Source organism: Pedobacter sp. NJ-S-72, assembly GCF_053890575.1.
Genome location: NZ_CM132681.1, coordinates 3,707,300 through 3,822,642 on the forward strand (window position 1 = coordinate 3,707,300; position 115,343 = coordinate 3,822,642).

The following is a 115,343-nucleotide window of genomic DNA, read 5'->3' on the forward strand; positions in this document are numbered from 1 at the left end:
CAATAAACTATACCAGAGTAAAGTCGTCACTCAATCTGAATATGAAAAATATAAATTTGAAAAAGAACAGGCAGCCTCAGCCTATCTGATGGTGAGTACCAAATATAAATCAAAATGGCAAACCGAAGCAAGTCAGTTCAGAAATGAATTGCGTCAGCTTTCAAGCCAGCAGGTAGACTTAAACGAACAGAAAAAACAATATACTTTAAGGGCGCCGATCAGTGGTTCTGTCCAGAATCTTTCAGGTATCCAAAAAGGAGCCTACGTATTTGCCAATCAGAAAATTGGCGAAATCTCCCCGGATACAAATATTACTGCATTTTGCTATGTCAAACCAGCAGATATCGGACTCATCAGAAAAGGTCAGGAAGTCCGTTTCCAGGTAGATGCTTTTAATTACAACCAATGGGGGCTGGCAACGGGTAAAGTACTCGATATATCAGATGATATTATCATTATAAACAACAATCAACCTGTATTTAAAGTTAGGTGTACCTGACCAAAAACTACTTAATGTTGAAAAACGGCTATAAAGGATTTTTGAAAAAAGGAATGAATTTCACCGCGCGTTTCACGGTAACCGAACGCAGTTTGTACCAATTACTGTATGATAAAGTGGATGACTGGGTAAATCCTAATGTAAGCGACAAAGTATGAGCACCAAAGTAAAACAAAGAGATATTACGGATTGTGGTGCAGCCTGTTTAGCGTCAATTGCATCTCATTATAAACTGGATCTGTCCGTTGCACGTATCAGACAGATGGCTGGCACTGATAAAAAGGGGACTACCGTTTTAGGAATGGTGGAGGCTGGCAGGAAATTAGGCTTCGAAGCTGCTGGTGTAAAAGGCCCATTTGATAGTTTATTCAAAATACCAAAACCTGCTGTTGCGCATCTGATCGTTGACAACATTCTACAGCATTATGTGGTTATTTATAAAGTAACTGCTAAGTTCATTGAGGTGATGGATCCTGCTGACGGGCAAATGCACCGGAAGACCCATGATGAATTAAAAAAAAAAGAATGGACAGGTGCATTGGTATTGTTGTTACCAGCAGAAGAATTTCAAACGGGAAATGAAAAAATATCGGTACAGACTCGTTTCTGGAACCTGATCAGACCACATAAAAGTATTTTAATTCAGGCCTTGTTAGGTGCAATCGTATATACGGTATTAGGCCTTTCCACCTCCGTTTTTGTACAGAAACTGGTTGATTTTGTACTGGTTGATGGTAACCGTAACCTGCTCAACCTGATGAGTATGGCCATGGTAATCATTCTGATTGTTCAGCTATTCATTGGAACTGCCAAGACCATATTTACACTAAAAACCGGTCAAATGATCGACAGTCAGCTGATTTTAGGTTATTACAAACATTTATTAAAATTACCGCAGCAATTTTTCGACACCATGCGTGTCGGTGAAATCATCTCCAGAATCAATGACGCGGTAAAAATCAGGGCATTTTTAAACGACGTCAGCATCAACTTTCTGGTCAACGTCTTCTTCATTGTGTTCTTCTCGTTTATCATGATGTTTACTTATTACTGGAAGCTTGCCCTGATCATGCTCACAGTTATTCCGCTATACTTACTCATCTATTTTATCACTAATAAACTCAATAAGAAAGTACAAAGGAAATTAATGGAGGACTCTGCTGAATTAGAATCTCAATTGGTAGAAAGTCTGAATTCAGTGGGTACAATCAAGCGTTTTGGTTTGGAAGCTCATGCCAACGAAAAAAAAAACAGAAATCCGCTTTATAAATCTTTTACAGACTGGTTTTAAGTCTAATATTAATTCTGTTTTTTCTGGTACATCATCAGAATTAATATCAAGGTTACTGACCATTATTCTGCTTTGGGTAGGCGCAGGCTATGTTTTAGATGGTAATATTACTCCTGGCGAACTCTTATCATTTTATACCCTGATTGGTTATTTCACAGGCCCTGTCACTTCTCTTATTGGTATGAATAAAACTGTGCAGGATGCTGTTATTGCAGCAGACAGACTTTTTTTGAAATTATGGATTTAGAACGTGAAAATGATGAAAACCAGATTGACCTTACTCCCGATAAGATAGGAGATATACATTTTGAGAAGGTCTCTTTCCGCTACGGAACAAGACTTAATGTCTTTGAAAATTTAAACCTGACTATTCCTAAAGGCAAGTTTACTGCTATTGTTGGCGAAAGTGGTTCAGGAAAATCAACCTTAATGTCAATTCTGCAAAACATCTACCCCATACAGGAGGGAAATGTACGCATAGGAAGTTATGATTTAAAATATATCCGGAACTCTTCATTGCGGCAAGCAGTAGCGGTAGTACCTCAGAAGATTGATTTATTCGCAGGAAATGTTATTGATAATATTGCAGTAGGTGATTATGAACCTGATATGCAAAAGATCATTGAAATCTCCACTCAGCTTGGAATCATTGATTTTATAGAAACCCTGCCCAGGGGTTTTCAAACTTATCTGGGTGAGAACGGGACTGCGTTATCCGGTGGACAAAGACAGCGCATTGCAATTGCAAGGGCATTGTATCGTAATCCAGAGATCCTTATTTTGGATGAGGCCACTTCCTCACTCGATTCGGCTTCAGAACAGTATGTCCAGAAAATGATTGATCTCTTAAAAGCTAGTCAGAAAACAGTGATTGTTATTGCGCATAGATTAAGTACACTGAATAATGCAGATAAGATCATTGTACTGGACAAGGGAGTAGTGGTTGAACAGGGTACACATCATGAACTGATCTATAGTCCTGATTCTGCTTATGCTAATTTATGGAAACTTCAATTACCGCAAATGTAATCCGATTTTCAATTTAGCATTTCTCTGCTCCGGATAGAGATAATCTAACCTTGTTAAAAAGAAAAATAATCCCTTAAATCAAGCCTCAAATAAACGCAATTACATCAAAAATGATAATTTTCTATTCATTCAGTCCACTGTTCACTGGCACAACCGGGAAATGCATTAAATGAACGAATTGAATAAAACCCAAACGACTCCAATCCCGGAGTAAAAAAGCCTGTTTTTCAGTATAAAAACCAAGTATTCAGACAAATACAAAACAAAAACACAAAAACTCATCCTTTTGCTATTTCTACGTTTTAGCGAAATATCATTACTTTCGTTATAGTGTTTGGCCAACCTAGGCGTACCCTGAAAAGCCTTTAACGAGTAAGGAATTTATTTTATAATAATCCCCCATTATGAAAAATTTAGAATTAAAAAACCTTGGAGTGCAAGAATTGAATGCAACTGAAATGTCTACAATTGAAGGCGGAGGTTTAATAGAAAACATTTCCGGCGTAATAGGCGCTGTTGCTGCCACCGTAGGTGGAGTTGTTAATACTGTAGGCACAGTTGTGGGTAACACAATTAACTTTGGTCTTACTCAATTATTCACAATTCTAAGGTCACTTTAGTATTAGAAATAAATTATTGTCTGTTATTCTACGCTCAGGATAACAGCTTTTCTATCTATTTAAACCATCCTAATCTAATAAACCTATTATGAAAAATCTGGAATTAAAAAATCTTGGTGTTCAGGAACTGAACAAAGCAGAAATGTCTACAATTGAAGGAGGAGGTGTCATTGGTGATTTATTTAAAGAACTCACCGGTATAGCAACTAATCTTGTGAAAAATACACTTTCATTCATTGGAACTCAATTAGGCATTATTTTTGGCTCTCTATAAAAACCAATAATAAATTAACGCTGCCGTTATGCTGAAATTCAGCATAACGGTCTTTTAAAAGATTTCCTGAACTGCCCCGGGCTAAGTCCCTTTTGCTTTTTGAAAAACTTATTCAGATGACTTTCATCTGTAAAGCCTAGTTCATCAGCAATCTCATTGATGCGCATATCACTATGCTGCAATCTGTTCACAATGAATTTAGTCCTGTAATTGATCGTGTACTGCTGCATAGTTTCATTCATATGCTTCTTGAAATAACGTCCCAGGTAAGTTTCTGAGATCCCAAAATGCTTACTTACTATTTCCGTTCTGATCTTTTCAGGATGATAGATATTATTTTGAATATACTCCAGAATCCCCATTGCTTTGTCTTCTGTACATTCATTCACTTGTTCAGGAAGATACTTTGCAATGTTACGTGCCACTACTACAATTAGTGTATTCACTAGCTGCTGCACCAATTCTTTATTGTACAAATCCCTGTTTACATATTCACGAATAACAGCTTCGACCATAGGGCGAACCAGACTTTTATCCGATTGATTTTTCAGGATGCAGCCAGGTTGATGATTTGCATTCTGCAAAATAAACTCTAACCGTTGCAAATCAGCACTACTAATGCCTTTTGACCGGATATAAATATCATTGAAACGAAGAAAGAAAAATTCCGAAGTGGTTTTGATATCGAAAGAATGGCAGTCATCAGGTGTAATCAAAAACATATGATCCGGATGATAATCAAATTTATGATGGTTAATACATTGCTGCCCGGTACCGGACAATACATAGATTAACTCAAAAAAAAACTATTTTTATGTGCGAGTAGCGAGCCTTCTGCTAAAGTTTCAAAATTAACTGAAAAGGGCTCATAAAGATTTTCTTTCCTCATGCAGTAAATATACCGAAATAAGGAAAACATATACCGTAAAATCATCAATAAATAAGTACAATTTTGCGTTACAAATTTAAATAGAGAAAAATGAAAGCAATAATTCTAACTGAGGCTGGCGATATAGAAAAACTGGTACTCACCACTTTACCTGTTCCTGTGATCACAGAAGATGAAGTTTTAGTACAAGTGAAAGCAATCAGCATTAATCCTGTAGACGCAAAGGTAAGAAGCGGAAAAGGATTATACGGTAAACTCAAAGAACACCCACCGATTATCCTGGGATGGGATATTTCTGGTATTGTTACTGAATCTAATTCCCCGTTATTTAAAACTGGTGATGAAGTTTTTGGAATGGTTAATTTCCCTGGTCATGGAAAAGCTTATGCAGAATATGTCGCTGCTCCTGCTGCCCCACCTTGCTTTAAAACCAGCAAACATATCACATGAAGAAGCTGCCGCAGCTACACTTGCCGCACTTACGGCCTGGCAAGCTTTAGTTAGCCACGCAAAAATCAAAGCAGCAGATAAAGTACTGATCCATGCGGCAGCTGGTGGTGTAGGTCATTATGCGGTACAAATAGCTAAACATATCGGAGCGCATGTAGTTGGAACGTCATCTGCAAAAAATAAAGATTTTGTAATGAGTCTTGGTGCTGATGAACATATTGACTATACCAGTCAACGTATAGAAGAAGCTACCAGTGCTATTGATTTTACACTGGACACCATTGGAGGTGATAATATTGATCGTTCACTGGAAGTCATTAAAACAGACGGGACGATCATCAGTATTCCATCAGGTCTAAGTGATGAAGTGACCGCCAAAGCAGCAGCTAAAGGGATCAATGGTTATTTTATCCTTGTAGAGTCTAATGGAGAAGATATGAAACAAATAGCCGGTTTACTGGAAAAAGGTATAATCAAATCGCATGTAGCTAAGATCTATCCATTTGAACAGCTTCCTGAGGCGCATTCAGCAATAGAATCCGGAAGAACTGTTGGAAAGATAGTAATCAATGTCTAAGTTAATGTAGAGATCTGTCAACCATGTATTAGGTATCTGTGTTGGGAAGGGGTTGGTAAGGCCAATGGCCTTACCAACCCCTTCCCAACACAGATACCTAATAGAAACTTAACCCGTTTCCAATCTTATCCGCTCTTTTTCAGGGAGCAGCTGCTTTTTTTTAAAATCCCTTGTAAGGTTTCCTCTCTATGACCGACAAAGGGGTTATGAAAACAACTCAATCAGGATACGTAACAGGCGTAATTGCCACCGTCATTGTACTATTATGGATAGGCATATTAAAGTTTACTCCTTCAGAAGCAAAGGCTATTCAACCTTTAGTTGAGAACAGCTGGTTAATGAGCTGGCTATACAAAATTGTGTCTGTTCAAACGGCATCCATAATTATAGGGATCTTTGAAATCATTACCGCCCTGTTTCTGATCGCTTCTTTCTGGAATGCAAAAGCTGGAAAAATTGCCGGTTTACTAACTATCGTAATCTTTGCTTCTACGCTGAGTTTCTTAATCAGTACCCCTGGTATCTGGAAACAATTAGATGGTGTACCGGTTACAGATTTTTTTTTCGTCTTAAAGGATCTGGCATTTCTGGCCATAGGTTTACAGATAATCGGGCATTCTCAGACTAAAAACAACACATAATAAGCAATTAATCAATTAGATATAGCTAAATCATTTTATTATCTACAAAGCGGAAAGACTGTTTTTTTTTTTTCTATTATTTATCTCTCTATATTCGTCAAACCAGATATTAAAATATGAGAAGAACATTAGTCTTTTTACTGCTATTTCAAGCCAGTCACCTCTTGGCACAAAATAAAATCTCTACACTGCCAATCTGGAAAAAAGCAGAAGAATCAGTTAAAAAACAAGACTGGCTGATTAACAGTTCCGGCAAAAATGCAAGGATATATCGCAGCACAGATAGTAAAGATATTATTTTCTCTAATGGCCTGGTAAAAAGATCTTTCCGTTTACAGCCAAATCTGGCCTGTACGGATTTCAGTAACCTAAGCAATAATCAGCAATTAATAAGAGCCGTTAGCCCGGAAGCAAAATTAACAATTGATGGTAAAACCTATAATGTAGGCGGGCTGCATGGTCAAAAAAACAAAAAGCTTATCTTTTATATAGCTGGCTTGACGGACTGACTGCTAATAGTTCGGATTTTATATATAAATCGTATAACATAACCCCGATTGTACCTCATGTTAACTGGAAACCGGCAGCAAACGAGTGGGCGGCCAATACAAAACAACCCACAGGAAAAATGCTGACGTTCTCTTTCGAATCCAGCTTACCAGCCTTAAAAGGAGTCATAATTCATATAAATTATGAATTATATGATGGTGCCCCTCTTATCTGCAAATGGCTGAGCATTGAAAATAAGGCAAAAAGAGACTATCAAACTAAACAAAGTTATCAATGAGGTTATAGCTGCACATGAGGAGGAATCTACAGTAGATGGAAATCCAATGGAGATGAAAAGGCCACATGGAATTTACATAGAGAGTAATTATGCTTTTAACAATTCTATGAACGCCCGATTGTCTGATCAAACCACACACTGGAATACAGATTCAACTTATACTTCTCAGGTCAATTACAGTTATAAAACACCCTGCCTGCTGGAAGTTTATCCTCCAGTTGGCCCGGGCGTTGAGCTCACTCCTGGAAATACTTTTAAATCAATAAGAACAAACGAACTATTACTTGATAGTTATGACAGAGACAGGAATGGATTAGCTCAGCGAATGATGTATCGTAAGATCGCACCATGGTCAACAGAAAATCCAATCTTCATGCACCTGATATCTATTGATCCAAAGGTTGTAAAAAAAGCCGTTGATCAATGCGCCGAAACTGGTTATGAGGCCATTATTTTATTTTAAGCTTTGCCAGTGGTCTGGAGATGGAAGACCTCTCTGCAGATAACATTTCCAAAATTAAAGGCCTGGTTGATTATGCACATAGCAAAGATATACTGATGGGTGGGTATTCTTTATTTTCCAGCAGACGCATTAATGATGAGGAAGATGTGATCGACCCTAAAACCGGAAAAGCAGATGTGCATGCCCAGTTTCTTCATGCACCTTGTTTAGGTTCAAACTGGGGTTTAGCCTATTTGGGTAAAATTAAAGCTTTTATAAAAAAAACAGGATTGGATATCTTTGAGAATGACGGGCCATATCCTGGCGATGTCTGTGCATCCACAAAACATCCGGGACATAAAGGATTAGACGACTCTCAATGGGCACAAATGGAACTTCAAAAAGGGTTATATCGCTGGTGTAATGAGAATGGAGTTTATGTCAATGCACCCGACTGGTATTTTTTGGATGGAACCAATAAAATAGCATTAGGGTATAGAGAAGTAAATTTCAGTCTGCCCCGCAACAGCAGGTTATCTTAAACCGTCAGAATATTTATGATGGAACGTGGGAAAAAACTCCTTCCATGAGCTGGGGCTTTGTTCCCTTAACACAGTATCAGGGAGGAGGTGCGGCAGCAACTTTAGAACCACTTTCAGAACACCTCGATTCATATGAACAGTTAATGATGCAATATTATGGAGCCGGGATACAAGCCTGTTACCGCGGGCCGAGATTATACGATACCGAAGAAACAAAAAAACTTGTGATCGGCGTAGTCAGCTGGTACAAGAAATACCGTACTATTCTGAATTCGGACATTGTACATTTGCGCAGAGCTGACGGAAGGGATTGGGATGGGATTTTACATGTTAATCCAGCTGGTAAAGAAAAAGGATTAACCATGTTGTATAATCCATCTGCTGAGAAAATTACACAGAAAATCGTGTTACCTCTATATTATACAGGTCTTACAGGCAAAGCAAACATCAGAGAAAAAGAAGGAAAAAGTACATCATCTTATAACATAGATAAAAACAATAATGTGACCTATGAGGTAACAATACCGGCAAATAGCTACACCTGGCTGGTTATTGAATAACAGGAATTTACCTTTCTAAAATTACAGTGGCACCCATGCCGCCCGCCGCGCATACAGAAAGGAATCCTTTACCACTGCCCTTTTCATATAACAACTTGGCCAATGTGGCCAAAACGCGTCCTCCGGTAGCAGCAAATGGATGCCCTGTGGCAATGCTGCTTCCATTCACATTTAATTTACGTTCATCGATTTTACCAAAAGCCTCACTAAACCCAAATTCTTTAACTAACTCAGGGCTCTCCCATATTTTAAGAATAGCCAGTACCTGAGCAGCAAAAGCTTCGTGAATTTCATAAAAATCAAAGTCCTGCAAACTTAATTCTGCTTTTTTAAGCATATCTGCCGCTGCATAAACCGGTGCTAACAATAGGTTTTGTTTATCTTTCAAGTACTCAATTCCTGTTACTTCGGCAAAAAAGTATATAGGCCAGAACGGGTAATCCATGTGCAACAGCCCACTCCTCACTAGCTAATAAAATACAGGATGCCCCATCGGTTAATGGAGAAGAATTTCCTGCTGTTAGTGAACCGTTCTGTTTATCAAAAGCTGGCTTTAATCTGGAGAGTTTATCCAAACTAGTATCCCTGCGCATATTGTTATCTTTATCCAGTCCCTGATAAGGACTTAACATATCATTAAAGAAACCACGATCATAAGCCGCAGCCAATTTCTGATGACTTTTCAAAGAAAACAGATCCTGTTCTTCTCTGGAAATCTGATAGTATTTAGCCGTGATCTCGGTATGTTCACCCATTGACAACCCCGTGCCAGGTTCCATATTCATTGGTGCGACAGGGGTCAGGTCTTTAATTCTGATTTTAGAGAACTCCGAAATTTTTTGGCCAAATGTTTTTGCCCTGCGCGCAGCCAAAAGAATTTTACGCAGTTTTTCGCCCAATACCAATGGTGCATCACTGGCCGAATCAACACCCCTGCTATATACCAGCATCGATCTGGCCTAATGCAATTTTGTTTGCTATATAGATCGCAGTTTCAATACCAGTATTACAAGCCTGCTGAAGATCACAGGCAGGAGTTTTCTGATCCAGAGAAGAAGCCATGACGCATTCTCTTGTTAAATTCAATTGTGTACTGTGTTTAATTACCGCTCCGCCAGCCACCTCTCCAATCAATTGGCCTTGTAAATTATACCGGTCTATTAATCCATTCAAAGCAGCCGTGAACATGTCTTTGTTACTTGCCTGAACATAAAAAGTATTTTGACGTGCAAAAGGAATGCGATTGTATCCTACGATCGCCACTCTCCTTGATTTAGTATTACCCAGCATAATCAGCCTATTTATTAATGAAGACTAAATTTACTAATTATCATTTTGCAAATACCGTTTAAATATTTCCAAATAACGCCTTCAGCTTTCATTAACTGAAAGAACAAAACACACTAATTTCATATATAAACACATGACCGTTAGATACATTAGCCGATTAAAACCCTCTGAAACAGTCAACAAAAAATGAACTTATATTATCTTTTAGAAACAATAATTACCAACAAAATAATATCAGGTAATTTATAGAGAAATTATTACAATTAAAGTTGCGAATGTTATTTTCAATACTATTTTTGATGTTAACTTAAAAACCTAATCCTATGAAACAACATTTATCAGTTGGTGACAAAATCTTGTCACCTAAAAAGAAATTATGCAATTTTTTCAAAAACAGCACCGCAGCAGGTCTATTATTGCTGACTGTTTTTTCTTCCTGTAAGAAATCAGAAGTCGAAAACCAGCAACCAGACCATCAATCATTAAGTAATTCGAAAACACAGGTCAACTTTGAACGCAATGCCAATCCTAGTTTGAGTAAGCCAATTACCATAGGCTACTATCCGAGCTGGACTGAGGGATGGCTTAATGAAGACGGTAAAAGTGCTTTCACGACCTTACCAACCGCTGTAACCCATGTATTCTTTGCATTTGCATTTGCAAAACCCAATTTAAAATACGTAAAAGGTTCTTATAACATTTCCACTGCAAATACAGGGCTGGAATGTTATCAGGCAACAGAAGGAGGACAGATGTTAAAGCGTGCTGTTGGAATCCTTAAACAACGTGGCATTACTGTAATTTTATCATTAGGCGGAGAAACCTATTGGAGAGCACAGGAAAATTTCAATGACATCAATTATCAGCAGATTAAAGATTTCGTAGATGATATCGGCTTTGGGGGAATTGACTGGGATTTCGAACCCAATGGTAGCTTTAGCGAATCAGGAAATGCAACCAATGTAGCTTACCTGACAAGATTCATTACCGAATCAAGAAAACTAATGCCAAAGTCAGCAGGATATATTATCGCTACAGCACCTGTAGGATCGGGAGCAATGGGCGGACTGAATAATGATGACACCTCTTCTCCATTTGCCTATAGTAAACGTAATACGATAACTGGTGAATCTGATAGTTACCTATACAGCGCAACTGACGGCACTAAAAGCATCAGTTTATTTGGCTTCAGCTCAACGGGTGCAATGATACCTGTAATCAAATCTGCCGGAGATAAACTAGATATCATTGCTTACCAGGCTTATAATATCGGAGCGGCACCTAACCGCAAACTAATGTATGATTCATATGCCTATTACGCTAACATTTATGGATTTCAGCTGGCACACGGTACACATGTACCCAATGAGCCCTGGGGACCATACTTTGAACACACACCTCAATTTGAGGCTGACTTAGCCAAATATATTCACGATGGCGGCTCACAAAACAGAGCAGGCAAAAATGATGGTATTATGATCTGGAATCTTGCTTTGTTATCTGCTAAAGGAACCAATTATACAGGCGTAACTTATCTGAATGTCGCTAAAAAAGTTTTAAACGGACAAACCACGGCAGCAGCGCTGGCAAATGCATTCGATTATAAAAACGAAGTACCAGTTATACCTATTGACCCCACCAATCCAACCAATCCTGGTGCAGGAGGTTGTGGGATAGCGGTATATAACGCAGCAAATGCTTACCCAACAACAGGTACAAAAGTCTATTACAACAGTAAAATATATAAAAATAAATGGTACGTAAACCCTAATGAATTACCAGAGGCCAGCCAATGGGGCCCATGGGAGTTTGTAGAAAACTGTGCTAAATAGTCATTTGAGCTTTTAACTTATCAGGATATTATTTCTATATCCTGATAAGTTTTAATTTACCGGCGATCACTTTGCAATTGCTTTTTTATTCCTGTTAAGATTTCAATATCCTTCTGTCTTATCTTTCCATCTCTGGCAGGCGGAGTATTTAGAATCAGGATATTATCCTGAGCGGTAGCCACCTTATAATCTTCAACAAGCTGAGCAATTGATTTGAATTTTGTATCCTTCGTATTATAGAACCACTTTTCACTGATACACACTGTGGATTCCCAGGGCATATAATATCGCTCCCCCTGATGGGTAAATATTTTAGGGATCAGGACTGGCCGGCAAATAAGGATCTCCTAACCTGAAATCACTTGGAAAATAACGTATAGGATAGCCCTCTTTCTGCTGAGCTGGCAAAACCACATGCTGATCAGGGTTTTGTGGAGCACCTATGGACCAGTTAATACCAATCTGACATTGCGGCTCTTTAACCTTAATAGTCTGATAGATTTCCTGAACCGGCCATCTGACATTTTCTTTTTCCCATCCGCCGTCAAACCAGAACTCAACAATCTTAGTCTTTTTTTTTGAGCAATAGCAATAAGCTCACTGAGCTGATCAAGCATATATATTTATTATACGCCCCATCTAATGAAGTATCTTTAGTATCTGGATTTTGATGCCTGTCCCATAACGAATAATAAATACCCAGACCATATATTATACTTATTGCATGCTTTTGCTACTGCTTCGATAACATTAGTCTTGTTTCCTGAGTTTGCAACATCATAATCCGTATACTGACTATCCCACAAACAAAAAACCATCGTGATGATGTTTGGCAACCAGTATCACATACTTCATTCCTGCATCTCTGGCAGTTTTGACCCACTGCTCAGCATCAATAGCTGTTGGTTTATAAGAAGATGGAGGCAAGGTTCCATCAGACCACTCTACATCATTAAATGTATTAATGCTAAAGTGAATGAACATACCATATTTACGTTTAATCTGTTCAAGCTGGTACTTACCAGGTGCTGAAGATGGAGTTGGCAAGGAAAGATGCTGCTGTGCAAATAAACTACCGGATAAAATACAAGCTAAGGAGATAAGGAATGTTTTTTTCATCAGAATATAATTGTTTTTATCGGTGATGAAGCTATCATGTGCTACCTGGTTCCGGTTGGCGTGCTGCTGCACATGATGGTTTCATTTAAATGTTTAAAGCAGGTGAACCAGACAGGAAGATGCTTTAAAAATTTTATAAAAACAAGATCAGTGATACGACACTTTGTGCGCCTCCCATAATGCCGGTACCTCCAGTTTATGAATTAATTTATTTATCTAATACCATATCGGGTACCTGCGCTTCCCTGCTTCTGTTTTGAAGATATAGCCGCTTGTAAGGGACTTCAAGATAAACAATATTCACCTCTGCCTTATAACTAACAAAAAGATCTGTTAACTGCACCCGCATTTGCTGAGTAATATTAGTTGCATTCCAGACAAAACTTTGTTTTTTACGTAAAAACACTCTTGCCCGTTCTTTTGCTTCCTGAATAACTTTGCCATTGCCACTTTTATCAGTGGGTTTAATCCCCCATTCATTCCTTATAGTATCTAAAGATACTACGGGTACATCTTTAAAGTTCTTTTTAATAAATGTATCCTTCCCCGCTCCGGGCAGGCCACTCATTAAAACAACCTCAAACGAAGGCAGATCAAACGGCACATAGTTAAGATATGATAAATCATTAGACATATAATATACTTTAGCCTCAGGACTACTAAAGTACCGCGGCGAATTCCAGCAATCATGTTCCCGGCAATAAGCTTCAAAACAGTCAATGCGGTACAACATTTCATCTTTATCGCCACAGATCCTGCCATGCATATCTGCCCTGGCTAAAAGTGCCAGCCATTGCATATTGACTTCCATACTTGCTTTAACCAGAGCCTTAAGCGGATCTGGCTTCTCAAAAATCCATATGGGCAGCCCATGATAACGTATAAGTCCAACTATCTGCTCCCTTATTTCAAACGGAGCAGGCGATTCATTTTGATATAATAACCTTCTTGCTGTGAGCGCACCTTTACGTGCGTGCCCCGGAGATGTCACCCGGCCGGCTTCCTCAATCATAGTCGTACTATATTTTTCTACATCATGGAGCAAAGCTGCAGCCCATAAAACCTCTTGCTCCTGAGCATCCAGATTTTTAAAAGCATCCTCATTACACAAAGCAGCCAATACCATTTGTGTATGTACAGCAACATTCCCTTCTGCATGATAAAAAGCATCTTGTGGTACTTCTTTCATTCTTTCCACCCAACCAAACTTACGTTTACGTTCAAGATGGGCCCATTCTTTATTTTCACTTATAGTCCACATGTGTACCTCCTTCATTTAACCTGGCGCGTTTCCAGTTACGGGTCCAGTGCTGATCAGTTTTAACATGACCTTTTCTTACATATTTAAATACATTCTGACTAAAATCATTACAATCATAGCCATCTGCATTGCGGGTTACAATACCTTCCATCGTTACCGGCAAACCGGTATAAGCATCAAAAGGGCTCAATGCACCCGCCCCTGATACAATTGATAAGATTTCATTTTCAAATACTAACGGCTTATCTGGTGTTTTAAAAACAGCTATTTCCGGAACCACTGGTAAGTCCAGAAGTCCAGCATAAAATCGGGTTTCTTCCCAGCTCAGCCATCTGCTGTGCTGACGAATTCCAAATACGTAAAAATGACTATCCAGATTCCTGTATTCTATGGAATGAATTGCATAAAGATTTTCCAGAAAAATCTCCAGCGACCCAAGATCACCTTTGATCAGTTCAGTTGCCAGAACCGCCTCAGACTTTCGGTCCAGGGGGATATTGCCTGCGCGACATGAGATCGGGCAAACACCCCATATTTTGACAAACAATTATTCTCACCATCCAGCTTTTCTGTATGTACAAGATGCGGTATTTTCTGAAGTTGTTCCCAATAGTCATGTGTTATCCTGTCATCACTGGTTGTACCAGGCGAAAACGGATAATGATAGGTACGTCCATATTTTTGAGAAATAGACATATTATTAAAATTAAATTAAAAGCAATAGTGTATTATTCCTCCCCGAAAGGAAGATCATTTGGCATTGATATGTATTTTGGGATTACATGGCTCAAAAGATATACTATTTTGATTATTTACGACAAAGCTACTAAAATCTGCTATAAACTAAAAAAAGGTCTTCCTATTTGAATAGAAAGACCTTTTAAGTAGCCCGTAGGGGAATCGAACCCCTATTTCCAGAATGAAAATCTGGCGTCCTAACCGGTAGACGAACGGGCCATTTCAAAGCGACCAGCCTTTGCAGGCTATGCTTCTCCAGGTAGCGGGGACCAGACTCGAACTGATGACCTTCGGGTTATGAGCCCGACGAGCTACCAACTGCTCCACCCCGCACTATATGCTTTATCAAACAAGCCTTAGAAGGCATTACCAGTGTTTTTTAAAGTGATGCAAACATAGGATTATTTTTTAAAAATCGCAAGTAATAGTAGCTATTACTTGCATTATTTTTAAAATAACACGCTATCTCTCTAGCTAACAGACACATTTAATCTTAATTTCTACAATAAAAACAGAAATCTTACAACTGTTAACGTAGAATTAACCTTAGATATCCATTTTCTACGTTCTTTTTCACCTTTTCTTCGCGGTCAAAAACGATAGTATTGAATTTTGCTTCCAGTAAATAGCTGCCATTTGTCAGTTTTACATAACGAATAATTTCAAATTTTGAATTCAGATGACTGGCCGGAGTTATCATAGTCGGGCTATCTATCCTACCAGCACTATAGGTATTATTTATTCAATAATAATTATTGAATAAATAATACCTATAGAATAAATTAAACCGTCTTAGTGATAATTTTTAATTCAAAATTCAGCCTGAGAAAATATAAGTGGAAACAAGAAGATAATTAAAGAATGTATTTTATCTTAAGAAACAGGATGAAAATCTAAGTAGCCCGTAGGGGAATCGAACCCCTGTTACCAGAATGAAAATCTGGCGTCCTCACCCCTAGACGAACGGGCCATAAAATAAGCGCTTAACTTATGAGGTTAAACGCTTTCCAGGTAGCGGGGACCAGACTCGAACTGATGACCTTCGGGTTATGAGCCCGACGAGCTACCAACTGCTCCACCCCGCACTATGTTAAATAAAAAACGCTAGTGTGCAACTAGCGTTTCTTTGTAGCCCGTAGGGGAATCGAACCCCTATTTCCAGAATGAAAATCTGGCGTCCTAACCGGTAGACGAACGGGCCATTTCAAAGCGCGACCCTTTGCAGGTTATGCTTCTCCAGGTAGCGGGGACCAGACTCGAACTGATGACCTTCGGGTTATGAGCCCGACGAGCTACCAACTGCTCCACCCCGCACTATTTATCAATTGTAAAACTATAAAAGATTTAATCTTCCTTTGTTTTTAAATTGGTCTGCAAAGATATATTTCGTTTCTTTGCAATGCAAATTTATTTAAAAAAAAAAAAAATTCAATGTCGCATAAAGCAGGTTTTGTAAGCATAATAGGAAAGCCAAATGTTGGTAAATCCACGTTAATGAATGCACTGGTGGGGGAGAAACTATCGATCATTACACCGAAAGCTCAAACTACTCGTCACCGTATTCTGGGAATTGTCAATGAAGAAGATTCACAAATTGTTTTTTCTGACACACCCGGCATCATAAAACCGCGTTACGGACTACAGGATTCAATGATGAATTTTGTCAAAGGCGCATTGAGTGATGCAGATTTAATTTTATTCGTTACGGACATCAATGGACATCAATGAACAGCATGATGAAAATGATGTACTGGAGAAAATAATCAACACGACTATTCCTATGATCGTACTGATCAATAAAATTGATGGTGCAACTCAGGAACAGGTAGAAGAGAAACAAGCTTACTGGCAGGAACTGTTAAAACCAAAACATATTTATGCAATATCTGCATTACATAAATATAATCTGGATGGGATAATGGAAAGAGTATTAGAATATCTGCCTGAACACCCACCCTACTACGATAAAGGTGACCTTACTGATAAGTCACAACGTTTCTTTGTTTCTGAAATCATCAGAGAGAAAATCTTTAACAATTACCAGAAAGAAATCCCTTATAGTACAGAAGTAGTTATTACTTCTTATAAAGAAGAAGAAAAAATCACCAGGATCAGTGCAGAGATTATTGTTGAACGTGATTCTCAGAAAAACATCCTGATTGGCAAAGGAGGATCAATGCTGAAAAAGGTTGGTACTGAAGCCCGTAAGGATATTGAGAAGTTTTTAGATCAGAAAGTCTTCCTTGAAACCTTCGTAAAGGTACTTCCGGACTGGCGTAGTAAAAAGAACTATTTAAAAAGTTTCGGGTACGAAAATTAAACCTACCTTTGCAACCCCTTAATAATTAATACAATTCACAAAACACATGAGTAACATTATCGCAATCGTCGGAAGACCAAACGTAGGCAAATCTACCCTTTTTAACCGCTTAACTGAAAGTCGTAAAGCAATTGTTGATGATTTCAGTGGTGTAACACGCGATCGTCATTATGGCGTTGCTGAATGGACACACAAACAATTTACTGTAATTGACACAGGAGGTTATGTAGCAAATTCTGAAGATCTATTTGAAGCGGCAATCCGTGAACAAGTAGTTATCGCGATCGAAGAAGCTTCCGTTATCCTGTTTATGGTTGACGTAATCACTGGAATTACAGATTTAGATGATGAAATAGCACAGCTATTACGCCGTAGTAAAAAACCGGTTTTCATTGTCGTAAATAAAGTAGTAGACAATACTTCATTAGAAAATGATGCAGCTGTATTCTACGGATTTGGACTTGGAGATATTTATTCGATCTCTTCAATGACAGGTTCAGGTACAGGTGATTTACTGGATGACGTGATCTCACACTTTGAAGATGACGTGGTCGAAGAAAATGCTTTACCAAAACTGACAATTGTCGGCAGACCAAATGTGGGTAAATCTTCCCTGATTAATGCCTTAATGGGCCAGGACAGAAATATTGTTACCCCAATTGCAGGTACAACACGTGACTCCATCCATATTCACTACAATCAGTTCGGACATGAATTTATGTTCATCGACACCGCAGGGCTTCGTAAAAAAACAAAAGTAAAAGAGAACATCGAGTTTTATTCTGTTATGCGTACCATTAAAGCCCTTGAAGAGGCTGACGTGGTATTATTAATGATAGACGCTGTTGATGGCCTTGAGTCTCAGGATGTGAATATTTTTCACTTAGCTGAAAAAAACAAAAAAGGTATCGTAAAATCCTGGTAAATAAATGGGATTTAGTGGAGAAAGATCATAAAACAATGAAAGCTTTCGAAGAACAGATCCGCACCAAATTACAGCCATTCACAGATATCCCGATCGTATTTACTTCGGTATTGAGTAAACAACGTATTTTCAAAGCAGTTGAAACAGCATTAGAAGTCTTCAAAAACAGAGGAAAGAAAATCCCTACTTCGAAATTGAATGATGTCATGCTGCCGATCATTGAGAAATATCCGCCACCAGCATTAAAAGGAAAATACATTAAAGTAAAATACGTGACGCAAATCAATGCAACATCACCAATGTTTGCTTTCTTCTGTAACTTGCCTCAGTACATCAAAGAACCGTATAAACGTTTCATTGAAAACAAATTACGTGAAAACTTCGACTTTAGCGGAGCACCAATTCAAATCTATTTCAGACAGAAATAGTTCTGATCTTTTAAGAATAAGTATTAAGCGGTATTAGAAATGATACCGCTTTTTTTATGTCAAACACCATAAATTAACTAATTTGACATATATTTGCTTATCATACATATTCGAATAACCTAATAAATAATGAAGAATAATATTTACAGCAGCATTTATTTTAAAATAGTCCTTTTTATAGTTGCATTGCTATATGCCATAAAATGTGGAAAGGGCGGACATGATTTTGAAGTATTTGTTTATGCTGGCGGTAAAATAATAAATGGTTTGAACATCTATAAACCACCATTTGTCCAGGACTTAAATTACTATTACAGTCCATTATTTGCACTCCTGTTAGCGCCTTTTTCAAGTTTACCTACCATAGTTCCCCAGTTAGTCTGGATCTTTTTCTCTTATTATCTTTTATACCGAATCTGGATACTGTGTGCTGACTATTTTGATGTTTCACAACTCACCGAAAAGCAAAAGCAGCTATGGATCACGATTACATTCATTTTGGCCCTGCGTTTTATACTCAAAGAGATCGCCTGTGTACAAGTGACAATCTTCTTACTGTGGGCTACTTTACAAAGTATTCAATTAATAAATCGTGGTAAAAACATTTCAGGCGCAGCTTTATTAGCATTTGCCATCAATATTAAATTACTTCCGATAGCATTTGTGTGTTACTTGCTTTACAGGAAAAAATTAAAGGCTGTCTCATTGATCTGCCTGTTTTATGTTATTTATTTATACCTGCCGGTTTTCTACTTAGGATGGGACAAAAATGCCAGCCTGCTGCATGAATGGTTCAGTGTTATTAATCCTGCCAATAAAGAATGGACAATTGAAGCCGAAGATGGCCCAAGCAGCCTTGTTGCCATGATTCCTGTTTATATCACAGATACAGTAGGTATTTTATCTTTCAAAAGGAATTTTGTAAATCTGAATTTTGAGCAGGTTTCATTAATCCTTAATATCGTACGTCTTGCATTTGTGGCACTTACCCTGGTATTTTTACGTACCCTGCCTTTTAAAAGTGTAAACAGCAAAATTCAGCAGTTCTGGGAAATGTCCTCCTGTTTATTGCTGTTCCGCTGATTTTTCCACACCAGCAAATATATGCATTCATGTACATCGCACCGGCCCTGATGTACCTGGCCTGGTATTTTGTTGTGAACTGGGATAACATCAAATTGAAAATGAATTTCTTTACCTGGGCAATCCTGATTATTATAGGGTTTAATTTCACCCCTCTTGTCGGACGTGATGTTATACCAAGCCACTTTTACCAGGTCATGCTTTATCTGAGAATATTACCAATGGCTGTGATTGCATTAATACCATTATTATGGATTTGCAGACCAAAAAAGGAAATAGAGCTTAACAGAATCGCAAATCAGGATCAGAAATCCTAAATTAAAAAGATAACAGATGGTTACTGCATGCTGGAGATAGCCTGCTTAACCATGCTGTCATTTAAATTCAAAGCCTTATAGTAACCAGCTTCTCCCAGATGATACTTACAAAGCAGCGCTTTTAAGTCACCATATATAACTGGTTTTGCTGCAGCCAGCTGCTTAGGGTCAATTGTAATATTTTTGGTTTGTATATACTTCACAAAATCTTTATAATCCGTATCACTAATACTAAAAGCAGCGAGATTCTGCTCCAGATAACTTGCACTATAGCGGTTAGCTAAAATATCGAATACGTAATCAAAAAGCACTTTTTTAGTTAAGAGTAAGCTATAAAACTTATTCATCCCGGTAGTATCCATTTTCACATAGATATCTGGTTCTATACCGCCTCCGGCAAAAACCTTTTTCCCGGAACCAGTTGTAAAAGCAAGATTTCTTCTTAAACTATCTTTTGAAGCAACAGGCTTATCCGTGAGTTCGCCATCGTTAAAACGATCATCTATCTCGTTCTGATAAGCTGTATATCCTTTTTTATAAGATTTCTGAATACTACGTCCCAATGGCGTATAGTATCTGGCTATCGTAAGATTTAGTGCAGAGCCATCCCCAAAAGGGAACTGTTCCTGTACCAGACCTTTTCCAAATGAACGACGTCATAATTACTCCCCTATCCAGATCCTGAACGGCACCTGCCAGTATTTCACTTGCAGAAGCAGTATTCTCATTAATCAGGACTGCCAGTTTACCATTTTCAAATTCACCACCACCTGTAGCGATATAATCAGTACGTGGTTCGTGTTTCCCCTCAGTATACACAATAAGTTTATTTTCCGGAAGAATCTGATTGGCCAAACCAGTGGCCGCGGTCAGATAACCTCCCCCATTGTCTCTCAGATCAAGCACGAGTTTTTTCATCCCCGCAGCTTTCAGCGTTTTTACTGACTCTATAAAATCTTTATCTGTATTTGCTCCAAATTCACTGATCCGGATATACCCTGCATCGGCGTTAATCATATAGGCAGCATCAATACTGCTCACACTAACGCGCCCACGTTTAATTGTTAATAAAACAGGATGTACAGAACCTGAATGCAGTACAACCAATTGTACAGGAGTTCCTTTTTTCCCTTTGATCTTCCCTATCATTTTATCTTTGGTGAGATGTTTACCACTCACAAAAAGACTATCAATTTTTAAAATCTTATCCCCTAGCTTTAATCCTGCCTGTGCAGCTGGTCCATCCTTGATCACATTTGTGACCAGCAAGGTATCTTTCAGTATATAATATTCTATTCCAATGCCTTCGAAGTTACCTTCCAGCAGATCAGATTGCGCATTTGCTTTAATTGGGGGAAGATAAACACTGTGCGGATCGAGCTGATGCAGCAAACTATCAATTTCAAGATGGCTTAACGTGTCGGCATTGATCTCGTCCACATAATTTCTATTGATCAGATTGATAATTTCGTCAACTTTATTCGAATTCTTATCAGCAAACTGCACATTGCGTTCGAATGTGAAACCCTGGTCTTTTAAAAACTTATAACCCAGAAACATACCACCTATTAATGTTACAGAATAAGTGATCGCGATAAGCAGGTTTTTACGGGTAGTTGGTTTCACTGAGATAGTTTTGCACAAAGCTATGAAATTACGCTGTCAATTAAGTAATTAACCCGTTAGAATTGTAATTGTTTCATATTTAATTTCAATCCCCAATTGTTTATAAATATTCAGCCATAAATCACCCCGAATTGTATTCATATTTCCCTGTTAAAAAGAAATTGACGATTTTTTTATCAAAAAACAAACAACTATGATACGCATCACTGAACAAGAATCAAAGTACCATAATATTGATCAGATGGAAGTGCTTGATATTCTGCAAAGTATAAACAACGAAGACAAAACAGTTCCTCTTGCAGTAGAAAAAGCTATTCCACAGATTGGAAAACTGGCCATTGCTGTAGCAGAGCGGATGAAAAACGGAGGAAGGTTATTTTATATTGGTGCAGGTACAAGTGGCCGGTTAGGTGTGGTTGACGCTTCTGAATGCCCGCCAACATTTGGTGTTCCTTTTGACCTGGTTGTTGGAATTATTGCTGGTGGAGATCAGGCGCTGAGAAGAGGGATTGAAAATGCGGAAGATGATGATGCACAAGCCTGGATAGATTTATTAAAATTCGAAATCAATACTAAAGACAGTCTGATTGGTCTTGCCGCGTCGGGAACAACTCCTTACGTAGTTGGAGGATTAAAAAAAGCAAGAGAAAACGGAGTACTGACAGGCTGCATCATCTGTAATGAAGGCGGCCCTGTAGTTGAAGTCAGTGATTTTCCCGTTGAAGTGGTTGTAGGGCCAGAATTTTTAACGGGGTCAACCCGGATGAAGTCTGGTACTGCTCAAAAACTGGTACTCAATATGCTGAGCACTACAGTAATGATCAGATTAGGGCGTGTCAAGGGCAATAGAATGGTGGATATGCAGCTAACTAATCATAAACTGGTTGACAGAGGAACACAAATGGTCATGAACGAACTTCATATCGATTACAAAAAAGCTGAGGACCTGCTTATTCGTTATGGAAGTGTAAGAAAGGCTGTTGAAGCCGGTACTAAATAAGAAAAAACTATGCACGAAATAGAACCTTTTTACCGCTGGCGTGACGACGACTATATAGCCGCGGAAGACCCCAGGTCACCATTTTACAATACAGAATACTCAGAGTTTTATTTCGATAAACAGTTATATAACTTTCTTATCCATCCGCAATGGGATGATTTTGGATCAAATACACTTTATATTAAAGTTTTATTTGTTGATTACGATCACAATTTCGCAATCATCGAGTTTATCGGCGAATGGAATGATGCGATAGGAAATGATATCATGCTTTTAAAACGCGAGATACTGGAGCTGATGATTGACGAAGGAATCAATAAGTTCATCCTGATCGGAGAAAACATCCTTAATTTTCATGCTTCAGAGGATAGCTATTATGAAGAATGGTTTCAGGATGTGGAAGATGGATGGATCACCGGTGTAAATTTCAACCCCCATGTAATTGAAGAATTCAGAAGCAGCAACATCGATTACTATATTAATTTCGGTGGCGAACTTGACGAATTGGCATGGAGAACAGCCAAACCTCTTCAAATTTCCATAAAGTTGAAGAAATTCTGACAAAAAGACTAGGGGCATAGCTTTTGCTGATACAAATAGATTCGTATATTTAATTAAATTTTAAAATAACATGGATAACAATAATAATAATTGGTCACAACAATCAGTTTTTGTGGAAAACCAATCAGGAACTATTGCAAAGAAATTCTTTGCTAATGTGTTTTTATGGATGTTCGTAGCACTGGGTATATCTACATTTGCAGCTGTGTACATGGCCAATACCCCTGAAATGCTTCAATACCTTCTTAACCCGGAAACAGGTAAAATGTCAATTATAGGTTATGCAGTAATGTTTGCACCACTGGGACTAGTTCTTTTAATGAGTGCAGGACTGAGTAAACTATCCTATGGTGCTTTAGTGGGCGTATTTATTCTATATTCACTATTGACTGGTGTTAGTTTGAGTTTTATCCTGCTGATTTATACTACAACTTCAGTAGTAGCTTGTTTTGCTGCTGCCGCAGGGATATTTTGGCTTAATTAATGGCTATCCTGGGTTATACCACAAACACAGATTTAAGCAAATTCGGATCAATCTTAATGATTGGTGTAGTTGGTTTGGTTATCGCAAGCGTAATTAATATGTTCCTGAAAAGTTCAGGTTTTGACTATATCATGAGTTTCTTCGGTGTAGCGATTTTCACTGCATTAACTGCTTATGATGTTCAGAAATTAAAACGTATCGGTGCTGGTATCGAAGAAAACGGCGGTACTATGGCTGTTGATGACACTAAAAAATTAGCAATCATGGGTGCTTTATCCCTATATCTTGACTTCCTGAACATTTTCATCTTCTTATTGAGAATCTTCGGAGGAAGAAAATAAGGAAGAATAAAACTTTATAAAAAAGCTGGCTGGACTAAAATCCTTCCAGCTTTTTTTTATGAATTTAATATCCATTTCCCTTTTAGCTTACATTCTCAAAACCACAGAACATTGTTCCGTACCCACTGTACATTTGCCTGATTTTTGCAATTTTATATGCTTTAAACTCTATTTTCTTGGAAATGATTTTTCTTTGTTGCATTTTTGTAGCCAGCTTATAAAGAAAGACGGAGGGATTAGACCCGACGAAGTCTTAGCAACCTGTGCTTACAAGGTGCTACATTCTACTCGAGCAGCTTCGGTTGTTCTTGAAAGATAAGTTAATTCGATCCGACACCGGATTTCTGATTAGGCCTGTTTATATAAAATTTTTCTGTGTTCGATTATTGCATTGCATTATAATTGCTTTAATACGGAAAAATGGCTATCCATCAATACAGATAATGAGCATAAGAGAAGAGCTTGCAAAACGAATACTAATCATCGATGGTGCTATGGGCACCATGATCCAGCGCTATATCCTGACTGAAGAAGATTTCAGAGGAGCGCGGTTCGCAGATCACCCATGCGATGTAAAAGGTAACAATGACCTGCTGAATATTACACGCCCCGATATTATTAAGGCCATACACACCGAATATCTCAAAGCAGGTACTGATATTATTGAAACCAACACTTTTAGTACGCAACGGATCTCCCTTGCGGATTATAAGATGGAGGAGCTCGATTATGAAATGAGCTTTGAAGGGGCTAAAATTGCTAAAGAAGCAGTAAATGAGTTCATGGCAGCCAATCCAGACCGGATCTGTTTTGTAGCCGGAGCCGTTGGGCCAACCAACCGTACCCTATCTATTTCACCAGACGTAAATGATCCGGGATACCGGGCTTTAACCTTTGATGAATTGGTTGATGCCTATTATGAACAAGTCAGAGGTCTGGTTGACGGCGGTTCTGATGTGCTGTTAATTGAGACTATTTTTGATACACTAAATGCTAAAGCAGCAATTTTTGCGATCAAAAGATATGAAGAAGTCATTGACCGAAAAATCGAAATTATGATTTCCGGAACAATTACAGACGCTTCAGGCAGAACCCTGTCCGGTCAGACTGTAGAAGCTTTCCTGAACTCAATTATTCATGCAAACCCTTTAAGCATTGGCTTTAAACTGTGCCCTTGGCGCAAAAGACATGAGACCCCATATTGAAGAACTGGCTGCAAAAGCACCATGTTATGTATCTGCTTATCCAAACGCGGGATTACCAAATGAATTTGGTGCTTACGATGAGATGCCAAGTGAAACAGCCTCGATGGTTGGAGATTTTATTCAGAACGGCTTCGTCAATATTGTGGGTGGTTGTTGTGGCACCACGCCAGAGCATATCGCTGCTATTGCCGCAAAAGCTAAAAACATTACTCCAAGACAAATACCAGAAATACCTCGTTACCTACGTTTAAGCGGATTAGAACCCGTAACCATTACGCCCGACAGCATGTTTGTCAACATTGGTGAAAGAACCAATATCACGGGCTCCCCAAAATTCTCTAAGTTAATTTTAAGTGGTGACTATGAAGCTGCCCTGACCGTTGCCAGACAACAGGTAGAAGGTGGTGCGCAGGTTATTGACGTCAACATGGATGAAGGGATGCTTGATTCGAAGCCGCAATGACTAAATTCCTTAATCTTATTGCTTCAGAACCGGATATTTCTAAACTGCCAATCATGGTCGATTCCTCTAAGTGGAGTGTGATTGAAAATGGCCTAAAATGTTTACAGGGAAAAGGCATCGTCAACTCTATTTCATTAAAAGAAGGAGAAGATAAATTCCGTGAAAGTGCCCGTAAGATTATGAATTACGGTGCCGCTATCGTTGTGATGGCTTTCGATGAAAATGGACAGGCCGACAACTTTGAACGCAGAAAAGAAATCTGTAAACGTTCCTATGATATATTAGTAGACGAAATAGGTTTTCCAGCAGAAGATATCATTTTTGACCCGAATATCTTAACTGTAGCTACAGGACTGGAAGAACATAATAATTATGCTGTCGATTTTATCAATGCAGCACGCTGGATCAAAGAAAACCTGCCTTATGCCAAAGTAAGCGGTGGTGTATCCAATATATCTTTCTCTTTCAGAGGAAATAATACAGTACGTGAGGCCATGCATTCTGCCTTTCTTTTCCATGCGATTAAAGCTGGTCTGGATATGGGGATTGTGAATGCCGGGATGCTTGAAGTATATGAAGCTATTCCTGCAGAACTGCTGGAACGTGTAGAAGATGTGTTATTAAACCGTCGCGATGATGCCACAGAACGTCTGGTAGACTTTGCAGAAACTGTAAAGTCTAAAGGAAAAGAGCTGGTTAAGGATGAAGAGTGGAGAAAAGCGCCAGTAGAATCCCGTCTCTCCCACTCTTTGGTGAAAGGAATTATTGAATACCTGGATGCCGACGTAGAAGAAGCAAGACAACAATATGACCGCCCTATTCACGTAATTGAAGGTCCTTTGATGGACGGAATGAATATAGTAGGTGATTTATTCGGAGCAGGAAAAATGTTCCTTCCCCAGGTTGTAAAATCTGCCAGGGTAATGAAAAAAGCGGTGGCTTATCTCCTTCCGTTTATCGAACAGGAAAAACTGGATAACCCCGATGGGTAACCAAAGTTCATCAGCCGGAAGGATATTACTGGCCACTGTAAAAGGTGACGTACATGATATTGGTAAAAACATTGTAGGAGTAGTTCTTGCCTGTAATAACTTTGAGATCGTTGATATGGGTGTGATGGTTCCCGCTCAGGAGATCATTAAAAAAGCAAAAGAGATCAATGCCGATATTATTGGATTAAGTGGATTAATCACCCCATCACTGGATGAGATGGTACATTTTGCCAAAGAAATGGAACGTGAAGGTTTTACTGTACCCCTGCTTATTGGTGGTGCAACCACTTCCAGAATTCACGCTGCTGTGAAAATAGCGCCTAATTATTCAGGGCCAGCTATCCATGTACTGGATGCTTCCAGAAGTGTAACCGTATGCAGTACACTGATGAACGAAGAAACGCGCGGTGGCTATATTGATAATATCAAACAGGAATATGATAAAGCCCGTGAAGCGCATTTAAATAAACGTAATGATAAACGTTTTAAGTCCATCGCGGAAGCAAGGACGGATAAATTTGCCATTGACCCTGCCCTTGTTGCTCCGGCACCTAAGTTTACAGGAACCAAAACGTTCGAGGATTATCCACTGGAAACCCTTGTCCCTTATATTGACTGGACTCCTTTTTTCCATACCTGGGAATTAAGAGGCAGTTACCCTAAAATATTCAATGATAAATCAGTCGGCGTAGAAGCAAAAAAACTATACGATGATGCACGTGTCTTATTGCAAAAGATTGTTGACGAGAAACTGTTAACTGCTAAAGCAGTTATCGGGTTCTGGCCTGCACATGCCAAAGGCGATGATATTATATTGGATGTAGACGATAAACCAGTAACGATCCATACGCTGCGTCAGCAAGCGGAGAAAGTTGCCGGAGAACCTTATTATGCTTTATCAGATTTTGTTGCGACCAAAGAAGATGGAGTTCAGGATTATTTTGGTGGTTTTGCAGTCACTACTGGTATTGGCTGTGATGAAATGGTTGCAGAGTTTGAAGCCAACTATGATGATTACAACAGTATCATGGCAAAAGCATTAGCTGACAGACTTGCCGAAGCATTTGCTGAACACTTACATGAGTTAGTTCGTAAAGATTACTGGGGTTATGCAGAAGATGAGCATCTGACCAATGAAGATCTGATTAAAGAAGAATACGCAGGTATTCGTCCGGCACCAGGTTATCCGGCATGTCCGGATCATACGGAAAAAGAAACGCTGTTTGACTTATTGGGAGCAGAACAAAAGATAGGCCTTCGCCTGACAGAAAGTTTTGCCATGTACCCTACCGCAGCTGTAAGCGGGTTCTATTTCTCACATCCTCAATCAAGATATTTCGGCCTGGGAAAAATAACCAAAGACCAGGTAGAAGAATACGCAGTCAGAAAAAACAGGTCTCTTGAAGATACAGAAAGATGGCTTAGTCCGAATTTAGCTTATTAACCTCACAACAAAACTTAAATGAAGATCACCGAACACATAACCAACGCCAAGGTAAAACCTTGTTCTCTTTTGAGCTGCTGCCGCCAGTTAAGGGAAAAAGCATCACCGATATCTATGATGCAATTGATCCTTTAATGGAATTTAATCCCCCTTTTATTGATGTGACCTACCATAGAGAAGATTATATCTATAAACAACATGATAACGGTTTACTGGAAAAAGTTTCTTACCGTAAACGCCCCGGAACAGTAGCGATCTGTGCTGCAATTATGAACAAATACAAAGTAGATGCGGTGCCGCATTTAATTTGTGGTGGTTTTACCAGAGAAGAGACCGAAAATGCATTGATTGACCTTCAGTTCTTAGGCATCGACAATGTCCTTGTTTTACGCGGAGATGCAAGACATGCAGACTCAACCTTTATACCTACACCAGGCGGACATGCTTATGCAACTGATTTATTAGGTCAGGTAAATGATATGAATAACGGGAAGTATTTGTTTGAAGATCATTCGGCCTTTCAAACTGATTTCTGTATTGGCGTAGCCGTTACCCCGGAAAAGCATTTTGAAGCACCAAACCTTAAAACAGATTTTAAATATCTGAAACAAAAAGTAGATATGGGTGCAGAGTTTATCGTTACACAAATGTTCTTCGATAATGCAAAATATTGTGATTTTGTTGCCCAATGCAGATCAAATGGGATAAATGTCCCCATTATTCCCGGTCTTAAACCCATCACTTCCTCTAAACAACTGATCAGTTTACCAAAAATATTTCATATCGACCTGCCCGAAGATCTGACAGAAGCGGTGCAGGAATGTAAAAATGAGAAGGATGTAAAAGAGGTAGGAATAGAATGGATGATACAGCAGTGCAAAGAGTTAATCAAAGTTGGTGCTCCGGTACTGCACTTTTATACCATGAGTAATCCCGAACCAACTAAAAGAATTGCCCGCGCAGTTTTCTAATTTATTGGTCAGATTACGCTCCTGAATAATATTTGGCAGATTCTTTGTATATTTCGTTCTCTACAAAGAACGATATGAGAAGGACGACATTGATAGTACTTACAGTTATTGGCACTTTAACTTCCTGTAATGCTTTAAAGAATACAGTAGAAGCGAGTTCAGATTTATCCAAACTTGGAGGGAGCTGGGAGCTGAATTATATTTCAGGTCCGAGGATAGCTTTTAATGGCCTGTACCCTGGTCAAAAACCAACATTAGTTTTTGACCTTGCTGATAAAAAAGTAAGTGGAAACAGCAGTTGTAATTCGTTCTCAGGAAAATTGAATGCAGATGACACCTCAATCAACTTCAATCAGCCAATGGCGGTCACAAAAATGGCCTGTCCTGGCGAAGGAGAGACGGTTTTCTTTGAAACACTAAAGAAAGTGAATAAATACTCCATTAAAGGAGATACTATTTTGAATTTCATGATGGGCGACATCGCCATTATGAGATTCAAAAAAATCAAATAAAAAAAGAGCCTGTATCATTAATCAAAAATGATACGGGCTTCTTTTTTTATTTGGATATACAGTGTGTCCGAAAAGAGTGGACCAACTAATTTTCAGCTCTGGTTTGCTGTTAATAAAAATGTCTTAAAAGCATTAAAATCGACTTTCATCGCTGTAGCTTTTTTTTTTCTTTCTTTTTCAGCTCATTAACCTGTTCAGGAATCCTGATCTGTGCGGCAAGCTCTGCAGGAAATATATCAGGAAACTTACAGGGATGTGCGGTGGATAAAAACACAAAAGTATCCTCGGCTGAGGGATGCTGTTTCTGATATTCCTGTACTGCCAACCATGCGATTGCGGTATGCGGACAAGCCACATAGTTATATTGCTGGTAAATAGCTGCAATTGCCTGAACAGTCTGATCATCAGAATAGCGGTAGCTTTTAACCATTTCCTTCACACTTTCACGCTGTTCGTTAAATAAGGCCATAATCCTTACCCAATTACTTGGTGCACCCACATCCATTGCATTCGCATAAGTCTGTACAGAGGGTCTTGTTTCATAAACACCTGTTTCCAAAAAGCGGGGAACAGTATCATTTGCATTCGTCGCAGCAATAAACTGCTTAACTGGCAATCCCATCTTATAAGCTAATAAACCTGCAGCAATATTACCAAAATTTCCACTTGGCACAGCAAACACAACTTCTCTTTTCCCTTCTCTGAATAATTGGGCAAGCGCATTAAAATAGTAGAAAGTTTGCGGGATCAAACGTGCAATATTAATTGAATTGGCCGAAGTAAGTCTCATTTTACTGTTCAGTTCATCATCAGCAAATGCCTGTTTCACCAGATGCTGACAATCATCAAAAGTACCGTCAATTTCTATAGCCCGGATATTCTGACCATTACTGCATAACTGCAATTCCTGAATTTCACTAACTTTTCCCTTAGGGTACAGGATGGTCACCCTGGTATTCGGTACACCCAAAAAACCAAGAGCTACAGCACCGCCAGTATCTCCCGAAGTTGCGACCAAAACATCAAGCAATTGCTCATTATCTTTTAGAAAATAAGCCATAACCCTGCTCATGAACCTGGCACCGAAATCTTTAAATGCTAATGAAGGCCCATGAAATAATTCCAGCACATAGGTCTGGTCATTTAAAGGATGCAGTGGCGCTTCAAAATTTATTGCATCATCAATAATTACCTTGAGATCACCTGCCGGGATATCGTCATTTAAAAGTATCGAAGCTACTTTATAAGCTATTTCAGGCAGGGTATACTGATCCAGATGCTGAATAAAATCCTGATCAAGTACAGGAATCTCTACAGGCATATATAAGCCCTTATCCAGTGGCATACTATTGAAAACAGCCGTTTGGAAATCTATTTTCAGGTCGTGGTTATTCGTACTGTATAATTTCATGTTTGCGTTTTTTAATCCAGTATAACCGGGCCTTTTTTATTAACCGGTGATACAAATGAAAGACTGTTAATCTGAATAGATTTCAATTGTTTTTGCAGTGCCTGAGTAATTAAATGAGCAGTATCCTGATCTTTAGTCAGTGCAAAAACAGAGGGCCCAACGAACCAGAAATACCGAAACTGATCGCACCCAATTCCATAGCGATACTTCTCATTTTATAAAAATCAGGGATAAGAATTGATCTTGTAGGCTCAACCAATACATCAACCATACTCCGGCCAATCAAATCATAATCATTTGTAAACAGCCCTGTTACCAGGCCAGCTACATTTCCCCACTGCTTTACTGCATCTTTCAATAAAACTTTAGAACGGATCATTTGCCTTGCATCTTTTGTAGGTACGTCCACTTCCGGATAAACAATAGCTGCACACATATCCTGCGGAAAAGGCAAACTGATCACATCAAGAGGTTCGTAACTTCTGATCAGCACAAAACCACCCATTAAAGCAGGTGCAACATTATCTGCATGACCATAACCACAGGCCAGCTCCTCTCCTTTCATTGCAAAAGGAACAAGCTCTTTATTACTTAGCTGGTTATCAAACAAAGTATTAATGGCAAATAAACCAGCCACGGTGCTTGCTGAACTTGAACCTACCACCACTTCCAATAGGCATTTTTTTATGCAGTTCAATATCAATTCCAATATCTGTACGGCCAATATGTTTCAGATAGTCCTGTACACTCGCACTTACTGTATTTTTAGCCGGATTAAGAGGCAATCTGCCATCATCACCCGTAATCTTAGAAATAACTACCCCCGGTTTATCCGTAACCCTCATGATTACTTCATCACCCGGAGCATTAACTGCAAAACCCAAAACGTCAAATCCACAAACGACATTCGCTACTGTTGCCGGGGCAAAAACTTTTACTGATTTTCTCATTTCTTACCCACATTTATAATATCTGCAAATACACCAGCAGCAGTTACTTCAGCACCAGCACCAGGCCCTTTGATTACTAAAGGGCGATCTTTATAACGGTCAGTAGTGAAGGAAATAATATTATCACTACCCGAAAGCATGTAGAAAGGATGAGAATCATCAACCATTTGAAGATTAATCGTCACCTTTCCTTCTTCCAGTTTCCCAATATACTCAATACCTTATTGTCCGCAGCAGCCCGGTTCTTTAAATCCTCAAAATAAGCCGCATTATTTTCAAGCTCCTTATAAAAATCAGCTACACTCGTAGCAGCCATACAGGCAGGCGGCAACATACTTTCCAATTCAACATCCGCCTCTTCCAATGGATAACCAGCATCTCTTGCCAGGATCAGCATTTTACGCATAAAATCCTTTCCATTTAAATCATCACGCGGATCAGGTTCTGTATAACCCTTATCCTGTGCTTCCTTTACGATTTCGTGGAAGAGTACATCATTTTTAAAATTATTAAATATAAAAGAGATCGTACCTGACAGGATCGCTTCGATACTAAATATGTTATCACCACTTAACATCAGATCTTTAAGTGTACGAATGATCGGGAGACCAGCGCCGACATTAGTCTCATAATGGAAATCTACTCCATATTTACGTGCTGCTGTTTTAAAAGCATCATATTGTGCATATTCAGCAGAATTTCCAATCTTATTACAAGTAACCAGTGAAATACTTGATTCCAGTATTTCCTGATAATAATTCACAGGATTACCGCTTGCAGTATTATCCACAAAGACACAATTAGGCAGGTTCATTGCTTTCATCTGCTTAACAAATAAAGTTAAATCTGCCTTTTCAGCATTATTACTTAGTTCATTTTCCCAATCAGCAAGGTTCAATGCAGTATTACTCACATACATCTGACGTGAATTACTGATCCCCATTACCTTTACTTCCAGGTCATTATTTTTAGCAAGCAGCGGACTTTGAACCAGCAACTGACGGAACAAAGTTTTACCGATATTTCCTGTACCCAGGCAAAATACATGCAATGTCTTTTTCAGATCTTCGAAAAAGGCATCATGCACTGCATTCACAGCTTTTGACAAGTCTGTTTTCGATAAAATAACTGATATATTATATTCTGAAGATCCCTGTGCAATGGCACGAACGTTAACCCCGTTTCTGCCCAGTGCATGAAATAGTTTACCAGGACATCCCTGGTGTATGTTTCATATTCTCTCCTACAATCGCCAGTACCGCTAATCCATTTTCAACCTCAGGATATTCCAGTTTCTTAGCTTGCAATTCCAGTTCAAATTCTTTACTGATAATCGCCAGTGCACTTAAAGCATCAGCAGGTTTAACAGCAAAAGTGATACTATGTTCAGAAGAAGACTGGGTAATCAGTACGACATTGATCTGCTCCCGAGATAAAAGAGAAAACAGCCTTCCACTAAAACCAGCCTTCCCAACCATTCCGCTTCCGGATAAGTTTAATATACTGATCTCATCGATTGACGAAATCCCTTTGATTGGTAAAGCCGAAGTATTTACTCCATGACGGATATAGGTACCTTTGAACTCTTTATTGAAAGTATTTTTGATCACAATAGGGATCTTCTTTAAAAAAGCCGGGGTCATTGTAGGCGGATAAATAACTTTCGCCCCAAAATAAGAGAGTTCCATGGCCTCAGTATAGCTCAGTTCAGGTAAAGAAAATGCCTTTTCTACCATCCTTGGATCAGCAGTCAGCATACCATCTACATCAGTCCAGATTTCAATCTCTTTTACATTCAGGGCAGAGCCCCAGATTGCAGCTGTAAAATCACTGCCACCGCGTCCCAAAGTTGTGGTTCTTCCTTCGGTATTGCTGGCTATAAATCCAGTTAAAAATAATAGTTTATCTCTATTTGCCTCATAAAAATCCTGAATCAGCAATTCTGTTAAAGGTGTATTTACTTTTGCCTGTCCAAAATTACTATCGGTTTTAATTAGTTCGGAACCATCTACGCAAAGCGCGTTCGGGAAATCCTGCTTTGCAATATGACTGATCATAAAGGCAGAACAACGCTCTCCAAAACTCAGGATCAGATCCCTGGTTTGAGGACTTAATTCCTTTAAATGATACACCGATTGCAAGATATCTTCCAGCTCATTGAAGTAAATTTTCAACTTCGTAAATACTGGATTTTGTGCAGATGCAGGAAGCATTTTTTAACCACTTCGAAGTTTTTTTTCTTCGATTTCTTTTAGCTCTGTGGCATACTCTTCTGCCACCTGTGCTTTTTCTGCCATTGCCTGCAGCAAGTTGGTTACCCCACTCATTGCTGAAAGTACAACTACCGGATAATCATCCTGTTCCCTTTCTTTGAGGATGCTGATCAGGGTTCGGATACCTGATGCCGATCCTACTGAAGTACCGCCGAATTTTAGAATATTCATAGTTTTGGATTAAAAAAAAAGCGCCTTCCAGTTTAGAGGAAGGCGCTTTTTTATGGTTTTTTTTTATTTTTCTTATTATACCAATATACACCTGCCTCCGGCTTTCCCGGTGGTGGTAATAATAATGGATGTAAGGGTTGAATTATTTATCATATGTCCATAGCAATATTGCTTCGTTATCGCTACGCCATAAAGTAAAGTTATATTTTTCTAATAAGCAAGGGAATAACGAAAAAAATTACAACGAAGGAGCAATCCAGAACAATACAGCTTAGCTTTTCTATACTAGAATACATGATTACTAACTAAGAGAGAAGAACTTACCCCCACAATTATGTTAAAAACCTGTTAAAACAGTTAAATAAAGTTAAATGAATATCAGCTTGTATTTAATTAAATATTAATAGACATACCTTGCAACAACAATTCAATGCACTATGGAAATAAAAAGAAACTCTTACTGCAAAACAGTTTTCATAATTCTGCTCAGTATTATATTACCCATAAGTCTATTCGCACAGCCAACGAGCCGTCAGCTCAGAAATATTGAAGCCTTTACCAGACTTTATGGTTATGTACAATATTTCCATCCCAGTGATGAAGCACCTAAAGACTGGGCAACAGTTGCAATTTATGGGAGTCAGAAAATGCTGACCATACAAGATGACACAGAATTAGTTAAGGAGTTAAAAAACATATTTCATCCCATCGCCCCCACCATTAAAATATACCCAAACAACAAACCAGAATATTTCTCTATCAGGGAAACTCCCCTGGAAATCCGGAATACTATCAAACCACCAACTGGCAGCATCTTGGATTTGAGCTCCCAATGTATAAGAATATATACAAGAGTATCCGGACAAACAGCAATACTGACAAGAATGGCCAGCCAGCACAGGAACTCTTTAAAAAACAGCCCTCAATTGGTGAATTTCTTCAAAAACAAATCACAGCAGGTATTTCCTGTATTGTACCTTATGTTTTATATGAGGATAAAGCAGGAACCTACCCTAAAACAGATACAAGCACAATCAAACGACTATTTGCAACTATAAATGCTGAACTGCCTAAAGATTCCGGTGGAAAGCTGAAAATCAGCGGAGATATCCTGGAAATCAGGCTCGCAAATATTATCATCACATGGAACATACTAAAACATTCTTATCCGTATTGGGATGATGTTTCAAAGCCAGCTCAGGATATTCTGACAGATGCTGTTAAAAAAGCTTTCCAGGATCAGACTGCCAATGATTTTCTAAACACGCTCATTAATGTGTGCCCCTTTAAACGATGGCCATATGTTTGTTGGGCTGGCTGATGGAAGCGATCAGTCAGATCATGCCTCTGCCCCCCCTTGCTGCTGACTAAAACCGAAGGTAAAATTATTGTGAAAGAAGTTTTGGACACTAGCCTGAATAAAATGATATCAGCAGGCGATATCATAGATTCCATTGATAACCAGCCTGCCCCTGAACACCTTATTATCAAAAGAAAAATACTTATCCGGATCAGTGCAATGGAAGCAATACAAAGGATTGGTAACCCTGTTAAACGGACCTGAAAAAACCATGACGGATTTAGTTATCAATAAAAATGGAATCAGAAAGCACTTAAGTATCATAAGGACTATCAAAGGTGTTGGTTATAGAAACGGTTCATTTAAAACAAAGCCAGTACCTATGGGCTGGATAAAACCTCATGTATTTTATGTCAATCTATCTACAGACTCAATCAGTGATATCCAATACAAAGTAGCACTGGCAAATGCAAATCAATTATATTCGACCTGAGAGGTTATCCTTTAGATGATCATGCCTTTAATCTAGTTCCTCACTTATTGACAAAACCAATTAGCCCAAATACCTTTTTTACACCAGAAATCATCTATCCTGATTTTGATCAGATCACCTATCAGTCTGATCCTGAAAAAAAATAATTCCGCTATTGCCTCATTTAACAGCTAAAGTTTACTTTCTTACTGATGCCAGCGCACAAAGTGCTTCAGAAACCCTTCTCGGCCAGATAAAAGATTTTAAACTCGCTACAATTATTGGTCAGCCAACCTCAGGAACAAATGGGAATATCAATATGATTTACCTGCCAGGACGCTACTCTATTGGCTATACAGGTCTTTTGACGAAAAATAATGATGGGAGTAAACATCACCTTGCAGGCATTATCCCTGATGTGATCATTAATCCTACTCTGAAAGGGATCAGTTCAGGAAAAGACGAAATATTAGAAGAGGCGATAAGAATCTGTTTATAATTTAGATGATAAACAGATTCTAAAAATGGCTAAATAAAACATTGACAGAAAGCACGCTCCTTTTTTTTTCCTTACCTTTGCTTTGTAAAATTATGCAAGGACTAGTAATAAAATCAACAGGGAGCTGGTATTTGGTTCATGGAGAAGATGACCGTGATTATCAATGCAGGATTAAAGGGAAGTTCCGGATCAAAGGGATTCAGACCACCAATCCTATTGCGGTTGGAGATCAGGTAGACTTCGAAATGGAGCCGAATTCTGAAAATGGAGTCATTTATAAACTTCATCCCCGAAAAAAAACTATATTATCAGAAAATCAATTAACTTATCCAAACAGGCTCAGATTATTGCAGCTAATATAGATGAGGCTTTTCTGGTGGTAACACTCGCTTCACCACGTACTTCACTAGGTTTTATAGATCGCTTTTTAGTAACTGCAGAAGCTTATAGTATCCCTTCAGTATTAATCTTCAACAAACTGGATTTATACAATGAAGACGGTCTTGAAGTATTAGCAGAGTATAAAAATATCTATGAAAGCCTGGGTTATCCATGTTATGAGGTTTCTGCTACCGAAGGTACAAATATGCCTCTGATAGAAAGCTTATTAAAAGATAAAACAACCCTTTTTTCAGGCCATTCGGGCGTAGGAAAATCCAGTCTGATTAACGTGTTGTTACCTGACAGAAATATTAAAACAGGCGAAATATCTGAATCCAGTGATAAGGGACAGCATACCACTACATTTGCCGAAATGCATACGCTTCCTTTTGGTGGTTACCTGATAGATAGCCCTGGAATCAGAGAGCTGGGTATTTATGATATTAAACCAGAAGAACTAAGTCACTATTTCAGGGAAATGCGTGATCTGATGCACAAATGTAAATTTCACAATTGCCGTCACATCAATGAACCTAGTTGTGCAGTTTTAGACGCTGTCAAAACCGGAGAAATAGAAGCCAGCCGTTACGAAAGTTATCTGAGTATGTATCACGGCAATGAAACCAGAGCTTAAGAACACCAGCGATGAGAGCAGTTATACAAAGAGTTACAGAAGCAAGCTGTAAAGTAGATCATGCAGTAACCGGCGCAATTGAAAATGGATTACTGGTTCTGCTGGGCATCGAAGATGCTGATGAACAGGACGATGTAGAATGGCTCGCAGCTAAAATATTCAATATCAGAATTTTCAGCGATGAGAACGGCTTAATGAACAAGTCTCTGGCAGATATAGACGGAAATATTTTACTGATCAGCCAGTTCACCCTATTTGCAGCGACTAAAAAAGGGAACAGACCGGGTTTTACCAGGGCAGCAAGGCCAGATAAAGCAATTCCGCTTTACGAAGCTATGATCAGACAACTCACCACAATGGTGAATAAACCCGTACAAACGGGCGTATTTGGTGCAGACATGAAGATCAGTCTGATCAATGATGGTCCCGTTACGATATTAATAGACACCAAAAACAAAGAATAAATGACCATACAAGAAGCACAGGACACTGTTGACCAATGGATCAATACAACCGGGGTCCGTTATTTCAACGAATTAACGAATACAGCCATTTTAATGGAAGAAGTAGGTGAAGTAGCCCGTATTATGTCACGCAAATACGGAGAACAATCTTTCAAAAAAAAGTGATGAAGCAGTAGACCTTGGTGATGAAATGGCTGATGTGCTGTTTGTACTGATCTGTCTGGCTAACCAAACAGGTATTAACCTGACTGAAGCGATGGAGAAAAACCTGGTTAAAAAAAGTATCAGAGATGCCGACAGGCATAAAAATAATGAAAAATTAAAATAGCACAGTTTTACAACTGTGCTTTAATTTTTAATGCTGCTTCCTGCAGTTCTTCCTGCGTAGGATTCAGCTTCGCTTTGCTAAAGTTCATATCCCCCACAGCATTCATAGGAATCAAATGGATATGTACATGAGGTACTTCCAGGCCAATCACGGCCATTCCTACTTTTACACATGGAAAAGCTTTCTTTAGTGCTACAGTACAATCTTAGCAAATAAGGTAAGGCCGAAATAACTCTCTTCGTCCATATCAAATATATAATCAATTTCCTTTTTAGGGATTACCAGTACATGGCCCATCGTTAAAGGACTGACATCTAAAAACGCCAGAAATTGTGTCGTTTCGGCAACTACATGTGCGGGAATTTCTCCTGCTACGATCTTGGAAAATATACTTGACATATAAAATGATTATCTGGTGATTTCTAATATTTCAAATTCAATCTTTCCTGCCGGAACCTCAATCTCAGTTTTATCACCTACCGATTTACCCAGTAAACCCTGAGCAATAGGAGATTTTACAGAAATTTTTCCGGTTTTAAGGTCAGCTTCAGTTTCAGCAACCAGCTGATAACTCATTGTTGCACCGTTTTTAAGATTCTTTATTTTAACGATCGATAATGCAAGTACCTTAGTCAGGTCTAATTTCGATTCATCAATTAATCTTGCAGATGCAAGTGTAGTTTTTAACTTAGATATTTTTGCATTCATGCAGACCTTGTGCTTCTTTAGCAGCATCGTACTCCGCATTTTCTGATAGATCGCCTTTATCTCTTGCTTCAGCTATAGCTTTGGAGATCAATTGTCTCCCTGTAGTAGTTAAGTAATGTACCTCTTCCTTTAGCTTATCTAATCCTTCCTGAGTGTAATATGTTACCTCTGTCATAGCTTAATTTATTATTTGTAAAACCTTTAAAATACAAACAAGACTATATTGGCAATAAGCCCACATAGTCTTGCTTCAATTAAAACGAAGATAACAGGCAATTCTTACAAAAGCAAATCTTTTGATTTGAATTGTTTGGAAAGACCTCAAAGCCCACTTAAAATTCGGCCAATAAACTTGTTTACAGGCTTAAAACAATTACTTTTGGGAGCCTGCCAGACAGGCAATGAATGAAATATAAAAAAGAATATGGAAAAACACATTTTCAAAATAGCTGCCTTATTTTTAATGGGAACCCTCACTGCACAGGCCCAGAGCTGTATATGCCAAGAAATATCAAAGCGGCATACGACAATGGGACACGCTCCCTGGATGGCAAACCCGGAAAAAGCTACTGGCAGAATAAGGGGAAATATGATATGACAATCACCGTCACCCCAAACGATAAACTGGTTAAAGGAACAGAAACGATAACCTATACTAACAATAGTCCTGACACCCTCAAAAAAGTTACGATGAGGTTTGTCAATAATGTACACAAGCCCGAATCACCAAGAGCAGGTTATGTGAATAAAGACTACCTAACCTCTGGCTTAGACATCAATTTGTTTACCGTAGATGGTCAGTCCTATAATGTAGATACTAAAGACTGGGGCACTACTGACGATATTAAACTGAACAACGCTATAGCTCCGGGCAAAACAGTGACATTTAAAATCAACTGGAGTTATCCCTTATCAAAATTAAGCGGCAGAGAAGGTCAGATCGACAACACCACCTTTTTTGTAGCTTATGCTTTTCCAAGAATTTCAGTTTATGATGATGATATAACGGATGGGATAAAATCCCGCACACAGACCGTACAGAATTCTATAATGATTTTAATGACTACCTGTTAACCGTTAAAGCTCCTAAAAACTACGTTGTATGGGCCACAGGCGATTTAAAAAATCCGGATGAGGTCTTACAACCAAAATTTGCCGAGAAGCTTAAAAAGTCTTATACAAGCGAAGAAGTTGTTTCTATTGCGAATGCACAGGAAATGGCAAACGGTGAAGTGACCAGACAGAACGAATGGAACTCATGGAAATTTTCCGCTGATCACATCACCGACATCACCTTTGCCATGAGTAATCATTATTTATGGGATGCAGGTAGTGTAGTTGTCGATCATAAAACTCAAAGAAGAACCAGCGTACAATCTGCTTACGATAGCAAAGCTGAAGATTTTTCACATGCAGCAGTATGGACTAAACAGGCTTTGGACTGGTTTTCAAATAACTGGCCGGGTGTTCCTTACCCATTCTCAAAAATGACGGCAGTACAAGGTTTTGCCGATATGGAATTCCCGATGATGGTCAATGATTCAAGTACTCCGGATATGGAATTCAGCCAGTTTGTTCTTAACCACGAAATAGCGCATACTTATTTCCCTTTTTACATGGGAACTAATGAAACACGTTATGCACACATGGACGAAGGCTGGGCAACTACCTTAGAATATCTGATTGGTCAGCACCAGCTTGGGAAAGACCGGGCAGATCAGAATTACAAGAAATTCAGAGTAGAAAGATGGATTAAAGATCCTTCTACCGAAGAAGATCAGCCTGTAATTACACTATCTACTCAGGTTTCCGGAGCTGGTTATGGCAATAACGCTTATGTCAAGCCTTCTCTTGCCTACCTTGCATTAAAGGATATGTTTGGAGATGAATTATTCAAGAAATACCTGCATGTCTATATGGATCGCTGGAACGGAAAGCACCCAATTCCATGGGATTTCTTTAATACGATCAATGATGCCTCTAAGCAAAACCTGAACTGGTTCTGGTTCTGGAACAATTGGTTTTTCAGCAATAATTATATTGATCTGGCAATGGATAAAGTAACGATCAAAGGACTAACTTATAGCGTTTCTATCAAAAACACAGGAGGTTTCGCTATTCCGTTTGATATTAAAGTAACCTATACTGATGGGACTACACAGGTGATCCATGAAACTCCACAAGTATGGAGATACAACCAGAAAGCGATTAATATTCAATTCACTGCAAAGAAGACTGTTTCTTCTCTTGTATTGGATGGAGGCATTTATATGGATGCTAAACCAACAGATAACAGCTGGAATAAATAAAGTAAATAAGCATACAAAAGGCCGCCCCGATTTTATTCAGGGCGGCCTTTTGTATGCTTATTTATTTAAGAATCAGAACAGGCCTGTTTGCATCCCTGGCTAACCCTTCTGTTATGCTTTTATGCGTTAAGTTATATAAGAAGCTGTGAACTCCTGGTAGAGCAATAATTAATTGCTGATTATGCTGATAGCAGCAAATGTAACTACCCCACGTAAAAAATATCGCTATCATCAGCATAAAACAATTCATACTCATAATCGCTTAATACTTCTTTGATAATCCCATTAATTTCAAGTGCCGGATGATCCGGATGCAAGTGCTTTTGCTGAGGATCAACATTCAGCAACGTAAGTTTAGGATGTGGCCAATCTTTGATCTTATGCAAGCGGTTCAAAAGGCCGGCATGATTAACTGTTCTGAAATCACAAGCTACCAGTACATTCTTAATCGGTTGATAAATTGTATCAGGAGGTACAATAAAAACCGGGATGGTACTGACTTTTGCAATTTCGACCATCAGACTGCCTACAAAACTGCTGTCTCCGCCTGACATACTGTTACTTCCCAGAAATAAAACATCGGGATTTTCTGTTTCGATCATTTTTAAGACTGCCCGCAATAAAGGCATTTCCAGAAGTACAACTTTAACAGTAGTGCCAGAGGTCAGTTTACTCAAAAGCTGTGTTTTCAGCTCTTGGAGCTGGAGTGTAAGCTTTTGTTTTAATTCCTGTATTTCTTGTTCACCAGTCTGTATAAAATCGGGTGTTGGATATAGTTGTTCAAAAAAAGAGACGTGAAATTGTGCAAAGAGAATGATCTGTTCAACATCACGGTTATTACTCAAATCGGCAGCATAATCAACAGCGTGATCAGCAGATAGTGAAAAATCAACTGGTATCAGAATTGTCTTCATAATCAATTATTTTATTTAATGTTCTTTGTCAGTTCCCGGATAAGTTGTGTTGCTGCAATGATACCTTCAGCTGTAAGCGTCTGGCTGGCTCCGGTATACATCTCAACTGCCCAGGGAAGCAACTCTTCCTGCAACCTTTTTCCTTCAGGGGTCAGATAAATCAGCTTATTTCTTCTGTCATTTACATCTTCCTGTCTTTGAACCAGTTCTCGTTTAGCAAGATTATCAATCAGGTAGGTCATACTGGCCTTTTCCTTAATAATTTTATCCGCGCTTTTTCCTGCTGGTTGATTCCATCTTTTTCCCAAAGACAGATCAAAATCTCTAGCATTTCGTAAGTGATGTTCAGCTTATTTTCTTTAATCCTGGACTGGATGAACTGACGCGAGCGACTTCTCATTTCAATGACCGCACGTCCAAGCTCAAGGGCCAGCAAGGCTTTACTTTTAGTTGTCATAACCTTTATTTAAGATGATGCAATAAAGTTAAGGAATAGATAGTATAGTTCTATACTATTAGTATCCAATTAAAAAGATGTGACACAAAATCATTAAAAGGTATTTAAAATCAATTATTTTTTTCTTCCTGTTCCCTGCGACCAACTTCCTGAGTCATTCTGAAAGTCAGAAAACCCAACAAAACAGCAACTATCGCAATAGCTGCCCAGATTAACCATCCCGGAATACCTTCCGCTTTTGCCACCTTATTTTTCACCTTTTCAGCCTGATATAAAGGATTTGGAGAAATCGCCTGATGGTCCAGCTGCTTAAGTTCCTGTTGCAAACTGTCACCAAAAAACTTAAGATCATAATCTGGTGCGGCGGCTTTTCCATCGCCAAATAAAAGCTGATACGCCTGTCCTTTTTCAAGATAGCTGATTAATGACTGGTTCAATTGATAGGCACTAATCCCTTTCAATACCAAAGGTGGATTATCACCATTCAGTATCTCCAGCTCTATACGCTTTGTTTTTACCGAAAAATATAGATATGGCATGGCCGAAGAACTAATTACTGTATCAACGACCAGCATTCTGTCTTTACCACCAATATCATAAACACGTATATTGCGCTTATAATATTTTTGTCCGGCAATATCCAGATGGAGTTTATTCAATTGATAATTATCATTAAACTGCACTTTAATATGACTTGTCCCGGCACTGTCCTTCTGCTTAATTACAGCAGCTGCAAGCTTCACATAAACCGGGGGAATAGTTTGCTGTCTGTAGATACCAGCCTGTAAAATTGCTACTGACCCTTTATTCTCATTATTGATCTGTATAAGATAACGATAACGATACGAACTGGAAGGGAAATTTCAGCTGTTGCTGATACGTTCCGTTATCCGCCTCACCAGAAACGGCCTCTTCTAATGAAATGTTCTCTTTTATTGCATACCATTTATTTAAATCGTCACTTCCTGATAAATTTACAGTTCGCTTAACAGAAGCATTACGCAGCTGCAGACTTAGTTGATTAATAGTCAGATGTTCCTTATTCTCTGCGATAAACGTAGTTATCGTATCCACCTCTGTCAGAGTTTTTAATTTTGGAAAAAAGCAATAAAACTCTTTTGATCTTTAAATACCAGCTGATTCCCAAAAATATAGGGAGAGAACTGTTTCTTTTGATTCAATATCCTGATGTCACCCAGATTAGCCTGACATTTCGCGATCAGTTCTGATTTTAAATCAATCCGGTAAAATCCATCAGTTTCCACTTTTGGCAATTCTGCCTGATACCTGAATGTCTGCTGTGCAAACAGACAAGACATATTCAATAACAGATTAATGTTAAAAAAACTTCTTTAGTCTTCTTTAATGGGTTCATCTGCTGCAATTATTTTTTTAACCTTTTGATACATAAACGAAATGATTAACAGCAATACGCCCAGGAAGAAAAAAGCTGCAATTTTACCTGCAGGCGGGATATTGCGGATATCAAATATAAACAGCTTTAATAATGTTACTGCAAACAGTGTCAGAGATATGATTCGCAGCGTCAGGAATTTATAACGCATCCCTAACCACATCATTGCAAAGGATAATAAGCCCCATAATACCGGAAGACCCGTTTTGATATAAATAGTCTCCACATAATCAACCGGACTCTTTGCTGAATAAAACAGTGCATTACTCACTAAGCTGATTTCAAGACTTAAGAAAAGCACAATAGAGCCTGCTATTATCCAGCTGGCTATTTTTATTAAACCTTCTGGCAATGATGTTCTTGCTATTTTAATTAACTGATAAAACAACAAACCAATAAATACAGCTCCAATCCAATGCGCCATAAAATGGAACGATGAAACTGCATGATCCACTAATATAGCTTCCTGTACATCGAAAAACTCTACCATTAAAAACAAGTAAACCGCAATACAGACAGAGATCAGACCTGCACCTACTATCCAGTTTAACCGGACTGCTTCAAATCTTTTTGAAAAGAAAAGATAAAGGTAAATGAACACGGATCCATATAATATCACATATAAACTGTTTAAAGAAGTAACCGGAAAACGGTTTGCAAACTGGTGATTAACTTCCAGCAGGCCACTCATAAAAAGCAGTACAATCGCGGTGTATTTAATAAACAGTGGATGGAGTATATCTCCCTTTTGAGCTTCCTGATCTAATTCTTTTTGGTTATAAAGAACATACAACAGATATGAACTTACAGCAGCAAATAATGTGGTAATAAACCCTTTGTTGATCAAAACATTAACCTGCAGGGTCGAATCGGTATAAATAGCCGACCAGTCCATAAACAAGCTGAATGAATAACATCGCCCCATATATTAACTGCGAAGCCAGCTGCATTAAATAAATACCGGATTTTTTATAAAGCCAGTAAAGCAATACAGTCTCTGCTGCCCAGAACAAAGTAATATAATGACCGTGTAGCTGAATAGGGCCTGCAACGGATATAAATGTAAGCGTAATCCCGATCAGCAGGTAAAGTACATTGGTATCTACCTTTTTATTTCTAAACAGTAAATAAGACAACAACAAATTAATCACCGCAAGACCAACTGTAAAAAGCCCCCGAAACTGTTCCTGATGCATAAGTGTAAGCAGGTAAAGACCAGCGCCAAAGTACAACGCCGTATTCGCAAGCAGTATCGTAAAGTCAGATCCGATAAACGTTTTATTCTCCCTGACATTATGAGCAACATTGATCCCAAAGAAAAGCAGGTACAAAATACTCGCATATAAAAATCCGACACCAGCACTGGCATCAGGCATTGAAAACAGACTTGCCGAGAACATTAAAACCGTTAATACAAATGTCGAAATGTTAAGTATACGCCATGATTTGCGATAAGCAATCACCAGCAAACCTGCGTTTAAAATAACCAGGTAAGCAAACAAACCATGATAATTAGCATGTCCTGTACTCACCATTAACGGACTGGTTAAACCGCCTATCAATGCGATTACTGCAACCTCCTGCCGGTCGTAGAGCAACGAAAGTGCAACCGCAAAACAGGTTATTCCGATCAGAATAAAAAAGGACGTAGTTTGATTAAACAGATGAAACTGATGAAACGCGAGGGTAACGGTAAAATATAAAACAGCTATTCCTCCCCCTACCAAGACAGAACTGAATGCTTTATAAGAGTTACGTAACCAATGTGCAATACCAATCAGGATTCCTCCACAAAGCACACCTATACCAACACGGCCTACCGGGCCAATCCAATTGCTGTCAATGGCAAATTTTACAAAGTAACCTATGGCCAGTACCAATATCGCAATACCAATTTTATTGATTAAATTCTCACCAATAAATTTCTCCTCCAGATCAGGATGTTTTTCAAAAAATGAAAGTTCGGGTTCAGCTGGCTCATGAAAAACTTGTTTCGGAGCATGCTCTTCAGCCAGATGGTCATAGATATTACCGGACGGAGTATAAATTGTTTCTGGATGTGACTCTTCAGGAACAGGAGTTTCAGCAGGCTCCTCTTTAACAGGGCCCGGAATAAAATCATGTAAAGGATCACGGTCAAGATCTTTTTTAGTTTTATAAGGCGGCGGCACAAATGAAACTGGTGGTGCCTGAAAGGGTGGCGGTGGCATGACTACAGGTGGCATCTCCGCCCCTGATGGGGTTTCCGAAGATTCCTGAGTTGAGGATTCTGGCGGAACATAACCAGCTCTGCTTTGCTTTAGGAGCTCTTGAAACTCGAAAATCCGGTATTCAAGCCTTCCAACTCTTTCGTTGATGCTGCTTTTGGTAGTCACAATCAAAACGATGATTACACCAAGTAATAAGATAAATAGGAACTCCATTGTTTACAGGTTTGTTTATAAAGATAATTTTATTTTCCAATCCTGCACAAAAAACCCGATCGGGGAAACGATCGGGTCTGTCTTCATTTGAATATGTTTAACGCTAAAGTTGTTCCAGTTTATCAGCAAGTACCTCCGAAATTTTTCGGTAAGAATCAAAAGTCCAGCCACCTACATGGGGCGTCAGGATCACTTTAGGCGATTCTTTCAATTCCTGATACCAGGGTTGCTCAGCAAGATTCGGAAACTTTTCCGCTTCCAGCACATCCAGTCCGGCACCCAGTATTTTACCTGATTTAATTGCGTCCAGTACAGCTTTAGTACTTACAATTTCACCTCTTGCAGTATTGATAAAGAAAATATTCTTTTTGAAATGGTATAGATATTCTTCATCCACCATTTGCCTGGTTTCAGTAGTCAGCGGAATATGTAAACTCAGTACATCACTATGTTTAACAATTTCTTCCATACTGCATTCCTGGGCGTAAGCATCAGAAAACCGTTTTTTATATTTATCATAAGCAATCACCTTCACGTCAAAACCCGAAAGTTTTTTAGCCATACTGCTGCCCATAAAACCATAACCAATAATTCCGACAGTTTTACCTTTCAGCTCCCATCCACGGTTTCCTTCACGATCCCAGATCCCATTTCTGATCTCAATATCGGCTTTGCGATGATTGTTAATTAATGAAAGAAGCATCCCCATAGCATGTTCTCCTACAGCATCCCTGTTACCTTCAGGCGCATTCAGCAACTGAATATGATGTTCTTTTGCATAAGCCTCATCGATATTATCCAGTCCTGCTCCTGCTCTGGCAACAAATTTAAGTCCCGGAGCAGCTTCCATCAGTTCTCTGTCTATCTTAAATTTTGTCCGCACTGCGATACCGTCGTATTTTGAAATCACAGCCAGCGTCTCTGCCCTGGTAATTTCAGGAAGATCATCAACTTCGTAACCTAATTGCTCTGCCCTGCTTTTAAATACAGGATGTAAATCTCAACAATTAAAATTTTACCGTTCATCTGCTTTATAATTATAACGCCAGCTTAGTTACCAGCTGTGTAAGGGTAATAAAATCTTCTACGCTTAATTGCTCTGCCCTTTTTTCAAAATAGATATTGTCATCCATTTTAACTTTAGGCAATACGCCTGATAAAGCATTTCTTAATGTTTTTCTACGCTGATTAAATCCGGCTTTGACCACAGTCCAGAACAATTTCTCGTCACAATCTAAAGTCACTCTTTCGTTTCTGCTCAGACGGATTACACCCGAGTTCACTTTAGGAGGTGGATTAAAAGTCCCTGGTTTTACAGAAAATAAATAATCAATATTATAATAGGCCTGGATCAGCACACTTAGAATCCCGTAATCTTTTGTTCCGCTTTTAGATGCACAGCGTTCTGCAACTTCTTTTTGAAACATACCTACCATCTCTACTACATTTTCTCTGTGTTCCAGTACCTTAAATAAGATCTGAGAAGAAATATTATAAGGAAATTACCTATGATAGCGTATTTCCCGGTAAATACTTTTTTCAGATCCATTTTCAAAAAGTCCCCGTTAATTAACCTTTCGCCCATTTGCGGATACTTATCATTTAAGAAATGATAGGATTCCACGTCGATATCGATCATAAAGGTTTCCAGGTCTTCTCTTGCCAGCAGAATATCCGAAAGGATTCCCATACCCGGTCCTACTTCAAGCACCTGACGGTATTGATCGGTATGGACAAGACCGTCTACAATTTTAGCCGCTATTTTTTTATCGGTCAAAAAATGTTGTCCTAAATGTTTTTTCGCCCTTACCAAACTCATATGATTGCTGTTATATTTTATTAATAGGAAGAAGCCTGAACTTCTAAAAGGTGCAAAATAACTAAAGTTTTACGAGTAAAGGTTAAATTTTAGAAATCAGACTACCATTTATGTATTGATAAAGTTGATTATCTTTAGGAGTATAAATCAATATCATGGGAAATATTTGTAAAATAGCAATGATGCTGATCTTACTTTCTTCTTGTAAATCCACGCAGAAGTTATTCGATAAAGGAGAATATAGCAAAGCCTATTATGCAGCAGTCAGCGATCTGAAAAAAGATCCTTCGAACTCTGTTGCACTAGGAATACTGCCTGTTTCTTACAGAGAGGCAACTTCAAAATACGAACAGGATATTATTGCTGCAAAAGCCAGTAAAGGCAAAAGAGGCGAAGTTCTTGATCAGGTATACAATAGCTATGAATCTTTGCAGAAAATGTATGATGCCGCTATAAACGCCAAAATTCAACCCGGCACTTTTAGTCTGAAAGATTACAGCACAGAATTAAATACAGCAGCAACAGATGCCGCTTCAGCAAGTTATAACAGGGGCATTGTGTTATTACAGCGTAATGATAAAGCCAGTGCAAGAAAAGCTTATGAAAGCTTTAAACAAGCCGATACTTATGTCCCCGGTTATCAAGATGTCATCGCTAAAAAGCAACAGGCTTACGATGCCGCAATAACCGTTGTCGCAGTCAACAGAATTGATCAGCGGTTTGGATACTACACGATCAACGGCAATTTTTTAGAGAGTGATATTATATGGAACCTCAATTCTATCGGAGACAGAAATTATTATAAATTCTATAGCCTGAGCTCCGGACAGCAAACTGATCTGAGAATCGATCAGTATATGGACATCAATATGTACGACATCTGGTTCAGTAACCTTTCTACGAATACCTATTCCTACAATGTATCAAAAAAAATCCCCATAAAAAGTGATAAAATGGCTGGCAGTCAAAGCAGTAAAACTATAAGTGCTACAGTATATGTGACCAGGCGCATTATTAATTCACGGGCAGTGATGGACTATCGGATTAAAGATGCCGCTTCACAAAAAATAATAGCTTCAGATCGTATTCCGGCACAGTATACCTGGGAAAGTCTCACCGGCAGGTATACTGGTGATCCGGCAGCATTAAGCGGAAGAGACCTCGCCATCATTAATGGTGCAGCTGGTAACAGACCGGGTTATGATGAGCTGTACAGGGAACTCACCCGTCAAATTATGACGCAGTTTAATTTCGCAATGAGAGACATATATCGTTAAATTCTGTATTTTGCGCAAATTTTCATTTGAACATGAGCAATAAAATCAAAATAGGTATCAGTATAGGTGATGTAAATGGCATTGGTTTAGAGGTTATTCTGAAAACCTTAGCCAACAACAGTATTCTTGATTACTGTACCCCTATCGTTTATGGACATACAAAAGTAGCTTCTTACCATAGAAAAGCATTAGGTCTGAGTGATTTCAGTTTTAACGTAATCAATGACGCCGAGGCTGCGAATCCTAAAAAAGCAAATATGATTAATTGCTGGGAAGAGGATGTAAAAATTGAATTGGGTGTAGCCAATGAGATCGGTGGAAAGTACGCCCTTTTATCATTAGAAAGAGCAACAGAAGACCTGATCAAAGGAAATATTGACGCTTTAGTCACTGCTCCAATCAATAAACATACCATACCATACAATCAGAGAATTTTAAATTCCCGGGACATACAGAATATTTGCAGGAACGCACCGGAAGTTCGGATGTGCTGATGTTTTTACTCAGTGAAGATGTTCGCGTAGGTGTGGTTACAGGCCACATTCCAGTATCGAAAGTTGCTGAAAGTATTACCAGAGAAAGCATTGTTAAGAAACTTTTACTGATCAATAAGAGCTTGAAAAGAGACTTCTGGATTGAGAAACCAAAAATCGCAGTACTAGGCTTAAACCCTCATGCCGGTGATAATGGCCTGTTAGGGCCTGAAGAACAGGATATTATTATGCCTGCCATTCAGGAAGCCTTTGATTCAGGAGTAATTTGTTTTGGCCCTTATCCGGCAGATGGATTTTTCGGTAAAGGTGCTTACAAACAATTCGACGCTGTATTAGCAATGTACCATGACCAGGGTTTAATTCCTTTCAAGACTATAGCTTTCGGAACTGGCGTAAACTTTACTGCCGGAATGAATATGTACGTACCTCACCCGATCACGGTACAGGGTTCGATATAGCAGGAAAAGACCTTGCAGACCCGTCTTCTTTTATAGAGGCAGTTTTTGCAGCTACACACATCGTAAAACACAGACGTGAGCAGGATGATCTGTTAAGCAACCAGTTAAGAAGCGGCGGAAAAATTATAGAAACTGCGGCAGATGTGAAGGACGATGCAAATTAACGACAATAATATTTCTAAAACATTTCAGAAATATCAAATTAATTCATACATTTGCGGGCTAAAATTTTGTTACAATTGAAACCTTTAAAACAATTTTCAATCCCGTTTACTGGCTTAAAAATTGGCAAGCATCAATTTGATTTTGAGATTGATAACAGCTTTTTTGATGCATTTGAGTACTCTTTAGTAAAAAAAAAAAGGAGACCTGAAGGTAACTGTAGAATTGGACAAACAGGAGACAATGCTGATTTTGAAAATTCGCATTGCCGGAACGATAAAACTTGATTGTGATAAATGTGTTTAGCCGAATTTGATGCCCCTCTGGATATTTCAGAAAGGCAGATTGTAAAATTCGCTGAAGATGAGCTGGAGAGTGATGATTTAGAAATCATCGTATTGAATAAAAAAGAAAGTAGTATCGATATTGCTGAGATTCTATATGAATTTATCACTGTATCGGTTCCCTATATAAAAATTTGTGAGCAGAACGGCAATGGTGCCAAATGCGACAAAGAGATGATTGAAAGACTTGAAAATCTGGCTAATCCTTCTCAACAAGAAGAAAATACAACAGGTGCAGACCCACGCTGGGAAGCATTAAAAAAATTAAAATAATAATTAAATAAAGCAGCAATGGCACATCCAAAACGTAAGATCTCTAAAAGTAGAAGAGATAAAAGAAGAACTCACTATAAAGCGGTAGCTCCTTCTTTATCTACTTGTCAAACTACTGGTGCAATCCACATTCCTCACCATGCATACAATGTTGACGGTAATTTGTACTACAACGGTAAACTGGTTATTGAAAATACCTCTATAGGTTAATTTTCCTGAGAAATTGTTTGTGTTTTCAGCCTCATTAAGTTTAACTTAGGCGCTTGAAAAAAAAGGCAATAATGCTTTACTCACAAACTGATTTTTTACTATGAAAATAGGTCTCGATATAATGGGCGGAGACTATGCTCCCAAAGCAAACGTTTTGGGAGCAATAGCTGCCCATGAATTATTAGCGCCAAATGAGCATTTAGTGCTAATCGGCGATACTCAGCAAATTAAGCCTTTGCTCGCTGAAAATGGGTTCAATCCCGATCACTTTGAATATGTTCATACCGAAGAGGTAATTGGTATGGGCGAACATCCCACAAGAGCAATTGCTCAAAAACCAAACTCAAGTATTTCTCTTGGTTTCTCTATGTTAAAAAAAGGAGAGATCGACGCATTTGTTGGCGCAGGTAATTCTGGTGCGATGATGGTTGGTGCTGTTTTTAGTGTAAAAACGGTTCCTGGTATTATCAGCCTTGTCTGTGTACAATTGTACCCAAACTTGATGGTGGTAGAGGTTTAATGCTTGATGTTGGCGCAAATGCCGATTGCAAGCCTGATACTTTACTCCAGTTCGGAGTTTTAGGTAGTTTATATGCTGAAAATGTCATGCAGATAAATAACCCTAAAGTCGGACTGATCAATATTGGCGAAGAAGATGAAAAAGGAAATATGCTAAGTCTGGCTACTTTTCCCTTGATGAAAGATTGTAATCTCTTTAACTTTATTGGAAATATTGAGGGACGTGATTTATTCAATGAGAAAGCCGATGTAATCGTATGTGACGGTTTTACCGGCAATATTATGCTTAAATTAGCTGAATCGTTTTACATAATGACCATTAAGAAAGGGCTTAAAGATGAGTTCTTCGACAGGTTTAATTATGAAAATTACGGTGGAAGTCCGGTTCTTGGAGTAAATGCGCCTGTGATCATAGGTCATGGAATCTCCTCGCCTACCGCTGTTAAGAATATGATCTTTCTTTCAGAGCGAGAGACATGATCAATACAGGTCTGGTTGGAAAAATACAAGATGCATTTAAATAAAATCTGACAACAAATGAGTAAAATTCACGCTGCAATTACTGCGGTTCAAGGTTATGTTCCTGATTATGTCCTTTCTAATAAAGAATTAGAAACGATAGTTGACACAACAGATGAATGGATCACCTCACGAACGGGTATTAAAGAGCGAAGAATATTAAAAGGTGAAGGATTAGGCACCTCTGATATGGCTGTTCATGCGGTTAATGGACTGTTGAAAAAAAGAGGTATTGAGCCAGAAGAGATCGATCTGATCATCTTCTGTACAACTACTCCTGACTTGCCTTTCCCGGCCACAGCAAACATTTTAGCCGATAAAATCGGTGCAAAAAATGCCTGGGGTTTTGATTTACAGGCTGCCTGCTCTGGATTTATCTATGGGATTTCTACCGCTTCGCAATTTATTGAATCTGGAAAACATCAAAAAGTACTGGTAGTTGGCGGCGACAAAATGTCGTCTATTATAGATTATACGGACAGAACAACCTGCATCATTTTTGGCGACGGATGTGGTGCTGTATTACTGGAGCCAAATGATGAAGGTAACGGAATCATTGATTCTGTACTGAAATCGGATGGTTCAGGAAGACAATTCCTGCATCAGAAGGCCGGTGGATCTGTAAAACCTGCTTCCCATGAAACGATTGACCAGAGAGAACATTTTGTTTACCAGGAAGGAAAAGCCGTTTTTAAATTTGCAGTCACTAATATGGCAGATGTAGCGGCCGAAATTATGGAACGGAATCAGCTTAGTGCTGAAGAAGTGACCTGGTTAGTTCCACATCAGGCAAATAAAAGAATTATTGATGCAACAGCGTCAAGGATGGGTATAGGATCTGAAAAAGTAATGATCAATATTGAGCGTTACGGTAACACAACCAACGGAACTATCCCTTTGTGTTTATGGGAATGGGAAGACAAACTTAAAAAAGGAGACAACATAATTCTTGCTGCTTTTGGAGGTGGATTTACCTGGGGCTCAGTATACATAAAGTGGGCATACTAATTTTATCAGAATAAAAATATTAACTTAGAGTCTTTAAAAGACCAATATCTTTTCAACAAAACACCAAAAAATGGATATCAAACAAATTCAGGAACTCATTAAATTTGTTTCTCGTTCGGGCGTCAATGAAGTTGCAATAGAACAAAAGGACTTCAAAATCACTATTAAAACGAATCAGACCCCAACAGTTATTACTACAACTGTTCCTGCTCAGAGCTTAGCACCTCAGGTGTTACCATCTGCTCCAGCGGTACAACCAGTAGCAGTAACGGCAAATAATGCTGCAGCAGAAGCTGATGACTCTAAATACATTACCATTAAATCTCCAATGATCGGAACTTTTTACCGTTCATCAAGCCCTGACAAGCCTTCGTTTGCGAATGTTGGTGACGAGATTACTACAGGTAAAGTAGTTATCTGTATTATTGAGGCAATGAAGTTATTCAACGAAATTGAAAGTGAAGTTTCTGGAAGAATCGTTAAAGTATTGGTTGATAATTCATCACCTGTAGAATACGACCAACCATTATTTTTAGTAGAACCTATGTAATATTTGCTTCTGGCAAATTATCATCTTATCAATTATATGTTTAAAAAAATACTAATTGCCAACAGGGGCGAAATTGCGTTGCGTATTATTCGTACCTGTAAGGAAATGGGCATTAAAACTGTTGCAGTTTATTCAACTGCTGACAGGGAAAGTCTCCATGTTCGTTTCGCGGATGAAGCTGTTTGTATAGGCCCGCCTCCGAGTAAAGATTCTTATTTAAGTATCCCTAACATTATATCAGCTGCTGAATTAACTAATGCAGATGCAATTCATCCTGGCTACGGATTTTTATCTGAGAATGCTAAGTTCTCTTCTGTTTGCAGAGACTATGGAATTAAGTTCATTGGTGCTACACCAGAACAAATCAATTCTATGGGCGAAAAGCTTCAGCTAAAGAAACGATGAAAAAAGCTGGTGTACCTACTATCCCTGGTTCAAAGGGTCTGCTGGAAAGCGTAAAAGAAGGTATCGTCTTAGCTAATGAAATCGGTTACCCTGTAATCCTGAAAGCAACTGCCGGTGGTGGTGGCCGTGGAATGCGTGTGGTATGGAAAGATGAAGACTTCGAGAATGCATGGGATAGCGCAAGACAAGAGTCTGGTGCTGCTTTTGGAAATGACGGTTTATACTTAAAAAATATATCGAAGATCCACGCCACATTGAAATCCAGATTATTGGTGATCAATATGGTAAAGCTTGTCACTTGTCTGAACGTGACTGTTCTATTCAGCGTCGTCACCAGAAATTGGTAGAAGAAGCTCCATCTCCTTTCATGACTCCGGAATTGAGAGAACGTATGGGTGAAGCTGCAATTAAAGGTGCTACTGCTGTTCAATATGAAGGAGCAGGAACAATCGAGTTTTTGGTTGACAAACACCGTAATTTCTATTTCTATTTCATGGAAATGAATACCCGTATCCAGGTAGAACACCCGGTTACAGAAGAGGTAATCAACTATGATTTAATTAAAGAACAAATTAAGGTAGCTTCCGGTGTTCCAATCTCTGGTAAAAACTATCTTCCGAATATGCATGCTATTGAATGCAGAATTAACGCGGAAGATCCGTTTAATAACTTCAGACCTTGTCCTGGAAGAATCACTAATTTCCATTCTCCGGGTGGACATGGTGTAAGGGTTGATACGCATGTTTATGCAGGCTATCAGATTCCTTCTAACTATGATTCAATGATCGCTAAATTAATCTGTGTTGCACAAACACGTGAAGAAGCGATTAGTACAATGGAACGTGCACTAAGTGAATTTGTAATTGAAGGTGTAAAAACGACAATCCCTTTCCACTTGAAATTAATGAAAGATCCTAACTTCAGAGCTGGAAATTTCACAACTAAATTCATGGAAACTTTTGTTTTTTCAGAATAGAGACATCTAATTATTATATTTAAAACGTAAATACCATTCTAATAAAATAGAATGGTATTTTTGTTTTACAAATAACGTACATGAGTGATAATAAAGCGCAGGACCTTATAGAGGCCGTTAAGAAAAAAGGAAAGAATCTAGAATCTGAAATGTCTTTCTTTGACCATATTGATGTATTAAGAAAACACTTACTGAGAGCGCTGTTAGCGATTGTAATTTTCACAGGTTTAGCTTTCTGGTTTTACGATTTCCTGTTTAACACTATCATTATGGGCCCTAAGAGTCCGGATTTCTGGACTTACCGGATGATGTGTAAATTAGTTAATATCTTCCCTTCACTCGGATCTGACTTCTGTATTACCTCTATTAAAGGGAAAATTATCAATACGGAAATGGCGGGCCAGTTTACTTTACAGATTAATTCCTGTATTATGACGGGTATCGTTTTTGGTATTCCCTATATACTTTTTGAACTCTGGTTATTTATCAAACCGGCCCTTCACGAAAAAAGAAAGGCTGCAAGGGGATTTGTCTTCTTTGCTTCTGTATTATTTCTGATAGGTGTGTTGTTCGGTTATTTTATCATTTGTCCACTATCAATTAATTTCCTGACAAATTTCTCGGTGAGTCCGATGATTGAAAATACGTTCACTATTGACTCTTATTTGTCATCTGTCGCAACTTTAACAATCGGAACAGGGATTATATTCGAATTACCAGTTGTCATTTATATCCTCTCTATATTCGGTATCATGACTCCTGCTTTTATGCGTGCAAGCAGAAGATATGCGATTGTAATAATCCTGATCATTGCTGCTATAGTAACGCCAACTCCAGATATGATGACGATGCTGGTCGTAGCTTTCCCGCTATTCATTTTATACGAATTGAGTATATTCATTTCTGCTAAAATTGAACGCAGAAAAAACAAAGAACTTTACGGTACAACCAAAGGAAATAACTAAACAAACCATGTCTACACAAATAAAAATCGCCATTGGCGCTGACCACCACGCTGGCTTTGCTTACAAAGAATTATTACGTGATTTTCTGACTGACGATTTTGAAGTGCAGGATTTCGGAACCTATTCCGCAGCTTCTGTAGATTACCCGGACTTCGCACATCCTGTAGCTTCGGCTGTGGAAAAAGGAGAATTCCAATTTGGTATCCTGATCTGTGGAAGTGCAAATGGGATCGCTATTTCAGCAAATAAGCACCAGGGAATCAGGGCTGCGATCTGTTGGGAAAATGAATTGGCTGCCTTAACCAGAATGCACAACAACGCTAATATCATCTGTATCCCAGCTCGTTTTGTAACTGAAGATCTGGCTAAAGAAATGGTCATGACATTTTTAGGTACTGAGTTCGAAGGCGGCAGACATGCCGGGCGCGTAGATAAAATATCCTGCTAAAGCAATTAGCGATACAGCATGTAATAGAATTGGCCTGGACTTCACACAAGTTCAGGCCAATTTTAGTTTAAACCATTTATGAATTTCTAAAATGGCTGCGCTGTGTAACATAATAGTGACTCCTGAGAAAACCCATTCGCCTTCAATAAAAGAAATTGGTTAATTCCTTATCTTAAGAACCTTTACAGGTTAGGGCTATTCATTCAAAAAAAAATAAGAAAAAGCATAAAATTAAATAATGAACAAACACATTTTAAGTACAAGCATGGCTTTATTGCTTTGCTTGGGTGCCTGCGCACAAAGTCAAACCGCTGTTAATAAAACAGCAGTAAAATTCAGCGCAAGTATTGATAAAGCAAATGCTTACAAACATCTCTCTGTACTCGCATCTGATGAATACGAAGGCAGAGAAACTGGTAAAAAGGGTGCCTGGATGGCCGCTGATTATATCAAAAACTATTTTAAAAGTATTGGCTTAAAAGGTCCTGTACAAGGGGATTATTTTCAGCCGATTGATATGGTGACTTATCAACTGACCCAAACTGTTTTTACGATTGATGGCCATGCTAAAGAGAGTGAAAAAGACTTCGTTATCCCTGCAGCCAATGTCTCTCTTCAAGGCTTTACTTTTAATGCCAAAGAGATTGTCTTTGCTGGTTATGGCTTAGACACTGATGGCTATAATGATTATGAAGGCATTGACGTTACTGGTAAAGTGGTGCTGATCTTTGCCTCTGGCAATCCATCCATGAAAGAAGAGGCGGCACCTGCAGACCGTGCTGCAAGAAGAAAAGCAATGACGGCCAAAAGGGAAAAGATACAATATCTTGCTAATCATAAAGCACTGGCAGTAATTCAGATAGATCCTTCACTGGATACATTAACTGAAGAAATGAAAGTGATGTATGCGGGTTCCGGACAGCTTTCTTTGAAAACAGCAGAAAACACTGCGAGGATGGCGAAGATAAAAGCTTTCCCTACAATCAATGTCTCAACAGCTACGGCAAATGAGCTTTTAAAAGCTTCAGGTACTACAGTGGAAGCCTTAAAGCAAAAAATCAGTTCAACAGGTAAACCGGCCACCCAGGTGGTGAATATTTCTGTATCTGGAAGTGCACAGAAAGACGAAGTCAAAGTAAGGGCAGAAAATGTCTTAGGCTTCCTTGAAGGTTCTGACCCTGTATTAAAAAAAGAAATCTTAGTCATCACTGGTCATTATGATCACATCGGCTTAACTGTTTCGGGTACTGATAAAGTAAATAATGGTGCTGATGATGACGGTTCAGGAACTACTGGTGTATTGCTGATTGCCGACGCTTTTATGAAAGCTAAACAGGCAGGAAAAGGCCCTAAAAGGAGTATCCTGTTTATGACGGTAGTTGGAGAAGAAAAAGGCCTGTTAGGTTCAGAATGGTACTCTGAACACCCTGTGCTTCCATTGGAGAACACAATTACCAATTTAAATATCGATATGATTGGCCGTGTAGATAAAGAACATGAAGACAAACAGGATTATATTTACATCATAGGTTCTGACATGCTGAGCTCTGATTTAAATGCCGCCGGAATTAATGCAAATGACCAGTATATAAAAATGAACCTGGACATGAAATACAATAACAGAACAGATCCAAATCAATTCTATTACCGTTCTGACCATTATAACTTCGCTAAACATGGCATTCCAGTCATCTTTTATTTTAATGGTGTTCATGATGATTATCATCAGCCAGGAGATGAAGTCAGTAAAATCAATTTCGACTTACTGTCCAGACGTGCACAATTAGTCTATTTTACAGCATGGGATCTGGCCAATCGCCCGCATCGTCCTGTTGTTGACAAAAACGAAGATGGTACACCAAAAAAATAATTTTAAAAACCTGCATAACCCGCAGGTTTTTTCGTTTAACTGCAAGAGTCTGTTTTAAAATTAAAATCTAAATTTAAACAGACTCTAAGTCTAATTATTATATTTGAACATGACGAAGATTGCTGAGGATTTTTTTTTGGTAAAGGCAGATGAGAAGGCATTTGATGTAGATCATCGTAACACGATCAACCACAACATTGGAAAGTACAATGATGCGGTTGCAAGGGGATTAACGAAATTTGAGAATTTAGAAAACTCAAAGAAGAAGGCGCATGTAATCAAATGGAGAGTAATGGAAAATCTGGACAAATTCTTACCTGAATTTGAAGCCAATTTTCAGCGCCGTGGTGGAAAAGTCATCTGGGCAAATGATGCAGAAGAAGCACAAAAAGAGATATTAAATATAATTAACAAAAATGGTGGAAAGTCGGTTATTAAATCGAAATCCATGACCACCGAAGAAATTCATTTGAATGATTTTCTGGAAAAGAACGGGATCAGCTCTTTAGAAAGTGATCTGGGTGAATTTATTGTTCAGTTACTGGGACAGGCCCCTTATCATATTGTGACGCCAGCAATGCACCTCACAAAAGAGGAAATTGCAAAGCTTTTCCACGAAAAATTTGGAACACCGATAGATTATACTCCGGAACAGCTTACCCAGAAAGCGAGAGAATTACTAAGAGATAAGTATCTTACTGCTGATATCGGTATCACCGGTGGAAATTTCTGATTGCAGATACAGGCAGTATCGCACTAACCGAAAATGAAGGAAATGCGCGGTTAAGCACAACCTTTCCTAAAATTCATATCGCTATTGTTGGAATTGAGAAAATCATTCCCTCTATGGCAGATCTCGACCTTTTCTGGCCGTTGTTATCAAGCCATGGAACAGGTCAGAACTTAACCGTATACAATACGATTCTGAGCGGGCCAAGACAGCCAAATGAGACCGATGGCCCCGAAGAAATGTATGTGATCCTGCTGGATAACGGCCGCACTAATTTACTGGCACAAAAAGACCAGCGTCAGGGCTTATACTGTATCCGTTGCGGAGCCTGTCTGAATGCCTGCCCGGTTTATAAAAACATTGGCGGTCATACTTACAACACAACTTACAGCGGCCCGATCGGTTCTATTATCACCCCTCATTTACAAGGGATGAAGGAATTCAAGCACTTGAGTTATGCCTCAAGTCTTTGTGGTAAATGCTCTGAAGTTTGCCCTGTAAGATTGACATTCACAAAATGCTGCTCCTCAACAGAAGAGATGCAGTAGAACAGCATCAAAATACCAAAGCCGAAGATATTGGCTGGAAAGTCTGGAACACGGGTATGTCCAAAAGATCAAAAATGGACATGTTCGGTGGAAAAATCAAGAATTTCCTGATGAAGCTGTTCTTCAAAAAAATGTGGGGCAAGTATCGTGCTATGCCTGAGATTGCGACTAAATCCTTCGCTAAGCAATGGGAAGAAAAATCTAAAACTAAACCATTAAGCTAATTTATATGCATTTCGACCGGAAAGAAAAAGACGACAAAACTTTGTTATCGCTTTATAAGCGTCTCCTTTATCCCAGAATGGTCGAAGAAAAAATGCTTATCCTGCTTAGACAGGGCCGCATAGGAAAATGGTTTTCCGGGATAGGCCAGGAAGCTATTGCGGTTGGTTCAACCTTAGCGATGAAAGCTGAAGAATATATCCTGCCAATGCACAGAAACCTGGGCGTTTTACAACCAGGGACATCCCTTTGCGTAATCTAATGGCTCAGTGGCAGGGAAAAATAACTGGCTTTACCAAAGGCAGGGACAGATCTTTTCACTTTGGCACACAAGAACATAAAATCATTGGCATGATCTCTCACCTTGGCCCGCAGCTGGCTTTAGCTGATGGAATTGCCCTGGCAGACCTCATTGCCGGAAAAGAACTGGCTACACTTGTTTTTACAGGTGAAGGTGCGACCAGCGAGGGAGATTTCCATGAAGCGATCAATGTGGCTTCTGTTTGGAACCTGCCTGTAATTTTCCTGATTGAGAATAACGGATACGGACTCTCTACCCCTGTCAACGAACAATTTAACTGTGAACATTTAGTGGATAAAGCAATTGGTTACGGAATTGAGGGAATTCAGGTAGACGGGAACAATGTTCTGGAGGTTTTTGATACGATCACAGAGATTACAGCAAATATCCGTGCCAATCCAAGACCAGTTTTACTGGAATGCCTGACTTTCAGGATGAGAGGACACGAGGAAGCTTCCGGAACCAAATATGTCCCTCCTCACCTGTTCGAAGAATGGTCGGCTAAAGATCCTGTGAAAACCTTTGAGAATTACCTGTTTGAACAGAACATACTGACAGATGACCTTTTACAAGAAATTACAGCTGAATTTAAGACGGAACTGGATCATGAAATAGAGCAGGCATTTAATGATGCAGCCCCTGAGCCTTCAGAAGAAACAGAGATAACGGATATGTATTATCCTTACAGACAACAGGTTGTTTCTCCAACCGGATCAGCAACAGAAGTTCGTTATATTGATGCCATTACTGACGGATTGAAAATCGGGATGCAAAAATATCCCAACCTGGTGATTATGGGTCAGGACATTGCAGAATATGGCGGTGCTTTTAAAATCACCGAAGGTTTTGCAGAAGAATTCGGCAAAGCCAGAGTTCGGAATACCCCAATTTGTGAATCTGCGATAGTAGGTGCCGGACTCGGTTTATCTATTAATGGTTATAAAGCGGTCGTAGAAATGCAGTTTGCAGATTTTGTGACCTGCGGATTTAATCAAATCATCAACAACCTGGCAAAAACACATTACCGCTGGGGAGAAAAAGCAGATGTAGTAGTTAGAATGCCAACCGGTGCCGGAACCGGAGCGGGTCCGTTTCACTCCCAGAGTAATGAAGCCTGGTTTACCAAGACCCCCGGGCTTAAAATAGTTTACCCTGCTTTTCCTTACGATGCAAAAGGGCTTTTAATAGCAGCCATTGAAGATCCGAATCCGGTGATATATTTTGAACATAAATACCTATACAGAAGTTTAAGCGGATTGGTTCCTGCTGGTTATTATACGCTGGAAATAGGAAAAGCCAACTGGTTAAAGAAAGGGGATCAGTTAACCATTATCACCTATGGTTTAGGTGTACACTGGTCATTATCTTACCTGGAAGACCATCCAGGATTATCAGTCAGCCTGATAGATTTATATAGCCTGCAACCGGATAAAGAAACTGTTGCTGCCGCCGTAAAAGCAACCGGAAGAGTAATTATTCTCCATGAGGATACCTTAAGCAGTGGTTTTGGTGCCGAAATTGCCGCATGGATAGGTGAACATTGTTTTACAGATTTAGACGCCCCGGTGATGCGCTGTGCGAGTCTGGATACAGCCATTCCAATGAGCAAAATGCTCGAAGATCAATTCTTAGCCAAAAGGCGCCTTCACCAAACCGTTCAAAAACTACTGGGCTGGTAACTCCTTGGCACGATAATGGCCTGTTGTTAGCAATCCCATTATTTACCGGAGCGCCATGAAAACCATTTATTTACTATGTATAGGAGTTTTACTGTTTACACTTCCGGGTTGTCAGTATTTTAAATCCACTCATCCACAGGCTGGATTACCAGATGAAGGTACAACGGGTATGACTGATAAGTCGATACTGAATTTTGCCGCATCGATTGACAGGACGCTCACTGATTATAAAAAGCAATACAGCCTTATTTATCTGTCAGGTGATCTTTCTGTGTACGCAGAAAAGTACAGCGCACATCATGACGGGATGTTATATAAGACCTACACCTCGAACGGGACGATCAGTAACACCGTAAAAAGTTATTATTTTAAGAATGACAGTCTGATCCTTGTCAAAGAGCGGACCAAATTGCTGAACGAAGAAGGAGGTATCTTTAAGGATATCCGTACCTATATGCGGAACAATGTCACTTTTAAAATTGACAGCCGCACAGCAAGCTCTGCTGAAGCACTACGCACACTTCCCTATTTATTGGTACAGGCAGCCGACAACAAATATCCGGAAGAAAATTACGTTTCTGATATTAAGGGCATAGATGATGCAATCAATGGTACAGATAAATTTGAGATGGTATTTGATAATATCTCAACTTATCCGGATGCACTTTATATCATGCTTAAAAAAAAAAAACAACCTAATTACAGAGCAAGTATCCTGGTTAAAAACAAAGACAATTATATCGACAGCCTCCTGAATTTTCCAGCTTTATTTAAAGAAGGGAAGCTAAACCTGAAATGGAGAATAGAGGATAATACTACTATTTATGTTCCTGTGGCTGATACAACAACTTCGGCCAGCGGACTGAATAAATAAATATTGCCATTATCAAGGCACTCACATCTGAAACGTTTTCTCAGCTGTTCTCCCTTTTTAAATCTCCGGCCATCTTTAATCGTAAATATAGCGTGCTGAGGCAACTCTTCGAGACGGGAGTGATCAATAGCGCCATCATATTTTTTAAGTGCCCTGGAAAGCTTTAGGTCGGTACAGCTTGATGCCGAAGGATTGCTAAGATAAGTGCTTATTGCCTGTTGCAAATCTTCCGGAAAAACCTGCTGATCCAGAAACGGCGTCATCATCCGTTTAAAATTATGCTTCCATTCTCCGCCATGCGGCTTGACCTTATTTTTATGATCATTCCAGGTGAGCAGATGTGCAAATTCATGCACAGTCGTAACCAGTAACCAGAAGGCATAGCGGTTCAGATTATTATTGACAGAGATCTTATGTCCCAATTCCTTAAAAGGATGCCTGTAATCACCTAATTTGGTAGCCCTGCTTTTGGATATCTTAAATTCACATTGAAAATAGTCGATCCATTTAGCAATTACCGGGGCTGCCGCAGGGGGCATATACTGGGCTAAAACATCAACTTTTTCCACAGCACTAAGATAAAGAAATTACTTCAGAAACTGATAGGCTATTAAACTGGCTACGTACGCCATAGCTGTCATATACACCATTTGTATCGCAGGCCATTTCCATGATTTTGTCTCTCTGTAAACAACTGCAACTGTACTCATACACTGCATCGCAAAAGCATAAAACAGCATCAGTGCAAATCCTGTAGCAAAAGTAAATACCGGCAATCCGGTTTCAGGATTTTTAGCTTCCCTCATTTTATCCCGTATCGTCCCTGTATTTTCTTCTCCGTTATCGACACTATAAATGGTAGCATAGTAGTACCTACAAATGCTGCTTCTCTGGCCGCGAATGAAGTAATCAGTGCGATACCAATCTTCCAGTCAAACCCTAAAGGCTTGATCACCGGTTCAATTGTCCTCCCCAGGATCCCTGCATAAGAATTCTCCAGTCTTTCGGCCGATTTATCTCTTTCTAAAGTACTGATCTGTACACTATCTTTTTGCAGTTCAATCTGCGCATATTTCTTTTCTATGTTCTCGAAACGAGATGGGGGACCATAAGCAGACATCACCCATAAAACAATGGAAATAGCGATGATCACCTTACCTGCTTCAAACACAAAAGTCTTGGACTTCTCATACATCGTAAACAGCACATTACTCCAGCGGGGCATTCTGTAAACAGGCAGCTCCATAATAAAATAAGACTTCTCTGTAGCTTTGATTATAAATTTCATAATGAAAGCGACAAAAACCGCAGCAAAAATACTGATCAGGTACATGCCCATCAGGGCCAATGCCTGCAGGCTGATGAACCCGAATAATTTCGTATCCGGAATAATCAGAGAGATCAATAAGGTATAAACCGGAAGTCTTGCAGAGCAGCTTACTAATGGCGAAACCATAATGGTAATAATCCTGTCTTTCCAGTTTTCAATATTCCTGGCACTCATAATAGAAGGAACTGCACAAGCGAAACTACCGATCATCGGCACTACTGACTTACCGCTCATTCCGAACTTTCGCATGATCTTATCCATCATAAAGGTCACCCTGGCCATATAACCAGTATCTTCCAGAATGGAGATCATTGCAAATAAAATGGCAATCTGCGGAATAAACACAACAATCCCGCCTAGTCCGGCAACAACACCATCCAGCAAAAGATTAGTTAGCATCCCATCAGGAAGATAAGCATGACCGGTTTTAGCAATCCAGCCAAAAATACCTTCTATAAGCTCCATTGGATAAGCAGACCACGAAAAGATAGCATTAAAAATAAAGAACAGGATAAAGATGAAAATAAAGAATCCCCAGAAACGGTTAGTCAATACTGAATCAATCTTATCACTGAATGCAAATTTCTTTAATGCGCCTGTATCTTCGATAACACCGGATAATACTGTACTTAAATATCTGTAACGGGCAATGGTTTCAGCTGCCTGTAATTTTGAAGACTCGAAATGGTGTGATTTTTTGATCTGCTCGAAAGCTGCATGCTGCTCAGCAGTATAAATTTCCAGATGCTCGTGCTGATGCAGGATCTGCAAGGCAAAATAATCGTTATCCGAAGCAAGGATAGTTTTGGCCTCACTAATAGCAGCCGAAGCCAGCATATTCACATCAGTTCCAACAACTTGTGTAGGTATCTTTGTGGTATTGGCGATTTTTTTTTTCAGCTCATCCAATCCTGTTTTACTTCTGGCGGAGATTCCTACAACCTGTATGCCCAGACGTGCAGAAAGCTCATCAATATTAATATTGATTCCTTCTTTATTAGCCATATCCGTCATATTCAGTGCTAATATCACGGGAATATGCAAATCAGCAAACCTGTGAATACACAGCAATAAATTTCTACGCAGATTGGTTGCATCCGCTACCAATACGACTAAATCAGGATGGCTTGAATTTTTTTTATCAGCAAGAACCTGAAAGACGATGCTCTCATCCTTGCTTTTTGGATATAAACTATATGTTCCCGGTAAATCGACTATTTCGGCCTGCTGTATGGCAGAAAGTTTACAGAAACCAGTTTTTTTGTCAACAGTAATCCCGGGAAAATTTCCAACTTTCTGGTTTAACCCGGTTAATAAGTTAAATAGTGTTGATTTTCCCGTATTCGGATTACCAACTAACGCAATTTTCAGTGTAGTAGCCAAGATAGATCTAAGAAATTATAATAACAGAAGCTTCGTTTTTACGTAGACACAATTGATATCCCGCAACGCGGATCGCCATCGGATCTCCAAGTGGGGCAAAACGTTCAACCTCCACAACCTCTCCTGGCAAACAACCCATTTCCATTAATTTTACTGACATCTCTAAATCTGTAAAAGCTACAATAGTGCCACGTTCTCCTGGATTCAACTGCGAAAGGTTCATATTTTTAATTATTCGGGCTAAGGTATCCTTTATCAATAATAAATCCAAATAAAGACCCTCGTTGTGACACCATTAATACATAAAATAAAAACAGACCTATGTTCAGGCTGCATTATTTTTCCTGAAGAAGGAAAAAAAAACGCTATGCCTGAACATAGGTCTGTTTTTATTTTATCCAATCCTGACTGGGTGTCTACAGCGAGGGTCTTAAACATGGTGTTTATTTTTTGATGGCGTCATTTGTTGGTTGGTGTTCATAGATAACGCTCTTAGATGATGTTTCCTGGTTGACGTACTTAGATAACGCTCTTAGTTGTTACTCTTGTTTGATGCACTTAGTTGGAGTTTTAAGTGGTAATGGTTGGCTCCTTAATTAGGAATGGCCAGCACTTTATGAGTACTGGCCAGCGCCTTAATTATTTGTTTTTGATTAGCGCATTACCTTTAATGATAACTGCCGCCACTTTTACTTTTACTTTTACTAAAGTAAATTAGAAGTTGTATTTAACACTGATCCTTCCGTTTCTAGGTACCTCATAGATGTAAGTGTAATAAGAAACGGCTGTTGGTGTCTCCTTTGCAAGTTTAGTATAGGAACCTTGAGTAAATAGCTTTCTATCAAGCAGGTTACTTACCAGTGCTGAGATAGAGAATTTACCTCTTACGTAGGATACGCCAGCGTCGAAGCGGATGTAATCTGCAAACGGTGTTTGCGTAGGTCCGGAACCTGCATAACGGCCAAACTGCATTTGATAACCTCCTGAAAACCCAACTCCGTTAAATATGGAGTTTGTATTTCTAAAACGATAAGATAACCAGCCGTTGGTGATATGCTTTGCTGTATTGGCAAGGTAAGTGCCGGCAGCATTTTTTGCAGGGTCTTTATTCTCATCCCTGGTCACCTTTGGATCTGTGTAAGCGTAGTTTAGGGTTAAATTCAGGCTTTCTGCAACTTCTCTACTACTAAGTCAAACTCAATACCTTTAGACTGGACTTCACCTAATTGTACCATGAAATTATTGATGTCACCAAGAGGGTATGCAGGGTCTGGAGTCAGCATATTTTTCTTTGTGATTTTATAAATGGATAATGTCGAATTCCACTTTCCGTCAAACCAGTCTTTCTTCAATCCCAGCTCAATGTTATTACCTGTAACGGGTTTAAAAATATCTCCGGTTGCTGATCCCGAAGCCTGAGATTGTGGGATAAAACTTTGATCATATAGGGTGTAGGCCGAGAAAGTACTAGTGATAGAATAACTTAAGCCTATCCTTGGGGTAAAAGCATTATCTGACATTTGTGTAGCATTGGTTTTACCAACCGTTACTGCATGCGTAAATCTACCCGCCAATGTTAAACGCAGCTTTTCGTTAAGAAAACGCAACTCGTCCTGCAAGTATGCTCCTGTATAGGTCGAATTAGTTGCATAGGTATTTGCACCTGATCGTACCTTGATACTTCTTGACCTGTCAAATACTGGAATATTAGCAGTGGGTATACCGTATGTGGGATTATAAATATTAAAAGTCGCATTATTTGCCAGCTGAAGATCTGGCTGGGAAACACTCGAAAAGTCACCCCAGGTTTTTAAGTTACCCATATCCAGGCCACCTAAAATTCTATGTACGACCTCACCCGTTTTTACCTCGCCCTGCAAGCTGAATTGTGCATTTTTATTAATAGCCAGTTCTTCACTGATATTCAACCCTCTTCGCATATCACCATTGGCCGCTATTGTAGAAGGCCACGGCGTACCTCCAAGCAGGGAGTAGTTTAAATAGGCCATTTGTGCATTAAAAGTCCAGTCCTTATTAAATTTATGATTGAAATAAAGTGTAACGTTATGATCATTTAACTTATTAGGATCCAGTGCAGGATCCCCAACAAAGAAACTGGGATCTGTATCACCATATCCTTTTGGGGAGAATCCATAGTTTCCAAGCGCCTGTGCCTCTACATGCTGGTGTGTATATTCAGCTGTAACCCTGGTATTACTGTCAATCTGATAACTGATCACCGGAGCAATCACATACTTATCATTGTAATTGAACTTATTGAAACTACCTTTAGTTTGTGCAGCAACGTTTAAACGAAATAATAATTTACCATCTGCTGAAAGCTTACCATCCAGATCTGCTGCTGCACGCGCAAGATTATATCCACCAGCACTCAGACTAACGGAACTCTTATTCATACCGGTAGGTTTTTTAGTAACGATGTTATAAAGACCACCAGGCTCACCGTTTGCCATCATAAAACCCGAGGGGCCTTTGACAAATTCAATACGGTCAATTGTAGCGGCATCATCTGCAAGAGGACCCCATGGGGTTTTTAAATTCATACCATTACGGAATGCAGGAATGGAGAAACCACGCATCAGAATGTTTGCATACTGAGCATCCCAGTGACCAACCCTTACGGCTCCACTCACATTTCTGGTTACTCCGTCCGTCTACAATATCAAAAGCCATTTGGTCTGCCATCAGCTCACTGGTAACCACCTTAATATTTTGAGGCAATTCCAATAATTTTGTTTGCAAACGTAATGAAGAAGATACTTTTTCTACTTTGTACTTTTTATTGGTAGAAATCTGTACGTCCTTCAGCTGCGACCTGTTCTCATTTAAAGAGAAGTCAGCAATCACAGTCCCATTGCTCACTGTAATTTGTTTTTCTTTAGGATATAAACCAACAGCAGAAACAACTATTATATAATTGCCCGCTGGTACCTTTCTAATGGAATAAGAGCCATTCTCTTCGGTAATCGCAACTATGGTAGTACCCTTTAACTTTACGGTTACCCCATCGGCAACGGTTCCATCAGAAGTAGTAATTCTACCCTTGATACTTCCCGTACCCTGTGCAAATAATCCGGTACTTATGAATAAAATAAAAATGAATGATAGTAATTGTTTTACCATAATATTATTTAGATTGATTAAATATAACTTGGCGCAAAGTAACCTCAAATTCACTAAGCATTCAAATTATTTTTAATTATTCTAAATAAACGGCCTTTACCCTGTAATATTGTAACACAATCAAATAAATTGTTTTAGCTTATTTGGCCACCTAAGGGATTATCCCATAAAATATGGAACCTACTCCTATAAGTTTCATCTAACCCCCAACAAATAACGTTGTCTGCCGCAATCCAACAATATCATCTAAATAGCTATCGAACAAGTATCATCTAATCGCTATCCAATAAACACCATATCGCAAACAAATAAACTACTCCTTGGGATTGGGATTAAAAAAAATTGACATACTAATGTGAGGACATAGCAATCAAGCCCTCTTCGGGCGCAGAATGCCGGCCGAACATAGTATGTCAATTTTTTTTAATTACATATCTCCTCCTCTATGACCTCTACCGCCGCCACCACCCATCCCTGGCATCTGCATATCGCTCTGCATGGTTTTCCCACCCATTCTACTCAGCGAATAGGTAAATGAGAACATATAATATCTTTTCAGCACATTATATCTTAAATCCGTGATTGTGCTATTGCTTGAAGTTCTTGAAACTCCCTGATTCTGGTTTAGCGCATCATTGACAGCAAATTTAAACGTCCCTCTGTTCTTGAAGAACTGTTTACTGACATAGCCATTCATAATTGTAAAGTTTGTATCATATCCCTCGCCTCTACCAGTATTCTGGTAATAATCAACGTTTACCGCAAGACGGATATTTCCAGGGAACATATAACTTACATCAACAGCTGGATTCAATGTGTAATAGGTAGTATTTGAATTAGGCTGTGCTGAATAAGTAGCTCTGTTTAGTGATCCTGCTACACTTGCAGTCAGATCCAGTTTATCCATTGAGGAAACCAGTCTGTATTTATTGGTGATCGATAAATCGTTGGTAATGTTTTGTATTGAATTCGCGAAGTTCACCCCCCTGGCATAGCTACCGCCAAGATCTATGTTCAGGTTCAGTTTATTTTCTTTGATAATAGGAAGACCAAGAGAAGAACCTAAAGTACCTTGATATACCCCGTTCACATTAATGGGAACAACAGCAAGCTTTCCAACATTAGGATCTTTTGGATCAGTAATCAGCATACTGTTATTTCCAAAGGCATTGAATGTTTGACTGATGTTCGCAAAAATAAAGAGTGACCTGAATTTAGCGAAGTCAAAATTGTTATACAATACAGTAAGGTTATTCGTGAATGAAGGTTTTAAATCAGGGTTACCGATTGGCACACTCTGCGTATTGGTGTTATCCGGGATAGGCTGAATCTGAGAAATTGAGGGCTGTGATGTCGATCCTCTGTATCTGAATACTAACCGCTTGCTCTTGCTGAATTTATACCGCAATTGCGCCGTAGGAACGATATTATAAAAATTCTGGGTAATAATATTACCGGTAGTCAGATTTTCATTTCTTCTATCCGTATTCTGTACACCTACTCCTATATTCCAGTTATACTTTTCTGTATTCTTATTCAAACTTGCACCTACTGCATTAGTCAGGGTTTTGTTCTCATAAGTATTGGTATAGGTAAAATCAGGAATATCGTATTGTGAAGTAATTGGGTTGAAATTATAATTAAATCTCTCACTGTTACTGAAATTATACATATTCTGATAATTCAATTCCAGGTTGAGTGTTTTAGAAATGGGTTCAGTATAAACCAGTCTTGAAGTATTACTGATTGCATGTGAGTTCTGGTTATTCAGCTGGTTAGTAATAATGTTTGTGACTGTATCACCTTTTGTAGTCACATTGTTAACATCATTATAAATTTTGCCGTCACTGTCGTTGATACTCGTATTGATATTTAAAGATAGTGTACGTCCTTTTTTCGCGAATTTTTTTTTTTCTGAGCAGGATATTATTACCGATTACTGGCGAAGTAGAGTTTGTATTATAGCCTTGTGTACCGACTGTCTGATAATTAGAATAAGTATTTACATAATTACTATTCTGGTTTATCCCACTTTCTGTGTAGGTAATATTTGGCTGTACACGGATCGACATCGATGAGTCAATTTTGGTATCTATTAAAAAGTTAAAACGGTGATTTCTACTATCGGTTGTACTATTCAGATTCTGGTTAAAAGTAGTCTTATTATTATCTCCCAATAAATTTTGTATAGCGCTGGTCTGCTCATTAAAAAGTGAAGTTTTGTTAAAGAAATAACTGGCAGTAATTTTAGTCTGGTCTGTATATACATCGGCAAAATTAATCCCGAAAGCATTTGTATTGGTAATTCCTTGCGGAGGAGCTCCTGAGCCTGCACTAATACGGCCTCGCCCACCGCCGCCGCCGCCACCATTTCCTACGCCACCACCGCCGCCAAAATTCTGCTTGTTCACATTATTAAACTGCCCGATCACAGAAAACTGCTGCTCCTGATTAAACTTATTGACATTCAGATTGACATCATAACGGTCATTTGAACCATAACCAACACTCGAATTACCGAAATAACCATTTTTCTTATCTTTCTTTGTAGTTATGTTAATGATTTTCTCTCTGTTTCCATCATCAACCCCGGTAAATTGTGCCTGATCCGAAAGCAGGTCAATCACCTGGATTTTATCAATCATATCTGCCGGCAGGTTCTTTGTGGCCAATAGTGGGTCATTACCAAAGAAGTCTTTCCCATCAACACGAACACGGGTAACTGTTTCGCCCTGTGCTTTGATAGATCCATCTTTAGCGACATCAACACCAGGGAGCTTTTTCAGTACATCTTCTACAACCGCGTTTTCCCTTACTTTATAGGCTCCGGCACTATATTCAACAGTATCAGTTTTAACTACTACCGGAGTGACTACACCTTTGATGACTACCGTATTTAAATTTAACCCAGTATTTTCCATAGCCAAAGTACCCAGATTAACTGAGGGGGCAGCGGCAGATATGGTAAATTCTTTATTTACATTATTTAAACCGAGGTAAGCGACAGTAAGTCTGTAAGGTCCGGGAGCAAGTCCTCTGATCGCAAAGGAGCCGTCAGCTTCTGTATTGATGACACCAGCAACACTGGAGTCTTTAAGACTTTTAACTGCTACTGAAGCATAATCTACAGGAAGTTTATCTTTCGCATTAACGACCTTTCCGCTTACGGCGCCGTTTTTAGTTTGTGCATACGAAGAAACGCTGATAAGCAGGAATACGATCAGCAGGAGGTTTTTTGTAAAAGTCATCATTTAAGGGGTAGCTGGTTTCTATTAACTCCTTATCAGACTCTCTTAAATGGAAATGGTTTGTTTTGCTATTTAAAAGAAGGGTAACATTTTAAATACACGGTTATGAATTCTGCCTGATCTTCTCTACTACAGGAGCAGTATAGCTCACTTTCGGACAATGACACCCTGGTTTAAAAATACTACAGCTGCTAAGCAGCCCAATTGCCAACAAAAACAGAATACTAACTTCCTTTTTCATTATAGTTGGATTTATTTAAACAAATGTAAGCAAATACACCCATGATACCCCGATCATATCATATCAGATCCCAGGTCCCACCATTCCGCAGATCTGTAAGTGAAAAATTTAAGCTGGATCAGCTCAATTGCACCACCCAGAGCAAAGGTAAGCATCAGGATTTTGAAGATAGTTAAAACACCGAAATTATCCCTGCGCTGACTTTTAGTTTCACCATAAAACAGTAAAATGGTCAGCACAAAGAAAAACCCAAGATGAACCATCTTGTCGAATCCTGTAAAGAAAAAGCCCGATTCACCAATTGAATCGGGCATTTTCATTGTACAAAGAATCAGGATAAACGCCGTCCACAAAAGGGCAAGACGTTGATGTGAGAAGACTTTGAATTTATTCATTTATTAAGCACCAACTAAAGCCTGGTATGCAGCAGCATCTAATAATTCAGCTACCTGAGCAGCGTCAGAAAGTGTAACTTTTACCATCCAGCCTTGTCCATAAGGATCAGAATTCACTAATTCCGGACTATCGTTCAATGCAGCATTAATTTCTAATACAGAGTTGCAGTAACAGGCATAAATAAATCTGATACAGTTTTAACAGCTTCAACGCTACCAAAAACATCATCTTTACCTACTTCCTCACCTACAGTATTGATATCGATATAAACGATATCACCCAATTCGCGTTGTGCGAAGTCAGTTATACCAATAAAGGCTTCATTACCTTCAACTCTAACCCATTCGTGGTCTTTAGTGTACTTTAGTTCTGATGGAAAATTCATTTTTTATTCGATTTGATTGCTCAAAGGTAATTAATATATACTTTATACAAAACGTTAGTTCTTCTAATTAAGTGTGATCCTTAAACTAAATCCAAAATTACTGAATGAAGTATTAAATGATTGCGAAGTATATGGCTGTGTAATATTAGAATCATAGAAAACTTTGATGTTAAATCTCTGATTCAGGATATAGTCAACACTTGGCCGGTAAGTAATGTTTTTAGCTCCTGAAGAAATTTCGGCAGTAGAGATATCAGCCCTGTAAATTACAGTCTTGTTATCCCTGATGGAAATGTCCAGTTTGAAGTCCATGTTGTTATCCATTTTCATCTGTTTAAATAAACCAAACGGGAACCTGAACTTAGTAGTACGGTAGCCAATCCCAACCACCATGTTGTTCTCAGACAATTGGGCAAGCTGACTATTGGCAAGGCTCAAACCTAATAAACGTGTTCTTCCGATCTCAAAATTGGCAGTCAGGTTATTCTTCAAACGGGTATCAATTCCAATCAGTGGAGCAAACTGCTCCGCAATAGTCACCTGTGAATACTGATAGAAAGGAAGGAAATTCTGGTTATCATCCCTGCTGCTTACATAACCATCAGTTTCCGCGTAACGAGCCAGTGTACTAAACCCGTTTTATACTATAGATCGAACGATAAGAATGTCTCAGATCAATAGATTTAAAATAGTCACCCAGGAAATCCCATCTTGTTAAACCACCATAATTAATACGCCAGTTAGGTAAAGGTATTTTAGGGAAAGAGTTTAAACTAACCTTAGAGGCATCCTTCCTTACCGGTATAAGCAGCCATGAATGCTGCAATGATTACATCTTGTGAATTTTTATCGTATCCATCTGCGAAACCGCCACGGCCACCAACAGAGTTTGTATTTATTGCCCCTAAACGCTGAGAAATAACTGCTCTGTTAGACATAAACTGGTTGAACAGCTTAGAAACTGTATTCCCCGGGTTTTCTGAAAAGGCTGTTCCCAGGGTGATAAATGAAATACTATAATCACCTGTAGTAGACGGACTAAGATTACGGAAAGCCTGACTTGTATTATCATACCTGAAATTGGTAGAATAATTCATGGTCTTGTTTTTATTTGCCGTCAGGGTAATCCTGAAATCACGGAAAGGTTCTATGACACCAGTAATACTCAGATCTTCCCGCATGGTATTAATATACAGCTTCGTTTGCAGCGTATCTCTGGTGATCCATCCGTTATTGATTGCCATATCCCGGATATCGCGCTGGCTACCAAATAAATACGAAACCAAGCCCCGGTGTGCCCCAGACCACTTGTCAATTCCGAAATAATCAGTTGCCGGTAAATAACCTGGTAAAAATATCCCTTTAGTCTGTGTATAGGCAGCGTTTATATTCTTGATACTGGTTAACAGACCTAACAGGATTCCAGGCCCGCCTTCATCATTTTTAGCTTTGCGTAAAGCACCAAATTTATTATAAAGGCTGGTAAAGTTAAATGTTGGGTTAATCTGAATTGTTCTCGCATTTTGTATCGTATTACCCAGATTGATGTTGGGATCTCTTAAGGTAGAAAGAGGTTCTGTCTGCCAGCTAAAGTTTGTACCATAACGTGTAGCTACATTGATCCAGTCTAATCCAGGGATCTTATTGATCGGCAGCGCATAGGTAATATTCATGTTGTGGCTGTAGTCAGTGGTACGCCCCAGTCTAAGCAGATTTTGCCATACCGTGTCACGTTTTAACCCGTTAATCCTGCCTTCTGGCTCATCAATGATGGAATAATTTGTCGCATCAAAATCCAGTGTCAGAGATTTAGTCAGGTTCCATGAAATTGCATATACCCGGGTAATCAAAAAGTTCTTATTATAGGTTGTATTAACCGGAATGCTATTGCCAGGGTCATTATTTCTCAGACTGTTTTCTGAGTAAAAACGATTCACATCAATCCTGAAATTAATTGCTGTTGGCAGCGGACTAAAGTTAATATCTTTTAATATAGCCAGCAGGTTTGATTTAATCAGTTTATCAAATGGTCTGTAATTCTTCGACTGACCTGAATAATTATAGGCAAGTGAACCGAAATAGGTTTTCTGTATCGAGCTTTCATTGATAAAATCGTGGTGCAGAATTTTAGTATACGAGTAAGTTCCGCTAAAGTTTTCTATATCCCAGAGTTTAGGCGCTTTTGTTGGATCAGTACGCTCTTTATGAACATTCGTAAAGTTGACACTGTTACGCGTCGTATAGTCCTGTGAATATTCCAGTATCACCTTTTTCTCAGCCGCAGCAGTTGCAGTTGCCAGTGAAGTTTTTTTTAATTCTATATCCGGCATTCTGGGGTCATACTGCGGAGTACTTACCTGTTTAGAGTAACTGATGTAAGTTGGAATTTTTATACCTGATTTCTTCGGGAAGAACTTACCCAGTTCCATACTGGAAGAAATATCAAAGAAGGTATTATCAGATCTGTTTCTTTCACTCACTCTTTTATCCAGTGAACCAAAACCAATCGTTGACTTACTTCCGGAAACATTCACCTCTGCAAAATCAGCAAGCTGCGCATTCATTCTCGCCGCTGCTGCCCATCCGCCTCTTTCATCGAATTCTGTTAACCTCAGCTCATTGAACCAGATCTGACCTGTTTTATCCAGACCATCATCATTCCCGGGAGCCGAAGATATTTTTAAAGGGTTTTTCACCCCAAGCATATATACCTTAACCTGGCTCATGTCCGGCTGTCCTTTAATGGTAACCGTTTTACCATCCACTACATAAGAGAATGGTTTGGTAATATCCCACATGCCTCCTCGGCCGGCCCGGTTGCCCGGTTACGTGCCAGTTTAATATCCTGAAAAAGGGAGAGCTGAATATCTATTTTATTCGCATCCGGCCATATTGCATAGGGATCGCTGGTATTCGGTTGTGTCACAACCAATGGCTGCGAATATTCATAATAGTTATCCTGGTTATCTGATCCGATTCTGATAAAAGCACTCAGGTCACCATTGTTAACTACAGTATTTCCTAAAGCCTCTAAATGGACAAACATTTCCAGTCTTTTGTATGACCTGAAATCATTTAGTGCCGTTTTGAAAGTTGCACGGCCATAACCGTCACGCAGATTTCTGACAATGAAGGAAAGTGATTGTTCGTTTAATCTTGTATTGGTTCTGTAGTTATTGAAATCCAGTTCTCTTTGGATACCTGGAGGGACAACGTAAGGAATAGGAGAACGTTTTCCGTTTTCCTCAATATTCACTGTACTAACCTCAATAGTTGAATTATCAGGCGTAACTGTGTTGTTTTAAGGCTGGATCTGTGATCAGTTGTGTACCGATATTCTTGTCATTATACTTTCTCCATTCTCCTCTTACCAATTGAATTTTAGCAAACCTTAAGATTGTGGTATCCTCAAAGTTAGTCAGGAACATTCTGAAGAAACGGATAGATTTAAAGTCTTGTATGTTTCCTACCTTCTGCTGATAATCAGACAAAGGGATACGGATCTGATACCAGGTAACTGGTTGTGTTTGTCCGTTAGCTAATTTCACTTGTGAAGTCACTGCATCGGTCACATAGTTTTTTCCAACTTCAAGATCTCCTTTACGCATAGACACCTTGTACTGGAAATACTCATCCGACTGGGTCATATTGTTATCTCTGTTTACATCTTCGCCATCTGGCAGAGAAGTAGACGCAGAATTGTCAATTCCTAAATCCTGCAAAGATTGCTGAGAAGTTTTGGAGTTTCCGTCTGTTCCGTTATATTTTTCATAGCGTTTCAGGATCCCTGCATTTTCCTGATCCAGCTGGGGTCCTCTGAAATAAGTGTAATTATCAGAACTCGGGTCACCTCTTAATTCGCTTGCAGCTGCCGGAGCTAACTGAGGAACAATCTGGCTCAGCGCCGGAGCAAATTTAGTTTGCTCATCATTATCACTTAACCCATCTAAACCAACATCCTGTGCTTTACGGGCAGCAGGGTCATTGTCAAATGCCTGAACTACGGGTTGTAATTTTGGTACTCTTCCCCAGTTTGTTTCATCAAATTTAGATGGGTCTCCATCTGGAGGTAATCCATTTTCCAATGACTTTCTGCCATCTTTCAGGATATCTTCTGAGATATTACCAATGTTAAAGTATAAGTCTCCACCTGTCGCGTTAGTCTTGTAAATATTAGGGTCCATCACCCATAACTCTATATATTCAATATTTAAAGCCTGGAAATCGTTGGTTTCAATTTTCCTGAATATCCCTCCCCAGCGTGATCTTGGGTTTGATAAATCGCCATTGCTGTTAAGCCGCTGGTTGCATAATTATAAGGGCCACGCTTAGTTGGATAAAAGGCAAGATTCAGCGTTGGCAAAGAAACGGCCTGACCTGTTGGAGTCTCTTTGAATGGAAAAACTTCCTGTTCAATAATCTCTCTTACGTAATGGTTAGACAATTCATTTTTATTGTTTCTTAAACTGGCCGGGATATTTGATGCTGTTCTGTTATAAAATGTCGGATCGATATTATAAAAAGCAAGTCTTGCCCTGTTGTATCCATAAGAAAGATCATTGGTCAATCCGGCCTCCTGGAAAAGTTGTGGTGTACCGGAAATCTGCCATGCAATTGCACTCTTCAAATCAATAACCGAACGGGAAGCCTCGAAATCATCAAGGTAACTTACCCCACCTTTGTCCCCCAGGCTGTTGATTGCTTTTGGGTGCCCTGGTACCAGCTGGGCAAACTCTCCTGAGAAAGAGAATTTTGAAGGTGCTTTGGTAGAAATGAATGGTAGCTTGTGTCAACCATTTTAGTTAAAAACCGGGATGAGGAACTATAATTCAGATCCATCCCCCAGATTGTATTAGAGATTGGCTCCTCTCCGATATTAACCTTCGGCGTCAGCGGTTTCTCTGAAAGGTTCATGTAAGTTGCCCCCAAATTCAGCTTGTTGTTTACTTTATAATCCAGCCTTGTACCAAACAGGGAACGCTGCTGTAAACCAAACAACTCATTGTTTTCTGTGGTAATCCTGATCGCCTGACCAGAAAGCAGTACTCCGGTATTAATGATACGTACTCTTCCACCCTGGTAATCAACTGTAAAATCGACACCTTCCTGTAAAGGAATAGTACCAGCAAATACTTTTACAGACCCTTCCGGAACATTAATAGAGTTCAGACTGAATTCTGAGGCCACCTGTGACTGGTAAACCCCTTTAATGATATACCTGTTTTGTTTAGTAAAAAGCTGTTGCGCGACTACTTTAGTCGAGTCATATAATGCGGTATAAGTATATTTATCAATCAGATTCTGCTGCTCACCGGGATTAAACTGGGCGGCCAGATCTCTACCAAAAGGCTCTACTACCGGGAATATAACACGTCCGTTCAGCGGGTCTATGGTAATATAGCCTTTGCTCATATTTGTTGCAAAGGCAGCAGCCCCGGTATTATTAGTTCCGATGGTTCCAATGCTGCTCATCGTAGTAGGTGGCATTCCGCTTGTAGTACTTGTAAATGGTTTGTCTTCTGCCTGAAAGTCAAATACGCCATCAGGTTTATGGTCATTCTGCTGGTTCAGCCTGTCTAAACCGGTCAGACTAATCCATAATTTATTCGTTGTATTTACACCCTCAGACATTACTGGTCTTTCAATACCGCTATCATTATCCAGACGAAAAATATCCAGTTTAAAGTTTTGAGGACTGATCTGATAACCACCTATCGAATAGATATTTTTCATCATCAGCTTCCACGTTGGAAGATTGGTTTTCGTGGTTTCGTTTTTCAGTAATTTTGCAAAAAGGACTTTTAGGGTTAGCCGGATCGAAAGGTACATCTGTTGAGAATTCACCGACCTGGTATTCTACACCATTGTAGGTATAGCGGAAAACTACTGCCAGCACTTCATCAGAATTCAATGCAGTGTTCAAAGAGAGATATCCCAGTTGAGAATGAAAAGTATATTCCCGGTCTGCCAGCTTACGGGCATAAGTTAACTTCGCATAGTTATCTGTTCCTTTATTAGCCTGAAAATAAGAAATAACATCGTTTGAATTGGTCTGTCTCGCACCTGGAGGTAGTTTGGTTAAGATATCATTGGATTGTCTGACTCCTTGAAGAACAAAACCCGATGGCGCTGCCGAATAGGCTCCCCCTCCTGTGAATAGGTTATTGTAAGGCTGATTTTCTCCAAGATCTATCAAACCCAAAACGTCCCTTGAATCTTGTGTATTACCCGTCTTGTTCGTAATCCAAACCTCCACTTTAGTGATGTTTACACCCGATAACAAATTGGGGGCATTCATCATTGCTTTATTATAGTTGTCCCTGAAGAATTGTGCTAAGAAATAATGTTTATTGGCTTCATAATTATCACCCCCAATACGGTAATCATTATGCTGCGCACCATTACTGATCTGTAATTCTCTGGATTGTGATTTCTGCTGTGTAAACACCGTAGTTACATTCAGTTTTCCGAATTGCAATTGTGTTTTAATCCCGAAAAGTGCTTGTGTACCCGTAATCAATGAGGTACTTAAAGGTAAACTCACGTTACCAGCCTCTATTTTCTTGATAATATCATCTTCTCCACCTGTATAATCCAGCTTAATCTGATTCTCAAAATCAAATTGCGCTTCGGTATTATAGTTCATGTTCAGCTTTAGCTTTGTCCCGATATTCCCGACCAGGTCCATCTGGATCCGCTGGTTGAAATCGAAATTGCTCTGTACTCTTTGCTGCTCATTGAACAGCGGATTTTCGTTTTTATTTCTACGCCCTAAAAAGGTTAGCTCAGCTTCACCTCTTGGCTGGATACTAATCTGATTCCCGCCAAATATTTTCTCAAATGCAGGATTATTGACTGTCAGACTGGGAATCACCCCTGTTCTTCGTACTTCATTCGCTTCCGCGTTAGAGTTTACACGCCAGTTATCCCGCTTCAATTCAGAATTGACCAGACGCTGATACTCTTCAATAGTCAGATATTGCGGCGGACCAAAAAATCTTCCTCCCACCCTTTCTCTAATGATATAACGCTTATTTACAGCATCAAACTCCACCTCCCTTTTAATATTATCAGGTACTGGAGTAAACGAATTAAATGGTTGCCGGATACCCAGACGTTGTTTTTCTCTCAACCCAAAGTTATTCCTGGTGGTATCCGCAACGCGGTCCTCCTGATTCACTTGTGAGAAAGCTTGTTGTCCCCAAAAGGAAAAAATCAATAAAATGATTAAAGTAAAAGTGTTTCTCAAAGGCTAGATTATTATAGGTATCTTTTATTAAGGTAATGTATTATAAGTTCTTTAATGCTATGCTATCATTTTTTAATCATTTGTTCAACAGTTAAATCTTGTCCACCATTCTTAATCGCGTTATCAATTGCTTTTTCGGCAGGTACTTTTGCAAATCCCAGCATCGTTAATGCCGATAATGCCTCTTCACGAACCGTATGATTTAAAGGCGCGGCAATTAACGATCCGGTACCTTCTTTTTTCAATTTGTCCTGAAGCTCAAGAACTAACCGCTGTGCCGATTTAACACCGATACCTTTGATACGTTGTATCAAAGGTAAATCAGCGTTTACTATAGCAGTTTGAATCTCAGCTGGCGTAATAGAGGAGAGCATCATACGGCCAGTATTCGGTCCGATACCAGAAACTGATATCAGGTGTAAAAATAACCGGCGTTCTCCTTCGTCTATGAAGCCGTATAAGGTATGGGCATCTTCTTTGACATGCAGCCATACATATACTTTACAACGCTCGGTATCTCCCAAACTGCTATAGGTATTCAATGATATATTGATGTGATATCAATATACCACCCGCCTCTACCACAATATAAGCAGGACATTTAAAAGTCAATCTGCCATCAATATAATCAAACATAATATTTTATACTTTACTCGTTTTTTTTTTAATAATCCTGTTCTTTTAGGCTTTAGGCCTGCTTCTTTCCCCTGTACATCGAGTACAGCAATCGTAACCATATTCACAATCTCACGTACCGAACTTCCCAGCTGCACGATGTGCACAGGTTTTTTTTTTCAAGCCTAATAAAATTGGCCCTATAGCTTCGGCCTCACCTAATTCCTGCAATAGTTTATAGGCAATATTTCCCGATTCCAAATTCGGGAAAACCAGCGTATTTGCAGGGCTTTCCGCTAATCTACTAAAAGGAAAGTTATCTTTCAACAAAGAATTACTAGTTGCAAAATTCGCCTGCATCTCTCCATCTACAAGAATCTCAGGGTGCTTATCATGTAATATTTTAACTGCCTGTCTTACTTTTTGCGGAACAACACCTTCATTCGAACCAAAGTTAGAATAAATAAGAAAGTAAAGCAATTCTTGGTTGTATATTAAATTTAGCTACAGCACGTTCCAGTAATAAAGTCAGATCTACCAGTTCCTGTACAGTCGGATCAACATTTACTGTCGTATCACCAAAGAAAACAGGTCCCTTTTTGGTCATCATCATGTACATTCCTGCAACCCTGTTTACCCCTTCTGCTGTTCCGATAATCTGTAGTGCAGGTTTAATGGTTGAAGCATAGTTCTTTGTCAGTCCGGAAATCATTGCATCAGCTTCACCAAATTCTACCATCGAAGAACCAAAGTAGTTCCTGTCCCGCATTAATTTAGTCGCTTCAAAAAGTGTAATTCCTTTACGCTGTCTTTTCTGATAAAGAGATTCTGAATATTTTGCCATACGTTCTGGCTCCTGGAAAGGATCGATAATTAATACGCCTTCCAGATCCAGTGCTGTCTCTTCTATAATCTTTTGAATGACTTCTTTGTTTCCTAATAAAATAGGGATCGCAATGTTTTCATCCTTAACAATCTGAGCAGCTTTTAAGATCTTATAGTTATCTGCTTCTGCAAAGACAACACGTTTAGGGTCAGATTTAGCCTTATTGGTAATCGCACGCATAATGGCATCATCGCCTCCCAGTCTTTGTTTAAGCTCTTCAGCATAAGCATCCCAGTCGGTAATAATTTTACGGGCGATCCCAGAATCTATCGCAGCTTTTGCCACGGCAATAGATACATTAGTGATCAATCGGGAGTCCATTGGTTTTGGAATGATATATTCCTTACCGAATTTGATATTTCTTTCGTTGTAAGCCATATTAACGGCCTCAGGAACGGATTTCTTTGCTAATTCGGCAATCGCTCTGACTGCCGCAATTTTCATTGGTTCGTTAATGCCGGTAGCTCTTACATCCAGTGCCCCTCTGAATATATAAGGGAAGCCCAGTACGTTATTCACCTGGTTAGGATAATCAGAACGGCCTGTTGCCATAATCAAGTCTTTACGTACGACCGATTGCCAGTTCGTAAGCGATTTCAGGATTAGGGTTAGCCATCGCAAATACGATCGGATTGCGCGCCATAGACTTTAACATCTCTACAGTTACACAGTCAGCGGACGATAAACCAATAAATACATCTGCATCTTTCAATGCTTCTGCCAGCGTAGACAGATTTCGCGAAGTCGCGAATTCAGCTTTTGTAGGATCAAGGTTTTCACGTGTATCACGGATCACACCAGACCGGTCACACATCACCAGGTTTTCTTTCTTCGCACCTAACGAAATATACAGACGGCTGCAGGATATAGCTGCTGCACCCGCACCGTTAACAACAATTTTAATCTTGTCTATTTTTTTCTTTTGCAGTTCGCAGGCATTCAATAATGCTGCTGCAGAAATAATTGCAGTACCATGCTGGTCATCGTGCATTACCGGGATATTCATCACCTCTTTAAGACGGCGTTCTATTTCAAAACACTCCGGTGCTTTAATATCTTCCAGGTTAACCCCGCCAAATGTTGGCTCCAATGCTTTAACGATCTTGACAAAATCGTCTACGTTAGTGGCGTCGAGTTCCAGGTCAAAGACATCAATATCTGCGAATATTTTAAACAGTAATCCTTTACCTTCCATTACTGGTTTAGAGGCTTCGGGTCCTATATTACCCAAACCCAGAACTGCTGTTCCATTACTAATTACGGCTACCAGATTTCCTTTAGCAGTGTATTTATATACATCTTCAGTGTTATCGGCAATTCTTAAACAAGGCTCAGCTACTCCGGGAGAGTAAGCCAGGGCTAAATCTCTTTGCGAATTGGTCGGCTTGGTTGGAATAACTTCGATCTTGCCCGGCCTGCCCTGTGAATGGTAATCTAATGCATCTTGCTTCCTGTTAATTTTGCTCATACGTTTGTTTTGGATAAAAGATTCAAAGTTACCATTCTTTTAATACGCGCTCAAAAAAAATGCAAGTTTCGAATAAATTTAAGAGAAGTCGTAACTATGAGTATAAGCGAGTATTTATTTCTATCGAAAAACAATATTAAACGACCTTAACCTATGCTTTTTTCAAATGAATGCACAAAACGAATATGGATAAATATTTTAGTAATAAGATATATTGGGTATTAATGAACAAAAAGAACAAGGCTATTTTATAGCCTTTCTGATGCTCTTGAGCCTGATTTTCCTTTGGCTTTATAAGAAATGTATTTCTTGCCCGATTTGCTGTCTGCTGCTTTTGAAGCTGCAGATTTATGGGATACAATTAACCTTTGTCCGGGAACAATACTGCTTCCCTTTAAGTTATTCCACACTTTTAAGTCCTGAACTTCTACATGATACTGATCAGCAATTGTACTCAAATTCTGACCAGCACCAACCTTATGGTATTGTGCCGCATGTCTGCTCTGACCAACCTCTTTCTGCTTTTTATGAAGTCTTCTGTCATCATTAGATGCAAGGATAACTCTTGTACTGGTTTCTACCGTATTGTTATTCAGCACTTCATAAATACCCGCAAAATTAGCAAGGCTCACTTTAGGTATAATAATTCGTTTAGGCTCATCTAATGATCCGTTTACGATTTTTTTCTTGTAAGAAGGATTCAAAGTAAACAGATCATTTTCTTCCATCGCCAATGCCTGCGCCAGTTCTGGCAAAGAAACAAAACGGCTGACCTGGATTGTATCTGTTTTAATAGCAAATAATGATTTTTGCGCTTTGATCTGGTGTTTATCCGGACAATTCATTACATAAATTGCTGCAATAAAAGCGGGAACGTAATTACGTGTTTCTTGTGGCAGGAAAGGTCTGATCGCCCAGAAATCTCTTGAATGTGCTTTAGCAATAGCTCTGTTCACGTTACCTGTTCCACAATTATAAGCAGCAATAGCCAGCAGCCAGTCACCTAAATTCTTATAAGCATCCTTGAAATAAGCCGCGGCCGCATAACTAGCCTGAATAGGGTCTTTACGCTCATCTACGAAATTGTCCATACTTAACCCATAGTCTTTGGCTGTAGAAAACATAAACTGCCATAACCCTGTCGCACCGACCCTGGAAATAGCATGTGAGTTCATCGAAGATTCTATGATTGGCAAAAACTTAAGTTCCATTGGAACATCATAAGCTTTCAGTGCATTTTCAAAAATCGGGAAATAGTATTCAGAAAGACCAAGCATTTTGCCCATCATGTCTTTCCTTGCACTGTAGATATCAATATAACGCTGTACTGATTCATTGTAACTCAAAGGAATATCTCTTTGAATCGAATCCAGACGTTTTTTATACGAGAAATTATAATTGTAGAATAATGGATTTTCTAATACCTCAGGTACTGCGGTGGTATCACCAGAGTAAGTTGTAGAAAGGAAGCTGATTGGAGAAATGGAATCCAGCCTGTTGATCTTTTGTTGCGCGCTGCTATTGAAGGCTGCGAGGATAAAAACACAAATTGAGAGGATAAGTACATTTCTTTTCATAGGCGAACCTTGCAATTAAGCAATTGTAATCTTTGGTTTATAATTCAGGAAGCGCTTAAATTAGTAAAACTTTTCGATAAAGACAGCAAAGTCCTCTCTTCAAAGTGTTTAGCCATTAGTTGAAGACTTAACGGCAAACCTGATGTATTATTGCCCAAAGGGACAGCTATTGCCGGAACTCCGGTTAATGAAGCCAGTACAGTAAAGATATCCGCCATATACATCACCAGAGGATCTTGTATATTTTCACCGATTTTAAACGGTGGCGTTGGTGCAACAGGCGTTAGGATCACATCAAAATCTACAAAAAGTGCTTCGATCTTTTCTCTGATCAAACGTCTTACCTGCTGTGCTTTTTGATAATAGGCATCATAATATCCTGCGCTCAGTACAAAAGTACCCAGTAAGATCCTTCTCTTAACTTCTTCCCCAAAACCTTCTGCTCTTGATTTTTTATACAGTACATTCAGATTCTCTGCCTGCAAATTACGGTGACCATAATGTACACCATCATATCTGGACAGATTAAAGAAGCTTCAGCAGCTGTTAATACATAATAAGCCGGAACAAGATAATCGAGCAGGTCAAAAGATACATATTCAACAGTATGACCTTGTTCTTTAAATTCTTCAATAGCTTTAAGGATCGCGGCTTTAATATCCGGATCAAGCGCTTCACTTTCCAGCGTCTCTTTCAATACGGCAATCTTCTTTGGGGAAACATTGTCCAGTTCAGAAAGATAAGCGGGAACAGGTAAACGGGATACGGTACTATCATCTTCATCAGCACCTGCCAGTACTTCTAAAAGTAATGCAGCGTCACTAACTGAAGAAGTAATCGGGCCAACCTGATCAAAAGAAGAGGCATAAGCAATCACACCGTATCTTGAAATACGTCCGTAAGTTGGTTTCAAACCAAAACAACCACAAAATGCTGCAGGCTGCCTGACAGAACCACCAGTATCAGTACCCAGTGCAGATAAGCACATATCGGCTTGTACTGCAACAGCAGAACCTCCGGAGGAACCACCGGCTACTCTTTCTTTCTGTATCTGCGGCATTTCTTACCGTGCCATAATAAGATGTTTCATTGGAACCACCCATTGCAAATTCATCACAGTTTGTTCTGCCAATGATAATTGCATCTTCCTGGATTAACCGTGTGACAACGGTAGAAGAATAAGGTGAAATAAATCCTTCGAGCATTTTTGAAGAGGCACTGGTTATATGGTCTTTATAAAGAATATTATCCTTGATACCAATAACCATACCTGCCAGCTTACCGGCTGTACCATTGTCTATTTTTTGCTGAACGTTAATTGCTTGTTTTTTCGCAGAATCGACAAACACCTCATTGAATACATTGAGGTGTTTCTGTGTTTCTATTTGCGTAAAATAATAGTCGAGCAAATCAGGAAGATCAAGCTTTTTTTGCGCAATAAGTGCTTGTATCTCTGATAGAGAGTTATACTTCTTCAATTATAATGAGGGATTGAGGATTAAAAATTCAAATAAACCTATGATGGTTTATGTGTATTGTTAGGATCAAGAGGATCATTATCTGCTCCGTCTTTACCGTCTTTGAATTCTTTAACGCCTTTACCCAGTCCACGCATTAGTTCAGGGATTTTTTTACCGCCAAAAAGCAGTAAAACAACTACCAAAATAATGATGATCTCTGGAGTACCCAGTGCTGCTAATATTGTTGTGTTTAACATGGTTATTGAGTTAAATTTTGTTTTTTTCTATGTCTGATGGTGTTTCTGCCGCTGGTGTTTCCGTGTGCAATGCACTTGGTACTTCCGTATGTACTGCAGTTGGCGCTGAAGGATCAATATGCACTGAAGAATTGGCATCATGAGCTTCTGTACCAGTTTTTGGAGTAGATGGATAAGCAGCATCAGTAGCCCTGATCTCGTCATCGATATCCATTGCATTGATGTTCCGGTGAATTTCTCTCTTCACCCCTTCTGAGGCATCCTTAAAATCTCTGATCCCTTTTCCTAATCCTCTTGCCAGTTCAGGTAGTTTTTTACCACCGAACAACAATAATACTACTGCCAGGATAAGCATGATTTCTCCGCCACCCATATTTAAAAAAAATTCTAATACTATTCCAGTATACATATCAATTCAATTATTATACTAACAAATATAAACATTTTTCAAGTGCACCTATTGCATTTTATGTCAGTTCTAATGGCTTTCTAATGTCATTAAACTGATACAAATCAGATGCACGTTACAAACACCCTGTTAATTATCTTGCAATCCACGCTTCAGGATTCAGTTTTGACTGTCCCCGCATAATCTCAAAATGCAGAACAGCTCCGTCAGATGTCGTTGCAACCGTACCGATAGTCTGGCGGGTATTTACTTTTTCTCCTTTTGACACACTTGACGATTTCAGGTTCTGATAAATCGTGAAATACTCACCATGACGTATAGCCACTACATAAATACCTTGTATTATTCTTACAAACAATACTTCTCCATCAAATACCGCATGTACAGCAGCTCCGTCACTGGTCAGGATATTTACACCATCATTGGTATAACTTGCCTGCCCCTCTGTATGTCTTCCAAACCCTTCTGTAACTGACCCGCTAACCGGAGAAGGTAACCGACCCCTGTTATTTTCAAACCCCGCAGATAATCTTGCTGCTTCTGGTGTTGCACTCAGGTAATTACCGGTAGGTTTAGCTTTTTCTACAGGAACAGGTTTACTTTCCGCCTTTGCTTTTGCAGCTGCCCTTGCTGCTGCAATCCTCGCCTCCTCTTCTGCTTTCTTTCTTGCCAAAGCAATCTCCCGGTTAATCGCATTTCTGATCTCACGGTCAATTGCTGCCTGTTGTTTTTTCCTTCTCGCTATATCTCTGCCAAACTGCTTTTCCTGTTTACTGAACTGGTTCAGTACGGTAGCCTGCTCATGTTTGTTTTTTGCCAGTTTACTTTGCTCAGTTTCCTGTTCATGCAGTAAATTGCTCTTTGCTTTCAAACTTTTATCCAGCACCACAATCTTATAATTCAGGTTCTTTTCAGTCCCCTGGATGTAATCGGCCTGTTTTTTACGATACTGACCAAATTGCTGTAAATATTTTATCCTTTTATAAGCCTGATTAAAGTCACGTGCAGCAAAAATAAACATCATTTTATCGTATGAATTTTTATTGCGCTGTGCAAATCTGATCATTCCGGCATATTCTTTTTTAAGTTGCGCCAGCTGACCCTGCAATGAATGTACGGTGTTTTTATTCTCATGGATCTCATTATCCAGATTTTTTATCTCTGAATTGATGACCGTGATTTTACTCTGCATCAGGCTGATCTTAGTGCTTAACGCACGTATCTCACTCAGTGTAAGTTTTTTACCCTGTGCAGCCTTGTTCAGGTTTTTCTGTAAAAGTTCAATTTCACGTTGGATAGCTTCCTTTTTTCTCTTTAACTGAGAACTGCTCTGGGCAAAGCCCGTTGACGCAAACGTGATAAACAAAAGAAACAAAAGTAATTTGTGTAGCTTCATTGCATCAAAAATATAAAAAAAATTAGTTTATTATCTCAAACCTTTTAGGAAGAGTAAACGGAAAATCAAGTTGGACATTGCGTTCTATTTTCGAAAAGTCAAATGCCAGATTGGTTTTCTTAGTGCCAGACATAGAATTGATTTTCACCACAGAAGGAAATAATGCATCCGTCACCTGCTGATAATCGGAGTAAACAACCTTAAGTGATTTTCCCGCTCTTACTTCATTCATATTCAGTTCTGAGGTCTTCAGCAAAGTATTAAACAATACCCTGAATGCAAGTTCACCCTGAGAACCTTTAGCCGTAAATATACCCGCATCAGAATCCAGCGTAGCCTGATCATTTGTAAATTCAGCAATTGTATTTCCTGAAAGGATAGATTGCAGCATCTTAAAAGTAACCTGTTTGCTGGTAAAACTGTTCAGATAACTGAATGGCTTTTTAACGCCTACAGATTGTAAATTGTTACGTAAAAAAACACTGTCCGGTGTAATCAGTGCCCTGGCCACTTCAATTCCGGCAATAGCTGTCACACTAGCCCAGATTTTCTGATCTTTCTGAATTCGGATGGTCATGCTCACATTATTGACATTACCGTTCATATCCAGACTTACTTTTCCTTTAAGTGACAGGGTGTTAAAAGGAATATCTTTTCCTTTCAACAGCGATAAATTCTCCGCTTTCTTGTTATTCACCACCGGTGTAACAGCAACATCAGGTGCTTTGACAATAGATTTCTTCGTTTTGCAGGCTATTACAGTGCTGAATAGCAAAAGAATCAGCAGGCTATTTCGTAAAGTACTTTTTCTCATTTATTTTTCTTTTTAGCAAGGAAGAATCATTCCCCGCATCCAGTGATTTCTTCCATTGAATTAAAGCATCATCAGCTGCTCCTGTATTGAATAAAATATCTCCGTAATGCTCCAGGTAAACACTGTTTTCAGCTTCATTGTTCTGCAAGGCCTTTTCTATCCATAACTTTGCAAGATCATATTTCCCCATTTTAAATAAAATCAGGGCATAAGTATCTGCTATAGAAGCATCATGAGGCAATGCTTTAGCTGCCATAGCAATCAAAGATACCGCTTTATCAAGGTTCTCATTCCTTAACGCCAGGTAATAGGCATAATTGTTCATAATCAGAAAATTCTGGGGGTCCAGCTTTACAGCCTTCTCAAAAGAAGCATCCGCAGCAGCAGATTTACCCTGATCGATCAGTATTTCTGCTTGCAGGGCCAGAATCAATGCCTGCAATTCTTTATTTTCACCATCCAGTGCCATTGCCGACCTGATATTTTCCAATGCCCCTTGATTTTGATCTTCACGATGCAGGGCGAAGGCCATATAATAGTATAAAATAGCTTGATTCGGATAGACCGACAAGGCATCTTCCCCAATGGCGATCATCTGTTTATATTGTCCCATCAGAATAGAGATATTAAGAACTTTCTCCCATACCCCATAGAGCTGATCCGTTAATTTTAAAGCTTTTTTATAATAACTGAGTGCTGCCGGAAGATTTCCGGTTTCATACAATACATCACCATAAAGTGCCAGAAAAAGCGGATCATCCTGATGCGTACCAGCAATATTCTCCAATACTTTGGAGGCTGCTGAAAATTTCTTTTGTGAAAGGTACAAGGTCGCGGCAGCCATAGCCTCAGTTGCATTTGCCGGAGCAGCATTTACCTGCGATACACCTGTAATTCTTTGACGGGCTCTGGTCAGTGATTCGGACGGGCCGAATTTCTTTTCCAACAAAGCATAAGCAGCCAATGCTTCTTCTTTCCTGCCGGATAATGCCATTGCATTGGCACGATCAAACTGGTAACTCTGCTGATTTGGTACAAGGCGGATCAGTTGATCAAAAACTGGAATCAGGCGATCCATGCTTCCGGTACTTTTATAAAGCTCAGCCAGTAATTTCCAGTACCAGGAATTATCCTTGTCAAGATTGACCGCATTTTTTATAGCTGCTTCGGCTTCAGGCATTTTATTCTGTCTGAAGTTTAACAAAGCTATTTCATACCATGCCGCAGCATTACCTGCGTCAATAGTCGTTATTTTACTAAAACTTTCATTGCTCTTTGCGTAGTTCTCTTTGAGCTTATCGCTCAGACCAGCAAAAAAAAGTTGTTTAATGAGTAAACTATCCCTGGCAGAAACCGGTGTCTTCTGTGCAACCGATTGTAGTGACAAGGTTAGTATACTGCATAAAACAACGATCCTGTTCATTGATATGGTTTATTTACCAGTATGTCCGTAACCACCTTCACCACGTGCGGTGTCGCTTAATTCTTCTGCACTTTCCCAGGTAATGGTCTCATGTTTTGAAATCACCATTTGTGCAATACGATCTCCATTGTTAACCACAAAATCAGTATCCGAAAGATTGATTAATAATACTTTGATTTCTCCACGGTAATCAGCATCAATAGTGCCCGGAGAATTCACAATGCTGATTCCATGTTTATAAGCTAAACCACTGCGCGGACGGATCTGTGCTTCATATCCTACAGGTAATTCAATATGCAAACCTGTTGGCACCAAAATACGCTGCATTGGTTTGATCACTAGCTCTTCAGTTACAAAAGCCCTCATATCCATACCCGCAGCATGAGCTGTTTCATATTGAGGCAATGCTAATCCTGATTTGTTAATAATGTTAATCTTCATCTTGTTGTATTTATTTATTATTAAAGCCCCTTAAACGGGCTCCTGTTATTTTCTTTTTTTGAGCAGGGTTACCCCTTTATTTCCCTCTAGCCAGAAGTGCCTTTACTTCATCCTTTTCAACATAAGCTATCCCGGCAAAGAACAGCACCAGTAATCCATTACCAATATAGATATTCCTGTTAAATACCCAGAAAGATAGAATCACAATAATTACTGACGTGATCAGATAAGCCAGAATCCTGTTTAGTTTATAAGGAATCGGATAATACTTCTGTCCCAATATATAAGACATCACCATCATTACAAAATAAGCCAGCATAGAAACCCATGCAGAAACATATATATAGCTATATTTTGGAATCAGTACAAAATTAAACACAATGGTAATCACTGCACCGATCATCGAGAGATATAAACCAAACCGGGTCTGGTCTGATAACCTGTACCAGATAGAGAGGTTCATATAAATACCCAGGCAGACATACCCAAATAGCAGGTAAGGAACTGCTGGCAGTCCTGACCAGTACTGAGCCGTATGCGCTGCATCTCCTTTGATGAAGTATTTCAGAATTTCAATATTCGCGACTAAACCAACAAATAATAGCGAAAGTGCAATTACAAAATAATGAAGGATTGTAGCATAGGTTTTCCTTGCATTCTCATGTTTCGCATGACTAAAAAAGAACGGTTCGGCCCCCAGTCTGAATGCCGTAATAAAAATACTCAGGAAAATGGCAATTTTGCAAACTGCCCCGTATATCCCTACATCAATATCAGCAACTGCTTTTGGCAATAGTTTACTCAATACAATCTTATCCAGGTTTTCATTGATAATAATAAGTTAGCTACCAAAATAGGCCAGCTATAAGATATCATCTTAAAAAACAGATCCTTATCAAATTTAAACCTGATCTGCATGAATTCAGGTAATAACAATAAAAAGGTAAGCAGACTTGCAACCAGGTTAGAGATAAAAACATAGCCTACCCATTGATAGTGGTACCAGCTCTCAAACCAGCCAGCCAGAGGCCAGTTGTGTTTAATTATTGCTGGAATCACAAAGATGAAGACAAGATTCAGCCCTACAAAACTCCCGATATTCAGGAATTTGATCACACTGTATCTAAACGCTTTATTGTCTGCACGAATTTTAGCGAATGGGATCACACAGATCGCATCCACAAACAAGATTCCGACAAAGTACTTCACATATTTTTGATAATCCTGTACCTGTGAAGCTTCTCCATTGTTAATCCAGGAGGCGATCGAGGTTGAAAAAACAGAGCCAGTGATCAGAAATAATCCAGCGATGAAAGCTATACAGATAAAAGATTGTTGTATACAGCATCCTTTTTATCCTCATGCTTATTCAAGTATCTGAAATACGTACTTTCCATCCCAAAAGCAAGCACCGCATTGATTAGCGAGGCATAGCTAAAAAGTTTGGTCAAAATACCAAACGTACCGGGCAAATAGGCCCTGACATAAATAGGAGTTAATATAAAGTTGAGTAACCTGGATAATATGGTACTCACACCATATACTGCGGTCTGACCTAAAAACTTTTTTAAAACTGACACTTGGTATGGTTAAACGGAGAATAAAGCATTTTATTTCTTAATGATTTCAAAATTACGATAGTTTTTCAGTTCTCCCGGCGTGATCTCCACCTTTTCTATTTTCGCACGGTCCGGCCCTTCGTTGCACCATTCTTCGAAAATATCCAGCAGCGTATCATCACCTTCAGCTTCGATATACAAACTACCGTCTTTCTCATTTTTGATCATTCCGCGAACACCCATCTGATCTGCTACTACTTTTGTGGTATATTGAATCCCCCACTCCCTGCACTGTTCCTGTTATTCTTATAACTATATGTTTCATCTCTATATTTTAATTTAAATGTTCATCAATTTTAATAATTAAACTGACTAACCCTGCTTTTCTCTGTTAAAAACCCCTGCCATATTTCATCTAAAATAACCGCAGCTGGTCTAACCTCTTTTAGCAAAGCCGAAACCTGGCCAATCTCCAGTTCACCCTCTTCTAAATTTCCTTCAAACATACCTAATTTTGCTCTTGCACGCCCTAACAAGCCCTTTAATGTTTCGACATCAGCTCCTTCGGCCTCAGCGGCAGCGATCGCGCCTTCAAAAGAATTCTTCAATAACCTTACCGGAACCAATTTTTGCATCCTTAACTTAGTATCCCCTTCTGCTGCACCGATAATCCGCTGTTTAAACTCAGGGTGAGCCGAAGACTCTTCAGCAACCGCAAAAGCAGACCCTACCTGTACCCCATCGGCCCCTAATGCCATTGCTGCTAACATACTCCGTCCCGAGGAAATCCCTCCTGCTGCAATGACTGGAATTTTTACCGCATCCACAATCATAGGAATCAGGCACATGGTTGTTGTCTCTTCCCTTCCATTATGTCCGCCTGCTTCAAATCCTTCCGCAACAATCGCATCCACTCCGCTTGCCTCAGCTTTTAAAGCAAATTTCGTATTAGAAACTACGTGCACCACCGTTATATTTTCGGCTTTCAGAAATCCTGTCCATGCTGCCGGATTACCAGCCGAAGTAAATACAATTTTCACCCCTTCTGCAACCAGGATCTGCATGATCTCTTCTACATTCGGATAAAGAAGCGGTACATTCACCGCAAATGGTTTGTCAGTAGCTGCTTTTAATTGCTGAATATGTCCGCGTAAAACTTCCGGATACATAGAACCTGCGCCTATAATCCCCAGGCCGCCAGCCTTTGATACTGCCGCCGCCAGCTTCCAGCCACTGCACCAGATCATGCCCGCCTGAATAATCGGGTATTGAATCTTAAATAAAGAGGTAATACGATTTGACATATATGTATATTATATTCTTTTTATAAATTATACTATCCTTTGAATTCGTGTATTTGCAGTGATCAGCCCATCCTCCAGCTGTTCAATTAAATTCACACCTGGTTTTTTTCCCTTTTCGAAACTCCCCAGCTGCGTATCCAACCCCAGAAAAAATGCCCCGTTAAGCGTAGCCCAGCGTAGCAACTCCTCAAAAGAAACCTGCTTATGCTCCTGTAAAGTCTTCATTTCCGCTAAAATACTCAACTGATGATTACTGGCTAAACTATCCGTTCCCAAAGTCATTGTAACCCCGGCATCCTTCAATAAAGACACATCAGGTAATCTATTTTCAATATACAAATTCGCATTCGGGCATAAACACCAATAAAGCTTTGTATGCTGCCCCATTGCAAATTCAACATCTTCCTTACTCGTAAAAGTATTATGAACCAGTAACGTTTTGGCATCTGCCGATAAAAGCGGTAAATAGCTTTGCAAAGAAGTTTTCCCCTTCGGTTCAAAGAAGCCAATATCCAGTCCTAAAAACTCATATAACTTCAGAAAGTGCCCTTGTTTAGCTTCAAAAAAAACAAATTCTCATCTACAGTTTCCTGGTTATGTATTGAGACTGATTCATTTGCACTGCCTGACTCCCTGCGAATTTCTCCAAACAGTTCTTCTGAAACAGAATAAGGAGCATGCGGAACAATCGTAGCTCTTAATGGCAGAAAACCATCCCGAATTTCAATTGCTTTTTCAATAATCTCATTTGCCCGTCCGGGATTAAAGCCCATAGCCTCAACAAAAGTATGATAGTAAATCTTACTTAAAAGCTTCACCCCTTTCGAGGAAATCTGGTTTGAAATATCGCCCGTGGCAACAATACCATTTGCATACATTTCAGCATCCGCGAGCTTCATTGCTTCCTCAATTTCAATTTCAGAAGCCTGTCTTTGCTGCATAACCTGCTGCACAAAACCAGGTAACCCCGTATGTTCCGGTATTTTCCCGGCAAGATGTGACAATTCTAAATGACAATGTGTATTAATCAATCCTGGTACCAGAACCCCATCATAATACTTTATATCCTTAATATTTAGTACTTCCCCTTCCTGCGCGCTCAATACAGCTGTAATAATACCATCATCGCTGACTGCAATTATTCCATTTTCTAAAGGTGCATCACTAACCGGGTATATCCATTTTGCCGACAAATAAGAACTCATATTTACAAATTACGGTTATTCCTTTCAAAGCCTAAAAAAATTCATCAATGAGCTAAAGAAAAGATAATGAACAGTAGTAGAAAAGTGTCTTAAAAGGGCATTAAAAGGACATTGAAAGGGGGTTAGAAGGACCAGGGTCATTGCAAGGTCCTTCCAACGTCCTTCCAACCCCCTCTCAACGTCCTTTCAACACGGTTTCAGACCCTTGTTCTAACCCTATTTCTACGCCGAACCGTATGCTCTAAGTTTGACCAGAAACAGATCAAAACAGACATCCTGGAGCTTCGTAAAACTGCCTATCCGAAGAACAACTACAAACATTAACCCTTAGGCTATTATCCATAAATCAGCAATCCTTAATTATCCAAAAAACAACTACAAACAGCAATCCTCAGGTTATTATCCATAAATCAGCAATCCTTAATTATCCAAAAAACAACTACAAACAGTAACCCTTAGGTTATTATCCATAAATCAGCAATCCTTAATTATCCAAAAAACAACTATAAACAGTAACCCTTAGGCTATTATCCATAAATCAGCAATCCTTAATTATCCAAAAAACAACTACAAACAGCAACCCTCAGGTTATTATCCATAAATCAGCAATCCTTAATTATCCAAAAAACAACTATAAACATTAACCCTTAGGCTATTATCCATAAATCAGCAATCCTTAATTATCCAAAAAACATTCATCCTCAACTATTCTTAAATAGCAATCCTTAAATCATCATCTAAAAAAACAGCAATCCATAAATCTGCATCCAACACCTTCCCCCCCAACTGAGGTCTGGTTGTCTCTTCTTATATCTAAGGAGTCAATGATATCTCAACCATGCTATCCGATTTACAAGTTTACACCATGAAATTCTTATCAAAACAGCTGCTGATTTCGAAGCATATTTGCTTCGCAGAAGCAAATCCAGCAAGAAACAGCAGCTGTTTTGATAAGAATTACGGTATAAACTTTAATTTTGATAGCATATGTGAGGATAAATTGATTACTTTGTAAAAAGAAATACTACTATGTCCGATTCTACTACCCGATTAAATAAATACATTAGTGAAAGCGGCATGTGCTCGCGCAGAGCAGCAGACAGATACATTGAACAGGGGAATGTGTTTATTAATGGCAGAAAAGCCAAAGTCGGCGACCAGGTTTACTTCGGTGATCTGATTACGGTAAACGGACAAACTATTGAGCCTAAAGAAGTAGACAACTCAATTTTACTTGCCTTTAACAAGCCTGTCGGTGTTACAAGTACCACTGAAGCTGGTGTAAAGAGCAATATTGTTGACTATGTAAACCATAGCGAAAGAGTTTTCCCAATCGGAAGACTAGATAAAGATTCGCAGGGATTAATCTTCATGACTAACAACGGGGATCTTGTCAACAAAATCCTTCGTGCCGGTAACAACCACGAAAAAGAATACCTGGTAACGGTTAACAAACCACTTACTGATCAGTTTATTACAAACATGGCAAAGGGAGTACCTGTTTTAGGGGTAATGACCAAGAAATGTAAAGTAACTAAAGAAAGTCCTTTTATCTTCAAGATTACTTTGATTCAGGGCTTAAACAGACAAATCAGACGAATGTGTGAGCATTTCGGTTTTGAGGTGACCAAACTGGAGCGTATTCGTATTATGAATATCAACCTTAAAGGTCTTCCTATCGGCGAATGGAGAGAATTTACTCCTGAAGAGCTGACTGAAATCCATAATATGATTGCAAAATCAAGTTCTGTAGAACATGCTGCTGCAAAGAGTTGTTAAAAAAACAAAAACAGCTGCCGCAGCTGCTCCTGAAGAAGTTAACGTAACTCCAGCAAAAGCATTCAGAGCAAGACCAGCTGGTCCATCAAAAGGAAAAGCACCAAGAGCAGCATCTCCAAGGGGAGAAAGAGGCGAACGGGCTGAAAGAGGTGAAAGATCTGAGAAACCTGCCAGAGCATCTAAAGCAAAACCAGCATCTGGTTCTTCTTCATTTAAAGCTCCCGCTGCTACAAATGACTGGAATAAAAGCAATGGCCCAAGCAGAAGATCGGTCAGACCAACAAAGGGAAGATCAGGTTCCGCACCTGCAAAAACCAAAAGTCCGAAACGTTAGTATTAAGAATATCAATCCATTATTTGTGACCTTAGCTGATTAAAACCCGGTTAAGGTCATACAAATTTCATAACTTACTAAAAACAAGTAAGTTCCAACGAAAAATTGGGTGGCTTATTATTTTTAGGTAGCTTTGCACCAAATGCTAGTAATAACTAAAACTGAACTGATATCCGTTCTCTGAGTCTTATCCAGCTTCAGCAGCACTTTACTGAAATGAAAGAACCCGCTTACCGGGCCAAACAGGTTTACCAATGGCTCTGGGAAAAATCTGCGCGTTCTTTTGAAGAAATGAGTAACCTGTCTAAAGACTTGAGAAAGAAATTAGATGAGAATTATACCATCAATGCAGTTGAAGTAAACAACACTCAGTTTAGCAATGACCAGACGATTAAGAACACTTTTCGCTTATACGATGGAAACATCGTTGAGGGTGTATTAATTCCAATGGAAGAACGGATGACTGCCTGTGTAAGCTCTCAGGTAGGCTGTAGCTTAAGCTGTAAGTTCTGTGCAACAGGTTATATGGATAGAAAACGTAATCTTAATGCGGACGAAATCTATGATCAGGTTGTACTGATTGATCAGCAGGCTAAATTGAACTACAATGCCCCACTGACCAATATCGTATATATGGGCATGGGCGAGCCATTACTGAACTATGCCAATGTCATGAAGTCCATAGAGCGGATTACTGCTCCGGATGGTTTAAACATGTCTTATAAAAGAATTACCGTTTCTACTGCTGGTATTGCCAAAATGATCAGGAAACTGGGTGATGATGGTGCTAAATTCAATCTTGCGCTTTCACTGCATGCTGCGGATGACAAGAAAAGAAATGAAATCATGCCGATCAATGAACAGAATACTTTAAAAGTTCTGGCAGACGCATTAAAATACTATTTCGCTAAAACAAAAAACCCGGTTACCTACGAATATATTGTCTTCAATGATTTCAATGATGAAATTCAGGATGCGATGGATTTAGCAAAATTCTGTAAACATGTACCTTGTAAAGTTAACCTGATCGAGTACAATCCGATTCAGTTTGCAGATTACATTAATGCCGAGGGAGATAAGATCGATGCTTTCTCTAATTATCTGAAAAGTCAGGGTGTGAATACAAATATCCGACGCAGCCGTGGTAAAGATATTGATGCTGCTGCCTGTGGACAACTTGCTGTAAAAGACCAGGCTTAGTACCTGTTTAAATTTAACCAGTTTCTGATAGATCAGGGTTACATTGCAATAATGTCCCTGATCAAACAAATTACTTCCGATTTTTTCCACCTGCTGTTCCCCAAATGCTGTAATGCATGTGGCACACAACTCTTTTATGGTGAAAAATGTGTCTGTACTCATTGTTTGTACGACCTTCCCTATACTGATTTTCATCTTTACCCGGACAACCCCGTTGCTAAACTATTTTGGGGAAGGATACATTGCCATGAAGTAATGGCTTTGTTATATTTTAAAAAAGGTACAAAAGCTCAAAACCTGATTCATCATTTAAAATACAAAGGACAGATCGATGCAGGATTCATGCTTGGGCGTATGATTGGTGAAAAACTATTATCTACCGGGTCATACCATAAAGCAGATTTGATTATCCCTGTTCCTCTTCATCGAAAAAAAGAAAATAGCAGAGGTTACAATCAGAGAGTGTATTGCGGATGGGGTAGCTCAGGTTTTACAGCTTCCTGTGATCACTGGATTGCTAAAGCGAAAGATCCAAACGGATACGCAAACTAAAAAAAGCAGGTATAACCGTTTTGAGAATATGCAAAATGTGTTTGAGATCAAACAGCCTCATAAACTGGAAAACCAGCACGTATTACTGATTGATGATGTCATTACAACTGGTTCTACGCTTGAAGCTTGCAGCAAAATACTACTGGATAGCGGGTTAAAGAAACTCTCTATTGCGGCGGCAGCTTATGCTGAATAAAAATATTTATAATAAAACCAAGATCTTGAATAACATTTCTATTTTCTGCTCGTTTATATATTCGAGAGCGTTAATTTAGATGGTAAGGGTCGATATTTTCTTCATAGAAATATCGGCCCTTTATCTTTTGATAGCAAATCGATTTTATTTTTTATAAAAAAATCATTTTATTTCAAACAATATGCTTGCTCAATCGTTTAAATACTGAGAGCGTTAATTAATTTAGGGGTCGGAATTCTTTAAGGGAATTCCGGCTCTTTATTTTTTACAGCCTGTTTGCTTAAGGAAATTTTCTACTCTTTATTCTTTGGAAAGAAATCCAAAAAGTAATTTTTTAATCTCTTCTGGATTAAACGGTTTTAGCACATGACCATTCATCCCGCATTCCTGGAATTTATAATGATCATTTTTAAGTGTAGAAGCGGTCAGTGCAATAATAGGTACATTTTTATAATATGATCCGCTGATATCTCTTATAATACCAGTAGTTTCAAAACCATCTATTCCGGGCATTTTAATATCCATGAAGATCAGATCATAACTTTCTGTCATAATCTTCTCTATAGCTTCATAACCATTAATAGCTGCTTCGATCTCCAGCCCCCATTTACTTAAAATACGTTTTGCAATTAGAATATTAATCTCATTATCATCCACTACCAGTATTTTTTTACCTACAAAAAAACTCATTTCTGTATTATTACCAGAGAGAAGCAGAGAGCTCTGCCGCTTTACTGAATGCGATCTCAAAAGAAAAGGTTGTCCCCTCTCCCTCTGTACTATCGACAATAATATCAGAGTTAAACATCTGAAGCAGTTTTTTTGTAATGGCCAACCCCAAACCCGTTCCCCCATATTTTCTGGAGATATCTGTTTTAGCCTGGGTGAAAGTCTCGAATATATAGTTCTGCTTGTCTTTAGGTATCCCTATTCCATTATCTACAATTTCAAACCGAATAACGGCCTGTTCCTGCGTCTCCCCCGAAAGGGTAAGCTTCAGCTGTACGTCTCCATTTTCCGTGAATTTTATGGCATTCCCTAAAAAATTCATCAGAATCTGGTACAAACGGTTTTTATCTCCGGAAAGCAATGAGGGTATAAGCGGATCAAAAACGAGATTTAACTGGTTGCCTTTTTTTCTTACGTTTACCTGTAAAGAATTGATAATGTCATTTGCCAGTGTTTTCAGATTGAAAGGAAAAACTTCCAGCTCCATCATCTACCAGTCTCCATTTTCGTGAAATCCAGAATATCATTAATGATATGTAATAGATTCTCTCCCGAAAATTTCAGAATATTGAGATCATCAATCTGAGAAATTTTAGGATCATTATCCAATAAAAGATGGGTCATACCAATCACCGCATTTAAAGGGGTACGGATCTCATGGCTCATCACAGAGAGAAACATTTCCTTGGCTTCACTCAGCTTCAGGGCTTGTTCTTTGGCCTCTATCATTTCCTTTTCTATCTGTTTACGTTGTGTAATATCAGATATCAGATCTATTTGTCTTTCAACCTTCCCTTTATTATTAATAATAGGTGTGTTAGATACAGATAACCAGACCGTTGATCCATCCTTTTTTTCTGCCAGTACTTCTATTGTATAAGATTGATTGTTTTTACTCTTATCCCTTGAGGTGGAAATTAATTCCTGATCATAAAAATTTGGAGAAAGAATATTTCCTAAATGATGGCCGTATAACTCTTCTTTTTTATATCCGGTTAACTTTTCAAGCGATTGATTTACCCAGGTTGTAATCCCTTCGTTATCCTGGATATTTACACCTGTATTGGTCTTGCTTGCAACCATAGACAATACCTGGAGTTCTTCTTCTGCCCGTTTTTTATCGGTAATATCAATAATGATTTCGACCTCCATGTCCACATTACCCCTGTCATCCAATACAACCGTATTATAAACAGAGAGCCAGATTTCCTTTTTATCTTTTCGATAGGCCAGCATATCAATGGTAAAAGACTGACGTTGCTTAGTGAGCCTTCTGACTTCATCAATCAATTCCAAATCAGTATTCGGGCCAATAATCAAATCTCCAAGCCGCTTTCCACGAACATCTTCCAGACTGAATCCGGTTATCTTTTCAAAGGCAGCATTTACCCAGGTCACATGGTTGTCTGCATCATTGATAACGACGGCATTGTTTACTTTGCTCGCTACAAATGACAATCTCATCAGGTCACTTTCAATCTTTTTATTATCAGTGATATATCTCTGCCGTAGGTATACCATCTGCGGTTTTTAGAGACCAGCGACCAGCTGATCCAGCGGATAACTGCATCACGGCCAACTACCCGAAAATCAATATGAAGTTCTTTACGATTGCTTTTAAGTCCTTCTTCTATACTTTTTATAACCCGGGGAATATCTTCCGGGTAACATACATCCAGCAAACCTAATTCCATTGCTTCTTCAACAGTATAACCCAGCAAACGGGTAACTGCCTCATTGACAAACAAGACCTTCCCTCTAAAATCGAGGATACAATGTATTTCCGGCGAGACACCTGTGATATCAAGAAGCTCCTGACAACGTGAAACACTGGAACGGATCTGTTCATCCTTTTTTTTCAGTATCAGGTGTACGACAACTTCTTCGGCAATACTTTTCAGAATATCTTTCTGACTATCATTTAATTCACGGGGAACCAGATCAAATATACAGAGCGTTCCGAGCGCATAACCATTATCGTCAATCAACGGAGCACCTGCGTAATAGCGCACATGAGGCTCTGAACTGACTGCAGGATAATTAATGAAACGTTCATCCAGTAAAGTATCCGGTATTTCGAATACAGTATTTCCCTGGATTGTATACTCACAAAAAGATTGTTCACGTGGAAATTCCTTTACATCGGTGCCGATGGAGGATTTAACCCATTGCCTGTCTTTGTCAAGCAAAGAAATCAGGGCAATGGGTATATTAAATATTTGCGTCGCAAGCTTCGCCAGGTTATCAAAGCTTTTCTCTACAGGTGTATCAAGAATATTATAGGTGTACAAAGCACATAACCGCTCCTTTTCACTAGGTGATAATACTCCTGTATTTATTGGCATAATTGATTACCCGTATTGATTACTTGTATAATGGAAAACCAGCAACTAATTCAGTCACTTGTCTTCTCACTTCACTCAAATGGGCATCGTCTTCCGGATTAGTTAAAACCTGATCTATTAAATCAACAATTTTTCCCATTTCCTGCTCTTTAAAATCTCTGTTGTTGTAATTGCAGCGGTTCCTACGCGGATACCTGAAGTCACAAAAGGAGATTTATCGTCAAATGGCACCATATTCTTGTTCACGGTAATATCTGCTTTTTCAAGCGCATTTTCTGCAAGTTTTCCAGTTATATTTTTATTACGTAAATCGATCAGCATGAGGTGATTGTCTGTACCTCCTGAGATGATACCGTAACCTTTGTCCATAAATGCTTTCGCCATTGCCTTCGCATTAGCCTGTACCTGCTTAATATAAACCAGGTATTCATCACTTAAAGCTTCACCGAATGCAATTGCTTTTGCTGCAATAATATGTTCTAAGGGCCCGCCCTGAGTACCTGGAAAAACTGCCATATCTAAAACAGCTGACATCATTTTAGTTTCTCCTTTAGGAGTTTTCAGACCAAATGGGTTTTCAAAATCTTTACCCATCATAATCAGTCCGCCACGCGGGCCGCGCAATGTTTTGTGTGTAGTTGTGGTAACAAATATGACAATGAGGAAGCGGATTTGCTAATAGTCCTCTTGCAATCATTCCTGCAGGATGTGAAATATCAGCAAGAACCAATGCACCAATTTTATCAGCTACGCTACGGATAAATGCATAATCCCATTCTCTTGAATAAGCAGATGCACCGCAGATAATCAATTTCGGACGTTCAGCTAATGCTACTTCTTCCAATTTTGCGTAATCAATCAATCCATCTTCCTTTTTTACTCCGTAGAAAAATGGTTTGTATAATTTACCTGAAAAATTTACAGGAGAACCATGTGTTAAGTGTCCTCCGTGAGAAAGATCAAATCCAAGGATTTTGTCTCCTGGCTGTATAACAGCAAGCATCACAGCTGCATTAGCCTGTGCTCCTGAGTGCGGCTGAACATTAACCCATGCAGCGCCAAATAGTTTTTTTGCGCGTTCAATGGCAATATTCTCCACTTCATCAACAACCTGACATCCGCCATAATAACGTTTGCCTGGTAAGCCTTCAGCATATTTGTTAGTTAATACTGAACCCGCAGCTTCCATTACCTGTTTGCTTACAAAATTCTCTGAAGCAATCAGCTCAAGGCCGTTTTCCTGACGGTCTAATTCCCTGTCAATCAAATCAAAAATTAAAGTATCTCGTTCCATTTATCAAAGTATATTTCTGTAAAAATAATCATTTTCATTAGATTATAATTGTTTTTTAACGGTGATGAAACTACCGTGTGCTACTCGATTTCGATTATTTCGGTTTTTTTCCTGCTGCACAAGGTGGTTTCACCAGAAGCGACTTATGGTTTTTTTATTGATTTAAAGGGCCTCAATAATGTATCCTGTAAATCCAAAACGTTCCTGTTATTTGAATGACTATTATTTTGCGGTTATCTTAACTAAAATCCCGTACTTTGTATATTGTTGTCTATTAAACCCTGCATGGAAAACGTCAAAAATCCATTATTACCAAACATAAATTATCCTGCTGACTTAAAGCAGTATAAAGAAGATGATCTGGAGCAAAGCAAATCAGCCAGGAATTACGTCAGTATATCATTGATACCGTAAGTGTAAATGGCGGGCATTTCTCTTCCAGCCTTGGTGTTGTAGAGCTCACTGTCGCTTTACACTATGTCATGAATACCCCTTATGATAAATTAGTCTGGGATGTAGGCCATCAGGCTTACGGCCATAAAATCCTTACCGGAAGAAAATCTGTTTTTCATACAAACCGCCTGCTTAATGGGATCAGTGGTTTTCCGAATATCAGTGAAAGTGAATATGATACCATGGGTGTAGGTCACTCTTCTACTTCAATTTCTGCGGCATTGGGTATGGCTGTGGCTTCACAGTTAAAAGGAGAAAAAGATCGTCAGCATGTAGCCGTAATTGGTGATGGTGCAATGACTGCCGGACTTGCTTTTGAAGGACTTAATCATGCTGGAATTGAGAATTCAAATCTGCTGGTTATTCTGAATGATAACTGTATGTCTATTGACCCGAATGTTGGTGCACTTAAAGAATATCTCTAACCAGTATTACCACTTCCAAGTCATATAACCGGTTCAGAGAAGATATATCAAATGTATTGATCAAACTTTCTGAACTTGGCCCGAATGCGCATAAATTTGTTAAAAAGATAGAAAAAAGTATCAAAGGCACACTACTTAATCAGAGTAATCTCTTCGAGGCTTTAAATTTCAGATACTTCGGCCCGGTAGATGGCCATGATGTAAAAAAACTGGCATCTATTCTAAAAGACCTTAAAGATATTCCTGGCCCTAAACTATTACATTGTGTAACTGTTAAAGGAAAGGGATTTGCATTGGCTGAAAAAGATCAGACTAAATGGCATGCTCCGGGTCTTTTTGATAAAATTACCGGTGAAATTAAAAAATCTGTGGTTGATAAACCGCAACCGCCAAAATATCAGGATGTTTTTGGACATACACTGGTGGAACTTGCTGAGGCTAATAAAAATATTGTAGGTATTACTCCTGCTATGCCGTCTGGCTCATCTATGAATATCATGATGAAAGCTATGCCTGACCGTGCATTTGATGTCGGCATTGCCGAACAGCATGCGGTAACTTTTTCTGCCGGACTAGCGACTCAGGGGATGCTCCCATTCTGTAATATTTATTCCAGTTTTATGCAGCGTGCCTATGATCAGGTGATCCATGATGTTGCTATACAGAATCTGAATGTTGTTTTCTGTCTGGATCGTGCAGGTGTTGCTGGTGCAGATGGTGCTACGCATCATGGTGCCTATGACCTTGCTTATATGCGCTGCATTCCGAATATGACTGTTGCAGCTCCGATGAATGAAGAAGAATTAAGAAACCTGATGTATACCGCACAGCTGGAAAACATGGGGCCTTTTTCTATTCGTTACCCGAGAGGAAATGGAGTAATGACAGACTGGAAACGTCCTTTTAAAGCTATTGAAGTTGGAAAAGGCAGAAAAATATGCGACGGTGAAGAGGTTGCGATTCTGACTATCGGACATGTCGGCAATCGGCAAATTTGCTGTTGAAGCTTGTAAAGAACTGAATACTGAGGGTATCCACCCTGCTCATTACGATATCCGTTTTGTTAAACCTCTGGATGAGGCTTTATTACATGATGTATTTAAACGTTATAAAAAGATAGTTACTGTAGAAGACGGCTGCCTTCAGGGTGGAATGGGCTCTGCTGTACTGGAATTTATGGCCGATCATAATTACCAGGCAAATGTTATCCGTCTGGGTATGCCGGATGAGGTTGTTGAACATGGCGAACAACCTGAATTATGGGCAATTTGCGGTTATGATAAAGCTTCGATTATTGAAACTGTAAAAAAGATTGCGGTCGGCAGAACTACTGCGACCATTGCTTCTTAAAAACCGACCTCTGTTAAGGAGGGATTCTTTTAATATAAAAACAGCCCCCGGTTTATCTAAACCGGGGGCTGTTTTTATGATCAGAAAAATTATTCTTATTCTACAGTTACAGATTTCGCCAGGTTTCTTGGCTGATCCACATTACAACCTCTCTTAGCAGGGCTATATGATAAGAAAGTAACTGTAATGGTATAGTTGCCAGCAGTGGTAAGAAAGCCTCGCTTGCATCTGGGATTTCGATACAGTAATCAGCCATCTTACGAACTTCAGTATCACCTTCAGTAACGATAGCCAATACAATTCCTTTTCTTGCTTTTACCTCCTGGATATTGCTGATTACCTTTTCATAAGAAGAGTTTTTAGTCGCAATAACAACTACTGGCATTTCTTCGTCAATCAGGGCAATAGGACCATGTTTCATTTCAGCTGCCGGATATCCTTCAGCATGAATGTAAGAGATCTCTTTCAATTTCAACGCACCTTCAAGAGCAACAGGGAAACCACTTCCTCTGCCTAAGAACAGACAGTTTCTTGAGTCTTTGAATTTATGTGCAATTTCCTTAATCAGCTCATTGGACTCTAAAGCCTTAGTGATTTTCTCAGGGATACAATCCAGTTCAGTTAACAATTCTACCAGTTTGGCTTGTGTGTTAAAGTACCTTTCTGTTGCGCCATATAAAAAGCCATCAGTGTCAGTACAGTTACCTGTGCTGTAAATGCTTTTTTGTAGAAGCAACACCGATCTCCGGTCCTGCATGGGTATATACACCCGCATGGGTAAGACGTGGAATAGATGAACCTACTACGTTACAAACTCCAAAAATAGTTGCTCCTTTTTCTTTAGCCATTTCTATGGCGGCCATCGTATCAGCAGTCTCTCCTGATTGAGAAATTGCGATAACTACATCCTTTTCAGTAATGATAGGATTTCTATAACGGAATTCTGAAGCGTATTCTACTTCTACCGGAATTCTTGCGTACTCTTCAATCAGATATTCTCCGACTAATCCCGCATGCCACGAGGTTCCGCAGGCTACAATAATAATACGGTCTATGTTTTTAAGCTTATCAGCATATTCTTTGATTCCACCGAGCTGTACTCTTCCTTCATTAGGATAAATACGGCCTCTCATACAATCCCTGATAGAGACTTGATTGCTCAAAAATCTCTTTCAGCATGAAATGCTCATAACCACCTTTTTCAAGCATTTCGAGTTTAAGCTCAAGCTCTTGAATATATGGAGTCTGTACAACGTTGTCTAATCGTTTTATCAATAATTCATCGCGTTTTAAGAATGCGATTTCATTATCATTTAAATAGATTACATTTTTTGTGTATTCAATAATCGGTGTAGCATCAGAAGCGATAAAATATTCTCCTGCACCTACGCCGATAACCATTGGACTACCTTTTCTGGCTGCAATCAGCTGATCAGGCTGATCATTATCCATGATGACGATCGCATAAGCACCACTAACCTGGTGTAAAGCCAAACGTACAGCTTCTAACAGGTCAGTATTTTCTTTTTTATAGATCTCTTCAACCAAATGGATCAGCACCTCTGTATCTGTATCACTATTAAAAACGTGACCTCTTGAAAGCAGCTCTTCTTTTAGCGTAGCATAGTTCTCTATAATCCCGTTGTGGATAATAGTTAGTTAATTTACCATCATTAGAAGTGTGAGGGTGCGAATTTCTGTCAGATGGTTCACCGTGAGTTGCCCAACGGGTGTGTCCCATACCAATCGTTCCCGATTTGTCTTTTCCTTCAGTAAAATTTTCAAGCTCCTGAACCTTCCCTGCTTTTTTGTACAATTTTAATCCGCTCTGATTAATCAATGCAATACCTGCACTGTCATATCCACGGTACTCTAATCTTTTTAAGCCTTTCAGCACAATTGGCCAAGCTTCTCTATAACCTATATATCCTACTATTCCACACATATTATTCTAGTATAAAGGTGCAAATCTAGTCAATTATTGATTTAATTACATTAAAATAAAAATCGCCTATCTGTTTTGGGACAAAAGTCACATTAAAAAATCAGGATAATATTTGGGCGCTGTTGATAGAGATACGGTGATAAAGACTTTATTAATTCGTTTTAGCTTAAAAATAAGTATGCAGATGATTCTATTCGCATCAAAGTGTGGAGTTTCTCTACATTTAACAAACCACACAACAAACACAATTAACTCACTTTCAATTAGTTAAATAAAACTAAACCAGTTGGCATCATTATGTAACAAGGGTTAATACAAATCGTTGTACAAAACTTATTTAAAAATATAATTATGAAAAATTTAATTTTAGGCGCAGCCATCTTAGCATTTGCAGGAATTTCATCAGTTAAAGCAAACGATATTAAAACTCCGGTTGCCATAGTATCTCAACAAGACAGTACAATTAAAACTCCAGTTAAAATTGAGGAGTTACCTGATGCAGTTAAAGCAACATTATCATCAGATAAATATAAAGACTGGGCTCCAATTGCAGCATTCAAAATAACGGATGCTAAGAAAGCGGAATACTACCAGGTTGATGCTAAAAAAGGTGAAGAAACTGCTTCATTAAAAATTGGTAAAGACGGTGCTGTTATTCTATAACAACACATCAATATAAAGAGAAAAAACATAGCCCTTTAAAAGGAGGGCACACTGAAAAATTCCTTTAGGAATTAAAGGTAAAAAAGCGAGCAGAAACACTAATGTTTACTGCTCGCTTTTTTTTTTTGTATCTTAAGATCGAATTAGAAAAGCTTTAAGGTGAATGCCATACGTGCAACAAATTAACTGATTCAAAATCAACAGCCAGTTATGTATCGGCATTATCCACATTTTAGTGGATTCCATTCAAGCTAGATCCACAGATTTTTTTCACAACGTCATCGGTTGGAAATGACATCTTATTTTGGTGTATTTTCTAATATTACAATTTAGATTTTCAATGATATTGATAGCGTAAATGCTTTTTCAGATTTCTAAGGGGGGATAGTTTAAGAATTAACGACAGTTTAATTTATATCCACAATTATCTTGAGCATAACATATTATTGATAAAATAATTCCCTATAATTGCACTCTTCAATATTTAATTTTTCATGATAAACGCACCAAAATATTTTAGTGGATTTAACGGCTTACGTGCTATTGCGGTTCTTCTGGTGGTATTAATATTCCATGGAAAAATAATCTTTCCCGGCATGTATAATGGCTGGATTGGAGTAGATCTATTCTTTGTTATTTCGGGTTTTTTAATAACAAACATTTTAGTAAAGCAAAAGGGAACAACAAACTTTTTTTCGAATTTCTACTTGAGAAGGAGTATAAGGATATTTCCATTGTATTACATTGTTTTGTTAGTTGCTATGTTAATTTTATATTTGATTAAACGAGACCAATTAACAGACTTGTCTTATTATTTTTTTTATGTCCAAAATATCAGGGCAATTTCGACTGAGAAGTATATTTCCCTCCTAGCCCATACCTGGTCTTTGTGTATTGAAGAACAATTCTATTTGGTCTGGCCAGTTATAGTATATTTTTGCCCCTTGAAAAAAAAAATTAATATACCTGACGATATTTCTAATTATTTCTTCTGTTTTAATCAGACATTATTATGCTATACACGATTATAATATCTTATATCAAAGTACACTCCTGACACAAGAATGGACAGTTTGTTAATCGGAGGGCTCATTGTCTTATTTGTAAATACAACTAAAAGCCTGAATATCGACAGATTAAATCGCATTAGTAACATAACCGCAATTACTTCGATATTGATTTTAATTACTATAATCTATTTCTTAGGTACAGAATATTCTTTAACCGGAAGATTTATTAGTGGATATAAGAATTTCGGCAATGAATCACTAAAATACAGCTTCGGTCATTTTAAATTTACTGCTCTTGCTTTGCTATTCGGAAGTATTATCACTAAAATAGCTTACAAAACGTCCAGATATTCAACAAAAATAAGTGCCTTTCTTGACCATCCGATATTAGATTCTATCGGCAAAACCAGTTATGGAATTTACATTTATCATTGGGTAATTTTCGTCTTGCTTGATTCTATCAATAACAAACTTAATATTCTTCCTTTAACCATAGCTAATACTTACCTCATATTCGTGGTAAAAATACTTTTAACCCTTATTGTTTCTCATCTCTCCTGGAAATTCATTGAATCTCCATTAAATAAATTAAAGGACAAATTTTCCTATTCATCATAATTGATTGCTGGTCTCAAATTCCTATAAGAGCAGTTGAATTTATTGAGTTATGAATTTTCGTCTTTAACATAGTCTGATATTTTGGAAGGGTTACATATTCTCACCAATAACATTATACAAACTAGCCACTGGCAGTTGGCGGGCAATAATCGTTGCTTTGTAAGCATGTCAGTCTTCAATGATCTCCATAAATTCCATTCGTTGTTGTTGTTCCAGATACGTTAACCAAAAGTCATCGAGTATCAGCAGATCCGTTCGGGGAAGCTTCTCAAAAAACTTGTAGATCGTACCATTTTAGTTTTTAACAGCAACTTCTGAAGGTTATAATAAACAACTTTATATCCCTGGGAACAAGCATGATGATCTAAAGCAGAAGCGAAAAAAGATTTTCCAGTACCAGTAGATCTGGAAACAAGTACCGCTTCTCCTTTAGCAATATATATAATCTCCTGTAGCTAGATTTGCCACCAGGGATTTATCAAGTCCCCGGGAAGTTTCCATATACAGTTCCTGAATGTAAACCACTTTTACATGGCCACCAATGTAGGAAAAGGCACACTGAAATAATGCTTATCCCTGCCAATATAGATGTGATTATTGTTAGCTACTTTTGGTTCACAATAATACTTCACTTCAAAAGTGGTTTCGGGCAACGGACAATGCAAATGCTTTTCATCATTCAGTAACCGCTCTTCCCTGCATCACGGTTTTTGTTGCATCCTGGTTTGGTTTTGTGTTTTTATTTTTCCCGTAATAGCCTAGTTCAGTACATCCAGAGAAAACAACTGCCAGTTGCGTAATCGCGCATAGATCCGATTGTTGATCAGTTTGACCTGATTCTCAACCAAAGCCTTATCCCGAGGTTTTCGCGGTCTTATGGGAACAACTGTAATATTATTATGATCGGCAAAATCTTCCAATGAACGGTTCACATTAGGCTCATAAAGGTCTGCTTTGATAATAGCTGATTTCAAATTGTCCGGAGCCAGTACTTTAGGCGTTCCGCCAATGTGCTGAAGGCAGCAGCGCAATGCATGAAGAAAGTCGGCAATTCGCTGGCTGGGAACTACCATTACAAAGCTGTAATCGAAAAAAGGAAGGCAGGCTACAAATAACTGACAGGCCACCACCTCACCGGTAGAATGGTCAAAATAATGAATTTATAATACAAAAGGTATCCTTTGCACTGATGCAAAGGGTAATCAATACAAAATATTTTCAGAAATTCCAGATAGTTTACGTACACCCCATGAAAAGATATATGCCAAACCGTTAAAAGCAGTAATGGAAAACAGGATAAAGGTAGAAAACAACGTTTTCGTTTTAAAATCAGATAATAATGATTTTCTAGCAAAGAGAATGACAGAGCAATCCAATAAAGAACTTAGAAAAAATCTGAATGAGTATAATAGGTATTTTGACTCCATTGGAAATGATTTGAGTAGCTGTAATGATCGACGATATGAAAAGGGGTTAATAAGCCAGATCTATCTGATAAATAGTGAAACTAAAGATGAACAACCCGCATAAAATGCGTTTTTTTTTTATACACAGGAAAACAGAGTTATCCACATTTAGATGTGAATAACTTACAAAAGAAGACCGGTTAAGTAAAAAAACAACTCATTAGCTATGTAAAAAAAAAAAAAAGAATCACATAAAAACAAACAGCTATCTACCAACAACTTAAATGATATACCTAAAAAAAACAGGACATAGAAACTGTAAATAAGTTATTGACAGTTATAAACGCCATCCAATCATTGACATTTCCATTTTATTCTTTTCTACAGCTGGAATATAAAAGAACAATGATGATTTTGAATTGTTTAGGTTAAGGAAATAAGAGCTTAACCATGGAACGCAAAGAAAATGAACACCAGATAAAAAATCTAAGGGGATTGAGCAATAGCATCTTTACTATTAAAGATGGCCAGCCCGATATTATTACATGGACCGTTGTAAATTCTGCAAAACAATTCATTGGCCAGATCAGTGATTTACTGATTGACGAAGAACAAAAACCACGCTACCTGGTACTCAACCTTAGTGGAAATATATGGAATATCGAAGAACGTGAAGTTTTGATTCCTATTGGTGTGGTAGAGCTGGACAAAAATGCCAAACAAGTAATCCTCCCGAATATTACTGCCCAACAGCTTACTGTTTTACCAGATTACACTGAAGGAAATACAATCGTATCAACTGATTCTGAAATTTATGGGCATAAAGATTTTGACCAGGCCAGTGATGATGCAAAAAAAACGCATGGAAGTTACGCTGAACACATCCCCTATCAGATAATTACCCGCGTCTATCAGGAAGAAGACAAAGCTGAAAATGCTTTCAGATTATTAGTCAAAAGCGGCTTTGCTGAAAATGATATTAAAATCACTCCTTATAATCCATTAAATAGTATTACAGATGTCCTGGGTAATACGTAATATACAGAATACCCTGGAGACGGTTCAAGGGATGAATATGTCTTAAGTCTGGTTGCCAATTCGGCCATTGAGGCAGCACTCGCCTATCAACTTCTAAATAATTGTATTTAGCTGCAAAAAGGCATTACACATACAGCTATAACACTAACAAACAGGCCAATACCATTTAAATTAAAAAACACACTTTCTTACAAGAACAGGATTTTATTTATTCCTTACAGAAGTAAAAATGAGCCGTTATAAAAGATTATTTAGCCACAATATGGCAAGATGTTTGCCTATTATTAAATATCTCCGATGAATTTAATGCTCATGTCGAATCAAATAAAGACAATATGGTTAAGAACTCTGATGTTAGTGCATTGGCGACTAATTTTCGTGAATATATCACCCGTAATAAAATAATTGAGGAAAGAGATCAGTTAATAGAAGATCTGACTTCACGCAATCAGGATCTCAACCAATTTGCTTATATCACTTCACATAACCTGCGGGCACCTTTATCTAATTTAATTGGTCTGATTGATATTCTGAATTATGACCTTCTGGATGAATATAACAAAACAATTGTAGACATGTTCAGGGATTCTGCTTTCAAGCTGAATGAAACTATTTACGACCTGACACAAATGCTAAGTATTAAAAGCAATAAAAAAAAAGTAATTATAGAAAATGTAAATGCGCCTTATATTTTTAAAAAGGTCTGCAACTACTTCAATAAACAAATCCTCAAACTGGGAATTTATATACACACTGATTTTCAATATGAGCTGATTCCGTTTTCTAAAAGCTATTTAGAAAGTGTATTGATGAACTTAATGTCGAATTCAATGAAATATTGTTCGGCTAACAGACCACTTAAAATAGAAATCACCACAAAGGTAAATGAAGATGGCAATATTACCCTCATTTTCACTGATAACGGTATAGGTATCGACCTTGCAAAACATAAAGACAATATTTTCGGACTAAATCAACGTTTCCATAGCCATGTTAATGGAAGTGGTGTTGGCTTATTCATCACTAAAACCCAGGTCACCTCAATGGGAGGGGAAATCGAAGTTGAAAGTGAAGTAGACAAGGGAGCTACTTTCACTATAACATTCAAAAAACCATGATCAATGTGACATCAACATGTGTCATTATTTTAACGATTTAGTATGACTTTACCTCTAGTTTTGTAATTAACGTATTTCACAGAACATGAAAAAGATCTTATTCATTACTTTAGTCCTTGGTACCATCTTCAACCTGAAAGCCAATGCTCAGGCCGTATCTGGTAACGTACCACTAAGCATCGTACTCTCGGATGCCTTCTCTATTACGCTGGGTGCAACTCCCGATGTAGTTTTCACTTATGCTACTGCTACAGATTATGCTGGCAGTAAAACAGTAGCGAAAACAAATCATTTCACCGTGGTTAGTAACAAACCTTACAGTGTTGCAGTGAAAGCTGCGACTGAGTTTAATGTAATCGCTGGTAATGCAACTCCAGTATCTTTAAGTGTGGTACAAGTAAGTATAGATCCAAGTACACCTGCTACAGGGGCTACTTATGCTACACCCGCTTTAACAACAACTAATCAACCGCTGGTTACCACCGCTTCACCAACACTTGCAACCGCCTATAACGTAAATTATACGATTCCTACTGCCGCTGGTCTGCTTGGTAAGGTAGCAGGAACATATGCTACTAATGTGGTTTACACAGTTACACAACCTTAATCGGCTTGATGAAGGTACTACTTACTGGTTTATTCATCATATGCCTTGTCATGACGCTCCAAGACCCAGCGAAAGGACAGGGCTTTTCAATTTCACCTGCCCGGATTTTCTTTACTGGAAATCCGGGAGAGACTATTAGTCAGACGGTCACCTTTGGGAATACTTCAGCAGGTACATTATCTTTTGTAACCAGAATACAGGATTGGAACAGAGATTCACTGGGTACTAAGGTCTATTATGATAGCAATACTCTGCCTTTTTCCAACGCCAGCTGGCTTACACTTTCCTCCTCAAATAACGTTGCCATACTACCTGGAGAAAATAAACAGGTCAATGTATCAGTGACTATTCCTGCGGATGCGAAGAAGTTAACAACGAGCATGCTTTTTTTTTTACACAAGTAAAAGAACAGGAGGCACAACAAAAAAGTGTTGCCAAGGTTGGTATTAATGTTTTAATGGAGGTTGGAATACAGGTTTACTATGTTCCGCGGGGGCTAAATCCAGGAGAGCTTGAATTTCTCTCTTTTGATGATCGCGGGGTCTATGACAATGGAAAAGCAAAAAGCCGGAGACTGGCTTTAAAAATACACAACAAGGGAAACCTTAATAAAGATGCATTCATTCGTTTTGAATTAACCAATAAAGAAACTGGTGAAGAAATAAAAATTAAACCCGAAGTGCTGGCCATGTTACCTGATGCCACGCAATGGGTAATGGTTGATTTACCAACAGATTTAAAAGGGAAATTCCTTGCTGTTGCATTGCTGGATGCTGGTTCTTCTTATGATTTTGAAAGTTGCTGAAAAAGAGATTATAT

Annotated in this window: 111 protein-coding genes, 6 tRNA genes, 26 pseudogenes and 1 riboswitch (2 of these 144 running past the window's edge); of the genes and pseudogenes, 66 read left to right on the forward strand and 77 right to left on the reverse strand. The window is 38.9% G+C overall.

Annotation, left to right across the window (positions count from 1 at the left end; all coding sequences use genetic code 11):
• The 7 genes from ACWYN3_RS24640 to ACWYN3_RS24670 form a co-directional block, all read left to right on the forward strand.
• A protein-coding gene (locus tag ACWYN3_RS24640; protein WP_456216763.1) for an HlyD family secretion protein crosses the window boundary here: on the forward strand, positions 1-499 show its 3' portion. The gene continues 401 nt to the left of window position 1, outside the view; only the last 499 of its 900 coding nucleotides appear in the window; the start codon falls outside the window, past its left edge; it ends in the stop codon at positions 497-499.
• Between the two features lie 14 nt (positions 500-513).
• On the forward strand, positions 514-657 hold the full coding sequence (locus ACWYN3_RS24645; protein ID WP_456216764.1) for a hypothetical protein: 144 nt from the start codon (positions 514-516) through the stop codon (positions 655-657).
• Positions 654-1,790, forward strand: coding sequence for an ABC transporter transmembrane domain-containing protein (locus ACWYN3_RS24650; RefSeq protein WP_456216765.1), 1,137 nt, complete (start codon positions 654-656; stop codon positions 1,788-1,790). The genes ACWYN3_RS24645 and ACWYN3_RS24650 overlap by 4 nt, the downstream gene beginning before the upstream one ends.
• Positions 1,732-2,037: an ABC transporter transmembrane domain-containing protein gene (locus ACWYN3_RS24655; RefSeq protein ID WP_456216766.1), complete on the forward strand. Its 306-nt coding sequence runs from the start codon at positions 1,732-1,734 to the stop codon at positions 2,035-2,037. The genes ACWYN3_RS24650 and ACWYN3_RS24655 overlap by 59 nt, the downstream gene beginning before the upstream one ends.
• Positions 2,028-2,819: a peptidase domain-containing ABC transporter gene (locus tag ACWYN3_RS24660; protein WP_456216767.1), complete on the forward strand. Its 792-nt coding sequence runs from the start codon at positions 2,028-2,030 to the stop codon at positions 2,817-2,819. Before ACWYN3_RS24655 ends, ACWYN3_RS24660 begins: the two co-directional genes overlap by 10 nt.
• Before the next feature lie 404 nt (positions 2,820-3,223).
• The gene (locus ACWYN3_RS24665; RefSeq protein ID WP_456216768.1) at positions 3,224-3,439 is read left to right on the forward strand and encodes a hypothetical protein; all 216 of its coding nucleotides are present in this window, start codon (positions 3,224-3,226) and stop codon (positions 3,437-3,439) included.
• An 88-nt stretch (positions 3,440-3,527) separates the two neighbouring features.
• A complete protein-coding gene (locus tag ACWYN3_RS24670) occupies positions 3,528-3,713 on the forward strand; it encodes a hypothetical protein (RefSeq protein WP_456216769.1) in 186 nt (61 codons plus the stop codon).
• Positions 3,714-3,751: 38 nt separating this feature from the next.
• Here the strand turns inward: ACWYN3_RS24670 and ACWYN3_RS24675 are convergent, their stop codons facing one another.
• The gene (locus ACWYN3_RS24675; protein WP_456223143.1) at positions 3,752-4,435 is read right to left on the reverse strand and encodes an AraC family transcriptional regulator; all 684 of its coding nucleotides are present in this window, start codon (positions 4,433-4,435) and stop codon (positions 3,752-3,754) included.
• Positions 4,436-4,444: 9 nt separating this feature from the next.
• Positions 4,445-4,495 (reverse strand): annotated as a pseudogene (locus tag ACWYN3_RS24680) (hypothetical protein); the annotation flags it as partial.
• A gap of 197 nt (positions 4,496-4,692) precedes the next feature.
• Between ACWYN3_RS24680 and ACWYN3_RS24685 the strand changes: the two are divergent.
• The 7 genes from ACWYN3_RS24685 to ACWYN3_RS24715 all read left to right on the forward strand — a co-directional run bounded on the left by ACWYN3_RS24685 (position 4,693) and on the right by ACWYN3_RS24715 (position 8,601).
• On the forward strand, positions 4,693-5,052 hold the full coding sequence (locus tag ACWYN3_RS24685) for an alcohol dehydrogenase catalytic domain-containing protein (RefSeq protein ID WP_456216770.1): 360 nt from the start codon (positions 4,693-4,695) through the stop codon (positions 5,050-5,052).
• Entirely contained in the window at positions 4,997-5,629 is a 633-nt protein-coding gene (locus ACWYN3_RS24690; protein WP_456216771.1) for an NADP-dependent oxidoreductase, read from the forward strand. The genes ACWYN3_RS24685 and ACWYN3_RS24690 overlap by 56 nt, the downstream gene beginning before the upstream one ends.
• Before the next feature lie 206 nt (positions 5,630-5,835).
• Entirely contained in the window at positions 5,836-6,270 is a 435-nt protein-coding gene (locus ACWYN3_RS24695) for a DUF417 family protein (RefSeq protein ID WP_456216772.1), read from the forward strand.
• A 164-nt stretch (positions 6,271-6,434) separates the two neighbouring features.
• Positions 6,435-6,779, forward strand: a complete 345-nt coding sequence (locus ACWYN3_RS24700) for a hypothetical protein (protein WP_456216773.1) — start codon at positions 6,435-6,437, stop codon at positions 6,777-6,779.
• A 228-nt stretch (positions 6,780-7,007) separates the two neighbouring features.
• A complete protein-coding gene (locus ACWYN3_RS24705; protein ID WP_456216774.1) occupies positions 7,008-7,520 on the forward strand; it encodes a hypothetical protein in 513 nt (170 codons plus the stop codon).
• Positions 7,521-7,540: 20 nt separating this feature from the next.
• Positions 7,541-8,041 carry a hypothetical protein gene (locus ACWYN3_RS24710; protein WP_456216775.1) on the forward strand — a complete coding sequence of 167 codons (501 nt, stop codon included), beginning with the start codon at positions 7,541-7,543 and terminating at the stop codon, positions 8,039-8,041.
• Between the two features lie 44 nt (positions 8,042-8,085).
• Entirely contained in the window at positions 8,086-8,601 is a 516-nt protein-coding gene (locus ACWYN3_RS24715) for a hypothetical protein (protein WP_456216776.1), read from the forward strand.
• A gap of 7 nt (positions 8,602-8,608) precedes the next feature.
• On the opposite strand, the gene ACWYN3_RS24720 is transcribed toward ACWYN3_RS24715, so the two are convergent.
• The 3 genes from ACWYN3_RS24720 to ACWYN3_RS24730 are packed head-to-tail and all read right to left on the reverse strand — an operon-like array spanning position 8,609 to position 9,891.
• A complete protein-coding gene (locus ACWYN3_RS24720) occupies positions 8,609-8,989 on the reverse strand; it encodes a hypothetical protein (RefSeq protein WP_456216777.1) in 381 nt (126 codons plus the stop codon).
• Positions 8,990-8,993: 4 nt separating this feature from the next.
• Complete coding sequence (locus tag ACWYN3_RS24725) at positions 8,994-9,551, reverse strand: thiolase family protein (RefSeq protein ID WP_456216778.1); 558 nt, start codon at positions 9,549-9,551, stop codon at positions 8,994-8,996.
• Positions 9,538-9,891 carry a thiolase family protein gene (locus ACWYN3_RS24730; RefSeq protein WP_456216779.1) on the reverse strand — a complete coding sequence of 118 codons (354 nt, stop codon included), beginning with the start codon at positions 9,889-9,891 and terminating at the stop codon, positions 9,538-9,540. Before ACWYN3_RS24730 ends, ACWYN3_RS24725 begins: the two co-directional genes overlap by 14 nt.
• A gap of 323 nt (positions 9,892-10,214) precedes the next feature.
• Here ACWYN3_RS24730 and ACWYN3_RS24735 point away from each other — a divergent pair, with 323 nt between their 5' ends.
• Complete coding sequence (locus ACWYN3_RS24735) at positions 10,215-11,723, forward strand: glycosyl hydrolase family 18 protein (protein WP_456216780.1); 1,509 nt, start codon at positions 10,215-10,217, stop codon at positions 11,721-11,723.
• 56 nt (positions 11,724-11,779) lie between these two features.
• On the opposite strand, the gene ACWYN3_RS24740 is transcribed toward ACWYN3_RS24735, so the two are convergent.
• The 12 genes from ACWYN3_RS24740 to ACWYN3_RS24795 all read right to left on the reverse strand — a co-directional run bounded on the left by ACWYN3_RS24740 (position 11,780) and on the right by ACWYN3_RS24795 (position 16,155).
• A complete protein-coding gene (locus ACWYN3_RS24740) occupies positions 11,780-12,004 on the reverse strand; it encodes an alpha-L-fucosidase (protein WP_456216781.1) in 225 nt (74 codons plus the stop codon).
• Positions 12,005-12,163: 159 nt separating this feature from the next.
• On the reverse strand, positions 12,164-12,340 hold the full coding sequence (locus ACWYN3_RS24745) for a hypothetical protein (RefSeq protein ID WP_456216782.1): 177 nt from the start codon (positions 12,338-12,340) through the stop codon (positions 12,164-12,166).
• Between the two features lie 178 nt (positions 12,341-12,518).
• Entirely contained in the window at positions 12,519-12,914 is a 396-nt protein-coding gene (locus tag ACWYN3_RS24750; protein WP_456216783.1) for an alpha-L-fucosidase, read from the reverse strand.
• A 136-nt stretch (positions 12,915-13,050) separates the two neighbouring features.
• Entirely contained in the window at positions 13,051-14,118 is a 1,068-nt protein-coding gene (locus ACWYN3_RS24755; RefSeq protein WP_456216784.1) for an AAA family ATPase, read from the reverse strand.
• Positions 14,087-14,650 carry an RNA ligase family protein gene (locus tag ACWYN3_RS24760; RefSeq protein WP_456216785.1) on the reverse strand — a complete coding sequence of 188 codons (564 nt, stop codon included), beginning with the start codon at positions 14,648-14,650 and terminating at the stop codon, positions 14,087-14,089. Before ACWYN3_RS24760 ends, ACWYN3_RS24755 begins: the two co-directional genes overlap by 32 nt.
• A gap of 338 nt (positions 14,651-14,988) precedes the next feature.
• A tRNA-Glu gene (locus ACWYN3_RS24765) sits at positions 14,989-15,060 on the reverse strand.
• A 41-nt stretch (positions 15,061-15,101) separates the two neighbouring features.
• A tRNA-Met gene (locus tag ACWYN3_RS24770) sits at positions 15,102-15,174 on the reverse strand.
• 196 nt (positions 15,175-15,370) lie between these two features.
• The gene (locus tag ACWYN3_RS24775) at positions 15,371-15,541 is read right to left on the reverse strand and encodes a hypothetical protein (RefSeq protein WP_456216786.1); all 171 of its coding nucleotides are present in this window, start codon (positions 15,539-15,541) and stop codon (positions 15,371-15,373) included.
• Positions 15,542-15,739: 198 nt separating this feature from the next.
• Positions 15,740-15,811, reverse strand: a tRNA-Glu gene (locus ACWYN3_RS24780).
• A 42-nt stretch (positions 15,812-15,853) separates the two neighbouring features.
• Positions 15,854-15,926: transfer RNA gene (locus ACWYN3_RS24785), tRNA-Met, on the reverse strand.
• 44 nt (positions 15,927-15,970) lie between these two features.
• Positions 15,971-16,042: transfer RNA gene (locus tag ACWYN3_RS24790), tRNA-Glu, on the reverse strand.
• A 40-nt stretch (positions 16,043-16,082) separates the two neighbouring features.
• Positions 16,083-16,155: transfer RNA gene (locus ACWYN3_RS24795), tRNA-Met, on the reverse strand.
• A gap of 117 nt (positions 16,156-16,272) precedes the next feature.
• On the opposite strand from ACWYN3_RS24795, the pseudogene era reads away from it, so the two are divergent.
• From era to ACWYN3_RS24815, 4 genes and pseudogenes are all read left to right on the forward strand, one after another.
• Positions 16,273-17,161, forward strand: a pseudogene (era, locus tag ACWYN3_RS24800) (GTPase Era).
• A gap of 46 nt (positions 17,162-17,207) precedes the next feature.
• Positions 17,208-18,514: pseudogene (gene der, locus ACWYN3_RS24805) on the forward strand (ribosome biogenesis GTPase Der).
• Between the two features lie 129 nt (positions 18,515-18,643).
• Positions 18,644-19,597 carry a glycosyltransferase family 87 protein gene (locus tag ACWYN3_RS24810; protein WP_456216787.1) on the forward strand — a complete coding sequence of 318 codons (954 nt, stop codon included), beginning with the start codon at positions 18,644-18,646 and terminating at the stop codon, positions 19,595-19,597.
• A 29-nt stretch (positions 19,598-19,626) separates the two neighbouring features.
• Positions 19,627-19,914 carry a hypothetical protein gene (locus ACWYN3_RS24815; RefSeq protein ID WP_456216788.1) on the forward strand — a complete coding sequence of 96 codons (288 nt, stop codon included), beginning with the start codon at positions 19,627-19,629 and terminating at the stop codon, positions 19,912-19,914.
• A gap of 20 nt (positions 19,915-19,934) precedes the next feature.
• Here ACWYN3_RS24815 and ACWYN3_RS24820 read toward each other — a convergent pair whose 3' ends face one another.
• Complete coding sequence (locus ACWYN3_RS24820; RefSeq protein ID WP_456223144.1) at positions 19,935-20,549, reverse strand: hypothetical protein; 615 nt, start codon at positions 20,547-20,549, stop codon at positions 19,935-19,937.
• The gene (locus ACWYN3_RS24825) at positions 20,467-21,558 is read right to left on the reverse strand and encodes a S41 family peptidase (protein WP_456216789.1); all 1,092 of its coding nucleotides are present in this window, start codon (positions 21,556-21,558) and stop codon (positions 20,467-20,469) included. The genes ACWYN3_RS24820 and ACWYN3_RS24825 overlap by 83 nt, the downstream gene beginning before the upstream one ends.
• Positions 21,559-21,733: 175 nt before the next feature.
• Here ACWYN3_RS24825 and murQ point away from each other — a divergent pair, with 175 nt between their 5' ends.
• The 7 genes and pseudogenes from murQ (at position 21,734) to ACWYN3_RS24860 (ending at position 29,513) form a co-directional block, all read left to right on the forward strand.
• Entirely contained in the window at positions 21,734-22,540 is an 807-nt protein-coding gene (murQ, locus tag ACWYN3_RS24830; protein WP_456216790.1) for an N-acetylmuramic acid 6-phosphate etherase, read from the forward strand.
• Positions 22,541-22,549: 9 nt separating this feature from the next.
• Positions 22,550-23,121, forward strand: a pseudogene (locus ACWYN3_RS24835) (hypothetical protein).
• Between the two features lie 50 nt (positions 23,122-23,171).
• Positions 23,172-23,585, forward strand: coding sequence for a Bax inhibitor-1 family protein (locus tag ACWYN3_RS24840; RefSeq protein ID WP_456216791.1), 414 nt, complete (start codon positions 23,172-23,174; stop codon positions 23,583-23,585).
• Entirely contained in the window at positions 23,585-23,926 is a 342-nt protein-coding gene (locus ACWYN3_RS24845) for a Bax inhibitor-1/YccA family protein (protein WP_456216792.1), read from the forward strand. Before ACWYN3_RS24840 ends, ACWYN3_RS24845 begins: the two co-directional genes overlap by 1 nt.
• Positions 23,927-24,138: 212 nt before the next feature.
• Positions 24,139-24,248: riboswitch (SAM riboswitch) on the forward strand.
• A 121-nt stretch (positions 24,249-24,369) separates the two neighbouring features.
• Positions 24,370-28,030 (forward strand): annotated as a pseudogene (gene metH / locus ACWYN3_RS24850) (methionine synthase).
• An 18-nt stretch (positions 28,031-28,048) separates the two neighbouring features.
• A pseudogene (gene metF, locus ACWYN3_RS24855) lies at positions 28,049-29,001 on the forward strand (methylenetetrahydrofolate reductase [NAD(P)H]).
• Positions 29,002-29,075: 74 nt separating this feature from the next.
• Positions 29,076-29,513, forward strand: coding sequence for an META domain-containing protein (locus tag ACWYN3_RS24860; protein WP_456216793.1), 438 nt, complete (start codon positions 29,076-29,078; stop codon positions 29,511-29,513).
• A 145-nt stretch (positions 29,514-29,658) separates the two neighbouring features.
• Here the strand turns inward: ACWYN3_RS24860 and thrC are convergent, their stop codons facing one another.
• From thrC to ACWYN3_RS24895, 7 genes and pseudogenes are all read right to left on the reverse strand, one after another.
• Positions 29,659-30,924, reverse strand: coding sequence for a threonine synthase (thrC, locus tag ACWYN3_RS24865; RefSeq protein WP_456216794.1), 1,266 nt, complete (start codon positions 30,922-30,924; stop codon positions 29,659-29,661).
• Positions 30,925-30,935: 11 nt separating this feature from the next.
• Positions 30,936-31,874 (reverse strand): annotated as a pseudogene (locus ACWYN3_RS24870) (homoserine kinase).
• Complete coding sequence (locus tag ACWYN3_RS24875) at positions 31,871-32,059, reverse strand: hypothetical protein (protein WP_456216795.1); 189 nt, start codon at positions 32,057-32,059, stop codon at positions 31,871-31,873. Before ACWYN3_RS24875 ends, ACWYN3_RS24870 begins: the two are co-directional and overlap by 4 nt.
• Positions 32,056-32,982: a hypothetical protein gene (locus tag ACWYN3_RS24880; protein ID WP_456216796.1), complete on the reverse strand. Its 927-nt coding sequence runs from the start codon at positions 32,980-32,982 to the stop codon at positions 32,056-32,058. The genes ACWYN3_RS24875 and ACWYN3_RS24880 overlap by 4 nt, the downstream gene beginning before the upstream one ends.
• Positions 32,983-33,006: 24 nt before the next feature.
• A pseudogene (locus tag ACWYN3_RS24885) lies at positions 33,007-33,102 on the reverse strand (ACT domain-containing protein); the annotation flags it as partial.
• Positions 33,080-34,318 (reverse strand): annotated as a pseudogene (locus tag ACWYN3_RS24890) (aspartate kinase). The pseudogenes ACWYN3_RS24885 and ACWYN3_RS24890, both read right to left, overlap by 23 nt.
• 686 nt (positions 34,319-35,004) lie before the next feature.
• Positions 35,005-35,151 carry a hypothetical protein gene (locus ACWYN3_RS24895; RefSeq protein ID WP_456216797.1) on the reverse strand — a complete coding sequence of 49 codons (147 nt, stop codon included), beginning with the start codon at positions 35,149-35,151 and terminating at the stop codon, positions 35,005-35,007.
• On the opposite strand from ACWYN3_RS24895, the gene ACWYN3_RS24900 reads away from it, so the two are divergent.
• The 7 genes and pseudogenes from ACWYN3_RS24900 to ACWYN3_RS24930 all read left to right on the forward strand — a co-directional run bounded on the left by ACWYN3_RS24900 (position 35,151) and on the right by ACWYN3_RS24930 (position 38,396).
• Positions 35,151-35,639: a hypothetical protein gene (locus ACWYN3_RS24900; RefSeq protein WP_456216798.1), complete on the forward strand. Its 489-nt coding sequence runs from the start codon at positions 35,151-35,153 to the stop codon at positions 35,637-35,639. The genes ACWYN3_RS24895 and ACWYN3_RS24900 overlap by 1 nt on opposite strands.
• Positions 35,640-35,708: 69 nt before the next feature.
• On the forward strand, positions 35,709-35,882 hold the full coding sequence (locus tag ACWYN3_RS24905) for a hypothetical protein (RefSeq protein WP_456216799.1): 174 nt from the start codon (positions 35,709-35,711) through the stop codon (positions 35,880-35,882).
• A gap of 7 nt (positions 35,883-35,889) precedes the next feature.
• A complete protein-coding gene (locus tag ACWYN3_RS24910) occupies positions 35,890-36,111 on the forward strand; it encodes a hypothetical protein (protein WP_456216800.1) in 222 nt (73 codons plus the stop codon).
• Positions 36,112-36,265: 154 nt separating this feature from the next.
• Positions 36,266-36,589, forward strand: coding sequence for a S41 family peptidase (locus ACWYN3_RS24915; RefSeq protein WP_456216801.1), 324 nt, complete (start codon positions 36,266-36,268; stop codon positions 36,587-36,589).
• Between the two features lie 92 nt (positions 36,590-36,681).
• Positions 36,682-37,604, forward strand: a pseudogene (gene rsgA, locus ACWYN3_RS24920) (ribosome small subunit-dependent GTPase A).
• Positions 37,605-37,615: 11 nt separating this feature from the next.
• A complete protein-coding gene (gene dtd, locus ACWYN3_RS24925) occupies positions 37,616-38,068 on the forward strand; it encodes a D-aminoacyl-tRNA deacylase (protein ID WP_456216802.1) in 453 nt (150 codons plus the stop codon).
• Positions 38,069-38,396, forward strand: a pseudogene (locus tag ACWYN3_RS24930) (nucleotide pyrophosphohydrolase).
• Positions 38,397-38,403: 7 nt separating this feature from the next.
• On the opposite strand, the pseudogene ACWYN3_RS24935 reads toward ACWYN3_RS24930, so the two are convergent.
• Together ACWYN3_RS24935 and greA are read right to left on the reverse strand one after the other, a co-directional pair.
• Positions 38,404-38,795, reverse strand: a pseudogene (locus ACWYN3_RS24935) (HIT family protein).
• A 9-nt stretch (positions 38,796-38,804) separates the two neighbouring features.
• A pseudogene (gene greA / locus ACWYN3_RS24940) lies at positions 38,805-39,279 on the reverse strand (transcription elongation factor GreA).
• 323 nt (positions 39,280-39,602) lie between these two features.
• On the opposite strand from greA, the gene ACWYN3_RS24945 reads away from it, so the two are divergent.
• Together ACWYN3_RS24945 and ACWYN3_RS24950 are read left to right on the forward strand one after the other, a co-directional pair.
• Entirely contained in the window at positions 39,603-40,178 is a 576-nt protein-coding gene (locus tag ACWYN3_RS24945; RefSeq protein ID WP_456216803.1) for a hypothetical protein, read from the forward strand.
• A gap of 143 nt (positions 40,179-40,321) precedes the next feature.
• On the forward strand, positions 40,322-41,413 hold the full coding sequence (locus ACWYN3_RS24950) for a M1 family aminopeptidase (RefSeq protein WP_456216804.1): 1,092 nt from the start codon (positions 40,322-40,324) through the stop codon (positions 41,411-41,413).
• A gap of 203 nt (positions 41,414-41,616) precedes the next feature.
• Here ACWYN3_RS24950 and ACWYN3_RS24955 read toward each other — a convergent pair whose 3' ends face one another.
• The 10 genes and pseudogenes from ACWYN3_RS24955 to rsmA all read right to left on the reverse strand — a co-directional run bounded on the left by ACWYN3_RS24955 (position 41,617) and on the right by rsmA (position 48,440).
• Complete coding sequence (locus tag ACWYN3_RS24955) at positions 41,617-42,327, reverse strand: universal stress protein (protein ID WP_456216805.1); 711 nt, start codon at positions 42,325-42,327, stop codon at positions 41,617-41,619.
• An 11-nt stretch (positions 42,328-42,338) separates the two neighbouring features.
• Complete coding sequence (locus tag ACWYN3_RS24960) at positions 42,339-42,569, reverse strand: MarR family winged helix-turn-helix transcriptional regulator (protein WP_456216806.1); 231 nt, start codon at positions 42,567-42,569, stop codon at positions 42,339-42,341.
• On the reverse strand, positions 42,566-42,784 hold the full coding sequence (locus tag ACWYN3_RS24965; RefSeq protein ID WP_456216807.1) for a hypothetical protein: 219 nt from the start codon (positions 42,782-42,784) through the stop codon (positions 42,566-42,568). Before ACWYN3_RS24965 ends, ACWYN3_RS24960 begins: the two co-directional genes overlap by 4 nt.
• 110 nt (positions 42,785-42,894) lie before the next feature.
• Complete coding sequence (locus ACWYN3_RS24970) at positions 42,895-43,527, reverse strand: hypothetical protein (RefSeq protein ID WP_456216808.1); 633 nt, start codon at positions 43,525-43,527, stop codon at positions 42,895-42,897.
• 70 nt (positions 43,528-43,597) lie between these two features.
• On the reverse strand, positions 43,598-43,858 hold the full coding sequence (locus ACWYN3_RS24975; RefSeq protein WP_456216809.1) for a hypothetical protein: 261 nt from the start codon (positions 43,856-43,858) through the stop codon (positions 43,598-43,600).
• Between the two features lie 14 nt (positions 43,859-43,872).
• Complete coding sequence (locus tag ACWYN3_RS24980) at positions 43,873-44,103, reverse strand: hypothetical protein (protein WP_456216810.1); 231 nt, start codon at positions 44,101-44,103, stop codon at positions 43,873-43,875.
• Positions 44,104-44,136: 33 nt separating this feature from the next.
• Positions 44,137-45,093, reverse strand: coding sequence for a DUF2339 domain-containing protein (locus tag ACWYN3_RS24985; RefSeq protein WP_456216811.1), 957 nt, complete (start codon positions 45,091-45,093; stop codon positions 44,137-44,139).
• Complete coding sequence (locus ACWYN3_RS24990; protein ID WP_456216812.1) at positions 45,050-46,621, reverse strand: DUF2339 domain-containing protein; 1,572 nt, start codon at positions 46,619-46,621, stop codon at positions 45,050-45,052. Before ACWYN3_RS24990 ends, ACWYN3_RS24985 begins: the two co-directional genes overlap by 44 nt.
• Positions 46,622-46,724: 103 nt before the next feature.
• Positions 46,725-47,531, reverse strand: a complete 807-nt coding sequence (locus ACWYN3_RS24995) for an NAD(P)-dependent oxidoreductase (protein ID WP_456216813.1) — start codon at positions 47,529-47,531, stop codon at positions 46,725-46,727.
• Between the two features lie 127 nt (positions 47,532-47,658).
• Positions 47,659-48,440, reverse strand: a pseudogene (gene rsmA / locus ACWYN3_RS25000) (16S rRNA (adenine(1518)-N(6)/adenine(1519)-N(6))-dimethyltransferase RsmA).
• Between the two features lie 155 nt (positions 48,441-48,595).
• On the opposite strand from rsmA, the gene ACWYN3_RS25005 reads away from it, so the two are divergent.
• From ACWYN3_RS25005 to ACWYN3_RS25075, 15 genes and pseudogenes are all read left to right on the forward strand, one after another.
• Positions 48,596-49,717 carry a hypothetical protein gene (locus tag ACWYN3_RS25005; protein ID WP_456216814.1) on the forward strand — a complete coding sequence of 374 codons (1,122 nt, stop codon included), beginning with the start codon at positions 48,596-48,598 and terminating at the stop codon, positions 49,715-49,717.
• Positions 49,718-49,749: 32 nt separating this feature from the next.
• Positions 49,750-50,833 (forward strand): annotated as a pseudogene (gene pdxA, locus ACWYN3_RS25010) (4-hydroxythreonine-4-phosphate dehydrogenase PdxA).
• A gap of 294 nt (positions 50,834-51,127) precedes the next feature.
• Entirely contained in the window at positions 51,128-51,448 is a 321-nt protein-coding gene (locus ACWYN3_RS25015; RefSeq protein ID WP_456216815.1) for a YceD family protein, read from the forward strand.
• A gap of 18 nt (positions 51,449-51,466) precedes the next feature.
• The gene (rpmF, locus tag ACWYN3_RS25020; protein WP_068405618.1) at positions 51,467-51,658 is read left to right on the forward strand and encodes a 50S ribosomal protein L32; all 192 of its coding nucleotides are present in this window, start codon (positions 51,467-51,469) and stop codon (positions 51,656-51,658) included.
• 100 nt (positions 51,659-51,758) lie between these two features.
• Positions 51,759-52,701: pseudogene (plsX, locus tag ACWYN3_RS25025) on the forward strand (phosphate acyltransferase PlsX).
• A gap of 13 nt (positions 52,702-52,714) precedes the next feature.
• Positions 52,715-53,704: a beta-ketoacyl-ACP synthase III gene (locus tag ACWYN3_RS25030; protein WP_456216816.1), complete on the forward strand. Its 990-nt coding sequence runs from the start codon at positions 52,715-52,717 to the stop codon at positions 53,702-53,704.
• 70 nt (positions 53,705-53,774) lie between these two features.
• Complete coding sequence (gene accB / locus ACWYN3_RS25035; protein WP_456216817.1) at positions 53,775-54,254, forward strand: acetyl-CoA carboxylase biotin carboxyl carrier protein; 480 nt, start codon at positions 53,775-53,777, stop codon at positions 54,252-54,254.
• Between the two features lie 36 nt (positions 54,255-54,290).
• Positions 54,291-55,635: pseudogene (gene accC / locus ACWYN3_RS25040) on the forward strand (acetyl-CoA carboxylase biotin carboxylase subunit).
• Positions 55,636-55,715: 80 nt separating this feature from the next.
• Positions 55,716-56,600, forward strand: coding sequence for a twin-arginine translocase subunit TatC (gene tatC, locus ACWYN3_RS25045; RefSeq protein ID WP_456216818.1), 885 nt, complete (start codon positions 55,716-55,718; stop codon positions 56,598-56,600).
• 7 nt (positions 56,601-56,607) lie between these two features.
• Entirely contained in the window at positions 56,608-57,048 is a 441-nt protein-coding gene (gene rpiB / locus ACWYN3_RS25050; RefSeq protein ID WP_456216819.1) for a ribose 5-phosphate isomerase B, read from the forward strand.
• Positions 57,049-57,286: 238 nt separating this feature from the next.
• Positions 57,287-58,918, forward strand: a complete 1,632-nt coding sequence (locus ACWYN3_RS25055) for a M28 family peptidase (protein ID WP_456216820.1) — start codon at positions 57,287-57,289, stop codon at positions 58,916-58,918.
• 109 nt (positions 58,919-59,027) lie between these two features.
• Positions 59,028-60,420: pseudogene (locus ACWYN3_RS25060) on the forward strand (LutB/LldF family L-lactate oxidation iron-sulfur protein).
• 92 nt (positions 60,421-60,512) lie between these two features.
• Positions 60,513-61,306: pseudogene (locus ACWYN3_RS25065) on the forward strand (thiamine pyrophosphate-dependent dehydrogenase E1 component subunit alpha); the annotation flags it as partial.
• A gap of 180 nt (positions 61,307-61,486) precedes the next feature.
• Positions 61,487-62,398, forward strand: coding sequence for an alpha-ketoacid dehydrogenase subunit beta (locus tag ACWYN3_RS25070; RefSeq protein ID WP_456223145.1), 912 nt, complete (start codon positions 61,487-61,489; stop codon positions 62,396-62,398).
• Positions 62,399-62,453: 55 nt separating this feature from the next.
• On the forward strand, positions 62,454-63,272 hold the full coding sequence (locus ACWYN3_RS25075) for a hypothetical protein (protein ID WP_456216821.1): 819 nt from the start codon (positions 62,454-62,456) through the stop codon (positions 63,270-63,272).
• Here ACWYN3_RS25075 and ACWYN3_RS25080 read toward each other — a convergent pair.
• The 31 genes and pseudogenes from ACWYN3_RS25080 to ACWYN3_RS25230 all read right to left on the reverse strand — a co-directional run bounded on the left by ACWYN3_RS25080 (position 63,221) and on the right by ACWYN3_RS25230 (position 95,462).
• The gene (locus ACWYN3_RS25080; protein WP_456216822.1) at positions 63,221-63,841 is read right to left on the reverse strand and encodes a sprT domain-containing protein; all 621 of its coding nucleotides are present in this window, start codon (positions 63,839-63,841) and stop codon (positions 63,221-63,223) included. The two genes, ACWYN3_RS25075 and ACWYN3_RS25080, sit on opposite strands and share 52 nt — an antisense overlap.
• Before the next feature lie 18 nt (positions 63,842-63,859).
• Positions 63,860-64,078, reverse strand: a complete 219-nt coding sequence (locus ACWYN3_RS25085) for a hypothetical protein (RefSeq protein WP_456216823.1) — start codon at positions 64,076-64,078, stop codon at positions 63,860-63,862.
• Positions 64,075-65,985 carry a ferrous iron transport protein B gene (gene feoB, locus ACWYN3_RS25090; RefSeq protein WP_456216824.1) on the reverse strand — a complete coding sequence of 637 codons (1,911 nt, stop codon included), beginning with the start codon at positions 65,983-65,985 and terminating at the stop codon, positions 64,075-64,077. Before feoB ends, ACWYN3_RS25085 begins: the two co-directional genes overlap by 4 nt.
• A 7-nt stretch (positions 65,986-65,992) precedes the next feature.
• Positions 65,993-66,208 (reverse strand): FeoA family protein, encoded by a 216-nt coding sequence (locus ACWYN3_RS25095; protein WP_041879861.1) that lies wholly within the window; start codon positions 66,206-66,208, stop codon positions 65,993-65,995.
• A gap of 491 nt (positions 66,209-66,699) precedes the next feature.
• Positions 66,700-67,110 carry a hypothetical protein gene (locus tag ACWYN3_RS25100; protein ID WP_456216825.1) on the reverse strand — a complete coding sequence of 137 codons (411 nt, stop codon included), beginning with the start codon at positions 67,108-67,110 and terminating at the stop codon, positions 66,700-66,702.
• A gap of 35 nt (positions 67,111-67,145) precedes the next feature.
• On the reverse strand, positions 67,146-68,639 hold the full coding sequence (locus ACWYN3_RS25105) for a TonB-dependent siderophore receptor (protein ID WP_456216826.1): 1,494 nt from the start codon (positions 68,637-68,639) through the stop codon (positions 67,146-67,148).
• Positions 68,554-69,129, reverse strand: a complete 576-nt coding sequence (locus tag ACWYN3_RS25110; protein WP_456216827.1) for a carboxypeptidase-like regulatory domain-containing protein — start codon at positions 69,127-69,129, stop codon at positions 68,554-68,556. Before ACWYN3_RS25110 ends, ACWYN3_RS25105 begins: the two co-directional genes overlap by 86 nt.
• Positions 69,130-69,556: 427 nt before the next feature.
• A complete protein-coding gene (locus tag ACWYN3_RS25115) occupies positions 69,557-71,059 on the reverse strand; it encodes an outer membrane beta-barrel family protein (protein ID WP_456223146.1) in 1,503 nt (500 codons plus the stop codon).
• Positions 70,974-72,380, reverse strand: a complete 1,407-nt coding sequence (locus ACWYN3_RS25120) for a carboxypeptidase regulatory-like domain-containing protein (RefSeq protein WP_456216828.1) — start codon at positions 72,378-72,380, stop codon at positions 70,974-70,976. The genes ACWYN3_RS25115 and ACWYN3_RS25120 overlap by 86 nt, the downstream gene beginning before the upstream one ends.
• A gap of 291 nt (positions 72,381-72,671) precedes the next feature.
• On the reverse strand, positions 72,672-73,013 hold the full coding sequence (locus tag ACWYN3_RS25125) for a VanZ family protein (protein WP_456216829.1): 342 nt from the start codon (positions 73,011-73,013) through the stop codon (positions 72,672-72,674).
• Between the two features lie 3 nt (positions 73,014-73,016).
• Positions 73,017-73,399: pseudogene (gene gcvH, locus ACWYN3_RS25130) on the reverse strand (glycine cleavage system protein GcvH).
• 63 nt (positions 73,400-73,462) lie between these two features.
• Positions 73,463-80,648, reverse strand: a pseudogene (gene sov, locus ACWYN3_RS25135) (T9SS outer membrane translocon Sov/SprA).
• A gap of 65 nt (positions 80,649-80,713) precedes the next feature.
• Positions 80,714-81,284 (reverse strand): annotated as a pseudogene (gene ruvA / locus ACWYN3_RS25140) (Holliday junction branch migration protein RuvA).
• A pseudogene (locus ACWYN3_RS25145) lies at positions 81,257-83,617 on the reverse strand (NADP-dependent malic enzyme). The pseudogenes ruvA and ACWYN3_RS25145 overlap by 28 nt, the downstream one beginning before the upstream one ends.
• Positions 83,618-83,865: 248 nt before the next feature.
• Positions 83,866-85,194: a transglycosylase SLT domain-containing protein gene (locus ACWYN3_RS25150; RefSeq protein ID WP_456216830.1), complete on the reverse strand. Its 1,329-nt coding sequence runs from the start codon at positions 85,192-85,194 to the stop codon at positions 83,866-83,868.
• Positions 85,195-85,238: 44 nt separating this feature from the next.
• A complete protein-coding gene (locus ACWYN3_RS25155; RefSeq protein WP_456216831.1) occupies positions 85,239-85,679 on the reverse strand; it encodes an amidase family protein in 441 nt (146 codons plus the stop codon).
• Positions 85,661-86,254 (reverse strand): amidase, encoded by a 594-nt coding sequence (locus tag ACWYN3_RS25160; RefSeq protein ID WP_456216832.1) that lies wholly within the window; start codon positions 86,252-86,254, stop codon positions 85,661-85,663. The genes ACWYN3_RS25155 and ACWYN3_RS25160 overlap by 19 nt, the downstream gene beginning before the upstream one ends.
• The gene (locus tag ACWYN3_RS25165; RefSeq protein ID WP_456216833.1) at positions 86,157-86,672 is read right to left on the reverse strand and encodes an amidase family protein; all 516 of its coding nucleotides are present in this window, start codon (positions 86,670-86,672) and stop codon (positions 86,157-86,159) included. The genes ACWYN3_RS25160 and ACWYN3_RS25165 overlap by 98 nt, the downstream gene beginning before the upstream one ends.
• 38 nt (positions 86,673-86,710) lie before the next feature.
• Positions 86,711-86,911 (reverse strand): twin-arginine translocase TatA/TatE family subunit, encoded by a 201-nt coding sequence (gene tatA / locus ACWYN3_RS25170; RefSeq protein WP_456216834.1) that lies wholly within the window; start codon positions 86,909-86,911, stop codon positions 86,711-86,713.
• 10 nt (positions 86,912-86,921) lie between these two features.
• Positions 86,922-87,320 carry a Sec-independent protein translocase subunit TatA/TatB gene (locus ACWYN3_RS25175; RefSeq protein ID WP_456216835.1) on the reverse strand — a complete coding sequence of 133 codons (399 nt, stop codon included), beginning with the start codon at positions 87,318-87,320 and terminating at the stop codon, positions 86,922-86,924.
• 133 nt (positions 87,321-87,453) lie between these two features.
• Complete coding sequence (locus ACWYN3_RS25180) at positions 87,454-88,716, reverse strand: murein hydrolase activator EnvC family protein (RefSeq protein WP_456216836.1); 1,263 nt, start codon at positions 88,714-88,716, stop codon at positions 87,454-87,456.
• 22 nt (positions 88,717-88,738) lie between these two features.
• The gene (locus ACWYN3_RS25185; protein ID WP_456216837.1) at positions 88,739-89,530 is read right to left on the reverse strand and encodes a DUF4292 domain-containing protein; all 792 of its coding nucleotides are present in this window, start codon (positions 89,528-89,530) and stop codon (positions 88,739-88,741) included.
• The gene (locus ACWYN3_RS25190) at positions 89,505-90,953 is read right to left on the reverse strand and encodes a tetratricopeptide repeat protein (RefSeq protein ID WP_456216838.1); all 1,449 of its coding nucleotides are present in this window, start codon (positions 90,951-90,953) and stop codon (positions 89,505-89,507) included. The genes ACWYN3_RS25185 and ACWYN3_RS25190 overlap by 26 nt, the downstream gene beginning before the upstream one ends.
• Positions 90,954-90,962: 9 nt before the next feature.
• A complete protein-coding gene (gene dut / locus ACWYN3_RS25195) occupies positions 90,963-91,394 on the reverse strand; it encodes a dUTP diphosphatase (protein ID WP_456216839.1) in 432 nt (143 codons plus the stop codon).
• Positions 91,395-91,470: 76 nt separating this feature from the next.
• Positions 91,471-92,199, reverse strand: coding sequence for a lipopolysaccharide biosynthesis protein (locus tag ACWYN3_RS25200; protein WP_456216840.1), 729 nt, complete (start codon positions 92,197-92,199; stop codon positions 91,471-91,473).
• Positions 92,196-92,603, reverse strand: coding sequence for a hypothetical protein (locus tag ACWYN3_RS25205; RefSeq protein ID WP_456216841.1), 408 nt, complete (start codon positions 92,601-92,603; stop codon positions 92,196-92,198). Before ACWYN3_RS25205 ends, ACWYN3_RS25200 begins: the two co-directional genes overlap by 4 nt.
• Before the next feature lie 107 nt (positions 92,604-92,710).
• The gene (locus tag ACWYN3_RS25210) at positions 92,711-92,974 is read right to left on the reverse strand and encodes a lipopolysaccharide biosynthesis protein (RefSeq protein ID WP_456216842.1); all 264 of its coding nucleotides are present in this window, start codon (positions 92,972-92,974) and stop codon (positions 92,711-92,713) included.
• Between the two features lie 30 nt (positions 92,975-93,004).
• Positions 93,005-93,196: an acylphosphatase gene (locus ACWYN3_RS25215; RefSeq protein ID WP_456216843.1), complete on the reverse strand. Its 192-nt coding sequence runs from the start codon at positions 93,194-93,196 to the stop codon at positions 93,005-93,007.
• A gap of 113 nt (positions 93,197-93,309) precedes the next feature.
• Positions 93,310-94,257: an NAD(P)H-dependent flavin oxidoreductase gene (locus ACWYN3_RS25220; protein ID WP_456216844.1), complete on the reverse strand. Its 948-nt coding sequence runs from the start codon at positions 94,255-94,257 to the stop codon at positions 93,310-93,312.
• 27 nt (positions 94,258-94,284) lie between these two features.
• Positions 94,285-94,734 carry an amidohydrolase family protein gene (locus ACWYN3_RS25225; RefSeq protein ID WP_456216845.1) on the reverse strand — a complete coding sequence of 150 codons (450 nt, stop codon included), beginning with the start codon at positions 94,732-94,734 and terminating at the stop codon, positions 94,285-94,287.
• Between the two features lie 59 nt (positions 94,735-94,793).
• Entirely contained in the window at positions 94,794-95,462 is a 669-nt protein-coding gene (locus tag ACWYN3_RS25230; protein ID WP_456216846.1) for an amidohydrolase family protein, read from the reverse strand.
• A 1,029-nt stretch (positions 95,463-96,491) separates the two neighbouring features.
• On the opposite strand from ACWYN3_RS25230, the gene rluF reads away from it, so the two are divergent.
• The 5 genes from rluF (at position 96,492) to ACWYN3_RS25255 (ending at position 99,523) form a co-directional block, all read left to right on the forward strand.
• Positions 96,492-97,241 (forward strand): 23S rRNA pseudouridine(2604) synthase RluF, encoded by a 750-nt coding sequence (rluF, locus tag ACWYN3_RS25235; RefSeq protein ID WP_456216847.1) that lies wholly within the window; start codon positions 96,492-96,494, stop codon positions 97,239-97,241.
• Complete coding sequence (locus ACWYN3_RS25240; protein ID WP_456216848.1) at positions 97,219-97,575, forward strand: hypothetical protein; 357 nt, start codon at positions 97,219-97,221, stop codon at positions 97,573-97,575. The genes rluF and ACWYN3_RS25240 overlap by 23 nt, the downstream gene beginning before the upstream one ends.
• A gap of 171 nt (positions 97,576-97,746) precedes the next feature.
• Positions 97,747-98,775 (forward strand): 23S rRNA (adenine(2503)-C(2))-methyltransferase RlmN, encoded by a 1,029-nt coding sequence (rlmN, locus tag ACWYN3_RS25245; protein WP_456223147.1) that lies wholly within the window; start codon positions 97,747-97,749, stop codon positions 98,773-98,775.
• Positions 98,776-98,826: 51 nt separating this feature from the next.
• Complete coding sequence (locus ACWYN3_RS25250; protein ID WP_456216849.1) at positions 98,827-99,327, forward strand: ComF family protein; 501 nt, start codon at positions 98,827-98,829, stop codon at positions 99,325-99,327.
• Positions 99,278-99,523 carry a ComF family protein gene (locus ACWYN3_RS25255; RefSeq protein ID WP_456216850.1) on the forward strand — a complete coding sequence of 82 codons (246 nt, stop codon included), beginning with the start codon at positions 99,278-99,280 and terminating at the stop codon, positions 99,521-99,523. The genes ACWYN3_RS25250 and ACWYN3_RS25255 overlap by 50 nt, the downstream gene beginning before the upstream one ends.
• Before the next feature lie 300 nt (positions 99,524-99,823).
• On the opposite strand, the gene ACWYN3_RS25260 is transcribed toward ACWYN3_RS25255, so the two are convergent.
• From ACWYN3_RS25260 to glyA, 5 genes and pseudogenes are all read right to left on the reverse strand, one after another.
• Positions 99,824-100,213: a response regulator gene (locus tag ACWYN3_RS25260; RefSeq protein WP_456216851.1), complete on the reverse strand. Its 390-nt coding sequence runs from the start codon at positions 100,211-100,213 to the stop codon at positions 99,824-99,826.
• Between the two features lie 10 nt (positions 100,214-100,223).
• Positions 100,224-100,742: an ATP-binding protein gene (locus ACWYN3_RS25265; protein ID WP_456216852.1), complete on the reverse strand. Its 519-nt coding sequence runs from the start codon at positions 100,740-100,742 to the stop codon at positions 100,224-100,226.
• Positions 100,739-101,773, reverse strand: a complete 1,035-nt coding sequence (locus ACWYN3_RS25270) for a PAS domain S-box protein (RefSeq protein WP_456216853.1) — start codon at positions 101,771-101,773, stop codon at positions 100,739-100,741. The genes ACWYN3_RS25265 and ACWYN3_RS25270 overlap by 4 nt, the downstream gene beginning before the upstream one ends.
• The gene (locus ACWYN3_RS25275; RefSeq protein WP_456216854.1) at positions 101,716-102,597 is read right to left on the reverse strand and encodes a GAF domain-containing protein; all 882 of its coding nucleotides are present in this window, start codon (positions 102,595-102,597) and stop codon (positions 101,716-101,718) included. Before ACWYN3_RS25275 ends, ACWYN3_RS25270 begins: the two co-directional genes overlap by 58 nt.
• 19 nt (positions 102,598-102,616) lie before the next feature.
• Positions 102,617-103,891: pseudogene (gene glyA / locus ACWYN3_RS25280) on the reverse strand (serine hydroxymethyltransferase).
• A gap of 285 nt (positions 103,892-104,176) precedes the next feature.
• Between glyA and dxs the strand changes: the two are divergent.
• Positions 104,177-106,119, forward strand: a pseudogene (gene dxs, locus ACWYN3_RS25285) (1-deoxy-D-xylulose-5-phosphate synthase).
• 95 nt (positions 106,120-106,214) lie between these two features.
• Here the strand turns inward: dxs and glmS are convergent.
• Positions 106,215-108,064 (reverse strand): annotated as a pseudogene (gene glmS, locus ACWYN3_RS25290) (glutamine--fructose-6-phosphate transaminase (isomerizing)).
• A gap of 351 nt (positions 108,065-108,415) precedes the next feature.
• Here glmS and ACWYN3_RS25295 point away from each other — a divergent pair.
• The 3 genes from ACWYN3_RS25295 (at position 108,416) to ACWYN3_RS25305 (ending at position 110,355) form a co-directional block, all read left to right on the forward strand.
• Complete coding sequence (locus tag ACWYN3_RS25295) at positions 108,416-108,727, forward strand: hypothetical protein (protein WP_456216855.1); 312 nt, start codon at positions 108,416-108,418, stop codon at positions 108,725-108,727.
• Positions 108,728-109,221: 494 nt separating this feature from the next.
• A complete protein-coding gene (locus tag ACWYN3_RS25300; protein WP_456216856.1) occupies positions 109,222-109,758 on the forward strand; it encodes an acyltransferase family protein in 537 nt (178 codons plus the stop codon).
• A gap of 33 nt (positions 109,759-109,791) precedes the next feature.
• Positions 109,792-110,355, forward strand: coding sequence for an acyltransferase family protein (locus ACWYN3_RS25305; protein WP_456216857.1), 564 nt, complete (start codon positions 109,792-109,794; stop codon positions 110,353-110,355).
• 242 nt (positions 110,356-110,597) lie between these two features.
• Here ACWYN3_RS25305 and ACWYN3_RS25310 read toward each other — a convergent pair whose 3' ends face one another.
• The gene (locus ACWYN3_RS25310; RefSeq protein ID WP_456223148.1) at positions 110,598-110,801 is read right to left on the reverse strand and encodes an ATP-binding protein; all 204 of its coding nucleotides are present in this window, start codon (positions 110,799-110,801) and stop codon (positions 110,598-110,600) included.
• A gap of 312 nt (positions 110,802-111,113) precedes the next feature.
• Positions 111,114-111,482 carry a hypothetical protein gene (locus ACWYN3_RS25315; RefSeq protein ID WP_456216858.1) on the reverse strand — a complete coding sequence of 123 codons (369 nt, stop codon included), beginning with the start codon at positions 111,480-111,482 and terminating at the stop codon, positions 111,114-111,116.
• Between the two features lie 157 nt (positions 111,483-111,639).
• Between ACWYN3_RS25315 and ACWYN3_RS25320 the strand changes: the two genes are divergently transcribed.
• The 7 genes from ACWYN3_RS25320 to ACWYN3_RS25350 form a co-directional block, all read left to right on the forward strand.
• Positions 111,640-111,885 carry a hypothetical protein gene (locus ACWYN3_RS25320; protein ID WP_456216859.1) on the forward strand — a complete coding sequence of 82 codons (246 nt, stop codon included), beginning with the start codon at positions 111,640-111,642 and terminating at the stop codon, positions 111,883-111,885.
• Between the two features lie 326 nt (positions 111,886-112,211).
• Positions 112,212-112,799, forward strand: coding sequence for a PRC-barrel domain-containing protein (locus ACWYN3_RS25325; protein ID WP_456216860.1), 588 nt, complete (start codon positions 112,212-112,214; stop codon positions 112,797-112,799).
• 335 nt (positions 112,800-113,134) lie between these two features.
• Entirely contained in the window at positions 113,135-113,917 is a 783-nt protein-coding gene (locus ACWYN3_RS25330; protein ID WP_456216861.1) for a sensor histidine kinase, read from the forward strand.
• An 85-nt stretch (positions 113,918-114,002) separates the two neighbouring features.
• Positions 114,003-114,524: a hypothetical protein gene (locus tag ACWYN3_RS25335; RefSeq protein ID WP_456216862.1), complete on the forward strand. Its 522-nt coding sequence runs from the start codon at positions 114,003-114,005 to the stop codon at positions 114,522-114,524.
• 8 nt (positions 114,525-114,532) lie between these two features.
• Complete coding sequence (locus ACWYN3_RS25340; protein ID WP_456216863.1) at positions 114,533-114,928, forward strand: hypothetical protein; 396 nt, start codon at positions 114,533-114,535, stop codon at positions 114,926-114,928.
• 53 nt (positions 114,929-114,981) lie between these two features.
• Positions 114,982-115,329 carry a hypothetical protein gene (locus tag ACWYN3_RS25345; protein ID WP_456216864.1) on the forward strand — a complete coding sequence of 116 codons (348 nt, stop codon included), beginning with the start codon at positions 114,982-114,984 and terminating at the stop codon, positions 115,327-115,329.
• Positions 115,323-115,343, forward strand: partial view of a hypothetical protein gene (locus ACWYN3_RS25350; protein ID WP_456216865.1) — the beginning only. Its footprint extends 1,380 nt past the window's final position; 21 of the gene's 1,401 nt are visible here — the first part of the coding sequence; its start codon is at positions 115,323-115,325; its stop codon lies off the right edge, out of view. The genes ACWYN3_RS25345 and ACWYN3_RS25350 overlap by 7 nt, the downstream gene beginning before the upstream one ends.

Excerpts from the sequence above, each read along its gene's own strand:
- ACWYN3_RS24645 (WP_456216764.1), top strand. The coding sequence starts at position 514 with ATGTTGAAAAACGGCTATAAAGGATTTTTGAAAAAAGGAATGAATTTC.
- ACWYN3_RS24650 (WP_456216765.1), top strand. The coding sequence starts at position 654 with ATGAGCACCAAAGTAAAACAAAGAGATATTACGGATTGTGGTGCAGCC.
- ACWYN3_RS24655 (WP_456216766.1), top strand. The coding sequence starts at position 1,732 with ATGCCAACGAAAAAAAAAACAGAAATCCGCTTTATAAATCTTTTACAG.
- ACWYN3_RS24660 (WP_456216767.1), top strand. The coding sequence starts at position 2,028 with ATGGATTTAGAACGTGAAAATGATGAAAACCAGATTGACCTTACTCCC.
- ACWYN3_RS24665 (WP_456216768.1), top strand. The coding sequence starts at position 3,224 with ATGAAAAATTTAGAATTAAAAAACCTTGGAGTGCAAGAATTGAATGCA.
- ACWYN3_RS24670 (WP_456216769.1), top strand. The coding sequence starts at position 3,528 with ATGAAAAATCTGGAATTAAAAAATCTTGGTGTTCAGGAACTGAACAAA.
- ACWYN3_RS24675 (WP_456223143.1), bottom strand. The coding sequence starts at position 4,435 with ATGTTTTTGATTACACCTGATGACTGCCATTCTTTCGATATCAAAACC.
- ACWYN3_RS24685 (WP_456216770.1), top strand. The coding sequence starts at position 4,693 with ATGAAAGCAATAATTCTAACTGAGGCTGGCGATATAGAAAAACTGGTA.
- ACWYN3_RS24690 (WP_456216771.1), top strand. The coding sequence starts at position 4,997 with ATGTCGCTGCTCCTGCTGCCCCACCTTGCTTTAAAACCAGCAAACATA.
- ACWYN3_RS24695 (WP_456216772.1), top strand. The coding sequence starts at position 5,836 with ATGAAAACAACTCAATCAGGATACGTAACAGGCGTAATTGCCACCGTC.
- ACWYN3_RS24710 (WP_456216775.1), top strand. The coding sequence starts at position 7,541 with ATGGAAGACCTCTCTGCAGATAACATTTCCAAAATTAAAGGCCTGGTT.
- ACWYN3_RS24715 (WP_456216776.1), top strand. The coding sequence starts at position 8,086 with ATGAGCTGGGGCTTTGTTCCCTTAACACAGTATCAGGGAGGAGGTGCG.
- ACWYN3_RS24725 (WP_456216778.1), bottom strand. The coding sequence starts at position 9,551 with ATGCTGGTATATAGCAGGGGTGTTGATTCGGCCAGTGATGCACCATTG.
- ACWYN3_RS24730 (WP_456216779.1), bottom strand. The coding sequence starts at position 9,891 with ATGCTGGGTAATACTAAATCAAGGAGAGTGGCGATCGTAGGATACAAT.
- ACWYN3_RS24735 (WP_456216780.1), top strand. The coding sequence starts at position 10,215 with ATGAAACAACATTTATCAGTTGGTGACAAAATCTTGTCACCTAAAAAG.
- ACWYN3_RS24740 (WP_456216781.1), bottom strand. The coding sequence starts at position 12,004 with ATGCCCTGGGAATCCACAGTGTGTATCAGTGAAAAGTGGTTCTATAAT.
- ACWYN3_RS24745 (WP_456216782.1), bottom strand. The coding sequence starts at position 12,340 with ATGCTTGATCAGCTCAGTGAGCTTATTGCTATTGCTCAAAAAAAAAGA.
- ACWYN3_RS24755 (WP_456216784.1), bottom strand. The coding sequence starts at position 14,118 with ATGAAGGAGGTACACATGTGGACTATAAGTGAAAATAAAGAATGGGCC.
- ACWYN3_RS24775 (WP_456216786.1), bottom strand. The coding sequence starts at position 15,541 with ATGATAACTCCGGCCAGTCATCTGAATTCAAAATTTGAAATTATTCGT.
- ACWYN3_RS24810 (WP_456216787.1), top strand. The coding sequence starts at position 18,644 with ATGAAGAATAATATTTACAGCAGCATTTATTTTAAAATAGTCCTTTTT.
- ACWYN3_RS24815 (WP_456216788.1), top strand. The coding sequence starts at position 19,627 with ATGTACATCGCACCGGCCCTGATGTACCTGGCCTGGTATTTTGTTGTG.
- murQ (WP_456216790.1), top strand. The coding sequence starts at position 21,734 with ATGATACGCATCACTGAACAAGAATCAAAGTACCATAATATTGATCAG.
- ACWYN3_RS24840 (WP_456216791.1), top strand. The coding sequence starts at position 23,172 with ATGGATAACAATAATAATAATTGGTCACAACAATCAGTTTTTGTGGAA.
- ACWYN3_RS24845 (WP_456216792.1), top strand. The coding sequence starts at position 23,585 with ATGGCTATCCTGGGTTATACCACAAACACAGATTTAAGCAAATTCGGA.
- ACWYN3_RS24860 (WP_456216793.1), top strand. The coding sequence starts at position 29,076 with ATGAGAAGGACGACATTGATAGTACTTACAGTTATTGGCACTTTAACT.
- thrC (WP_456216794.1), bottom strand. The coding sequence starts at position 30,924 with ATGAAATTATACAGTACGAATAACCACGACCTGAAAATAGATTTCCAA.
- ACWYN3_RS24900 (WP_456216798.1), top strand. The coding sequence starts at position 35,151 with ATGTATAAGAATATATACAAGAGTATCCGGACAAACAGCAATACTGAC.
- ACWYN3_RS24910 (WP_456216800.1), top strand. The coding sequence starts at position 35,890 with ATGACGGATTTAGTTATCAATAAAAATGGAATCAGAAAGCACTTAAGT.
- dtd (WP_456216802.1), top strand. The coding sequence starts at position 37,616 with ATGAGAGCAGTTATACAAAGAGTTACAGAAGCAAGCTGTAAAGTAGAT.
- ACWYN3_RS24945 (WP_456216803.1), top strand. The coding sequence starts at position 39,603 with ATGCCAAGAAATATCAAAGCGGCATACGACAATGGGACACGCTCCCTG.
- ACWYN3_RS24950 (WP_456216804.1), top strand. The coding sequence starts at position 40,322 with ATGGCAAACGGTGAAGTGACCAGACAGAACGAATGGAACTCATGGAAA.
- ACWYN3_RS24955 (WP_456216805.1), bottom strand. The coding sequence starts at position 42,327 with ATGAAGACAATTCTGATACCAGTTGATTTTTCACTATCTGCTGATCAC.
- ACWYN3_RS24960 (WP_456216806.1), bottom strand. The coding sequence starts at position 42,569 with ATGACCTACCTGATTGATAATCTTGCTAAACGAGAACTGGTTCAAAGA.
- ACWYN3_RS24965 (WP_456216807.1), bottom strand. The coding sequence starts at position 42,784 with ATGACAACTAAAAGTAAAGCCTTGCTGGCCCTTGAGCTTGGACGTGCG.
- ACWYN3_RS24980 (WP_456216810.1), bottom strand. The coding sequence starts at position 44,103 with ATGTCTTGTCTGTTTGCACAGCAGACATTCAGGTATCAGGCAGAATTG.
- ACWYN3_RS24985 (WP_456216811.1), bottom strand. The coding sequence starts at position 45,093 with ATGGACTGGTCGGCTATTTATACCGATTCGACCCTGCAGGTTAATGTT.
- ACWYN3_RS24990 (WP_456216812.1), bottom strand. The coding sequence starts at position 46,621 with ATGGAGTTCCTATTTATCTTATTACTTGGTGTAATCATCGTTTTGATT.
- ACWYN3_RS25005 (WP_456216814.1), top strand. The coding sequence starts at position 48,596 with ATGGGAAATATTTGTAAAATAGCAATGATGCTGATCTTACTTTCTTCT.
- ACWYN3_RS25015 (WP_456216815.1), top strand. The coding sequence starts at position 51,128 with ATGTGTTTAGCCGAATTTGATGCCCCTCTGGATATTTCAGAAAGGCAG.
- rpmF (WP_068405618.1), top strand. The coding sequence starts at position 51,467 with ATGGCACATCCAAAACGTAAGATCTCTAAAAGTAGAAGAGATAAAAGA.
- ACWYN3_RS25030 (WP_456216816.1), top strand. The coding sequence starts at position 52,715 with ATGAGTAAAATTCACGCTGCAATTACTGCGGTTCAAGGTTATGTTCCT.
- accB (WP_456216817.1), top strand. The coding sequence starts at position 53,775 with ATGGATATCAAACAAATTCAGGAACTCATTAAATTTGTTTCTCGTTCG.
- tatC (WP_456216818.1), top strand. The coding sequence starts at position 55,716 with ATGAGTGATAATAAAGCGCAGGACCTTATAGAGGCCGTTAAGAAAAAA.
- rpiB (WP_456216819.1), top strand. The coding sequence starts at position 56,608 with ATGTCTACACAAATAAAAATCGCCATTGGCGCTGACCACCACGCTGGC.
- ACWYN3_RS25055 (WP_456216820.1), top strand. The coding sequence starts at position 57,287 with ATGAACAAACACATTTTAAGTACAAGCATGGCTTTATTGCTTTGCTTG.
- ACWYN3_RS25070 (WP_456223145.1), top strand. The coding sequence starts at position 61,487 with ATGCAAAAATATCCCAACCTGGTGATTATGGGTCAGGACATTGCAGAA.
- ACWYN3_RS25075 (WP_456216821.1), top strand. The coding sequence starts at position 62,454 with ATGAAAACCATTTATTTACTATGTATAGGAGTTTTACTGTTTACACTT.
- ACWYN3_RS25085 (WP_456216823.1), bottom strand. The coding sequence starts at position 64,078 with ATGAGGGAAGCTAAAAATCCTGAAACCGGATTGCCGGTATTTACTTTT.
- ACWYN3_RS25095 (WP_041879861.1), bottom strand. The coding sequence starts at position 66,208 with ATGAACCTTTCGCAGTTGAATCCAGGAGAACGTGGCACTATTGTAGCT.
- ACWYN3_RS25110 (WP_456216827.1), bottom strand. The coding sequence starts at position 69,129 with ATGGTAAAACAATTACTATCATTCATTTTTATTTTATTCATAAGTACC.
- ACWYN3_RS25120 (WP_456216828.1), bottom strand. The coding sequence starts at position 72,380 with ATGATGACTTTTACAAAAAACCTCCTGCTGATCGTATTCCTGCTTATC.
- ACWYN3_RS25125 (WP_456216829.1), bottom strand. The coding sequence starts at position 73,013 with ATGAATAAATTCAAAGTCTTCTCACATCAACGTCTTGCCCTTTTGTGG.
- ACWYN3_RS25150 (WP_456216830.1), bottom strand. The coding sequence starts at position 85,194 with ATGAAAAGAAATGTACTTATCCTCTCAATTTGTGTTTTTATCCTCGCA.
- ACWYN3_RS25160 (WP_456216832.1), bottom strand. The coding sequence starts at position 86,254 with ATGCCGCAGATACAGAAAGAAAGAGTAGCCGGTGGTTCCTCCGGAGGT.
- tatA (WP_456216834.1), bottom strand. The coding sequence starts at position 86,911 with ATGTTAAACACAACAATATTAGCAGCACTGGGTACTCCAGAGATCATC.
- ACWYN3_RS25175 (WP_456216835.1), bottom strand. The coding sequence starts at position 87,320 with ATGTATACTGGAATAGTATTAGAATTTTTTTTAAATATGGGTGGCGGA.
- ACWYN3_RS25180 (WP_456216836.1), bottom strand. The coding sequence starts at position 88,716 with ATGAAGCTACACAAATTACTTTTGTTTCTTTTGTTTATCACGTTTGCG.
- ACWYN3_RS25185 (WP_456216837.1), bottom strand. The coding sequence starts at position 89,530 with ATGAGAAAAAGTACTTTACGAAATAGCCTGCTGATTCTTTTGCTATTC.
- ACWYN3_RS25190 (WP_456216838.1), bottom strand. The coding sequence starts at position 90,953 with ATGAACAGGATCGTTGTTTTATGCAGTATACTAACCTTGTCACTACAA.
- dut (WP_456216839.1), bottom strand. The coding sequence starts at position 91,394 with ATGAAGATTAACATTATTAACAAATCAGGATTAGCATTGCCTCAATAT.
- ACWYN3_RS25215 (WP_456216843.1), bottom strand. The coding sequence starts at position 93,196 with ATGGGTGTTCGCGGAATGATCAAAAATGAGAAAGACGGTAGTTTGTAT.
- ACWYN3_RS25220 (WP_456216844.1), bottom strand. The coding sequence starts at position 94,257 with ATGTCAAATCGTATTACCTCTTTATTTAAGATTCAATACCCGATTATT.
- ACWYN3_RS25230 (WP_456216846.1), bottom strand. The coding sequence starts at position 95,462 with ATGAGTTCTTATTTGTCGGCAAAATGGATATACCCGGTTAGTGATGCA.
- rluF (WP_456216847.1), top strand. The coding sequence starts at position 96,492 with ATGTCCGATTCTACTACCCGATTAAATAAATACATTAGTGAAAGCGGC.
- ACWYN3_RS25240 (WP_456216848.1), top strand. The coding sequence starts at position 97,219 with ATGCTGCTGCAAAGAGTTGTTAAAAAAACAAAAACAGCTGCCGCAGCT.
- ACWYN3_RS25250 (WP_456216849.1), top strand. The coding sequence starts at position 98,827 with ATGTCCCTGATCAAACAAATTACTTCCGATTTTTTCCACCTGCTGTTC.
- ACWYN3_RS25260 (WP_456216851.1), bottom strand. The coding sequence starts at position 100,213 with ATGAGTTTTTTTGTAGGTAAAAAAATACTGGTAGTGGATGATAATGAG.
- ACWYN3_RS25265 (WP_456216852.1), bottom strand. The coding sequence starts at position 100,742 with ATGATGGAGCTGGAAGTTTTTCCTTTCAATCTGAAAACACTGGCAAAT.
- ACWYN3_RS25270 (WP_456216853.1), bottom strand. The coding sequence starts at position 101,773 with ATGGTATACCTACGGCAGAGATATATCACTGATAATAAAAAGATTGAA.
- ACWYN3_RS25275 (WP_456216854.1), bottom strand. The coding sequence starts at position 102,597 with ATGCCAATAAATACAGGAGTATTATCACCTAGTGAAAAGGAGCGGTTA.
- ACWYN3_RS25295 (WP_456216855.1), top strand. The coding sequence starts at position 108,416 with ATGAAAAATTTAATTTTAGGCGCAGCCATCTTAGCATTTGCAGGAATT.
- ACWYN3_RS25300 (WP_456216856.1), top strand. The coding sequence starts at position 109,222 with ATGATAAACGCACCAAAATATTTTAGTGGATTTAACGGCTTACGTGCT.
- ACWYN3_RS25305 (WP_456216857.1), top strand. The coding sequence starts at position 109,792 with ATGGACAGTTTGTTAATCGGAGGGCTCATTGTCTTATTTGTAAATACA.
- ACWYN3_RS25320 (WP_456216859.1), top strand. The coding sequence starts at position 111,640 with ATGGAAAACAGGATAAAGGTAGAAAACAACGTTTTCGTTTTAAAATCA.
- ACWYN3_RS25325 (WP_456216860.1), top strand. The coding sequence starts at position 112,212 with ATGGAACGCAAAGAAAATGAACACCAGATAAAAAATCTAAGGGGATTG.
- ACWYN3_RS25330 (WP_456216861.1), top strand. The coding sequence starts at position 113,135 with ATGGTTAAGAACTCTGATGTTAGTGCATTGGCGACTAATTTTCGTGAA.
- ACWYN3_RS25335 (WP_456216862.1), top strand. The coding sequence starts at position 114,003 with ATGAAAAAGATCTTATTCATTACTTTAGTCCTTGGTACCATCTTCAAC.
- ACWYN3_RS25340 (WP_456216863.1), top strand. The coding sequence starts at position 114,533 with ATGAAGGTACTACTTACTGGTTTATTCATCATATGCCTTGTCATGACG.
- ACWYN3_RS25345 (WP_456216864.1), top strand. The coding sequence starts at position 114,982 with ATGGAGGTTGGAATACAGGTTTACTATGTTCCGCGGGGGCTAAATCCA.